The organism is Tardiphaga alba (assembly GCF_018279705.1).
GTDB classification, from domain to species: domain Bacteria; phylum Pseudomonadota; class Alphaproteobacteria; order Rhizobiales; family Xanthobacteraceae; genus Tardiphaga; species Tardiphaga alba.
Genome location: NZ_CP036498.1, coordinates 5443221 through 5558563, shown reverse-complemented (window position 1 = coordinate 5558563; position 115343 = coordinate 5443221). Strand labels below are relative to the sequence as shown.

Annotated in this window: 96 protein-coding genes and 5 pseudogenes (2 of these 101 cut by a window edge); 71 read left to right on the top strand and 30 right to left on the bottom strand. The window is 61.2% G+C overall.

Annotation, left to right across the window (positions count from 1 at the left end; all coding sequences use genetic code 11):
- On the bottom strand, positions 1–670 hold the 5' portion of the coding sequence (locus tag RPMA_RS26490) for an NADPH:quinone oxidoreductase family protein (RefSeq protein ID WP_211910680.1). Its footprint begins 323 nt before the window's first position; the window shows 670 of its 993 coding nt (coding positions 1–670); the start codon lies at positions 668–670; its stop codon lies off the left edge, out of view.
- A gap of 395 nt (positions 671–1065) precedes the next feature.
- Between RPMA_RS26490 and RPMA_RS26485 the strand changes: the two genes are divergently transcribed.
- The 3 genes from RPMA_RS26485 to RPMA_RS26475 are packed head-to-tail and all read left to right on the top strand — an operon-like array spanning position 1066 to position 4132.
- Positions 1066–1830 carry an alpha/beta fold hydrolase gene (locus RPMA_RS26485; RefSeq protein ID WP_211910679.1) on the top strand — a complete coding sequence of 255 codons (765 nt, stop codon included), beginning with the start codon at positions 1066–1068 and terminating at the stop codon, positions 1828–1830.
- Positions 1793–2989, top strand: a complete 1197-nt coding sequence (locus RPMA_RS26480) for a CaiB/BaiF CoA transferase family protein (RefSeq protein ID WP_211910678.1) — start codon at positions 1793–1795, stop codon at positions 2987–2989. The genes RPMA_RS26485 and RPMA_RS26480 overlap by 38 nt, the downstream gene beginning before the upstream one ends.
- A gap of 42 nt (positions 2990–3031) precedes the next feature.
- On the top strand, positions 3032–4132 hold the full coding sequence (locus RPMA_RS26475; protein WP_211910677.1) for a phenylacetaldoxime dehydratase family protein: 1101 nt from the start codon (positions 3032–3034) through the stop codon (positions 4130–4132).
- Between the two features lie 112 nt (positions 4133–4244).
- Here RPMA_RS26475 and pobA read toward each other — a convergent pair.
- Positions 4245–5413: pseudogene (gene pobA / locus RPMA_RS26470) on the bottom strand (4-hydroxybenzoate 3-monooxygenase).
- 253 nt (positions 5414–5666) lie between these two features.
- Positions 5667–6101: a GFA family protein gene (locus RPMA_RS26465; protein WP_211910676.1), complete on the bottom strand. Its 435-nt coding sequence runs from the start codon at positions 6099–6101 to the stop codon at positions 5667–5669.
- 350 nt (positions 6102–6451) lie between these two features.
- Between RPMA_RS26465 and RPMA_RS26460 the strand changes: the two genes are divergently transcribed.
- The gene (locus RPMA_RS26460; protein ID WP_211910675.1) at positions 6452–7504 is read left to right on the top strand and encodes an AraC family transcriptional regulator; all 1053 of its coding nucleotides are present in this window, start codon (positions 6452–6454) and stop codon (positions 7502–7504) included.
- An 83-nt stretch (positions 7505–7587) separates the two neighbouring features.
- On the opposite strand, the gene RPMA_RS26455 is transcribed toward RPMA_RS26460, so the two are convergent.
- Both RPMA_RS26455 and RPMA_RS26450 read right to left on the bottom strand, forming a co-directional pair.
- Positions 7588–8799 carry an ABC transporter substrate-binding protein gene (locus RPMA_RS26455; protein ID WP_211910674.1) on the bottom strand — a complete coding sequence of 404 codons (1212 nt, stop codon included), beginning with the start codon at positions 8797–8799 and terminating at the stop codon, positions 7588–7590.
- 18 nt (positions 8800–8817) lie between these two features.
- A complete protein-coding gene (locus tag RPMA_RS26450) occupies positions 8818–10353 on the bottom strand; it encodes an acyl-CoA synthetase (RefSeq protein ID WP_211910673.1) in 1536 nt (511 codons plus the stop codon).
- Positions 10354–10987: 634 nt separating this feature from the next.
- Here RPMA_RS26450 and RPMA_RS26445 point away from each other — a divergent pair.
- The 10 genes from RPMA_RS26445 to RPMA_RS26400 all read left to right on the top strand — a co-directional run bounded on the left by RPMA_RS26445 (position 10988) and on the right by RPMA_RS26400 (position 21443).
- A complete protein-coding gene (locus RPMA_RS26445) occupies positions 10988–11764 on the top strand; it encodes an ABC transporter ATP-binding protein (RefSeq protein ID WP_211910672.1) in 777 nt (258 codons plus the stop codon).
- Complete coding sequence (locus RPMA_RS26440; RefSeq protein ID WP_211910671.1) at positions 11761–12474, top strand: ABC transporter ATP-binding protein; 714 nt, start codon at positions 11761–11763, stop codon at positions 12472–12474. The genes RPMA_RS26445 and RPMA_RS26440 overlap by 4 nt, the downstream gene beginning before the upstream one ends.
- A 9-nt stretch (positions 12475–12483) precedes the next feature.
- A complete protein-coding gene (locus tag RPMA_RS26435; protein WP_211910670.1) occupies positions 12484–13362 on the top strand; it encodes a branched-chain amino acid ABC transporter permease in 879 nt (292 codons plus the stop codon).
- A 2-nt stretch (positions 13363–13364) separates the two neighbouring features.
- Positions 13365–14384 (top strand): branched-chain amino acid ABC transporter permease, encoded by a 1020-nt coding sequence (locus RPMA_RS26430; protein WP_211910669.1) that lies wholly within the window; start codon positions 13365–13367, stop codon positions 14382–14384.
- 93 nt (positions 14385–14477) lie between these two features.
- Positions 14478–15224 carry an SDR family NAD(P)-dependent oxidoreductase gene (locus RPMA_RS26425; protein ID WP_211910668.1) on the top strand — a complete coding sequence of 249 codons (747 nt, stop codon included), beginning with the start codon at positions 14478–14480 and terminating at the stop codon, positions 15222–15224.
- A 537-nt stretch (positions 15225–15761) separates the two neighbouring features.
- A complete protein-coding gene (locus RPMA_RS26420; RefSeq protein WP_211913842.1) occupies positions 15762–16973 on the top strand; it encodes an ABC transporter substrate-binding protein in 1212 nt (403 codons plus the stop codon).
- A gap of 296 nt (positions 16974–17269) precedes the next feature.
- Positions 17270–18481, top strand: a complete 1212-nt coding sequence (locus tag RPMA_RS26415) for an ABC transporter substrate-binding protein (protein ID WP_211913841.1) — start codon at positions 17270–17272, stop codon at positions 18479–18481.
- 49 nt (positions 18482–18530) lie between these two features.
- Complete coding sequence (locus RPMA_RS26410; RefSeq protein WP_328516538.1) at positions 18531–19706, top strand: serine hydrolase domain-containing protein; 1176 nt, start codon at positions 18531–18533, stop codon at positions 19704–19706.
- A gap of 92 nt (positions 19707–19798) precedes the next feature.
- A complete protein-coding gene (locus RPMA_RS26405; RefSeq protein ID WP_211910666.1) occupies positions 19799–20533 on the top strand; it encodes an SDR family NAD(P)-dependent oxidoreductase in 735 nt (244 codons plus the stop codon).
- Positions 20534–20666: 133 nt separating this feature from the next.
- On the top strand, positions 20667–21443 hold the full coding sequence (locus RPMA_RS26400; protein ID WP_211910665.1) for an enoyl-CoA hydratase-related protein: 777 nt from the start codon (positions 20667–20669) through the stop codon (positions 21441–21443).
- Between the two features lie 265 nt (positions 21444–21708).
- Here the strand turns inward: RPMA_RS26400 and RPMA_RS26395 are convergent, their stop codons facing one another.
- Together RPMA_RS26395 and RPMA_RS26390 are read right to left on the bottom strand one after the other, a co-directional pair.
- On the bottom strand, positions 21709–22857 hold the full coding sequence (locus tag RPMA_RS26395) for an acyl-CoA dehydrogenase family protein (RefSeq protein WP_211910664.1): 1149 nt from the start codon (positions 22855–22857) through the stop codon (positions 21709–21711).
- A gap of 354 nt (positions 22858–23211) precedes the next feature.
- Positions 23212–24402, bottom strand: coding sequence for an acetyl-CoA C-acyltransferase (locus tag RPMA_RS26390; protein ID WP_211910663.1), 1191 nt, complete (start codon positions 24400–24402; stop codon positions 23212–23214).
- A gap of 464 nt (positions 24403–24866) precedes the next feature.
- On the opposite strand from RPMA_RS26390, the gene RPMA_RS26385 reads away from it, so the two are divergent.
- The 3 genes from RPMA_RS26385 to RPMA_RS26375 all read left to right on the top strand — a co-directional run bounded on the left by RPMA_RS26385 (position 24867) and on the right by RPMA_RS26375 (position 29339).
- Positions 24867–25634, top strand: a complete 768-nt coding sequence (locus RPMA_RS26385; RefSeq protein WP_211910662.1) for a 3-hydroxyacyl-CoA dehydrogenase — start codon at positions 24867–24869, stop codon at positions 25632–25634.
- Positions 25635–25785: 151 nt separating this feature from the next.
- Positions 25786–27312, top strand: a complete 1527-nt coding sequence (locus tag RPMA_RS26380) for an acyl-CoA carboxylase subunit beta (protein WP_211910661.1) — start codon at positions 25786–25788, stop codon at positions 27310–27312.
- A gap of 8 nt (positions 27313–27320) precedes the next feature.
- A complete protein-coding gene (locus RPMA_RS26375; protein WP_211910660.1) occupies positions 27321–29339 on the top strand; it encodes an acetyl-CoA carboxylase biotin carboxylase subunit in 2019 nt (672 codons plus the stop codon).
- A gap of 88 nt (positions 29340–29427) precedes the next feature.
- On the opposite strand, the gene RPMA_RS26370 is transcribed toward RPMA_RS26375, so the two are convergent.
- The gene (locus tag RPMA_RS26370; RefSeq protein WP_211910659.1) at positions 29428–30183 is read right to left on the bottom strand and encodes a GntR family transcriptional regulator; all 756 of its coding nucleotides are present in this window, start codon (positions 30181–30183) and stop codon (positions 29428–29430) included.
- Positions 30180–31259 (bottom strand): carbon-nitrogen hydrolase family protein, encoded by a 1080-nt coding sequence (locus tag RPMA_RS26365; protein ID WP_211910658.1) that lies wholly within the window; start codon positions 31257–31259, stop codon positions 30180–30182. The genes RPMA_RS26370 and RPMA_RS26365 overlap by 4 nt, the downstream gene beginning before the upstream one ends.
- Before the next feature lie 304 nt (positions 31260–31563).
- Here RPMA_RS26365 and RPMA_RS26360 point away from each other — a divergent pair, with 304 nt between their 5' ends.
- From RPMA_RS26360 to RPMA_RS26345, 4 genes are read left to right on the top strand one after another with little or no spacing between them, the layout of a single operon-like run.
- Positions 31564–32334: an ABC transporter ATP-binding protein gene (locus RPMA_RS26360; protein ID WP_249225437.1), complete on the top strand. Its 771-nt coding sequence runs from the start codon at positions 31564–31566 to the stop codon at positions 32332–32334.
- Positions 32331–33110 (top strand): ABC transporter permease, encoded by a 780-nt coding sequence (locus RPMA_RS26355; RefSeq protein ID WP_211910656.1) that lies wholly within the window; start codon positions 32331–32333, stop codon positions 33108–33110. The genes RPMA_RS26360 and RPMA_RS26355 overlap by 4 nt, the downstream gene beginning before the upstream one ends.
- Positions 33107–33862, top strand: a complete 756-nt coding sequence (locus RPMA_RS26350; protein ID WP_211910655.1) for an ABC transporter permease — start codon at positions 33107–33109, stop codon at positions 33860–33862. The genes RPMA_RS26355 and RPMA_RS26350 overlap by 4 nt, the downstream gene beginning before the upstream one ends.
- 16 nt (positions 33863–33878) lie before the next feature.
- Entirely contained in the window at positions 33879–34814 is a 936-nt protein-coding gene (locus RPMA_RS26345) for an ABC transporter substrate-binding protein (RefSeq protein WP_211910654.1), read from the top strand.
- A 615-nt stretch (positions 34815–35429) separates the two neighbouring features.
- Here the strand turns inward: RPMA_RS26345 and RPMA_RS26340 are convergent.
- Positions 35430–35618, bottom strand: coding sequence for a hypothetical protein (locus RPMA_RS26340; protein WP_211910653.1), 189 nt, complete (start codon positions 35616–35618; stop codon positions 35430–35432).
- Between the two features lie 279 nt (positions 35619–35897).
- On the opposite strand from RPMA_RS26340, the gene RPMA_RS26335 reads away from it, so the two are divergent.
- From RPMA_RS26335 to RPMA_RS26325, 3 genes are all read left to right on the top strand, one after another.
- A complete protein-coding gene (locus RPMA_RS26335; RefSeq protein ID WP_211910652.1) occupies positions 35898–37037 on the top strand; it encodes a PepSY-associated TM helix domain-containing protein in 1140 nt (379 codons plus the stop codon).
- Positions 37034–37249 (top strand): hypothetical protein, encoded by a 216-nt coding sequence (locus RPMA_RS26330; RefSeq protein ID WP_211910651.1) that lies wholly within the window; start codon positions 37034–37036, stop codon positions 37247–37249. The genes RPMA_RS26335 and RPMA_RS26330 overlap by 4 nt, the downstream gene beginning before the upstream one ends.
- Before the next feature lie 102 nt (positions 37250–37351).
- Complete coding sequence (locus tag RPMA_RS26325; RefSeq protein WP_211910650.1) at positions 37352–39676, top strand: TonB-dependent receptor; 2325 nt, start codon at positions 37352–37354, stop codon at positions 39674–39676.
- A gap of 404 nt (positions 39677–40080) precedes the next feature.
- Here RPMA_RS26325 and RPMA_RS26320 read toward each other — a convergent pair whose 3' ends face one another.
- Positions 40081–40665, bottom strand: a complete 585-nt coding sequence (locus tag RPMA_RS26320; RefSeq protein ID WP_211910649.1) for a hypothetical protein — start codon at positions 40663–40665, stop codon at positions 40081–40083.
- A gap of 29 nt (positions 40666–40694) precedes the next feature.
- Complete coding sequence (locus tag RPMA_RS26315) at positions 40695–42341, bottom strand: amidohydrolase (RefSeq protein WP_211910648.1); 1647 nt, start codon at positions 42339–42341, stop codon at positions 40695–40697.
- Positions 42342–42506: 165 nt separating this feature from the next.
- On the opposite strand from RPMA_RS26315, the gene nthA reads away from it, so the two are divergent.
- From nthA to RPMA_RS26300, 3 genes are read left to right on the top strand one after another with little or no spacing between them, the layout of a single operon-like run.
- A complete protein-coding gene (nthA, locus tag RPMA_RS26310; protein ID WP_211910647.1) occupies positions 42507–43163 on the top strand; it encodes a nitrile hydratase subunit alpha in 657 nt (218 codons plus the stop codon).
- Entirely contained in the window at positions 43163–43822 is a 660-nt protein-coding gene (gene nthB / locus RPMA_RS26305; protein WP_211910646.1) for a nitrile hydratase subunit beta, read from the top strand. Before nthA ends, nthB begins: the two co-directional genes overlap by 1 nt.
- A complete protein-coding gene (locus tag RPMA_RS26300; protein WP_249225434.1) occupies positions 43819–44217 on the top strand; it encodes a nitrile hydratase accessory protein in 399 nt (132 codons plus the stop codon). Before nthB ends, RPMA_RS26300 begins: the two co-directional genes overlap by 4 nt.
- A 126-nt stretch (positions 44218–44343) precedes the next feature.
- On the opposite strand, the gene RPMA_RS26295 is transcribed toward RPMA_RS26300, so the two are convergent.
- Together RPMA_RS26295 and RPMA_RS26290 are read right to left on the bottom strand one after the other, a co-directional pair.
- Positions 44344–45495 (bottom strand): serine hydrolase domain-containing protein, encoded by a 1152-nt coding sequence (locus tag RPMA_RS26295; protein WP_211910645.1) that lies wholly within the window; start codon positions 45493–45495, stop codon positions 44344–44346.
- 122 nt (positions 45496–45617) lie between these two features.
- Positions 45618–46538 carry a LysR family transcriptional regulator gene (locus RPMA_RS26290; protein WP_211910644.1) on the bottom strand — a complete coding sequence of 307 codons (921 nt, stop codon included), beginning with the start codon at positions 46536–46538 and terminating at the stop codon, positions 45618–45620.
- A gap of 158 nt (positions 46539–46696) precedes the next feature.
- On the opposite strand from RPMA_RS26290, the gene RPMA_RS26285 reads away from it, so the two are divergent.
- The 3 genes from RPMA_RS26285 to RPMA_RS26275 all read left to right on the top strand — a co-directional run bounded on the left by RPMA_RS26285 (position 46697) and on the right by RPMA_RS26275 (position 48655).
- The gene (locus RPMA_RS26285; protein ID WP_211910643.1) at positions 46697–47701 is read left to right on the top strand and encodes a zinc-dependent alcohol dehydrogenase family protein; all 1005 of its coding nucleotides are present in this window, start codon (positions 46697–46699) and stop codon (positions 47699–47701) included.
- A gap of 64 nt (positions 47702–47765) precedes the next feature.
- Positions 47766–48146, top strand: coding sequence for an antibiotic biosynthesis monooxygenase family protein (locus RPMA_RS26280; protein WP_211910641.1), 381 nt, complete (start codon positions 47766–47768; stop codon positions 48144–48146).
- 23 nt (positions 48147–48169) lie between these two features.
- Complete coding sequence (locus tag RPMA_RS26275) at positions 48170–48655, top strand: cupin domain-containing protein (RefSeq protein WP_211910634.1); 486 nt, start codon at positions 48170–48172, stop codon at positions 48653–48655.
- Positions 48656–48762: 107 nt separating this feature from the next.
- Here RPMA_RS26275 and RPMA_RS26270 read toward each other — a convergent pair whose 3' ends face one another.
- Positions 48763–48963, bottom strand: coding sequence for a hypothetical protein (locus RPMA_RS26270; RefSeq protein WP_211910633.1), 201 nt, complete (start codon positions 48961–48963; stop codon positions 48763–48765).
- 385 nt (positions 48964–49348) lie between these two features.
- Here RPMA_RS26270 and RPMA_RS26265 point away from each other — a divergent pair, with 385 nt between their 5' ends.
- Both RPMA_RS26265 and RPMA_RS26260 read left to right on the top strand, forming a co-directional pair.
- Entirely contained in the window at positions 49349–49966 is a 618-nt protein-coding gene (locus tag RPMA_RS26265) for a hypothetical protein (RefSeq protein WP_211913864.1), read from the top strand.
- 59 nt (positions 49967–50025) lie between these two features.
- Positions 50026–52713, top strand: a complete 2688-nt coding sequence (locus RPMA_RS26260) for an autotransporter outer membrane beta-barrel domain-containing protein (protein ID WP_249225432.1) — start codon at positions 50026–50028, stop codon at positions 52711–52713.
- Positions 52714–52731: 18 nt separating this feature from the next.
- Here the strand turns inward: RPMA_RS26260 and RPMA_RS26255 are convergent, their stop codons facing one another.
- Entirely contained in the window at positions 52732–54270 is a 1539-nt protein-coding gene (locus tag RPMA_RS26255) for a caspase family protein (RefSeq protein ID WP_211910631.1), read from the bottom strand.
- 329 nt (positions 54271–54599) lie between these two features.
- Between RPMA_RS26255 and RPMA_RS26250 the strand changes: the two genes are divergently transcribed.
- Positions 54600–55823 carry a CaiB/BaiF CoA transferase family protein gene (locus RPMA_RS26250; protein WP_211910629.1) on the top strand — a complete coding sequence of 408 codons (1224 nt, stop codon included), beginning with the start codon at positions 54600–54602 and terminating at the stop codon, positions 55821–55823.
- 138 nt (positions 55824–55961) lie between these two features.
- Positions 55962–56909 carry an ornithine cyclodeaminase family protein gene (locus RPMA_RS26245; protein ID WP_211910627.1) on the top strand — a complete coding sequence of 316 codons (948 nt, stop codon included), beginning with the start codon at positions 55962–55964 and terminating at the stop codon, positions 56907–56909.
- 209 nt (positions 56910–57118) lie between these two features.
- Here the strand turns inward: RPMA_RS26245 and recQ are convergent, their stop codons facing one another.
- Positions 57119–58978 carry a DNA helicase RecQ gene (gene recQ, locus RPMA_RS26240; RefSeq protein WP_211910626.1) on the bottom strand — a complete coding sequence of 620 codons (1860 nt, stop codon included), beginning with the start codon at positions 58976–58978 and terminating at the stop codon, positions 57119–57121.
- 154 nt (positions 58979–59132) lie between these two features.
- Here recQ and RPMA_RS26235 point away from each other — a divergent pair, with 154 nt between their 5' ends.
- The 3 genes from RPMA_RS26235 to RPMA_RS26225 all read left to right on the top strand — a co-directional run bounded on the left by RPMA_RS26235 (position 59133) and on the right by RPMA_RS26225 (position 60718).
- Entirely contained in the window at positions 59133–59456 is a 324-nt protein-coding gene (locus RPMA_RS26235) for a hypothetical protein (RefSeq protein ID WP_211910625.1), read from the top strand.
- 98 nt (positions 59457–59554) lie between these two features.
- Positions 59555–59899 (top strand): RidA family protein, encoded by a 345-nt coding sequence (locus RPMA_RS26230; protein WP_211910623.1) that lies wholly within the window; start codon positions 59555–59557, stop codon positions 59897–59899.
- 3 nt (positions 59900–59902) lie between these two features.
- Positions 59903–60718 carry a BKACE family enzyme gene (locus RPMA_RS26225; RefSeq protein ID WP_211910621.1) on the top strand — a complete coding sequence of 272 codons (816 nt, stop codon included), beginning with the start codon at positions 59903–59905 and terminating at the stop codon, positions 60716–60718.
- Here the strand turns inward: RPMA_RS26225 and ilvD are convergent.
- Positions 60715–62409 (bottom strand): dihydroxy-acid dehydratase, encoded by a 1695-nt coding sequence (gene ilvD / locus RPMA_RS26220; RefSeq protein ID WP_211910618.1) that lies wholly within the window; start codon positions 62407–62409, stop codon positions 60715–60717. The two genes, RPMA_RS26225 and ilvD, sit on opposite strands and share 4 nt — an antisense overlap.
- Positions 62410–62513: 104 nt before the next feature.
- The gene (locus RPMA_RS26215; RefSeq protein WP_211910617.1) at positions 62514–63506 is read right to left on the bottom strand and encodes an ABC transporter substrate-binding protein; all 993 of its coding nucleotides are present in this window, start codon (positions 63504–63506) and stop codon (positions 62514–62516) included.
- 251 nt (positions 63507–63757) lie between these two features.
- On the opposite strand from RPMA_RS26215, the gene RPMA_RS26210 reads away from it, so the two are divergent.
- Both RPMA_RS26210 and RPMA_RS26205 read left to right on the top strand, forming a co-directional pair.
- A complete protein-coding gene (locus RPMA_RS26210; protein WP_211910615.1) occupies positions 63758–64651 on the top strand; it encodes an NAD(P)-dependent oxidoreductase in 894 nt (297 codons plus the stop codon).
- A 142-nt stretch (positions 64652–64793) separates the two neighbouring features.
- Positions 64794–65345 (top strand): NUDIX hydrolase, encoded by a 552-nt coding sequence (locus RPMA_RS26205; RefSeq protein WP_211910613.1) that lies wholly within the window; start codon positions 64794–64796, stop codon positions 65343–65345.
- On the opposite strand, the gene RPMA_RS26200 is transcribed toward RPMA_RS26205, so the two are convergent.
- Positions 65329–66399, bottom strand: coding sequence for a methyl-accepting chemotaxis protein (locus tag RPMA_RS26200; RefSeq protein ID WP_211910611.1), 1071 nt, complete (start codon positions 66397–66399; stop codon positions 65329–65331). The two genes, RPMA_RS26205 and RPMA_RS26200, sit on opposite strands and share 17 nt — an antisense overlap.
- Before the next feature lie 243 nt (positions 66400–66642).
- Here RPMA_RS26200 and RPMA_RS26195 point away from each other — a divergent pair, with 243 nt between their 5' ends.
- From RPMA_RS26195 to RPMA_RS26165, 7 genes are all read left to right on the top strand, one after another.
- Positions 66643–66933, top strand: coding sequence for a hypothetical protein (locus tag RPMA_RS26195; protein ID WP_211910609.1), 291 nt, complete (start codon positions 66643–66645; stop codon positions 66931–66933).
- Positions 66934–67051: 118 nt separating this feature from the next.
- Positions 67052–67249: a hypothetical protein gene (locus tag RPMA_RS26190; protein WP_211910607.1), complete on the top strand. Its 198-nt coding sequence runs from the start codon at positions 67052–67054 to the stop codon at positions 67247–67249.
- A 29-nt stretch (positions 67250–67278) separates the two neighbouring features.
- Entirely contained in the window at positions 67279–67578 is a 300-nt protein-coding gene (locus tag RPMA_RS26185) for a DUF3303 family protein (RefSeq protein ID WP_211910605.1), read from the top strand.
- Positions 67579–67689: 111 nt separating this feature from the next.
- The gene (gene htpG / locus RPMA_RS26180) at positions 67690–69561 is read left to right on the top strand and encodes a molecular chaperone HtpG (RefSeq protein ID WP_211910604.1); all 1872 of its coding nucleotides are present in this window, start codon (positions 67690–67692) and stop codon (positions 69559–69561) included.
- A gap of 245 nt (positions 69562–69806) precedes the next feature.
- Positions 69807–71402 (top strand): outer membrane beta-barrel protein, encoded by a 1596-nt coding sequence (locus tag RPMA_RS26175; protein WP_249225430.1) that lies wholly within the window; start codon positions 69807–69809, stop codon positions 71400–71402.
- A 169-nt stretch (positions 71403–71571) separates the two neighbouring features.
- Positions 71572–71793 carry a hypothetical protein gene (locus RPMA_RS26170; RefSeq protein ID WP_211910602.1) on the top strand — a complete coding sequence of 74 codons (222 nt, stop codon included), beginning with the start codon at positions 71572–71574 and terminating at the stop codon, positions 71791–71793.
- A 147-nt stretch (positions 71794–71940) separates the two neighbouring features.
- The gene (locus tag RPMA_RS26165) at positions 71941–73146 is read left to right on the top strand and encodes an ABC transporter substrate-binding protein (protein WP_211910600.1); all 1206 of its coding nucleotides are present in this window, start codon (positions 71941–71943) and stop codon (positions 73144–73146) included.
- Positions 73147–73204: 58 nt separating this feature from the next.
- On the opposite strand, the gene RPMA_RS26160 is transcribed toward RPMA_RS26165, so the two are convergent.
- The 4 genes from RPMA_RS26160 to RPMA_RS26145 are packed head-to-tail and all read right to left on the bottom strand — an operon-like array spanning position 73205 to position 78660.
- On the bottom strand, positions 73205–74287 hold the full coding sequence (locus tag RPMA_RS26160) for a lipocalin-like domain-containing protein (protein ID WP_211910592.1): 1083 nt from the start codon (positions 74285–74287) through the stop codon (positions 73205–73207).
- Positions 74277–76739 (bottom strand): FtsX-like permease family protein, encoded by a 2463-nt coding sequence (locus tag RPMA_RS26155; protein WP_211910584.1) that lies wholly within the window; start codon positions 76737–76739, stop codon positions 74277–74279. The genes RPMA_RS26160 and RPMA_RS26155 overlap by 11 nt, the downstream gene beginning before the upstream one ends.
- Positions 76736–77389: an ABC transporter ATP-binding protein gene (locus RPMA_RS26150; RefSeq protein ID WP_211910581.1), complete on the bottom strand. Its 654-nt coding sequence runs from the start codon at positions 77387–77389 to the stop codon at positions 76736–76738. The genes RPMA_RS26155 and RPMA_RS26150 overlap by 4 nt, the downstream gene beginning before the upstream one ends.
- A gap of 41 nt (positions 77390–77430) precedes the next feature.
- Positions 77431–78660 carry an MFS transporter gene (locus tag RPMA_RS26145; protein ID WP_211910580.1) on the bottom strand — a complete coding sequence of 410 codons (1230 nt, stop codon included), beginning with the start codon at positions 78658–78660 and terminating at the stop codon, positions 77431–77433.
- Positions 78661–78975: 315 nt separating this feature from the next.
- Here RPMA_RS26145 and RPMA_RS26140 point away from each other — a divergent pair, with 315 nt between their 5' ends.
- The 11 genes and pseudogenes from RPMA_RS26140 (at position 78976) to RPMA_RS26090 (ending at position 89818) form a co-directional block, all read left to right on the top strand.
- Positions 78976–79686 (top strand): Crp/Fnr family transcriptional regulator, encoded by a 711-nt coding sequence (locus RPMA_RS26140; RefSeq protein WP_211910579.1) that lies wholly within the window; start codon positions 78976–78978, stop codon positions 79684–79686.
- A gap of 107 nt (positions 79687–79793) precedes the next feature.
- Positions 79794–81422, top strand: coding sequence for a cytochrome-c oxidase, cbb3-type subunit I (ccoN, locus tag RPMA_RS26135; protein WP_211913838.1), 1629 nt, complete (start codon positions 79794–79796; stop codon positions 81420–81422).
- A gap of 10 nt (positions 81423–81432) precedes the next feature.
- Entirely contained in the window at positions 81433–82167 is a 735-nt protein-coding gene (gene ccoO, locus RPMA_RS26130) for a cytochrome-c oxidase, cbb3-type subunit II (protein WP_211910578.1), read from the top strand.
- 9 nt (positions 82168–82176) lie between these two features.
- A complete protein-coding gene (locus RPMA_RS26125; RefSeq protein ID WP_211910576.1) occupies positions 82177–82341 on the top strand; it encodes a cbb3-type cytochrome c oxidase subunit 3 in 165 nt (54 codons plus the stop codon).
- 7 nt (positions 82342–82348) lie between these two features.
- A pseudogene (gene ccoP, locus RPMA_RS26120) lies at positions 82349–83229 on the top strand (cytochrome-c oxidase, cbb3-type subunit III).
- Between the two features lie 114 nt (positions 83230–83343).
- Positions 83344–84764: pseudogene (gene ccoG, locus RPMA_RS26115) on the top strand (cytochrome c oxidase accessory protein CcoG); the annotation flags it as partial.
- On the top strand, positions 84761–85291 hold the full coding sequence (locus tag RPMA_RS26110) for a FixH family protein (RefSeq protein ID WP_249225428.1): 531 nt from the start codon (positions 84761–84763) through the stop codon (positions 85289–85291). The pseudogene ccoG and the gene RPMA_RS26110, both read left to right, overlap by 4 nt.
- 8 nt (positions 85292–85299) lie before the next feature.
- Positions 85300–85470 (top strand): cbb3-type cytochrome oxidase assembly protein CcoS, encoded by a 171-nt coding sequence (gene ccoS, locus RPMA_RS26105; protein ID WP_211910574.1) that lies wholly within the window; start codon positions 85300–85302, stop codon positions 85468–85470.
- A 172-nt stretch (positions 85471–85642) separates the two neighbouring features.
- On the top strand, positions 85643–87193 hold the full coding sequence (locus tag RPMA_RS26100; RefSeq protein ID WP_211910573.1) for a GMC family oxidoreductase: 1551 nt from the start codon (positions 85643–85645) through the stop codon (positions 87191–87193).
- Positions 87194–87201: 8 nt separating this feature from the next.
- A complete protein-coding gene (locus RPMA_RS26095) occupies positions 87202–88365 on the top strand; it encodes a M20 family metallopeptidase (RefSeq protein WP_249225427.1) in 1164 nt (387 codons plus the stop codon).
- Between the two features lie 343 nt (positions 88366–88708).
- Complete coding sequence (locus tag RPMA_RS26090) at positions 88709–89818, top strand: alpha/beta hydrolase family protein (RefSeq protein ID WP_211910571.1); 1110 nt, start codon at positions 88709–88711, stop codon at positions 89816–89818.
- A 52-nt stretch (positions 89819–89870) separates the two neighbouring features.
- On the opposite strand, the gene RPMA_RS26085 is transcribed toward RPMA_RS26090, so the two are convergent.
- Entirely contained in the window at positions 89871–90416 is a 546-nt protein-coding gene (locus tag RPMA_RS26085; RefSeq protein ID WP_211910569.1) for a MarR family winged helix-turn-helix transcriptional regulator, read from the bottom strand.
- A gap of 353 nt (positions 90417–90769) precedes the next feature.
- On the opposite strand from RPMA_RS26085, the gene RPMA_RS26080 reads away from it, so the two are divergent.
- The 9 genes and pseudogenes from RPMA_RS26080 to RPMA_RS26040 all read left to right on the top strand — a co-directional run bounded on the left by RPMA_RS26080 (position 90770) and on the right by RPMA_RS26040 (position 102709).
- Entirely contained in the window at positions 90770–92293 is a 1524-nt protein-coding gene (locus RPMA_RS26080; protein WP_211910567.1) for a porin, read from the top strand.
- 226 nt (positions 92294–92519) lie between these two features.
- Positions 92520–94502 carry an O-linked N-acetylglucosamine transferase, SPINDLY family protein gene (locus RPMA_RS26075; RefSeq protein ID WP_211910565.1) on the top strand — a complete coding sequence of 661 codons (1983 nt, stop codon included), beginning with the start codon at positions 92520–92522 and terminating at the stop codon, positions 94500–94502.
- 514 nt (positions 94503–95016) lie between these two features.
- Complete coding sequence (locus tag RPMA_RS26070; RefSeq protein ID WP_211910563.1) at positions 95017–95223, top strand: hypothetical protein; 207 nt, start codon at positions 95017–95019, stop codon at positions 95221–95223.
- 276 nt (positions 95224–95499) lie between these two features.
- Positions 95500–96398, top strand: a pseudogene (locus RPMA_RS26065) (LysR family transcriptional regulator).
- A gap of 318 nt (positions 96399–96716) precedes the next feature.
- Positions 96717–97190 (top strand): formate dehydrogenase subunit gamma, encoded by a 474-nt coding sequence (locus RPMA_RS26060; RefSeq protein WP_211910560.1) that lies wholly within the window; start codon positions 96717–96719, stop codon positions 97188–97190.
- Positions 97187–98740 (top strand): formate dehydrogenase beta subunit, encoded by a 1554-nt coding sequence (locus RPMA_RS26055; protein ID WP_211910559.1) that lies wholly within the window; start codon positions 97187–97189, stop codon positions 98738–98740. Before RPMA_RS26060 ends, RPMA_RS26055 begins: the two co-directional genes overlap by 4 nt.
- An 11-nt stretch (positions 98741–98751) precedes the next feature.
- Entirely contained in the window at positions 98752–101655 is a 2904-nt protein-coding gene (gene fdhF, locus RPMA_RS26050) for a formate dehydrogenase subunit alpha (RefSeq protein WP_211910557.1), read from the top strand.
- A 3-nt stretch (positions 101656–101658) separates the two neighbouring features.
- A complete protein-coding gene (fdhD, locus tag RPMA_RS26045; protein ID WP_211910555.1) occupies positions 101659–102510 on the top strand; it encodes a formate dehydrogenase accessory sulfurtransferase FdhD in 852 nt (283 codons plus the stop codon).
- Positions 102473–102709 (top strand): formate dehydrogenase subunit delta, encoded by a 237-nt coding sequence (locus RPMA_RS26040; protein ID WP_211910553.1) that lies wholly within the window; start codon positions 102473–102475, stop codon positions 102707–102709. Before fdhD ends, RPMA_RS26040 begins: the two co-directional genes overlap by 38 nt.
- A gap of 166 nt (positions 102710–102875) precedes the next feature.
- On the opposite strand, the gene RPMA_RS26035 is transcribed toward RPMA_RS26040, so the two are convergent.
- On the bottom strand, positions 102876–103154 hold the full coding sequence (locus RPMA_RS26035; RefSeq protein WP_211910551.1) for a BolA family protein: 279 nt from the start codon (positions 103152–103154) through the stop codon (positions 102876–102878).
- Between the two features lie 116 nt (positions 103155–103270).
- Here RPMA_RS26035 and RPMA_RS26030 point away from each other — a divergent pair.
- A pseudogene (locus RPMA_RS26030) lies at positions 103271–103917 on the top strand (J domain-containing protein).
- Between the two features lie 343 nt (positions 103918–104260).
- Entirely contained in the window at positions 104261–105769 is a 1509-nt protein-coding gene (locus RPMA_RS26025) for a L,D-transpeptidase family protein (protein WP_211910549.1), read from the top strand.
- 13 nt (positions 105770–105782) lie between these two features.
- Here the strand turns inward: RPMA_RS26025 and RPMA_RS26020 are convergent, their stop codons facing one another.
- Positions 105783–106487 (bottom strand): MgtC/SapB family protein, encoded by a 705-nt coding sequence (locus RPMA_RS26020; RefSeq protein ID WP_211910547.1) that lies wholly within the window; start codon positions 106485–106487, stop codon positions 105783–105785.
- 157 nt (positions 106488–106644) lie between these two features.
- Complete coding sequence (gene secA, locus RPMA_RS26015) at positions 106645–109494, bottom strand: preprotein translocase subunit SecA (protein WP_211910545.1); 2850 nt, start codon at positions 109492–109494, stop codon at positions 106645–106647.
- Between the two features lie 332 nt (positions 109495–109826).
- Here secA and RPMA_RS26010 point away from each other — a divergent pair, with 332 nt between their 5' ends.
- Positions 109827–110750 carry a peptidylprolyl isomerase gene (locus RPMA_RS26010; RefSeq protein WP_211910538.1) on the top strand — a complete coding sequence of 308 codons (924 nt, stop codon included), beginning with the start codon at positions 109827–109829 and terminating at the stop codon, positions 110748–110750.
- 366 nt (positions 110751–111116) lie between these two features.
- On the opposite strand, the gene RPMA_RS26005 is transcribed toward RPMA_RS26010, so the two are convergent.
- Both RPMA_RS26005 and RPMA_RS26000 read right to left on the bottom strand, forming a co-directional pair.
- Positions 111117–112079 carry an acetyl-CoA carboxylase carboxyltransferase subunit alpha gene (locus RPMA_RS26005; RefSeq protein WP_211910537.1) on the bottom strand — a complete coding sequence of 321 codons (963 nt, stop codon included), beginning with the start codon at positions 112077–112079 and terminating at the stop codon, positions 111117–111119.
- Between the two features lie 106 nt (positions 112080–112185).
- On the bottom strand, positions 112186–112857 hold the full coding sequence (locus tag RPMA_RS26000; RefSeq protein WP_211910535.1) for a DedA family protein: 672 nt from the start codon (positions 112855–112857) through the stop codon (positions 112186–112188).
- A gap of 258 nt (positions 112858–113115) precedes the next feature.
- Here RPMA_RS26000 and cobS point away from each other — a divergent pair, with 258 nt between their 5' ends.
- The gene (gene cobS, locus RPMA_RS25995) at positions 113116–114126 is read left to right on the top strand and encodes a cobaltochelatase subunit CobS (protein WP_211910533.1); all 1011 of its coding nucleotides are present in this window, start codon (positions 113116–113118) and stop codon (positions 114124–114126) included.
- 163 nt (positions 114127–114289) lie between these two features.
- Positions 114290–115343: the 5' portion of a cobaltochelatase subunit CobT gene (cobT, locus tag RPMA_RS25990; protein WP_211910531.1), read on the top strand. Its footprint extends 848 nt past the window's final position; the window shows 1054 of its 1902 coding nt (coding positions 1–1054); it begins with the start codon at positions 114290–114292; its stop codon lies off the right edge, out of view.

Below are 115343 nucleotides of genomic sequence, written 5' to 3'. Positions count from 1 at the left end.
CGACAGGATCGAAGACGATGTCCGCTCCCTTTGGCCCTAGCAACCGCTTCACATCCTTCGTCAACGTCTTGAGATCGGTGCTTGCCAGGTCCGAGGGATAGATCAATCCGTCATCCGCACCGTTCTCGGTCGCGAAGGAAAGCTTTTCCTGAGACGATGTCATTGCGAAAACGCGAGCGCCTTTCGCCTTGGCAATCTGTATTGCAGCAATGCCCAATCCTCCGGATGCGCCGAGGACGAGAACCTGATCGCCTGCCTGGATTCTGCCCCGGTCAATGAGCGCGTGATACGAGGTCTCATAGGCGAACTGGAAGGCCGCCGCATGTTCCATAGACATGCTGTCGGGGATCTTCGCGCATCGGCTCGCATCGATCGCGATCAGCTCCCCCAATCCTCCGGTCCCGCAGCGCGCCATCACCCGATCACCGGGTCTGAATTCGCCGGCAGAAGTGCCAACGTCAACGACCACGCCACCGACTTCCGCGCCGGGGATGAAGGGCCGGGGCGCTTTCACCTGATACAGGTCTTGGATGAGCAAAAGATCCGGAAAATTCAGCCCACACGCTTTTACCGCAATCAAGAGCTGGTGATCCAAAGCGCTCGGGTCGGGCATGGCGCAGTATTCTAGTGTCTCGGGCCCACCTGCTTCTTTGCTGACGAGAGCTTTCATGTCGCTTTGATCCATTGTCCTCTTGGAGGCATAGTCGTCGAACCCAGTTTAATGAGTATGGCCAAACACATCAAAGCGCTTGGCGCTTTGTTTCGTCGTTGCATCACCATAGGTCCATGGTGTCTATGCGTTGGTCGAAAAACCCGATCGCATTCCGCATTACGGGAGCAGAGCCGTTGATGAACCTTTGAGGATCGCGATGCTGCCGACTTCCTCAGCGCGCGAAAAGGTCATGTGAACTGGCGGTCGCGGTCATTGTGACGGACAGTCGCGCTGGTCAGTCTCGATCGTTGGCGGAGGCCGTGGATGACAATGGTCTAGACGGCGGCTCCCAGCCCATTCGGCATTGAAGCGGCGAGCGGGCTATCAGCCAAAATTCAAGGTGAGGATTCAAGATGGCGACGATCGTTCTCGTTCACGGCGCATGGCACGGCAAATGGTGCTGGCAACCCCTGATTCCCTTGCTCGAATCGCGCGGCCACAAGGTCGTCGCGGTTGATCTGCTCGGAATGGGCGACGATCCAACGCCGATAAAGGACGTGTCTCTCGGGCGGTGGACGGATCAGATCGTCGATGTGGTCAAAGTGCAGAGCGAACCAGTGGTTCTTCTTGGCCATAGCCGAGGTGGGATCGTGATCAGCGAAGTCGCTGAGCGTGTGCCTGACTCGGTCGCGAAGCTTGTCTATCTCGCTGCGTTTCTTCTGCCTTCGGGCGAAACGCTGGGTGGCTTCGTCGCCCGCGTTTCCGGCGGTGCGAAAGCGCCGTATGTGATTCCTGGCGCCGATGGAAAGACCTCCACCGTTTCGGCTGATGCGGTTCAGCAGGTGTTCTACAATACCGCGCCCGCAGAACTCGTTCGCGTGGCTGAAGCGAAGATGGGGGCGGAGCCCATGGCCGTATTCGCAACGCCGCTGTCTTCGACAGCGGAGCGGTTCGGGCGCGTTCCCCGGGCCTATATCGAAACCAAGCAAGATCGTGCGGTGCCTCTGGCTTTGCAGAAGGCAATGCATTCGGCGCTTGCCTGCTCTCCGATCGTGACCCTGGATACGGACCACTGTCCGTTCTTTTCGGCGCCAGATCACCTCGCTGCAGCGATCGACAAGATCGCAACTGAGGAGATCAATGATGTTTCGGCAGCCACGTCACATCAGGGACGGTGAGATGATGGCGCGGATGCTTGAAAATATCCGAATCATCGATCTGACGACGATTGTTTTCGGTCCCTACGCGACCGAAACGCTGGCGGATCTCGGCGCCGACGTGATCAAGATTGAAGCGCCGAGCGGAGACATGTTTAGGAACTCTGGCGCTTCGGTCAAGACAGGTGGCATGGGCGCGTGCCACATGACTTTGAACCGTGGCAAGAAGTCGCTTACCCTCGATCTGAAAACGGAGCGCGACAAGGAGAAGCTACGGGAGCTTTTGCGAACCGCGGATGTTTTCATTCACAATGTCCGAAAGCGCGCGATCGATCGTCTCGGTTTCGGTTACGACGCTGTCAAAGCGATCAACAAGGACATCATCTACACCCATTGTGTTGGTTTCGGATCGGGCGGTCGCTACCGTGATCTCCCTGCCTATGACGATGTCATCCAGGCCGCCACGGGGACGGCAACGCTGCTGTCGCGGGTCGATGGCCAGGCTCGGCCGCGCTACTTGCCGTCGCTTATTGCCGACAAGGTCGCCGGACTTCACGGCACCTACAGCGTGCTTGCGGCGCTTGTCCACAAATTGCGGACAGGTGAGGGGCAGTTCGTCGAGGTCCCCATGTTCGAATCGTTTGCGCATTTCATGCTGCAGGAACACCTGTTTGGCGCGACGTTTAAGCCGCAAGCCTATCAGATGGGGTATACACGGCAGCTGGATCCCGAGAGGCAGCCGTTTCCGACCGCGGATGGCCATATCAGCATCGTTCTTTACACTGACGCGATCACTGAAAAGCTGCTGGTTCTGTTCGCCGATGACCGGCTCACCAACGACGTCCGATTTGCGACCAAGCCTGATCGCATGAAGAATGCGACCGCGCTCTATGCGGAGATTGCGCACCGTACGCCAGCGAAAACCACAGCGGAATGGACCCAGCTATTTGAGGTCGCCGGGATACCATCCATGCCGATGCATGATCTCGAAGATGTTCTCGACGATCCGCATCTCGATGACGTGAATTTCTTCGCGATTGCCCAGCATCCGACAGAAGGACGTTACGTCTCCATGAAGGCGCCGGTGTCATTTTCGGCGAGACCTTGCACGCAGCTCGATCCTGCCCCGCTGCTTGGTGAGCACGACAGCCACTTGGAAGCGCTGCTGAAACGCTCATAAGACTGGCTTAGCGGCGCGCGTTACATAGAATGACGGTAGCGCATGACGGATCGATCCGGCATTCGAGAAACGATAAAAACCAGGCACATGGGGGACGCGATGACTGTTTCATCCGACGAATCTTACATACGACGCGCGCTCCCCCGGCCAGACTGGAACCCTCCTTATCCCGCGCATGCATCGAAGTTCGGGAGCGATGTCCATCAGCCGGTCATCTCCTACTTCGGGTTACAGGGCGGCCAAGAGCACGATATCGATGCGGCGATCGCCCATCTTCGGGCTTTTCTCAAACAATCCGCCGTGCCGGATTTCGTCGATCACTCGTTCTACATTGATCAGCGCGGTGTGCGAAACGAGGTGCTTACTGCGTACTGGCTCAGCTCACATCGATACGAGCAATGGCTGGCGAAGAGCGAATATGAGCAATGGCTGAAGAGCGATGATCGTTTGATTGCTGACATCGGCGTATGGCATGAGACGATCCGTGTTCCGGTCGAGCGACTGGAAACAATTTCAGGAAAGAAACAGGAATTCGGCATTGCCCGGGCTGCGAACAACAAGGGCACCGAGGTGCGCGAGCACGCCTATTGGGGAGCCATGCGGCACCGGCTTGAAGTGTCGGCGTCGGATTGTCTCGAGAGCCCCGTGAAGCAACTCGTTGATGGAAAGCCCGACACAATGGGGCGCATGATCAGGATCAAGCCTCCCGTCAACACCGCGATCATCAAGTCTGGTCAGGACTGGACCGAATGCACCGGCGCCGAACTTGACACCTATCGTGGTGAAGTTCATCCGCGCTTGGTCGAGGGGATGAACTTTCTGCGCGATAATCCTGTCGAGACCGGCTGTTTTTCGTGCCGCTTCATGACCGAGCGCGGAGCGGACAGTAGCGCTCGTCTCGCAACCTTCGGCTTCGCGATCTTCAAATCACTTGAGGACCTGGAGGCCTGGTCGAAGACGCATCCCACCCATCTGGCGATCTTCAACAGCTTTCACGGCATGGTCAAAAAGCACCCGGAAGGGCGAAACCTCAAGCTGTGGCATGAAGTCGTCGTCCTGGACGGCGACAATCCCGACTTCGTATACGTCAATTGCCATCCGGAAACGGGCCTGCTGAGATGGTTCGATGAGGCCAAATCGTAGTCCCGCGGTGCTTGAGATCGAAGACGATCTCAAGCACCGCGGCTGCACCGGCATGTGATCCAACCCGTGAACCGCAAGCGCGCTGCTTGCTTCCGCGTTGCGGGACCGCGGGTTAGTACGGCAGGCCTACGTAGTTTTCGGCAAGCACCGCCTGGCCTTTTTCTGAACCGACGATGTAGTCCAGTTCGGCGGTCTGCAAGCGGGTTTCGAACGGCTCCGTGCCAGGAAAGCGATGCAGGATTGACGTCATCCACCAAGAGAATCTGACGGCTTTCCAGACCCGTGAGAGCGCCTTTACCGAATAGGCATTCAGGCCGGCCTGGGAATTTTCCTCGTAGAACTCGGCCAAAGCGGTCGCAAGATAGAAAACATCGGAAGCTGCAAGATTTAGCCCCTTGGCGCCGGTCGGCGGCACGATGTGCGCGGCGTCCCCGGCAAGAAACAGGCGACCGAACCGCATCGGTTCGGCGACAAACGAGCGCAGAGGTGCAATGCTTTTTTCCAGGGATTTCCCGGTCACGAGGTTGTCCGCAGCTTCTTCATCAAGCCGCGTTCGCAACTCATCCAGAAGCGCTCATCCGACCAGTTCTCGACATGCTCGTCGAGCCCAACCTGCAGGTAGTAGCGGCTTCTGGTAGGGGAGCGCATGGAACAGAGGGAAAAGCCGCGCGGATGATTTACATAGATCAGCTCCGGCGACACCGGTGGAGCATCGGTGAGCAGGCCGAGCCAGCCGAATGGGTAGGTTTTCTCGTAAATACTGAGTGCAGATGACGGAATGCTTGCGCGAGACACGCCGTGAAAGCCGTCGCAGCCTGCAATAAAGTCGCATGTGATCTCATGAGACGCGCCGTCTTTCGAATAGCGCACGGTGGGGCGGTCGCCGTCGAAGCCATGCAACGTCACGTTCTCGGCTTCGTATACGCTGACTTGCCCTGACGACGCACGTGCCAGCATCAGATCATGGGTGACTTCGGTTTGCCCATAGATCGTGACGGATCGCCCTGTGCTCTTGCTCAAGTCGAGGCGATGGCGCTGGCCGAGGAAGAGCAGCTCAATCCCGGTATGCTCTAGCCCTTCGGCTTGGAGTCTTTCAGCGACACCAAGCTCCTCAAGTTGCGCCACAGTGCCGGATTCGAGAACACCAGCCCGGATCCGGGCCAAAACATAGTCCTGATCCTTGCGTTCAAGGATGACGTTATCAATTCCTCGAGCATGCAAAGACTGGCCCAGCAGAAGCCCTGCCGGGCCCGAGCCGATAATGACAACCTGCGTGCGCACTGCATCTCCTTAGTGGTCGAGCATAAGCGGGTGATCCAAATTCGCTTAGCCCGTTCGTGCAGCAAGTATCGGCGTTGAAGCTCTGTCGTTGAATGGCCGGACTGGTCAAACGAATTGGCGGGATACACCGTTCCGCGTGCATGCAAGGCGACCGGCTCAACAAGGCGAGGGACATCACCGCTGCAGAGCAAAAGCGCGGAGCGAGCGTGTGTGGTTACGCTCGCCGAAAGAGAAGGTCGACCTACGTCTCAGATCAGGGTTGTGCTCTTGGCGTGGGATTGTGAGTACACAATTCCGTTGCAGGATCGATCAGCGCCCAGGGTTGCGCCGAAGCCGTCCATGCGGTCACGTCGACTTTGAGATGGCTTGCGTCATCGATCGTGCCGACCTTGACGAGCTTCACAGCGGGCGCCATCTGCAGATGTTCAAAGATGGGCGTCCCGCATTCCGAACAGAATTGACGGGTGACGGAGTTGCCGGAGTCCGCTGTGCTCGTGAAGGACCGCAATTTCTCACGGCCTCTCTCGATGACGAGGGAATCCTCGGCCACGACCACAACATGTGCGGGGGCGCCGCCGGACGAATATTGGCAATCGCGGCAATGGCACACAACGAAGCGGAGAGGCGGCGCAGACACATACCTTATTGCGTCGCACAAGCAGCCGCCGGCCAGGGGAGGATTGCTCATATTTGTCCTCGACGCAGCGTCATGCGGGGTGGGAGGCGGTCTCGTTCAAGCATGCGGATCCCAATTAAAAAGCGTGTTGTTCGAATAGAGCTCTAGCTATGCCTATGGGCGAAGTTCTGTAACTGCATCGTTTGCCTGGCGCGGATGTGCCCCTGGGCCATGGTGCGACGCGCTCCACTCGTTAACGGCGCTACTTCGCAAGCGGTATCGTCCGTCCCTGTTGTGTCGGGCGGAGCTTTCGATATTGTCAAAAGTCATTCGAACGGCAATGGCAGAACGTTTCAAAGTCGTCGGCCAAAATAATCGCAATTCTGCCGCGGGCTCGCGGCTTTGGGAGACTTTTCTGAGAGATGACCGAGCTGTATGCCAGAGGACGTCGTCCGATCGATGCACGATATCTCGAAGTCATCTTGAGCGGTGTCGAGCAAGCGGGCCTGGACGTGCCGCGGCTGCTGAAGCGTGCGCATCTCGAGCCCGAGGTCATTGCTGGAAATGCCAAAGCCATATCCCAGGAGGGATTTGCGCGGTTGATCTCGACTTTGACGCGGGTGACGCGGGACGAGTTCTGGCTACTCGGTGATCGGCCGATCAGGCTTGGCACGTTCAACACCATGTGCAGGTTGATCGTTCAAAGCAGCAATCTGGGATCTTCCCTTCGCACAGGCTTCAGCTTCTACCACAAGACCGTCAGCGACTTTACCATGAGAATGGGAAGTGACGGGTCCGAAATGCGTATTTGGGTCACGACCTCGGTGCAGGATCCGACCCGACGCCGGGCGATCTGCGGAGCGGCGCTCTTCTTCGTTTATGGCATGATGTGCTGGCTTGTTGGGAAACGGCTTCCTTTGAACTCGGTGCGCTACGCGTTCGGCGAACATGCTTTCAGTTCCGAACTCGCTCCATTCTATGATGCGCCGATCCTCTTCAATCAAAAATCTCATGAGCTTCGATTCCAGAAAGAGATTCTGGATTTGCCGATCATGCCGGACGAAGTCCGTCTCCAGCGATTCATCAAATCGATGCCGAGCGCGATGCTGGTTCGCTATCGCGACGAAAGCAGCTTTTCCGAGCGCGTTCGCGCCATTTTGCGGCGCAACCTAGCCAAGCACGTGTCGCTCGAAGAAGTCGCTGCGCGGCTTAACGTCTCTCCACAGACGCTGCGGCGGCGGCTCGCGGATGGTGGAGATCAAGGCTTTCAAGAGTTGAAGGATCAGGTGCGACGCGACGCGGCCGTCAGGCTGTTGAGAACGACCAGCGTACCGCTTGAGCAGATCGCACTGCAGCTCGGTTTCTCGGAGCTAAGTACGTTCCATCGTGCATTTCGGCGCTGGACCGGTCTCACACCAGGCTCCTATCGCCATACAGACCCAAGCGCCACAGCTGCGCCGAGCACTGTAGAGTAGTGTCTTCTGCACGCGATGCGTGTCGGCGCTATCGATGCGAAAGTCCGGAAGAGGGCCTCTCGTAGCGAGAGGCCCTCAATGCATTATTTCTCGGCGTCGATCACGTCACCGACCGAAACCCATTTTTCACCGTCGAACTGGACGAGTTGCTCTTGGGTCATGGGCGTGTATCGCGTGGGAGACGTATTGAGAACGATCCCGGGCAACATGATCGGAAGAACGAGATTATTGATGCTGGCAGCCTGCTTCATGAGGTTCTCTCGCGTGAGATTGTCGCCGCATTTCTCAAGGACGTGAACAAAGGTCTGTGCTGTCGCATAGCCAAAGGCGTACAGAGACTCTTGGGCATTCAGGTCCGGCATGTATTGCTTCATGAATGCCAGATATTCCTTCATGCCGGGATCGTCCTTCCACACCGGATCGCTCGGATCCTTGCGGAAGTTCACGCTGATAACACCTTTTGAGTTCTCAAGGCCGGCGGGAACAAGCGTGCTCGATATCGAGAAGGAGGCATCGCTGATCAGGTGAAGAACGTCCCATTTGATTTCGGCGACTTTCTTGATCGCCTGAGCGGTGAATTTGGGAGTTGCGATGTTGACGAAGACATTGGCACCGGACGACTTGAGAACGAGAATCTGTGAATCGACGGTCGGCTCTGCCAACTCGTAACTCAGTTCTTTCACGATCATCGATGCGGCTTTGCTGCCCAAAGCATCTTTGACGCCTCGGACATAGTCGCGGCCAAAATCATCATTTTGAAACAGAATCGCGATTTTCGCATCGGGGCGTTCTTTCAGCAGATACTTGCCGTAAATTGCACCTTTCGCATGATTGTTCGGCTGCCAGCCCATCGACCATGGGAATGTCGCGGGATCCGAAACCCGGTTCGCGCCGGTGCCGAGGAACAAAGCCGGCACCTTCTTGGCGTTCAGATATTTCTGGGTTGCGAAGTTGCTTGGCGATCCGAAAGTGCCAACAATTGCCAGAACTTCGTCGCTCTCCACCAGACGCCGTGTCTGCTCCACAGCCTTCGGTGGGCTATATGCATCGTCTATCGAAATCAGGTTGATCTTTCGACCATTGACTCCACCTTCGGCATTGATCTTCTGGAAGTAGGCGCCCATGGCCCTGCCAATCGCGGCGAAACTCGACGCAGGCCCGCTATAAGGCATGGTTTGACCGATTTTGACTTCCGTGTCGGTCACGCCAGGGCCGTAGTTCTTACTTTGCGCAAGGAGCGGATGCGAAAAGAGCGCGACAGCAATCGCGCAGCTGGCAGCTGCTAGGACTCTCATGACGTTTCCTCTGTGTTTTTATGCGGCTGAAGCCGATTGCAGATAGCGCTTCTTCAGAACATGCTTGAACAGCTTTCCGTTTTCTTGACGCGGCATCTCCGTCTCGAAATCCACGGTGCGTGGACACTTCACGTTCGAGATGGATTCCTTGCAGAATGCGATCAGCGTCTGTGCGAAGGCGGGTGACGCAAGTGAAGGGTCCTTCAATTGCACCACGGCCTTCACTTCCTCGCCGAACTCGCGATTCGGTATGCCGAACACCGCGACGTCTTCGACGGCTGGATGCATGGACAGCCGATTCTCGATTTCTGCGGGGTAGATATTGACGCCGCCTGAGATGATCATGTGGGAGCGGCGATCCGTCAGATAGAGGTAGCCATCTTCATCGACATATCCGACGTCACCGATCGTGGACCAGCCTTTGTCGTTTCGCGACTTCGCGGTTTTCTCCGGATCGTTATGATAAACGAAGCTCGGTCCCTCGAAATACACATCGCCGATCTCACGAGGCCCCAGTTCGCCTTTGTCCTCGTCGAGAATGTGCACCTTGCCGACGCAAGCACGCCCGACAGATCCTTTGTGGGAGAGCCATTCTTCTGTCGAAAGGCAGGTTGCACCATTTCGTTCAGAACCGGCATAGTATTCCCAGAGTATCGGCCCCCACCACGAGATCATCTGCTCTTTAATTTCGGGAGGGCAGGGAGCGGCCGCATGAATTGCGCATTTGTGCGACGATAGATCGGCTCCGCGGCGAATGTCTTCGGGCAGCGCGAGCAAGCGGAAGAACATCGTCGGGACCCACTGGCTGTGTGTCACACGGTAGGTCTCGATCGCAGCAAGCGCTTTGTCGGCGGCGAATTTCGGCATCAGAATGACAGTGCCGCCGGACTCCAAGGTTCTCATCGTGAAACGAAGCGGAGCTCCGTGATACAGCGGCGCCGGCGACAGATAGATGCTCTCTTCGTCGAACTTGAAATTGTCGCGCACCCAATCTCCGGAAGACTGAGCTTGGGCAATGTTCCTGAAGAGAGGCTGCTTGATGCCTTTGGGCTGCCCCGTGGTTCCGGACGAATAGAAAAAGTCTTTTCCGACAGGGCCATCGGGAATCTCGATATAGTCACCGAATTTTGCGAGCTCGGTCCGATAGTCGAGAGTACCTTCGATCCGCTCTCCAAGAACGATGATGATGCAGCCGGCTGGGTTGTCCAACTTCAGCGCGGCAATAGCCTCCGGAAAATTAGCGGATACGAAAAGGATCTTCGCACTACTGTCGCGGACGATATAGGCGGCTTCATCGGGTTTGAGATGCGTACTGATCGGCGTGTAGTAGATGCCATTGCGTCGAGCGCCCCAGACCAGTTCGAAGTAGGTAGGGTCATTCTCCAGCAGAATGGCCACGCCGTCCTCGGACTTCAGCCCCATCGACATCAGCAGCTGGGTGACGGAATTGGCGCGGCGATCCAGCGCTCGATACGTCACGGTTGTCTCGGTGAACGCTACGCGAACGGCAACTTTGTCGGGGTGCCTTGCGGCCCAATTCTTGAGTGTCGGCATTTCTATCCCAGGGTTGGCGCGAGCATGATCGGCTCGGCTTTGCGACAAATATCAGGGGTGCGCATGACCGATAATATGGCCGGTCGTGCCAAAAAGACTGACCGCACTGCTCTCCCTGGGCAGGAGCGGGCAGGGCACGTGCGACGATGCCCTGATCTCTGGGTGGTCGCATCCTCTTGGATCGCCCGCGAGCCCGCATGGCAGGCCGAGTGTCCGGCCCCGAAATGGTGGGGCGCCTCGCGACCGGCGAAGGGCAGTACCGAGAGGTGCTGCCTCAGGATCTGCAGATAGGAACAATCTCTTTTTGTTATCTAGCGCCAATTCGATTGATGACTGAGGTCATTGTCCGCCAGCGAAGATTTTCATCCTTCTTGAGGTCAGCGTCGGCGTCGCTGCGAGGCGCGTCAAAAGACAGGGCGGAGGCCGTGCGAGGCGGCTCACCGCGTGTCTCATGCGTACCCAAACTTCCTGCATGCGCCGCTTTCCGCATGAGGCGGTCAAATACGAGTTGGGCCAATCATCGGGACCAATCTCGAAAAAATGACGGCGACGACTTCTCGGTCGTTCCACAGTCTAAATCAAACGGGGGAATCGGTTGCCAAGTGTAAGCTTTGAAAGGCCTGCTGGGACGAGCATGGGGGCGCAGCCGCTCTTGCGCGTCAACGACGTTAGCGTCGTGTTCGGCGGCATCGTCGCCCTGAACGGCGTCTCGTTCGACATGCAGAAAGGCCACATCCTCGGCCTGATCGGACCGAATGGCGCCGGCAAGACGACGCTCTTCAACTGCCTCTCGCGGCTCTATCAGCCGAGCAAGGGCGACATCCTGATGGAAGGCCAGTCGATCCTGACGCGGCCCGCCCACAAGATTTCCGAAATCGGCATCGGCCGCACCTTCCAGAACGTCGCGCTGTTTCCGAACCTCACGGTTCGCGACAATGTCCGCGTCGGCAAGCATGCACGCACGAATAGCGACATCGTCAGTGATGCGCTGAAGCTGCCATGGGTGCGCCGTGGCGAAACGGCGATCAACAGGGACGTCAACGACATCCTTGATTATCTCGATCTCCAGAACGTCGCCGACACCGTGGTTTCAGGTCTGCCGTTCGGCACCCAGAAGCGCGTCGAGCTTGCCCGCGCGCTCGCGGCCGAACCGAAGATCCTGCTGCTGGACGAGCCCGCCGGCGGCCTCAATCACGAGGAAGTCTATGTCCTCGGCGATCTCATCCGCCGCATCCGCGACGAACGCGATGTCACCGTGCTGCTCGTCGAGCATCACATGGGCCTCGTGATGTCGATCGCCGACCATGTGGTCGCGCTGAACTTCGGCAAGAAACTCGCGGAAGGCACCCCGGCTGCCGTCCAGAAAGACCCGGCTGTCATCAAGGCCTATCTGGGGGACAAAGATTCATGAGCACGATGCTTCATGTAAAGGACCTGCGCGCCTATTACGGCCAGGTCCAGGCACTGCACGGCCTCGAATTCGACCTCAAGGAAGGCAGTCTCACCACGCTGCTCGGCGCCAACGGCGCCGGCAAGACCACCACGCTGCGGGCGATCTGCAACATGGTGCGCTCCACCGGCTCGATCGAGTTCGAGGGCAAGAAGCTCGACAACAAATCGACCGAGAGCATCGTGCGGCTGGGCATCGCCCATGTACCGCAGGGCCGCGGCACCTTTGCGACCTTGACGGTGGATGAGAATCTGGAGCTCGGCGCGATCAGCCGCAAGGATATCAAGGCGATCAAGTCGGATATCGATCGGATGTACGACTATTTTCCAAGATTGAAGGAGCGCCACACCCAGCAAGCCGGCACGCTGTCCGGCGGCGAACAGCAGATGCTTGCGGTGGCCCGCGCGCTGATGCTGCGTCCCCGCCTGATGCTGCTGGACGAACCATCTTTTGGTCTTGCGCCGCTGATCGTGCGGGATCTGTTCAAGATCCTCGGCCAGATCAACCGTGAGGACAAAGTCTCGATCCTGGTCGTCGAGCAGAACGCACAGCTCGCGCTCGAGCTCGCCGACAAGGCCTATGTCATCGAAACCGGACGTATCGTGATGTCGGGCACTGCTGACGAAGTCGCGAATAACGAAGATGTCCGTAAATCCTATCTTGGATACTGAGGGGCGGCCATGGAACTTCTCATCAATCAAGTCCTGGCCGGCGTCGCCACCGGCGCGATTTATGCCTGTATGGCGCTCGCGGTCGTGATGATCTACCAGGCGATCGACCACCTCAACTTCGCCCAGGGCGAAATGGCGATGTTCTCGACCTTCATCGCCTGGCAATTGATGCAGTGGGGCGTGCCGTATTGGGGCGCGTTCCTCATTGTGCTCGTGTTCTCCTTCATCGGCGGCGTCGCCATCGAGCGGGCCCTGTTCAAGCCTCTCGCTAAGGCGCCGGTGCTGACGCATGTCGCGGGATTCATCGCGTTGTTTGCCATCATCAACAGCGTGGCTGGATTGACCTGGGATTTCACCATCAAGCAATTCCCGTCGCCGTTCGGATCGTCGTCCTTCCTCGGTAGCCAGTTGATCAGCACGCATCAGGCCGGAATGATCGGCGTCACTTTGGTGTTGCTGATCCTGCTATTTCTGTTCTTCCGATACACGCGGGTGGGTCTCGCGATGCGGGCTGCCGCAGTTGCACCTGAGTCCGCTCGCCTCGTTGGCATCAACACCTCGTGGATGATCGCACTCGGCTGGGGGATGGCCGCGGCGATCGGCTCGATTGCCGGCATGCTGATCGCTCCCGTCGTGTTTCTCGAGCCCAATATGATGGGCGGCGTGCTGATCTACGGCTTCGCGGCCGCAGTCGTCGGCGGATTGTCGAGCCCGCTCGGCGCCGTGATCGGTGGCTTTCTGGTCGGCATCTTTGAAAATCTCGTTGGTACCTACATTCCGGGCGTCGGCAACGAGCTGAAACTGCCCATCGCGTTGGCGCTGATCATCACCGTGCTGGTCGTCAAACCCCACGGCCTGTTCGGTCGCAACGTCGTCAAGCGAGTTTAATTATGAGCATCGTTCAAGAAACCTCCTCCACTCCGGTCGTCGCCGCAGTGCCGAAGAAAGCGATGTTGCTCGGCCCCATCGCATCCCTCGTGATGCTTGCCGTGCTGGTCGTCGTCCCGATCTTTGTGAAGAACTTCGTCGTCTTCCAGATGACCATGGTGCTCATCTATGCGATCGCAGTTCTGGCGCTCAACCTTCTGACAGGCGCAAGTGGCCAGTTTTCGCTCGGTCAGAGCGCATTCTATGCGCTCGGCGCCTACACATCAGCGATTCTGATCGAGCATACCGGCGTCAATTATGCTTTGACGCTTCCCGCTGCCGGCATCATTTGCTTCATCGCCGGCTTCCTGTTCGGCCTGCCCGCGTTGCGGCTGAGCGGCATCTATCTCGCGCTGGCGACCTTCGCGCTGGCCGTGGCCATGCCGCAACTCCTCAAGCTCGGCCTGTTCGAGCACTGGACCGGCGGTGTGCAGGGGCTGGTCGTTGCCAAGCCGGATGCACCGGCGATCTTCGCCTCCATGGGGCTGAAAATATCACAGGACACGTGGCTATATTACTTCACCCTTGTCGTCTCGGTCGTCATCTATTTCGCATCGGTGAATCTGCTGATGTCGCGCTCTGGTCGCGCAATGATGGCGATCCGCGACAATGAAATTGCGGCCTCCGCAATGGGGGTGGATGTGGCGCTCTACAAGACTCTCGCCTTCGGTGTGTCGGCGGGCATCACCGGCATCGCCGGTGCCCTCGGCGCCATCGCCGTGCAGTTCGTGGCACCGGATGGCTATACCATCCAGCTCGCTATCGCGCTGTTCCTCGGCATGGTTGTCGGCGGCGTTGGTTGGCTGCCAGGCTCTCTGGTGGGCGCGCTTTTCATCGTGTTCGTTCCGAACATCGCGGAACATGTGTCAAAGGGCCTGTCCGGTGCCGTATTCGGAATCATCCTGATCTTCATCATCTTCCTGCTGCCGAATGGGGCGAAGCAGCTGGCGAGTGTCGTTGAACGAATGGTCCGTCATCGATAACCGACGGCACGGCGAACAGACGCATTGTACAGGGTTCCGGCCGATGCACGATGCATGCGTGCCCGGCCAGGCATCTCACTTCAAGGAGCCACTATGAGCTTAACTGGAAAAACGGCGCTTGTGACTGGCGGTGCGAGGGGAATTGGGCGGGCGATCGCCACTCGGCTGGCTGCAGGCGGGGCTCGTGTTATCGTGTGCGATATGCAAACGGACGACGGTAGTCTCGTCGTCGACGATATCCGTAAAGCGGGAGGCGACGCTCATTTTCTTCGACTCGACGTCTCAGATCCCGACGCTCATGTCAGCGTGATCGATCAGATCGAGAAGCGTTGGGGTGGTTTGGACATTGCATGCAACAATGCGGGCATTACTGGCGAATTCAAGCTCACAGCTGATCAGACCATCGACAGTTGGCGACGCGTGATCGATGTGAATCTATCCGGGATGTTCTACGGCGTGCGCGCTCAAATTCCAGCAATGCTCCGGCGAAAGGGAGGGTCGATCGTCAATACCGCGTCAGCGCTGGGTCTCGTCGGCCGGCGCGATATCAGCCCGTATGTTGCAGCGAAGCACGGTGTGATCGGTCTCACGAAAAGCATCGCGCTGGAATACGGCGTTCATAACATACGATGCAACGCGGTGGCGCCGGCGGTCATCAAGACGGACTTTCTCAACACGGCCTCAGAGGAACGTTTGGTCGAAGCCGCTCAACAGCACGCTTTAGGCCGCATCGGCAACGTGCACGAAGTCGCAGAAGTCGTCGCATTCCTCGCGGACGATGCGGCAAGCTTCCTGACGGGCTCTGTTTATCCGGTCGATGGCGGATATCTCGCCGCTTAGGGGAGGAAGCGCCCAGACGGCGATCTTTGGGGTCGGCATTATCCGCTCGGGATAATCGGACCTGACTGGGTTTCAGTGGCGCTCCGATTCCTCGTGCCAACCGGCTTCTTCATTTGACCGATAGGCCCAGCCGCCTCCCCAGGGATCGAGGACACACATCGGCATCCTGTATATTGGGCTATCGACCGAGTTTGAGAACGTCGATCGCAACGTGCGCAGGAGTCGCGCCATGGAAGTCGGACGCCGCTCCCCGGATGTCGGTCTAGCGCATGGATCACATGTATCGCTGGGTCCGGGCGACCGGAGGCGCGATGCTCTCTCCTGGCAGACGTTGTCATCAGGCATTTGAGGCTCCGCTGGGCTTCGTCTTGCGTATCTCGCATCGCAACAGCGAACGGCGTTTTTGAGACCGATCTGCCAGCGTTGCTGTCGCCTCGATTGACACAAGTCAATCATGGCGACAAGATGATAGTTGTTTATACCACCATTGTATCATCAACTAAGAAGCGGTTTCCAAATATCCAAGGGAGTAGGGAGATGAGCTCATCTGCGAGCGGCGCATTTTTCGCGGGACTACTGGTAGTATCTGATTGCCTTCTGGGAATTTCTGGTTCGGCGATCGCGCAATCGAAGGATTTGCCTGGCGTCACTGCGCAAGAGATCAAGATCGGCCAGACGACTGCGTATAGCGGTCCATTCTCCGCCTGGAGCACGACGGCAAAAACGCAGTCCGCCTATCTCAAGATGATCAACGAACGTGGAGGCGTAAGCGGCCGCAAGATCAATCTCGTATCCCTCGACGACGGATACAGTCCGCCGAAAACGGTCGAGCAGACCAGAAAGCTGGTGGAGGATGACGAGGTGTTGCTGATGTTCGCCACGCTGGGCGCTGCATCGAACTCCGCCATTCAAAAATACCTCAATAACAAGCAAGTGCCGCAGCTGTTTGTCGTGTCCGGTGCTTCCAAATGGGCGGATCCTGCGCAGTTTCCCTGGACGATGGGCTGGATGCCGTCCTTCGCGAGCGAAGGAGCGACCTACGCCAAAGAGGTTCTCGCTTCGAAGCCGGATGCACGCATCGCGATCTTCTATCAGAATGATGATTTCGGTAAGGACTTCGTTCGAGGCTTCGAGGAGACGTTAGGGGCAGCGAATGCCAAGATGATCGTGGCGCGTGCGAGCTACTTGCCGACGGATCCGACGATCGACTCGCAGATCGTCTCACTCAAAGCGTCCGGCGCCAACGTTCTCCTCAACGCAAGCTCGTCGAAATTCGCAGCGCAGTCGCTCAGCAAGATGCACGAGATCGGCTGGAAGCCGATGCATTTTCTTGCATCTCCAAGCGCAAATATCACCGCGGTTTTCAAAGTCGCAGGGGTCGAGAAAGCGGCCGGTGTGATCACGGCGGCCTTCATGAAGGATCCCGGGGATGAACTGCTCAAGGGGGATGGCGGTCTTCAGGCCTATCTGGAATTCATGCAGAAATATCTCCCCGGTGCGGATGTCCAGGATCAGAATGCGGTGTGGGGCTACTCGTCTGCGCAAACCTTGGTCAAGGTTCTCGAGCAATCTGGAGACGACCTCAGCAGGCAGAATGTCATGCGGCAAGCTGCGAATCTGAAAGATCTTCAACTCGGAATGCTGCTGCCCGGCGTGCTGATCAATACAAGCCCCACCGACTACAAACCGATCGAGGACGAGAAGCTTCTCGAATTCGATGGCAACAAGTGGCGCGCGCTGGCCAAGTGATTCCTGGCGGCGATGGTCGTCCCATCAGATGACCATCGCAGACCGATCGCGCGCCGTCCTCAATGCAGAGCCCAGCAGCGCTATCTTCGCACAGCTGGGTGAATGCCGATGAATCCGTTCGGATGTCGGTTTTCGCCATCACTTTTGACATTGCCGGCCATTTCGACGGCCGGAACTCGCAGTCAAACTTTCCCGACACTCCCGACGTGATCTGGAGCGGAACGGGGTTGGCACAAAACAACAAGAAGCTGCGACGTAGCAGCTCGCCCAGCGCATTTCAAACAACGAGGAAATACATGACGCGCAAAATCATTTCAGCCGTCGCACTTTTATTGACTGTTTGCGCATCGCAAGCGTCCGCTCAGCAGAAATCTTATGGTCCTGGGGTCTCGGACAAAGAGATCAAGATTGGACAAACGATGCCCTATAGCGGGCCGGCGTCCACCTTTGCCGCGATCGGGAAGGCAATGGAGGCGTATTTCCAGAAGCTTAACGCGTCGGGAGGGATCAACGGACGAAAGATCAACCTGATCTCGCTTGATGACGGCTATAGCCCACCAAAGGCCGTCGAACAGACGCGCCGGCTTGTGGAAAGCGATGAAGTCTTCGCGATCGTCGGTTCGTTCGGGACTGCGTCGAATTTTGCCACGCAAAAGTATCTCAACGCGAAGAAAGTGCCGTCATTGTTTCTCGGCACCGGCGCAAATCGCTTTTCGGAGCCTGAAATCTATCCGTGGTCGATGGGATGGCAGCCGAACAATGTCGCCAAGGGAAAAATCTACGGAAAATATCTTCTGCGCGAGCGCCCGGATGCACGCATAGCTGTCCTCTACCAAAACGACGACTTCGGGCGTGATCATCTTCGCGGCCTGCGTGAAGGCCTTGGCGATAAGGCGGCGACGATGATTCTGAAGGAGCTCAGCTATGAGATCTCCGAGCCAACGATCGACTCGCAAATTCAAATTTTGAAAGCCACCAACGCCAATGTCCTTGTGGACATCTCGACGCCGAAGTTTGCGGCGCAGGCGATCAAAAAGGTGGCCGAGACAAAATGGCCGGTTCTGCACATGCTGAGTGATGCCGCCGCATCGATCTCCAGCGTTCTTGTTCCTGCAGGCCTCGAAAATTCCAAGGACGTGATCACTCTTCTGTACCGCAAGGAAATCACGGACGCCCGATGGGCAAATGATGCCGGCATGAAGGAGTATCTCGCCTTCATGAAAGAATACATGCCGTCGGTCGATCCGACAGAAGTGCTGTACCAGTTCGGCTACGGCACGGCGCAGACTTTTGAACATGTGTTGAGGCAATGCGGTGACGACCTGACGCGCGAAAACCTGATGAAGAAGGCGGCGAGCATTAAAGACTTCGAACTGTCCAGCATGCTCCCTGGCTTGAAGCTAAACACGAGTGCGACCCGCTACACGCCCATCAGCCAGGCGCAAATCGTCCAGTTCGACGGGGTGACCTGGAAGCCGATCAGCGACCTTCTCGATGCAGACAAGTGAAAATCGATGGGCCTTTGCGTCCGTTGCGGCAACAGAAACAGAATGAGATATGACGATGGACAGTAAGGATCTGGATCAACTGCTCGGCGATGCCGTGAACGATCACGTCATCCCCGGTGTCGGTGTGATGGTGTCTGGGCCGGACAAAGTGCATTACTGCGGCGTGTTCGGACAAAAAAATGTCGAGACGGCCGATCCGATCGCGCGCGATACGATTTACAAAGTATCGTCGTGGACCAAGGCGATCACGACCACGGCCTTCATGCAATTCGTCGAGCGCGGAGACATCCGGCTGGACCAGCCGGTGTCGTCGCTGATACCTGCCTTCAAGGATATCCAGGTGCTGGATGGCTTTGACGGCGAACGCCCGCGGCTGCGCAAACCCGTGCGTGAGGTGACGCTCGCACATCTGGCCAGCCATTCGTCGGGAATTGCATACGAATTTTGGTCCGAAAAGAAGGACAGATATTCCAAGATTGCAGGCGTTCCCGAATCTTATGCTGGACGCAACGCGAAGGCGCTGTCGCCGTTGAGTTTCGATCCCGGTGAGCAATGGGCTTATGGCACCGGCATCGATTGGCTCGGAGAAATCGTCGAAATTCTCAGCGGTGAACGTGTCGATCACTATCTGAACGAGAACGTGTTCCGACCGCTCGATATGGTGGACACCGCGTTTTCTTTGAACGAAGAGCAGCAGCGGCGGCTCGCCACCGTACACACTCGGCGTGGCGATGACGGTTTCACGCCGATCGCTTTCGACTGGCCGAATCCCGGCCAGCGCATCTTGTGCGGACACGGGCTCTATTCGTCGCTCGACGACTATACGAAATTTCTCCAGATGTTCCTCAACAACGGCTCTCGACACGGAAAGCAGGTGCTGAGTCCAGCCTCGGTCGAAGTCATGAAGGCCAATCAGATCGGCGATGTAAATGTCGGGGTCATGCGTTCGACCGTTCCGCATTTGTCGTTGGATGCCGAATTCTTCCCCGGCATGACGAAGAAGCACAGTGTCGGCTTCCAGATCACGACGGAAGAGTGGGAGGGCATGCGATCAGCGGGCAGCCTGTCCTGGGCCGGCCTTCTGAATCTCTTTTACTGGTGGGATCCTGCCCGATCTCTCGCAGTGACCTTCGCTTCGCAACTCCTGCCATTCCAGGATCGACGGGTCATGGATCTCTTCGTCCGGTTGGAAAAGGCGATCTACAAAACATCTTGGCCATCATAGCGGCGGGCGGCGTTGCGAGGCAGCAAACGATCATGATCGGCAGATGATTCGGCCGCTCGCGTTCCTAAATTGAGAGAAATTCTGGAGTTGGCATGGGACGGCTGGACAACAAGGTTGCGATTATCACAGGCGCTGCGCGTGGCATGGGGCGTGCGGAAGCCATTCTGTTCGCCGACGAGGGCGCCAAAGTCGTACTTACGGATATCGACGAGGAAGCAGGCCAGCGCGTCGCGGCCGAGATCGGGAAAGAGTCGGTTTTCGTGAAGCACGACGTCTCCTCCGAAGCGGACTGGGCACGGGTGATGAAGTTGGTGTCGGACCGCTATGGGCGAGCAGATATCCTGATCAATAATGCAGGGGCCTTTGCGGGTGACGCGCTGACCGATGCAAATCTGGAGGTATTCGAGCGACTGATCCGCATCAATCAGGTCGGCACGTTTCTCGGGATGTGCGCCGTCTCGGACATGATGATTGCGCAGCGCGGTGGCAGCATCATCAATGTGTCGTCGATTGCAGGTCTTCGCGGCACCAAAGGGATGTTCTCATACGCAGCCAGCAAATGGGCAATTCGCGGAATGAGCCGATGCGCCGCAGCGGAGCTTGCCAGCCATCGCATCAGGGTGAACTCTCTGCATCCCGGTTTGATCGAGACCAGGATGGTCGAGAACCTGTCCGAGGAGGAGCTCGATGCGATGAAGGCCCGGCTGCCCCTCGGGCGTATCGGAACGCCGGCCGATGTTGCGTCCGCTGCGCTGTTTCTGGCTTCGGGCGAGTCCAGCTTCATGACTGGAGCCGAAGTCGTGGTTGACGGGGGAACGCTGGCTTAGGCTGCAAATCGACAGCACGGTCGCTGCGCCTAAGCGACCGTGCCGGCTGATGCCCGACGCCACTGCGATTGAGCAGTTCGGCCATTTTCAGGATTGCAAGATCTGACACGATCTCGCGGCACAGGAGAAAGCCATGCCGCTAGTATTGTACGAACAACGAGATGCTGTCGCGATTCTGACCCTGAACAATCCGGAGCAGTATAATGCCATGCGCGCCGGTCTTCTCCCGGAACTGAACGAAGGACTGACAGGGGCGCTTGCGGATGATAGCGTTCGAGCGGTTCTCATCACGGGAGCCGGAAAGGGGTTCTGCTCCGGCGCCTCGCTCGGTGGGGAGAGCTTCGGATCTGGATCCGGCGTCGCGGATACGCTCCGAAACAATCTGAATCCGATCATTGAGAAGATGCAAACAGCGTCGAAAGCCATTGTCGTTGCTGTCAATGGCGCTGCCGCCGGAGCAGGCGTTGGGCTTGCTCTTGCCGGCGATATCGTCGTCGCTGCGCGGTCCGCAAAATTCGTTCTCAGTTTTGTTCGGCTAGGCGCCGCCCTGGATGCCGGCACCTCGCTTCTCATTGCCAGGTCAGCGGGCGTGGCGCGTGCGCGTGCTTTTGCCTTGCTGGGCGAGCCGATCTCTGCCGATGAAGCGGAGCGTTGGGGTCTCATCTGGAAGGCCGTCGACGACGTGGATGTGTTCGCCGAAGCCTTTTCTGTGGCCGAGAGATTGTCAAAAGGACCTCCGGTTGCGATTCGCCTGATCAAATCGCAAATCCAGACAGCGTGGAGCGAGGCCTTGACGACTGCGCTCGGTCACGAAGCGGATGCGCAAGGGGAAGCGTTTGCAACGAATGACCTTCGTGAGGGCGCGCGCGCATTCCTCGAAAAACGACCTGCGCAATTTCAAGGACATTGATCGCGCGCGCCGCCAACGGACGTGCCGTTCCGGTGCGCTCGTTGGCTCATAGCCGAGCATTTATTTGTAGAGGGTGTGTGCCTTAAAGGCGCATACGCGGGCACAGCGAAGACGCGTTGCTCTTCTATGGAGCTCATCGGCCGAGTTGGATGGCGCGGCCATCGAATGCTGGCGGTTGAACCAGGACGGGATCAGGACCGGTATTTCGTTTCGGAGGGATCGCGCTCTGCAATAGCAGGCGCGGTCCCTCCGAGGATCCCACGATCTATTTGAGGATCTCGCGAGCCATCACGATCTTCATGATCTCGGTCGATCCTTCCATCTGCTTGCACATCCGCAAGTGGTTGTAGAAGTCACTGAACGGATAATCGTCGATTGCAAGACCTCGCCCGCCGAGGATTTGCATCGCGCGATCGACGACTCTCATTCCGGCGTCGATGCAATATCCTTTGACCATCGATGCGGGAAGGCGAGCTGCCGCGAAGCCGCCGCGGTCTACAAGCCAGGCGGCATAATAGGTGTTCCAACGGATCGACTCGATGTCATATTGGGAGTCGGTCAGCATCCATTGGATGGCTTGATTGTCACCCAGTTTTCCGCCGAAAACCTCACGATTCTTCGCCCAGTCGATCGCCAGTTCCTGGCTGCGCAAGGCCATGCCCAGCGCGACGCCACCTAGACGAAGGCGGAACCGGTTGAACTGATGTTGCGCGATGGCAAAGCCCGCTCCTTCTTCCCCGAGCAGGTTTTCCGCTGGAACGACGACGTCCTCCAGCTTCACTTCCTCCTCGATGCCCCACTGCCGGGCGATGACCGGAATATCGCGGACCTTACCGAAGCCGGGGGAATTATTGTCGACCAGGAATACGCTGATGCCGCGATGTCCCTTCGAGGGATCGGTCACCGCAGCCACTGCCGTATAAGAGGCGCCGTGATGGCCCGTGCGCCACATCTTGCGACCGTTGATGACGTAGTGATCGCCCTTCTTGACCGCTGTCGTCTTGATCCGAGCGAGGTCGGAGCCGGCTTCCGGTTCAGTGAAGCACATCGACCAGGTCGTGCTGCCTTCGATCACCGGATATAGATACTTCTTCTTGATCGCGTCAGACGCCTGATAAAGGATCGGCCAAGGAGCGAAATGCGATCCGGGAACGCGGCGCGGCGATCTTGCGAACTCGGTCAGGACGATCACGTCCTCCATGGCGCCGAGCCCTTGGCCACCATATTCCTTCGGAATCACGAGCTTCGACAGGCCAAATTCCTGCAACTTCTTCTTCAGATGAGAGGTCAGTTCAGGACTATATTCTGGCGCTGTGATGGGCCAGGTTTTGTAATGGGGGAGGACCTCCGTGTCGATAAACGTGCGCGCTCTCTCCTGGAGGTCCAATTGCGCTTTTGTAAGTTCGAAGTCCATATTCGTTCCCTCGCTGCCTATCTGGTCCGCTCGCACTAAAAGCTGATCAGTTTCTCGTTGGTCCCATGACGTCTTATGATGCGGCACCACGCAAGCGGGCCGCGCCCTTCGACAAACAGTGACATCATTGACCCGATACCGACACAGTGCCCGCGATCGCCTAAAACCGGTATGCCTGCAAATTTCAAAACGATTGGCCGTTTCTTCCGAGCCGACGAGCTTTAATCGAGTGCTTGATGCAGCGACTTCAAGCGATGAGATCGAGTTGTTAGCTGGCGTCGGTCATGCGTGATGCGCGTGTCGATCCAAACCAGATTGGCCGGACGGCCACTTAATGGCCGGCATTCGCAACGCTCAACGCAAGCGCTCCAGCGCGATCGCCGTGGCTTCTCCCCCCCCAATGCAGACAGCGGCGACTCCGCGTCGAGCGTCTCGCTTGATCATTGCAGAAAGCAGCGTGACCACGATCCGTGCTCCGGATGCTCCGATCGGATGTCCGAGCGCGCAGGCCCCTCCATTGACGTTGACCTTCGCGTGAGAAAGTTGCAGCTCCTGCATGGCGGCCATCGCAACGACGGCAAAAGCTTCATTGATCTCGAACAGGTCGATCTGATCCAGCGACCAGTCGATGCGGGAAATCAACGTCTTGATCGCGCCGACAGGCGCGGTCGGGAAAAGGTTGGGCAGATCAGCGAAAGACGCGTGTCCTCGGATCGCTGCGAGAGGTTTCAGGCCGCGCAGTTCCGCTTGCGACTGGCGCATCAGGACCAGTGCCGCCGCACCGTCAGATATCGACGAGCTGTTGGCCGCAGTCACAGTGCCGCCGTCTCGAAAGGCAGGTTTCAGCATCGGGATCTTGTCGAGTTTGGCTTTTATGGGTTGCTCGTCTCGATCAATGACAGAGGTCGACGACCGATCGGTCCGCTCTACGGGCACGATTTCGGCAGCGAAAGCGCCGTTCTCCGCAGCCGCACGCGCGCGTTCGAGAGACGCGAGAGCGAACGCATCCTGAGAGGCGCGATCGAAGCCAAAACTTTCCGCGCAGTCTTCTGCGAAGGTTCCCATGAGGCGGCCACGGTCGTAAGCGTCTTCCAGGCCATCCAGAAACATGTGATCGACGACTTTGCCATGACCCATGCGATAGCCACCCCGTGCTCGGTCGAGAAGATATGGCGCGTTGCTCATGCTCTCCATCCCGCCGGCCACGGCAATCGTCGCGCTATCTGCTTTCAGCAGATCGTGGGCAAGCATGATCGCCTTCATCCCCGATCCACACATTTTGTTTAAAGTCGAGCAAGGCGTGCTCTTGGCGAGCCCGGCATTCATCGCTGCCTGTCGGGCAGGGGCCTGTCCTTGTCCTGCAGACAAAACGCATCCAAAAATAACTTCGTCGATGTCATCCGATGCTAAAGAGCTGCGTTCAACAGCTGCTTTGATTGCCCGGCCTCCGAGGTCGGGTGCAGTAAAACTGCTCAGTTCGCCCATGAAGCCGGCCAACGGGGTGCGGGCGATGCTGGTGATAACAATTGGATCTTCATACTTCATATCGCGAGCTCGCCTTTTCTATTGTATCGACCACGCACGCCGAATTCTTCGCAGGTCGGTGGTCATCAAATCTCGAACGGAAAAAGGGACGGATGGGGACATTCAGCACCTCGTCTTCAGGATTTGGCGATGATGATCGACGCTCCATGCTCAACTTCCGTGAGTTGGCTCGACACTATGCCGGTGGGGCGCCATGGATCATGGCCTTGCCGATCAAAGTCCTTGGCAAATTGACACACCGAGACGCGGGGGCGTGCCTTGTCGGCCGCAGTTCAGAAGCGTGGACGTGTCGTCGCGATTGATCAAAATCGCTAAGGAGTTTGTCAGATTTGGCGCTCGACGGTCGCTCTCAGAGCTTGGACAACATGTGAACGTCAAAGCCCTTCGACCTTGTCGCCAGCTGCGGTCCTGCAGCAGGATAGGCGCAAGCGAGATCGGTTTCGTGCGCGAGACGGGGAGCAAAGATGAAGATTGATGGTCGGGCATTCGTTGTGACGGGTGCGGGTTCGGGACTCGGTGCTGCAGTGGCACGTATGCTGGTCGCGCGGGGCGCAAAGGTAGGCCTGGTCGATATCCGCGAAGATACCCTCCACGCGCTTGCCGCGGAGATCGGCCGCAACTGCGTGGTCGCGAGAGCCGATGTGACCAGCGAGACCGAAGCATCAGCAGCGATTGACCTCGCGGTGCAAGAATTCGGCGGCCTCGATGGTCTCGTGAACTGTGCCGGTGTCGCTCCCGGCGAGAAAATCGTCGGCCGGACCGGCCCCCACAGTCTCGATAGTTTCTCTCGTGCGATCAATATAAACCTCGTCGGCACGTTCAATATGCTGCGCTTGGCTGCAGCAAAGCTGGTGACACGCGAGCAAGGCGAAGATGGCGAGCGAGGTGTGATCATCAACACTGCGTCTGTCGCAGCCTATGATGGTCAGATCGGGCAGGCGGCCTATGCCGCGTCGAAAGCGGGTGTCGTCGGACTCACTTTGCCGGCGGCTCGCGAGCTGGCGCGATACGGGATCCGGGTGGCGGCGATTGCGCCGGGCATCTTTGAAACGCCGATGATGGCGGGAATGCCGCCGGAGGTTCGAGAATCGCTCGGCAAGAGCGTGCCATTCCCGTCACGATTGGGCAGGCCCGCAGAATTCGCCGAACTGGTCGCAAGCATCATCGAGAATGTGATGTTGAATGGCGAGGTCATCCGGTTGGACGGCGCTCTTCGGATGGCGCCGCGCTGAGGCGTATCGCCGAGCGTGACGAAGCCGTTGTGGCCGACATCGGCATTCTTGCGCCACAACCTTAGAACCTTGTGAGAGGCCGCACGTCCTTCATGGTCATCTGCAAAGCAATCAGCGGAACGCCTCGTAGCCGTGGACGTCGTAAAATCGAATGAACAATCAAACAATAGAAGCGCGCCGCGCCGGCGCAAAACTCGGCGGTGGCGAGAAGCGTATCGAGTCGCAGCACTCAAAGGGCAAACTGACCGCCCGCGAGCGCATCGAGCTGCTGCTGGACAAGGGATCCTTCGAGGAGTTCGACATGTTCGTCGAACACCGCTCCGTGGAATTTGGCATGGATAAGTCCAAAATTCCGGGTGACGGTGTTGTCACCGGCTGGGGCACCGTCAATGGCCGCAAGATCTTCGTCTTCGCCAAGGACTTTACCGTGTTCGGCGGCTCGCTGTCCGAGACCCATGCGCTGAAGATCACCAAGATCCAGGACATGGCCATGAAGGCGCGCGCGCCGATCATCGGCCTCTATGACGCCGGTGGCGCGCGCATCCAGGAAGGTGTTGCCGCGCTTGCGGGCTACTCCTACGTGTTCCGCCGCAACGTGCAGGCCTCGGGCGTGATCCCGCAGATCTCCGTCATCATGGGCCCATGCGCCGGCGGCGACGTCTATTCGCCGGCCATGACCGACTTCATCTTCATGGTGAAGAACACCAGCTACATGTTCGTCACCGGCCCGGATGTGGTGAAGACCGTCACCAACGAGGTCGTCACCGCTGAAGAACTCGGCGGCGCCAGCGTGCATGCCACAAAATCCTCGATCGCCGATGGCGCCTTCGAGAACGATGTCGAGACGCTGCTGCAGATGCGCCGGTTGATCGACTTCCTGCCGTCGAACAACACCGCCGGCGCGCCGGAATGGCCGAGCTTCGACGACATCGAGCGCACCGATGACAGCCTCGATACGCTGATCCCCGACAATCCCAACAAGCCCTATGACATCAAGGAACTGATCCTGAAGGTCGTGGACGAGGGCGACTTCTTCGAACTCGCGGATACGTTTGCGAAGAACATCGTCACCGGTTTCGGCCGCATCGCCGGCAAGACCGTGGGCTTCGTCGCCAACCAGCCGATGGTGCTGGCCGGCGTGCTCGACTCCGACGCCTCGCGCAAGGCGGCGCGCTTCGTGCGCTTCTGCGATGCGTTCAATATTCCGATCGTGACCTTCGTCGACGTGCCGGGCTTCCTGCCGGGCACCGCGCAGGAATATGGCGGCCTCATCAAGCATGGCGCAAAGCTGCTGTTCGCCTATAGCCAGTGCACCGTGCCGCTGGTCACCGTGATCACCCGCAAGGCCTATGGCGGCGCGTTCGACGTGATGGCGTCGAAGGAAATCGGCGCCGACATGAACTATGCCTGGCCGACCGCCCAGATCGCGGTGATGGGCGCGAAAGGCGCTGTGGAAATCATCTTCCGCGGGGATATCGGCGACGTCGACAAGATCGCCGCGCGCACCAAGGAATATGAAGACCGCTTCCTGTCGCCTTTCGTGGCCGCCGAGCGCGGCTATATCGACGACGTGATCATGCCGCACTCCACCCGCAAGCGCATCGCCCGCGCGCTGGCCATGCTGAAGGACAAGCATGTGGAAGTGCCGATGAAGAAGCACGACAATATGCCGTTGTGAGCCAAGCAATGTTCAAAAAAATTCTGATCGCCAATCGCGGCGAGATCGCCTGCCGGGTCATCAAGACCGCCCGCAAGATGGGGATCAAGACGGTCGCCGTCTATTCCGAAGCGGACCGCGATGCGCTGCATGTGGAGATGGCGGACGAGGCCGTGTTCATCGGCCCGCCGGCGGCCGCCGAGAGTTATCTCCTGATCGAGAAGATCGTCGAGGCCTGCAAGAAGACCGGCGCCGAAGCGGTGCATCCCGGTTACGGCTTCCTGTCCGAGCGCGAGGCGTTCCCGCGCGCGCTGGAAGCGGCCGGCATCGTCTTCATCGGCCCGAACCCCGGCGCCATCGCGGCGATGGGCGACAAGATCGAATCCAAGAAGGCGGCGGCTGCCGCCAAGGTCTCCACGGTGCCCGGCCATCTCGGCGTCATCGAGGACGACAAGCATGCGGTGAAGATTGCCGACGAGATCGGCTATCCCGTGATGATCAAGGCGTCCGCCGGCGGTGGCGGCAAGGGCATGCGCATCGCGCATTCGACCGCTGAAGTCGCCGAAGGTTTCAATCTCGCCAAGGCCGAAGCCAAGGCCTCGTTCGGCGACGATCGCGTCTTCATCGAAAAGTTCATCGTCGATCCTCGCCACATCGAAATCCAGGTGCTGGGCGACAAGCATGGCAATGTGATCTATCTCGGCGAGCGTGAATGCTCGATCCAGCGCCGCAACCAGAAGGTCATCGAGGAAGCGCCGTCGCCGCTGCTCGATGAGGCCACCCGCCGCAAGATGGGCGAGCAGGCCGTGGCCCTCGCCAAGGCTGTGAATTACGACTCGGCCGGCACCGTCGAATTCGTCGCCGGGCAGGACAAGAGCTTCTACTTCCTCGAAATGAACACCCGCCTGCAGGTCGAGCATCCCGTGACGGAACTCGTCACCGGCGTCGATCTCGTCGAGCAGATGATCCGCGTTGCCGCCGGCGAGAAGCTTGCGATCGCGCAGAAGGATGTCACGCTCACCGGTTGGGCCGTCGAGTCCCGTGTCTATGCGGAAGATCCGTTCCGCAACTTCCTGCCGTCCATCGGCCGTCTGGTGAAATATCGCCCGCCGGCCGAAAGCCATGTCGAGGGCGGCGTTACCGTGCGCAACGACACCGGCGTGCAGGAGGGCGGCGAGATCTCGATCTATTACGATCCGATGATCGCCAAGCTCGTCACCCACGCGCCGTCGCGCGCTGCGGCCATCGATGCGCAGGCCAATGCGCTCGACGCCTTTTATGTCGATGGCATCCGCCACAACATCCCGTTCCTGTCGGCGCTGATGGTTCATCCGCGCTGGCGCAGCGGCAATATCTCCACCGGCTTTATCGCCGAGGAATTTCCGAACGGTTTTGCCGCCAAGGCGCCGGAAGGCGAGGTGGCCCGCCGCATCGCTGCGGTGGCTGCGGCGGTCGATGCCGTCTATGGCGAGCGCAAGCGCCAGATCTCCGGCCAGATGATCGGCCGTCCGGTGGTGCGCGCAGGCCGCCGCGCCGTCTGGCTCGAGCGTGAGGAAGTGCTGCTCGATGTCGCCCGTGACGGGGACGTCGTCACCGTGGCTTTCGTCGATGCCGATGGCAAAGCCGGCACCGCGCATCGTGTAGTGTCGTCCTGGAAGCCCGGCGTGCCGGTATGGGATGGCACCATCGATGGCCATCACGTTGCCATGCAGGTGCGCCCGATGGCGTCGGGCATCCGCATCGCGCATCAGGGTTTTGAGGTCGCGGTCAATGTCTATACCGAGGCCGAAGCCACCGCCGCGCGCCTGATGCCGATCGGCGTCAAGGCCGATACAGGCAAGAAGCTGCTCTGTCCGATGCCGGGCCTCGTGGTCTCGATTGCCGTGACCGAAGGCCAGGACGTCAAAGCCGGCGAGACGCTCGCCGTGGTGGAGGCGATGAAGATGCAGAACGTGCTGCGTGCCGAACGCGACGGCACCGTCAAGAAGATCCATGCCGCTGCCGGTGCGACACTGGCGGTGGATGCGCTCATTCTTGAATTCGAATAAGCCGCTAGAGGACATTGCGAAGCGCGTTCGCGATCTAAAGTTTACAACGTCCGGTCCTTGTCCGAGTGGCGGAGCGTGCCGGAGGTCCTCAATCGAGCGGCTTGGCTGTTGCTAAGAGCAATCCCAATACATCGTTCGGCGCTTCACCTGGGTGGGAATTTGAGCGCTCCAATTCGCGCCATTTGTCGATCAGCGGTTTGGTGGTCCGGTAAATATGCTCACGCCCGATAGCTTCGGCACGGCCGATTTGCCGGTTTTTGATGACTTCGAACATCTGGACGTGATCGTCGAGCGCCTTGCTGACGATATCCAGGGTGAACCAGTGATATCGTACGGCATAGATGACCGGCACCGGGGACTTTTCCAGCAAAGCGAGGAGCCGTTGATTTCCGGCAGCCTCGTTGATGGCTTGGTGGAATGATATATTGAGGGTGACCCATCGATCGCAAATGTCGGTCGACCACGTGCCGGCGCTCACCAGTGTCGCGGTTTGCGCCAGAATATCCCTGATCTTGTCCTCGGCTTCGGTGGACAGCCCCGCCTCGGCGGCCTGCCGGTTGGCCAGCCCCTCAAGAACCGCCCTGACCTCGAAGACGTTCTCAAGGTCGCGCGCGGAATAGGTGCGTGTCGTATAGCCGCTGTTCGGCGTGTAATTGATGAGGTCCTGGTTTGCCAGGGCGGTCAGTGCCGCGCGAACGGGCGTTCGCGAGACACCGAGGCCTTGTGCCAGTTCGATCTCGTTCAACCGGCTTCCTGCCGGCAGCCGACCTGCCAATACCATATCGCGCAGGGCACTGAGCACGGCCTGGCCCCGCGTGGTGACGGTATCGTTGACCCTGGTCATGATCTATCGCCGACCTGGTCCGTTTCCTGGATATCGGCATAGCGCATGGGCGCCGGATTGCTCTGTTGTCCGGTTTGGGCGGCGGCCGGCGCAGGGGCGTTGTTCATGTTCAGGCTGAGAATGTGAGGGACGGCATAGTGTCCGCCCGGATCGCACATATACTTCGCGTAGATCACCATCTCGAGCGGGATGTTGCCGTAGACAAGGCCTTCCTGGCCGACGGGGATATTCTCACCGATCGAACTGCCGTCGGGCGCGATGATGCGGGACGAGCCACCGCCTACCTGATAGGTATTGGGCGGGCTACCGGGTGCCATTGCATCGACGGCGTCCTGCAGCATGACATGGGTGCACATCAGCACGAAAGTCTGCGTGGCCATTGCGTAATTGCGGCTGATCACTTCCAGCGGGTTAAGCGGATTGTCAGCAGGATTGATCGGCCCGATATATTTTTCGCGTATATCGAGCATGGCCTCGAACGGGCCGCCGCGCACGAATGCGGCGACCGGCCAGGATGCGACGTGCACCTGTTCGTTCTTGAAGCTCATGGCCGCGGACGTCAGCGGCACAAGATGCTCCCAGCACAGCAGCCCGCCAAGATTACCGATCGGAGAAGGAATCACCGGCAGCATGCTTCCGTCGCCTTCTCCCCAGATATAGCGCTCCGGTCCGGTCGGCTTGAGCTTGCGGTGCTTGGCGATCAGGTCGCCATTCGGGTCGAACCATAACTGCGCCAGATACAGCGAGCCGCGTTCGCGTTCGGTGACGCTGATGCAGACATAGATCTGGGCATCGCGTGCCGCCTTGCTCAGCCGCGCAACCGCCTTGCTCGGGATTTCCACGGCGTTCTGGTACAGGCGGCCGAATAGGGTGGCGCTGTGACCCATCGGCCCTTCCTTGAAGATCCAGGCCGGAAAGCCCGGCACGTATGACTCCGGAAAGCCGATCAGGCGGGCGCCATTGGCGCCGGCCTCGCGAATGAAGCCGCATGCCTTTTCAATCGAGGCGTCAAGATCGAGAAATACCGGGCCAGCCTGAACCGCGGCGGCCTTGAACAAGGGATAGGAGCCTGACATGGTTTTCTAATGATCCATTGTATCCATTGATGTCGGTGAATATTCAGCACTCTCGTCTACGCGGATCAAGCTCGTCGTTTCCAAGATTTGGAAAAATCAGCTAACATGCAGGTAATATAGGGGTATTTGCTTATATTATCGACATTTTGCTACGAGCTTTGCTGATTCTTTGCGCCCGATCACCAGTGCACCTCATGTATAACCCGTTCATTGGATACAATATGAGCGGTGATATCTCTTGTCTGTCCGAGCGATACAATCTGTAAGAAGTCCGGGGACGCTGGCGCCTGCCACGGCTTTGAGTGTGTTTAGCGAAGCCGATCTGATCCGCTTCTGGCAGCTGAATGTCGAGTTGCAGGGCAGGCCGATCCTTCACGATATCGACCTGACGATCCGGAAGGGCGAGGTGGTCTGCGTCGTTGGACCATCCGGCAGTGGCAAGACGACGATGCTCCGGACGCTGGGCGGTTTCACGCCGCCTTCTGCCGGACGAATCCTGTTTCAAGGGCAGGATATCCGCAAGCCGCGGCAGGACATCGCCATCGTCTTTCAGGACTATGGCCGCGCCCTTCTGCCCTGGCGCAACGCTGCGAAGAACGTCGAGCTGGCGATGGAAGCGATGGGCAAGCCCAAGGCCGAGCGCGCTCCCGAGATCATGCGTCTGCTCACGATGATGGGCCTCGGCGCGCATGCCGACAAGTATCCTTCGCAGATGTCCGGGGGCATGCAGCAGCGATTGCAGATCGCCCGGTGTCTGGCGCAGCAGCCTTCGATGATCCTGATGGATGAGCCGTTCGGCGCGCTCGACGCGATGACGCGGCAAACGCTCCAGGACGAGGTTCTCAAGCTTGTCCGGCTGATGGGAACGACGGTCTTTTTCGTGACGCACGATCTCGAAGAGGCGATCTATCTTGCGGACCGCGTGATCGCGCTGCAGCCGAATCCGGGCCGCATTGGTCAGATCTTCGATGTCGATCTGCCGCATCCGCGCGACCAGATCGCGACCCGCGAGCATCCGACATTCCTGAAGCTCAGGCGGCAGCTCTTCGACTATGTGAAGAGCGCCGAGCAATGACGGCGTTGGCCCGGCAGTTACCGATGATGCGCGGCTTCCTGCTTCCGGTGTCGATCGTCGTGGTCGCGGAAGTAGCCGGTCGTCTGACGGGACTTGATAGCCTCACCGTCGCACTCCCGTCCCACATCGTCGTCGCGCTCGGCGGCGCGCTGGCGGACGGCAGCCTGGTGCAGAGCACCGCCGAAACACTGTTAGCGGTGGCAGCCGGCGTGGCGATCGGAACCTGCCTCGGTCTCGCGCTTGGCCTGCTGCTCGGCCTGTCCCGTTCGCTGGACCGGCTGCTCGCCGCCCTGATCGAATTATTGCGCCCGATCCCGACCGTGGCGCTGATACCGCTCGTCATCCTTGTGGCCGGACTTGGCTTCGCAACGGAAATTACCATCGTCGCCTTCGGCACGATGTGGCCGGTCTTCGTGATTTCGCGCAGCGCCATTCTCGGCGTCGAGCCCCGCCTGTTTGAAGTCGCCGAAGCGCTCGGCTTTTCGTGGCTTCAGCGAATTCGGAAATTCATCATGCCGTCGATCGCGCCGCGCGTGTTCCTGGCGTTCCGTCTGGCCGTCGGCTTCGCCCTGATCATCGCCGTGACCGTCGAGATCACGACAAATCCGCTCGGTCTCGGCAATGCGATGGTCGTCGCGCAGAACGCGCTCAATCCGGCGCTGACATTGGCGGTCCTGATCTGGATCGGATTCATCGGCTGGGCGCTGAGCAGGCTTCTGTTCGAACTCGAGCGTTTCGCGTTTCCGGCGGCATCCAGTCTGGGAGCGAAGCCATGAAGCGCGTGGCGTGGTGGCTAGCGAGCTTCGCCGTGCTCGCGCTGGTCGTTTACGGCTGGCATCTGCTCGCGGCGGCGCGGGTCGTGTCGCCGGTGTATCTGCCCAGTCCGCAGCGAGTGTGGACCGCATTGACGCGCGGACTCGAGAGCGGCGTTCTCACCAACTATGCGCTGCGCACGATCGTTCACATGTTCTGGGGATGGCTCGCAGCGTCCTGCGCCGCGATCGTGGTCGGCTCGATCATCGGAATGTCGCCGGCCATTCGCGCCTATCTGCAGCCGACGCTGGAATTGATGCGGCCGTTGCCCGCCTCGGCGACCATCCCGATTTTCACCCTCGCGCTCGGCCTGAACGACAGCCTGGTTCTCACGGTCATCGCCTTCGGCGCGGTGTGGCCGACGCTGCTGTCGACGATCTACGGATTCGAGTCGGTGGACGAGCGCCACTACGAAGTGGCTGCCGCCCTCGGCATGTCCAGATTCGATATCGTCTGGAAGATCGCGCTGCCGAGCGCCCTTCCGGACATTCTCGCGGGCATGCGCGTGAGCGTCACCATCGCACTCATCCTGACGATCGTGTGCGAGATGCTCGCAGGCGTCGGCGGTCTCGGACAGTGGATTCTGAATGCAGGCCGGACGTTCCGGGCCGACAATCTGTTCGCCGGAATTCTCGTGCTTGGCCTGCTTGGCCTCATCAGCACCAATCTGATCATCGGCATGGAACGTTACATGCTGAGATGGAAGCAAATCTAGCTATCAAGGGATCAACATGTTTCGGAATTGGTTCAAGGCGATTGCGATCGGAGTTGCGGCGTTTTCAGCGATGCCGTCGGCGCATGCGCAGCACAGCTTGAAGCTCGGACTTGCCGTGACGTCGGACTTTCTGGCTGCCTATATGGCGCTGGATCAGGGACTGTTCGAGAAGCACGGTCTCAAAGTGACGCCAGTGTCGATGGCGGGATCGCCCGGATCGAATCAGATCGCGGCTCTGGTCGCCAACTCGTACGACGTGCTGGCGGGAGCGGCGCCGACGCTGATTCAGTCGGCGGATGCGGGATTGCCGTTGGTCGCCATCGCCAATGCGTCGGTGTTGCCCACGTTCGGCAATCTCGGAATTGTCGCGCGGACAGGCAGTAACATCAAGACTCCGGCCGATCTGGTCGGCAAGAAGGTCGCCATCGGCGGCCTCAACAACATCCTGCACTTCGCGGCACAGAACTGGCTTGCGGAGAACGGGGTGGATTACAAGAAGATCCAGTGGGTCGAGGTGCTCTTTCCGCAGCAGCAGGATCTCATGAAGGCCGGACAATTCGATGCGGCCGTGATGACCGACCCGTTCTACACGACCACGGTGGCTCAGGGCATCGGCTATCCCGCGGGCAAGGTCTACGAGAAAGCGCCGGCCGGCGTTTCGCTCGGCGTCTACATCTCCACCAAGGGCTGGGCCGAGAAGCATCCGAAAGAGCTGGCCGCGCTGCGTCTTGCGCTTGCCGACGGCGAGAAGCTTGCCAAGGAAGACAACAAGCTGGCCATGGAGGTTCTCGCGAAATATACCAAGCTGCCGCCGCAGGCGCTTGCCATCGTCGGCATGCCCAATCTGGCGACGAAGCTGGAGCCGGCCAATCTCGAATGGTGGGTTGAGGTTCTCAACAAGCAGGACGTTCTCACCAATGGCATCAAGGCAAGCGATCTCGTTGTAAAGTAGCTGCAACGTCGTATGGCGGTATTGCCGATTATTGGCGGGCGAGAGAAATCGCCCGCTGCTGACTAATGGCGATCTATCGAACAGCAAATTTGACCCATTGAACGCTCAAGCTCGGTAATCCCTGCCCACGCTATTGTCGCATTGATTAGAATCGCATCTCGGTATTGGCGAATGCCGCTGACGTCGTTTCCGACGTCAAATACTCATTCGAGCCGTTGGTCGAGCAGAATATTGCCGGAGACGTCTCTTCGTAATCATCTGCGTTTGCTGCACGATAGATTGTCGAGCGGGAAACTTCGAGAAGACAGTCGGAACCAAGTGGATCCAAGGTGGTGAAAACAAGAGCGTCGAGTTCCCTCCGTGGGGAGCGCGATAGAAGTCTGTTGCTGAGTTCGACGAGCGCCGCCATGCCTTCCCCGCGAGGGGGATCCGCGAGATAGAGAAGTGCTCTATCGTCTGACTGGTCCATCGTAGCTCTCGATCTTATACGTCGAGTTGCGGGCGCGCCCTTCGTCGGCGCCCATGATTCAGTGCGCTTCAGTCTTGCTGTAATTCGTCTCTTTGATCAACGCGAACAGAAGGTAGCCGGGGGCAAAACAGCCGTAGCGCCCGCGATTAAGGCTCGCGCTGACGAATAGCGATTGCATCACCTAACTGGGTGAAGCGTGGCCCCGATCCCAAAGCTACCGTGAGCGCATGTGTCGTGTTCTCAGACAATGGTTCGGCGAAGGCTGCCCCGGCTGGATATGGCCGCTCGGCGCCTTTGTCGTCCTTGGCGAAATTGTCGTTTTCGTGGTCGGCCATTTCCCAAGACTATGACGCGGGGCGCCCGCTGATAGGCCTCGCCCGAATTTGCTATGGCGGAGGTTTCTCTCCGGCGCTTGTGTCCTGGTTTCTTGTCGAACGGCCTGCGCTTAAGCTCAGGTCTGCCCGGCCGGGTTACGCCGCGATTGTCCGGCACGTCGATCGCCAGGCCGAAAGTGCGTCGAGGCAGTCGGTCTAGCTTCTCCTTCCCGCGCCCCACTTCAAATTTCCCGCCACATGCGCTAGGAGCCGGGACAATTCAGGAATGGAGCAACCCGGTTGTCGAGCTTGAGCAAGTCCCTGCGCCGCTGGGGTTTCGTCCATAAGTGGTCGAGCCTCATCTGCACCGTGTTCATGCTGATGCTGTGCGTGACCGGCCTGCCGCTGATCTTCCATCATGAAATCGATCACCTGCTGCATGACGAGGTGCAGGTCGCGCCGGTCGAGAAGGGGACGCCGTTCGCGCCGCTCGATGCCGTCGTCGCCGCAGCACTCGCGCATGAGCCCGGCCATGTCCCGCATTATCTGATCTGGGATTTCGACGAGCCCCAGAACATGCTGGTCAGTATCGGCAAGACCATGGACGACAATCCGGCCAGTCTTCGCCTGGCGCGGGTCGATGCTTACCGGGCGGCCTATCTCGAGACACCCGATATTTCTGGCCGCTTCACGAATATCATGCTGCGGCTCCATACCGACATGTTCGGCGGCCTGCCCGGAAAACTGTTTCTCGGGCTGATGGGGTTCCTGTTCTGCGTGGCGATTATCTCGGGCATCGTGGTCTATGCGCCGTCGATGCGGAAGCTTTCCTTCGGCGCCTATCGCCGCGAGCGGCCGCGGGTGGTGCGGTGGCTCGATCTGCACAATCTCACCGGGATCCTGCTGATGGTGTGGATGCTGGTGGTCGGCTTCACCGGCGTCATCAATACCTGGGCGGATCTCGTCATCAAGGTCTGGCAGTTCAACGAACTGTCCGTCATCATCGCGCCCTACAAGGATCGGCCCCTGCCGGCGCAGCCAACATCCATCGATGCGGCGCTGCGTGTCGCGCATGAGGCGGCGCCAGATATGCGGCCCGGCTTCATCGCGTTTCCCGGCTCGGCCTTCAGCAGCCGCGCGCATTATCTGATCTTCATGCGCGGCAACACACCGCTGACCTCGCGGCTCGGCCGTCCGGTGCTGATCGACGCCACCACCGGCGCATTCGCCGGCAGTCCGGAGCCGCCTTGGTATGTGAAGACATTGCTGATTTCGCAGCCGCTTCATTTCGGTGACTATGGCGGCCTGCCGCTGCGGATCATCTGGGCGATCCTCGACATCATCACCATCGTCGTGCTGATCACCGGGCTCTATCTGTGGCTCCGGCGGCGATCACCTGCTGCAAGTGCGGCGCGCGCATCGGCGGCGGTTCCATCATGAGTGAACAGATCGGGCGTCAGCGCAGTAGCGGACCATCGCGACGTACCTTGTGGCAAATATTCGCGATGCCTCTCGTGCTCGGCATTTTGAGTACGGTCGGCTTGATTTCGGCCCTGGTCGGCGATGGCGCATGGGATGCGCTGTCCTGGCTGACGCTTGGCGTTCCCATCCTGCTGTGTGCGTATTTTCTGCGCAGTGCCAAGCCGCGATAACGCATTCCTGTGCATGCCGTGTTCTTGTATCGATTCTAAGTTGCGTTGATTGCATCTGCGCCGCGCGCCTCCTACGCATGAAGGCAGCAATCGGGGGACGCAATGAACGTGATCGGCAACGTCAAACACCGTCTGTATTTTGGCGTGGCAGTGGGTGCGCTCTCTGTCTGTATGACGGCGGTCGGCTCGTCCGAGAGCCAGGCGCAGAGCGCTGGCATCCGTGTCTTGCCGCCGGTGGCAGTCGATTCGCCGCAGCAGCGCGCACGGCCGGCCCGCACGGTGCGTAGCCGCACCACGGCGCAGCGCGCCGTGCGTGTGGCGCCCCGCCAGGCCGTGGAACAGCCGCCCGCCGCACCGGTCACGACCATGGGCTCGACCCGTACCATCGGCACCCCGGCGCCGGCCTATGCCGGCGGCCAGGTGGCGACGGGCGGCACGCTTGGCCTGCTCGGCAGCACCAGCGTGATGAACACGCCGTTCAGCACCACGAACTACACATCGCAGCTGATCGAGAACCAGCAGGGCCGCACGGCCGCCGACACGCTGATCAATGACGCATCGGTGCGCGCCACCACGGGCGCCAATGGTTTCGACGACACGCTGCAGATCCGCGGCTTTCAGGTCGGCCCGGAAGATGTCGGCCTCAACGGGCTTTATGGACTGGCGGCGCCCAATCATGTGCCGTCGCAGATCATCGAGCGCATCGAATTGCTGAAGGGGCCGGGCGCACTGGTCAATGGCATGGCGCCGGGCGGCACCGTCGGCGGCAGCGTCAACATTGTCACCAAGCGCGCAGCCGAGCAGGATTTCTCGCGCATCACCCCGTTCTTCCTGAGTGCGGCGAATTACGGTCTGCATCTGGAGACCAGCCGTCGCTTCGGCGACAACAAGGAGTGGGGCGTCCGCTTCAACGGCGTCGGCCGCAATGGCGAGGCCTCGATCGATAACAGCAACTGGCGACAGGGTATCGGGGCGCTTTCGCTCGACTATCGCGGCGAACGCCTGCGCTGGACCCTCGATGCGATCTCGCAGAACGACGATACTAGGAACTTCCGTCCGCAGATTTCCATCGATCCGAATGTAACTTCCATTCCGAGGCCGCCGGATGCACGCAGCAATTGGTTCCCGAACACGAACCTCAAGCAGCGCGACAACACCATCGCGTCGGGTCTTGAATATGACGTCACCGATTGGCTGACGGCCTATGCGGGAATTGGCTATCGCGATGGCAACGGGGCGCAGAATCTCGCGGGAACTCTCGCAGGCATTCCTACCAGTGGCGATTTCACCACCTACAATGCCTTCTATGATTTCTACAGCAAAGTGGTGAGTGGAAATGTTGGCGCCAGGGCCCGTTTCAACACGGGCTTCGTCGGCCACGCTGTCAATGTCGTCTATAGCGGTTACAGTCGAGAGGATGGCTACGGCTATAACGGATCGTTCGACAACACGGTCACCCCCGGTTTTGCACTGTCGAACATCTACAACCCGTCGCCGCTCCCCACGATCGATGCCGGCCGTCCGGCGCTTGGCAAGAGCCTCGATCGGACGCTATCGAGCGTCGCCGCGTCAGACACGCTGTCCTTTTTGAACGACACAGTGTTGTTCACGCTTGGTGTGCGTCACCAGATGATCAAGGAGCAGGGGTTCGATCCGACGACTGGGCCAACTTCGTCACTGACCAAATATGACGCCACGACGCCATTGGCTGGCCTCGTCATCAAGCCTTGGCATAACGTTTCGCTTTACGCGAATTATGCCGAAGGTCTGTCGCCAGGCATTCAGGTCGGCCCGGGGCGCGCCAACACCGGACAGATTCTTGCACCTTTCAGGTCCAAGCAGCAGGAAGCCGGCGTCAAGGTTGATTGGGGCAGCATCACCACCACCGTGGCGGTGTTTCAGATCATGCGGCCAAATGTGCGGGACGGTGGAACAGCCACCTCCGTCGTCAGCTACAATGGCGAGCAGCGTAATCGCGGCGTCGAGCTGAATGCCTATGGCTTGATCCTGCCGGGCCTGCGCGGCATGGTCAGCGCCACCTTCCTGAAGCCGGAACTCACCGACCCCGATAATCCCCTCTATCGCGGCAACGATGCCGCCGGCGTACCGAACAAAACTCTTTCGGCTGGTCTTGACTGGGATATGCCGTGGGTGCCGGGCCTCGCTCTCAACGGCCGCGTGATCTACACTGCCGGCGCCTATTTCACCGACGCGAACCTGTTGCGCTATGACGACTGGACACGCCTCGATCTCGGCGCGCGCTACACCACTACGGCATTGACCGGCAAGCCCGTGACCTTCCGTGCGAATATCGAGAATGTCACCGGAGAGAATTACTGGCTCACCACGGCCAGCCTCGGCTATGGCACCTTCGTCACGGTGGGGTCGCCTCGAACCTACGTCCTCTCGGCTGCGTTCGACTTCTGAGGTTGCGATATCGGCGAAGGCCCGGCCCGAAAGGGCTGGGCCTTTGCGCGTGCGACTAATCGGTGGACTTTTGCCACCTTTCGGATGGCAAAAGGTACGCTTTGCCCGCTAGCGGACAGACAAGGGCGAGTTCCTCACGATACTGACCGGCGTGTTTCACGCGAATAACGATCAGAGGAAATGTCCGAGAGCCTTGTTTCCTGCCCTGTCTGTGCCGACCGCCGTCGCCTCGTTGCCATCAGTCAGTTGGACGGCGACGAAATCCGTCGCTTCCATTGCGACACATGCAAAGCCGACGCGGAGTATATCATTCGACGAGGCGTCACGATGCCTCGCAAATCCAGGAAGTGACCGTCGCGCAGGCATGAATGGGCGAGCGCCGATCACCGGCATTAGCGATATCATCACCATGCGTGTCGCGTTGGCGCAAACGGATCGACCGCCCATGCTTTGTCGATGGTGAGCCAGGGGCGGGTGATCTCGATCCATTCTGCCAGCGGAAGCAGCCGCAGGCCGAAGGGCGCGGCCCAGCCCTGCGCTTCCGAGACGAACACCGCATCGTCGCCCGGGCGGCGCACGAGTTGCACCACATGGGTGATGCCGCGCGGGCGCGGATGGTTGGTAGCCCAGGCGCCGCCTTCCTGACACAGGCCGATCAGCGCGAAGGGCGGAAGCGTATCGGCACTGATCGCGTCGCCCGCAAGAATGACACCGGTGCGGGCTTCGATCACCTCGATCATGCGATCCGACCAGGTGTTGATCCCGGCGCATTGCTCTGCGGTGAACAGCGTGCGTTGTGCCGCGTGGTTGGCGGCCTGCATCGCCGATGTCAGCAGCAGGCCGGCCCAGCCGGAGCAATCGATCACCGGCGGCTCGAAGGACAGGCCCTCGGCCTTGACCGCGCCCTTGTAGCCGACCTTCCCGGTATAGCGCTCGACCAGCGCCCACATAATGGATGCAATGGCCGTCTCGACGATGCGCTCACTCACATTGCAACCTCGCGGTTTGCCGAGTCCTGCTACTCCGCCGCCGTCGCGATCTGGCCCAGGCGATCATAGACCACCTCGCCGCCGAGGATCGTGAGGTCGCAGCGCGTGTCTTTCTCCACCTGCTCCGGGGCGATCGTGAATACGTCGTGGCTCAGCACCGCGATATCGGCGAGCTGGCCCGGCACTAGGCGGCCCATCTTGTTTTCAGCGAACTGCGTATAGGCGCCGAAATAGGTGTAGGCGTGGATCGCTTCCGCCATCGACAGTTTCTGCGCTTCGCCGAGCACAGTGTGCCGGTTCGACATCCGCGTGGTCATCGTGAACAGGTTCTTGAACGGGTCGGTGGTGGAGACCGGGGCGTCCGAGCTTGCGGCCGGGTGCAGGCCAGCATCGAACCATTTGCGCATGGGATAGGCGACGTCGGTGCGCGCCTGTCCGAGATTGGTGATGTAGAGATCGCCGAATTCATACATGAAGACCGGCTGCGGCACGGGATCGATGCCCGATGCCGCCATGCGCGCGATCTGGCTGTCCGAGAGGAAGCCGCAATGTTCGATGCGGTGACGGCGGCCGAGAATCGGATTGGCTTCGGTGGAAGCCTTCTCGATGCCCGACAGCACCTGCTCGATGGCGGCATCGCCAATGGCGTGGATGGCAAGCTGGTAGCCGAGCTGGTGATAATGCGCGAGAAAATCGTGCATCTCCTTGTCGGTGTAGCAGAAGATGCCGCGATTGGCGGGATCGCCGACCAGATAGGGCTCGCTCATCGCCGCGGTGAGGCCGCCGGCCGAACCGTCGCCGAACACTTTCATGGCGCCGTAGCGGAGCTTGCCGACCTCGCGGCCGAAGCGATAGCCGGCGGCATGGGCCTGATCGCCGATGCCGTCGGTATTGCCATAGATGCAGACCCAGGTGCGGATCGGCAGCGTGCCTTTCGCCGCGAGATCCTCATAGGCGTCGATCTCGTCCATCCCCGCTGCCATGCCGACGGCCGCATCCATCACGCTCGTAAAGCCCTGTTCGACCATGAAGCGGCCGGCGCGGTCGATGGCCTCACGCAGGCGCTCGGCGCTTGGCTTTGGTGCGGCATCCACGATCAGGCGCAGCGCGCGTTCGGCGAGCAGGCCGGTCAGTTTGTTGTCGCGGCGCTCGATCATGCCGCCATCGGGCTCGGGCGTGTTGTGGCCGATGCCGGCGACGCGCATCGCGGCGGTGTTGACCACGGCCACATGGCCGCAGGTGCGTTTCAGGTACACCGGATTGTTCGGCGCCACCTGGTCGAGTTCTTCCGCGGTGGGGTGGCGGCGCTCATCGAGTTCGAAATGGTCGTAGCCGCGGCCATTGATCCATTCGCCGGGCTTCATGGTCTTCGCCTTCTCGGCGACGCGGCGCAGGATCTCGCCGATCGAATTGGCGCCGGTCTCCGGGCGCAGGTTGATCTCGGTCATGGTCAGGCCGAGCGGCAGCAGATGCATATGCGCGTCGTTGAGGCCGGGGACAGCGGTGCGGCCGGCGAGTTCGATGACGCGGGTGTCGGGGCCAGCCATGTCCGCGATCTCCGCCGCGCTGCCGGTGGCGAGCACGCGGTCGCCCTGCAATGCAATCGCTTCGGCAAAACCGTCATGCAGGCCGCAGAAAATGCGGCCGCCGGTGAGGATCAGGCTGGGCTTGTCCATTTTGTACCTTCCGTCGTCATTGACATCAGGCGAATGACGCAATTCCCGGCGTGCCGCAAGATTGCATAGTGGGCATGGAGCGCCTGCAGTTTTGGCACCGCGTGGCGTGTTGCCTGTGCGTCGCTTCTGTGATGGATTCGCCAATTGAATTTGGAGACGCCGACGATGAGCGGTCACGACCATCACCACGATCACGGTCATGATCATGGCCACGGCCACGATCATGACCATTCGGAGCTGTCCGAGACCGAGCTGCGCGTGCGCGCGCTGGAAAGCATTCTCGTCGAGAAGGGCTATGTCGATCCCGCAGCGCTGGATGAGCTGATCCAGACCTACGAGACCAAGGTTGGCCCACGCAACGGCGCCCGCGTCATCGCCAAAGCGTGGAGCGATCCCGCTTTTTACGCGCGGTTGCTGAAGGACGCGACACCGGCCATCGCCGAACTCGGCTATGAGGGGCGCCAGGGCGAGCATATCGTCGCAGTCGTCAACACGCCCGACACCCACAACATGGTCGTGTGCACATTGTGCTCCTGCTATCCGTGGTCGGTGCTCGGCCTGCCGCCGGTCTGGTACAAGGCCGCGCCCTACCGCTCCAAGGCGGTGCGCGATCCCCGCGGCGTGCTGGATGACTTCGGCGTCTCGCTGCCGAAGGAGACGAAAATCAAGGTCTGGGATTCCACCGCCGAGATCCGCTACCTCGTCGTCCCCATGCGCCCGGAGGGCACCGAGGGCTGGAGCGAGGAGCAACTCGCTGATCTGGTCAGCCGCGACAGCATGATCGGCACGGGCGTCGCCCTGCAGCCGGCAGAGGTGGCGTGATGGACGGCGCGCATGACATGGGCGGCCATCAGGGTTTCGGCAAAGTCGAGCCCGAAGTGGATGAGCCGATCTTCCATGGCGAGTGGGAGCGCCGCATGATGGCAATCACACTGGCGACGGCAAAGCCGGGCCAGTGGAATATCGACATGTCGCGCTATGCCCGCGAGAACCGCTCGCCGCGCGACTATCTCAACCGCACTTATTATGAAGTCTGGCTCGGCGGCGTCGAGAAACTGCTCGAGGAGCGGGGCCTCGTCTCGCGCGAGGAGCTCGACAGCGGCCAGGTGCTGCTGCCGCATAAAAATGTGCCGGTGCTGAAGCCCGATGAAGTCGATGCCATGCTGCGCCGTGGCGGCCCCACCGAGCGCAAGATCGATGCGCCCGCGCGCTTTGCCGTCGGCGATCGCGTTCGTGCCAAGGTGATGGCGCCGACCACGCATACGCGCCTGCCGCGTTATGTGCGCGGCCATGTCGGCACCATCGAACTGCTGCACGGTGCCCATGTATTTCCGGACAGCAATGCCATGGGCCAGGGCGAAGCGCCGCAATGGCTCTACACAGTCCGTTTCGACGGCTTTGAGCTGTGGGGCGCGGATGGCGATCCCGATGCGAGCGTCTCTGTCGATGCGTGGGATTCCTATCTGGAGCCGGTATCGTGACCGACGGCGTGACCACCAGCGAGCGCGCCGCGGCCATTGTCGCGGTGGCGTCCGTCCCGAACATCCCGCGTGACATCGATGGTCCCGTATTCAACGCTCCCTGGGAGGCGCAGGCCTTCGCCATGACGGTGACGTTGCATGAGCGTGGCGTCTTCACCTGGGCGGAATGGGCGGCGGCACTGTCTGCCGAGATCAAGCGCGCGCAGGCCAATGGTGATCCCGACATGGGCGAGACCTATTACCGGCACTGGCTGGCGACGCTGGAAAACCTGATCGCCGAAAAGGGCGTAACCACGCGTGATGACCTGCATCGCTACCGCGATGCCTGGGATCATGCGGCAGATCGGACGCCGCATGGGCAGCCGATCGCGCTTGAGCCGGGGGATTTCGCTTAAGTTCAATCTCGGTCTGTCGTCGCCCGGCCGTGCGCGCAATTGCGCGCCAGGACCGGGCGATCCAGTAAACTCAGCCATTGCAGCGTATACTGGGTCACCCGATCAAGTCGGGTGACGACAACTGAGTTAAGCCACCGCGCCCACCAGCGCATTGAAGAACGCATTGTCCGATACCGCCGGATTGATCATGGTTGGCGGCTTCGAGCGCGAACCCAGCACGACGCAGATCACGCGCTGCTTCGGATTGATATACATCAGCTGCCCGAAGATGCCGCGCGCGGTGAAGGCGCCGTCGTCGAGCGAACCATCCGCGCCCGGCACGATCCACCACATGTAACCGTAATCGACGCGCTTGCCGCTGATCATCCGCGCGGAGCCTGCCTCGCGCATCCAGCCTTCCGGCAGCACGCGTTCACCATCGATCACGCCGTCGTCGAGAATGAAGCGCGCGAAGCGGGCATAGTCGCGCAAGGTCGCGAAGAAGCCGCTGCCTGCGACTTCGAGTCCGCCTTTGGCTTCCAGCCACCACGCGCCGTCCTGCTCCATGCCGAGCTTCGACCAGATCTTCTCCGACAGATAATCGCTGAGCCATTTCCCCGTCGCGGCCTTCACCAGCGCCCCGACCACATGGGTGTCGCCGGTGGAGTAGCAGAATTGCGTGCCAGGTGCGGCGGCGCGCGGGCGCTCGGCCATGTAGCGCATCACGGCGCCGGATTGCTGGGCGATCTGGATTTCCAGCATTTGCCGGCGTTCGGAGTTGGCGTCGGTCTGGTCGTCGCTCCATTTCACGCCCGATGTCATCTGCATCAGCGTCTTCACCGTCACGCCGTCGAACGTGGTACCGTTGAATTCCGGCAGATAGGTCGTCAGCGGCTCATCGACACTTTTGATGTAGCCGTCCTGGATCGCAGCGCCCACCAGCGTGGTGCTGAAGGACTTTGCCATCGACATCGACAGCCAGCGCGTCTGATCGGTGATGCCCAGGTCGTAATGTTCGAGCCTGACCTCGTCATCCTTCATCACCAGCAGGCCGGCGACGCGATTGCGCGAGACATAGTCGTAGATGTCGTAAGTCGCGCCGTTCCATGGAATTGGAAAATCCGGCAGCGGGCGATTGCCATAGGTCAATGGCCGCGCCGGTGCGCCGGCCTTGACGGTGCGGGTGGCGAAATTCATCTCCGGCGTGACAAAGGTCCGCTGATGCTCGCCCGGTATCGACTTGCCGGCATAGGAACGGACAATGGCGTCGCGGTCGGCGCGGGATTCTGTGTCGGTCAAGGCTCTACCTGCTCATCCGGCGCATCGTTGCGCCCGCATGGGGAATAAAACAGGGACGTGAGCGTGTCGACCGCCCGCGTGCGATGGCTGCGATGCGCAGCTGCGCTGGGCGAAACGACATCCTAACCGAAGGATAAGTGTTCGATCCCCTTGTCCCAATAGGGTTCGGGGCCGAAACGGGCCACGAGCCAGTCGATGAAGACACGCACCTTCGGCGCGAGTTCGCGTGAGCTGGGATAGAGTGCCCAAAGCGCTTGTGTCGACACCAGCGGATGATGTGAAAGGATCGGGACCAGCTTTCCGGAGCGGAGTTCATCAGCGGCGCACCACGTCGCCATGAGCGCAATGCCCAGTCCGGCGCAGGCCGCATCCCGCACGGCTTCGCCGTCATTGATACGCAGAACGGGCGCAATGCGTTTTGCGATCGGTTCGCCGCTTGCGCCCGCAAATGTCCAGACGTCGAGGGTACCAACGGCCAGGCATGCGTGGGCGTCAAGATCGTCGGGCCGTTCTGGTCGACCACGGCGTGCGACGTAGTCGGGTGATGCCACGACAACACGTCGGTCCGGGGCGAGGCGCCTCGCTACGAAAGAGGAATCGCTGGGCTCGGTATATCGGACCGCAATATCGAATGCTCCTTCGACGAGATCGACGATGCTGTCGGAGATGCGTAGGTCGAGTTTGAGGTCCGGATATCGCGCTGTGAAGTCCGGCAGGCCCGGCACGATATGCATACGTGCGAACGAGGAGGGCGCTGCGACACGCAGTGTCCCGCGCGGTGACGCCTGCTCGCGCCCCAGCGCTGCGCGGGCGGCCGCTGCCGCATCCAGGATGTTTTCAGCATGAGGCAGGAAGGCCCGACCATCCTCTGTCAGCGTCGTTTGCCGGGTCGTACGGTGTAACAGGCGTGCGCCGAGACGTTTCTCGAAGGCGGAGAGCCTGGCACTCGCCGTGGCCGGCGTGATGTTCAGGTCGCGTGCAGCGGCGCTGATGCTGTCCAGCCGAGCGATGCGCACGAAAAGGGTGAGGTCGTCGAGATCCATCGCTGTCCGTTGAGGTCGTGGCCCTGACACCCGGATAAGTACATCGAGGCCCCGTGGAGGCGTCTTTCAAAAATTCATTGAAGATGCTTCGGGTTTCCGCTGGGTACTGCTCCTTTTCTTTGTAAGCCAAATGAACTTCTGCAACAAGGAGTTCTGAGATGAGCGACACAATGAAAGCGGTCGTGCTGGCGAGGTTCGGCGACAGCAGTGCGTTCGAGCTGCGTCAGGTTCCCGTTCTGGCCGTCGGTCCTCGCGAGGTCCGGGTGCGCATCCATGCCACGGCCATCAATCCCCTCGATTACCAAATTCGCCGCGGCGACTATGCGGACTACGTGCCGCTTCCCGCGATTATCGGGCACGATATCTCGGGCGTTGTCGCGGAAGTGGGCTCTGATGTGACGGAGTTCGCCGCTGGCGACGAGGTCTATTACACGCCGAAGATCTTCGGCCATGCCGGCTCCTACGCCGAGCAACATGTCGCCGATGTCTCCCTGGTGGGACGCAAGCCGCGGAATATCAGCCATCTGGAAGCAGCGAGCTTGACGCTCGTGGGCGGAACGGTCTGGGAAGCCTTTGTGACCCGGGCGCAGCTTGGTGTCGGCGAGACCGTCCTGATCCATGGCGGCGCAGGCGGCGTCGGCAGCATCGCGATCCAGATCGCGAAGGCGATCGGCGCAAGGGTGATCACGACGGCCAGCCCCCGTAACGACGACTTCGTACGCGGCCTGGGGGCCGATGAGGTGATCCATTACGGCTCGGAGGATTACGTTGATGCCGTCGCGACGCTTACCGGAGGGCGCGGGGTGAATGTTGTGTTCGATACGATCGGCGGTGACGCACTGACCAGAAGCCCCCTGGTCCTCGCCGACTTCGGGCGTGTCGTCAGTATCGTCGACATCAAGCAGCCGCAAAATCTCGTCGAGGCCTGGGGCAAGAATGCCGCTTACCACTTTGTCTTCACGCGCCAGAACAGGGGCAAGCTGGATGCGCTCACCAATCTGATTGAACGGGGCCTCGTGAAGCCCGTCATCGGTGCGGTGCTGCCGCTGGCCCGCATGGGCGAGGCGCATGAGCTGCTGGAAAACGGCAGCGCGCGTGGACTCCGCGGCAAGGTTGCGATCGACGTTGTCGGAGAGACCGTCGCGCTGCCATCCCGACGCTGAAATCCGCCCTATAAACCGCCGCTTCCCATGAGGAAGCGGGGGAATTTTTCATCCGGGAGGATACATGATCACTGAACTCGCCATCCTACGCATTCGCTCCGATGCCCATGCGGGATTTGAAGCTGCGTTTGCCCGTGTCGCGCCACTTCTCGCTCGTGCAGAAGGTCATGTCTGGCACCGGCTCGTTGCCACGGCAGACCACGACGATTTCTACCTTCTGGAAGTCGCGTGGCGCGACCTCGCGGCTCACACGGAGCATTTTGAGCCGAGCAGTGCGCACACCGAATTCATGGAAGTGCTAGGACCGTTTCTCGTGGACGAGCCAGTTGTGATCCATGTGCCGACCGCAACGCGACTAGGTGCGGTCCAGGATGAAGACGCGTCTGGCGATGCTGCACTGCCGTCGTTGCTAACGGCGCGTGCGCATCATAGCCTGTCTGGATAAGAACATATCCGGGGGAGGCAGAGATGATGACCATGCGTCGTGTACTTGCAGCTGCGTGCGTGACGGTAGCGATCGCATGTCCCAGCCTTGGTGCGCAAGGCGCCACGGACGAGATGGGCTTCGTCCGCATCAATCAGGGCGAGGAAGTCTGGAAGAATCCGTTCGGTGTCGGCGTCGAAGTCGCGACGATGTATGGCGATCCGTCAAAGCAGGGCATCTATGTGCTGCGGATCAAATGGCCGCCCGGCATCATGAGCAAGCCGCACAAGCACCCGGAGGATCGTCATGTCGTGGTGCTGTCAGGCACCTGGTACACCGGCACGGGTGAGGCTTTCGAACCGGGCAAGGCGATTCCGATGAAGACCGGGGGCTACATGGTGCATCCCGCTGGCAAGGTGCATTGGGATGGGACACGCGAAGAGGGGGCCGTGATCCAGATCACCGGCTACGGGCCGAGCGGCAACAACTTCGTCAAGCCTGAGGAGCCGCAATTCGGCAAGACCAACTAGTCCTCCGATCTGCTCTTGGGCGCATCGCTGCGCCTGCAGGGGATAGATAGGGAATGCGAGAGGGCAACCGCCGGGCTGCGATGCGATGATGTGCCTGGCGAATAAGCTCAACGCACCGTCGATGTGGTCGAGCTTGTGAAGGCGGTCGGCTGGCCGGCCTTGATCACGCGCGCGGTCTGGGTGCTATCGCTGGTGCCGAGGCGGGCGGCAATGCCCAAACCCGCGACGGAAATGCCGGCGACGAGTGCGACGATGACGATCTTCAGATGCGTGCTGCGGTCTGCGCTGTGGATCGAGTGGTTGTTCATAACGGCCTCCTGCCGTCTCCGCGGCGACTTGTTGAGGCTGTTTCTAGACCCGGCAAGTTTCCAGCCGATGGCGTCCGTGCAGAGATTTGTTTCTTCCCGGCAGAGTTTTGTTTCATCGCCAACGGCCGGCCACACGGGCGCCATGATCGGGGCGAGGCCGGAATGCACGAACGCGCACCACGGGGCCTCTCTCAGATCCGGCCAGCTGCTGCGCATCCACCGATGACGAGACGACGCAGGTGCCCAGGCCGGCGATTAACGTCTGGTTAACCACGTTCTCGCAAGCCTTGAAGCATTGAGAACTCGGGACATCGAGCGATTCGCAAACAGGCCACGGCAATTGCCGCCGTGAGGGAATGGGGCGGCGCAAATGCCGTTATTGGGAATGTCCGATATTGCTTATGGCCGCTTTTCGCGGCGTGCGCTTGCTGCCGGCACTGCAATTGTCACATTGCCGCTCTTGCTCGCAAACGGTGCGCATGGCCAGGCGGTCTGGGGTGGGGCAGGCTCAAGCACGACGACCTCGGCTTATGGCACCGACACCAACTGGTCCAGTCCACCGGGGGTTGCACCGATCGCATCGGGAAGTTCGGCTCAGTTCAGCGGGGGCGGAAGCGCCAGCGTCACGATCGGAGCAGGGCCGATTACACCGGACGCCTGGCTCTTCAGCGGTGGCAATTACACCGTGACCGGTGCGGCCGTGAACTTCAACGGCGCCGGCACGAATGTGACCAACAGTTCTGGGATCAACTCGATCTCAAACAACATGACCGGCGCGGGGATTTCCGTCAGCGGTGGCGAACTCACATTAAGCGGCACGAATGCGTTCAGTCGCGCAGACGTTTACGCCAGCGGCACGCTCAATGCCGGTTCAACCAGCGCTTTTGGCTCAAGCGCTCAGGTCAGTGTCGCGGTTGGTGGGGGCTCAATCTGGCCGGCTTCGATCAAACCATCGGTTCGCTGGCAGGGGGAGGCTTTGTCCAGCTGGGAGCGGCGTCTCTGACGACTGGTGGCGACAATACGAACACGGCTTTCTCCGGTCAGATCGACGGCAGTGGTGGCTTGACCAAGGTCGGCAATGGCAGGCTGACACTTTCAGGCGCGAACTCTTATTCAGGCGACACCATCGCCAGCGCCGGAACGCTGGCGTTGGAGAATAATCAGGCCCTCGGATCGGGGACATTGCGGGTTGGCGATGCGCTCATCAGCTTTGGGGCGAATGTCACCATAGCAAACGCGATAAATCTGACGTCAGCCGCCGTCCAGTTTCAGGTCTTGTCAGGAAGCGCAACGCTGACTGGTACCATATCAGAGACCACGGCCTCGCCGCCGTTCGGACCGAAACCGTTTGAAAAAATCGGCGCCGGCACGCTGATCCTGACAGGCAATAATAGCTATACTGGTCTCACGACGATCACTGCTGGCGCGCTCAATATTCAGAACAGCACTGCGCTTGGTTCGACAGGCGCCGGCACGACTGTTGCTGCAGGCGCGGCTTTGCAGGTCGAAGGCAGCATCACCATCTTCACCGAAGCGCTGACATTGAACGGGATGGGCGTGGCCAATGATGGCGCGCTGCGCAATATCGCGGGCATCAACACTTATGGTGGCGCGATCACGCTTCAATCGGCATCTCGTATCAATGCGGATGCAGGCTCGCTGACATTGAATGGTGGCCTCGCCAATGGCGGACATGATCTCACCGTCGGTGGGGCAGGAAACGTCACGGCAAGCAGCATCATTTCCGGTGCCGGTGGCCTCATCAAGACGGGTGCAGGCATCCTGGCTCTGGAGGCCAGCAACACCTATTCCGGCGCGACCACGGTGAATGGCGGTACTCTGCGCGCCGGGGCGACGAACGCCTTGAGCGGCGATAGCGCAATGACTGTCGCTGCCGGCACGCTTGATCTGAATGGCTTTGCCAATGCGGTCGGTTCGCTCGCCGGCGCCGGCGCGGTGTCGCTCGGTTCTGCGCGATTGACGGCGGGCAGCGACAATACGAGCACGTCGTTTGCTGGCGCGATCTCCGGCACCGGCGGCCTGACGAAGACTGGCACGGGGACGCTGACGCTCGCCAGCGCCAATGCGTATACCGGGACCACGATCGTCGATGCCGGCACGCTCAGCGTCAATGGCTCCATCGCTTCGTCGTCGATGACGACCGTCAATGCCAGCGGCACGCTCGGTGGCAACGGCATCGTTGGCAACACCACCATCGATGGCGGCACGCTGTCGCCGGGTAATTCCATCGGTCTATTGACGGTGCAGGGCAATCTCTCGCTGACGGCGGCATCGAGCTACATGGTGGAGGTCTCGCCGACCAATGCCGATCGCGTCGATGTCATCGGGACGGCGACGCTCGGCAACGCCACGGTCAATGCCCGTTTTGCGCCCGGCAGCTACGTCGCCCGGCAATACACGATCCTGAATGCGACCCTCGGTGTCAGCGGGACCTTCGGCGCGCAGGTCAACACCGACCTGCCGTCGAACTTCAGTTCGACCCTGAGTTACGATCCCAACAATGCGTATCTCAACCTGACGCTGAATTTCGATCCGAGTTTCGGCGGCAGTCTCAATCGCAACCAGCAAGCCGTTGCCAATTCGCTGACGGATGTCTTCAATCGCACCGGCGGCATTCCGCTGGTGTTCGGCGGGCTGAATGCGGCGGGTCTGACGCAGGCCGCCGGTGAACTCGGCACCGGCAGTCAGCAGACCGCATTCGATGCGATGAACCTCTTCATGGGCGTCATGAGCGATCCCTTCACGGCAGGGCGTGATGTCGCTGCAGGCGGTGCTGCGCCCTATGCGGACGACGCCATGGCCTATGCCGGCAAGCGGAGCCGGACCGATGCCTTTGCGTCGATGCATCGCAAGGCGCCACCGTCTGCGCCGGCTTTCCAGCAACGCTGGAACGTCTGGGTCGCGGGCTTCGGCGGCTCGCGCGGCACCGATGGCAGCGCGGTCACCGGATCGAGCGACACCACGTCGCGCATCTATGGCACCGCGATCGGCGCCGACCACTGGTTCTCGCCCAACACCATTGCGGGCTTTTCGCTGGCCGGCGGCGGCACCAGTTTCTCGGTCAATGGCGGTGGCGCCGGTCGCTCCGACCTGTTCCAGGCCGGCGCCTTCGTGCGTCACGCCATCGGTTCGGCTTACGTCACTGCGGCTGCTGCCTATGGCTGGCAGGATGTCAGCACCGAACGCGTGGTCGCTGCTGCGGGCTTCGAGCGCCTGCTCGCGCAGTTCAATGCGAACAGCTATTCCGGCCGCATCGAGGCGGGCAGTCGTGTGGTCGCATCGTGGCTCGGTGGCGTCGGCCTCACGCCCTATGCGGCCGCACAGGTGACCGCGTTCGACCTGCCGTCCTATGCCGAAACCGGGACCGGCGGCGCCACGACATTCGCACTCGCCAATCGCGGCAAGACCGTCACGGCGACGCGCAGCGAACTCGGCATTCGCAGCGACAAGTCGTTCGAACTGGCCGATGCCATTCTCACGCTGCGCGGCCGCGCCGCCTGGGCGCATGACTACAACACGGATCGCACCATCGCGGCGACGTTCCAGGCATTGCCCGGCGCCAGCTTTGCCGTGAACGGCGCCACGCAGGCGCGCAACGCCGCGTTGACGACGGCGTCGGCCGAAATGGCGTGGATGAACGGCTGGTCGGCCGCTACGAGCTTCGAAGGTGAGTTCTCCGATGTTGCGCGCAGTTACGCGGGTAAGGGGCTGCTGCGCTACAGCTGGTGACGACAGCCCATTCTGACCTCAGGGCGCTGCCGTCAGATAGACCTCGCCCAGCAGCGACGAGTTCGACCACGGCACCTGTTTGCCTTTGGTCGCGGCCACGACTTCGGAACGCACCCGTGTCAGCATCTGCTGCAGCTCCAGGCCGGGCGTATTGACGTGGCGCGCGAGCGCCAGCGTGAAGGGGCTGCCGGCGCCTTCGCCATCGAGTGCGACTTGGCCAGGCGCCGTAGCGAATGCGATCAGGGTCCCTGCGCCCAGGGTGCCGCCGCTGCTCAGCCCGGATTGCGGGGCGAGGCCGGAGCGCAGCGCGACCGAACGGCCGGCGCCGGACGCAACGGATGTCGTGGATGCAAACGGATTGTCGCGGCAGGCGTCGAGCACGATCACATTGGCGCGCAGCTTGTCGTCCAGCCCTGCCATGATGAAATCGAGATCGATCATGTCATCGGTGACGCGCTTGCCGCTCGCCAGCTGCGCATCGACCGGCACCAGATAGTTCTTGCCGTCGATCTGCATGCCGTGCCCGGCAAAGAAGATCAGCGTGATCTTCGCGTGCGGCGCCTTCGCCAGAAAGTCCTGCACCGCGCGACGCATCGCGTCGCTGCTCATGTCGATGCCTTCCGTGGTGTCGAAGCCGATGCTGCGCAGTTCCTGCGCGATGCGCCGCGCATCCCTCGGCGGATTGGGGAGCGCGTTGGCGACGTTATAGGCGCCGTTGCCGATCACCAGAGCCAGCTTCTGCCCCGATGCGGTTGGCGACGCGGCAACGTTCTGCTGCTCGCTGTTCAGGACCGCGAGGCGGGCAGCCGCGATCTTCTGCTGCCGCGCAGCATCGATGATGGGGCTGCCGGATTTGTTGGTGAAGCGGATCGTGCGTGGCTGTTCGAGCGCACGCATATAGGCTTCACGAGCCTTGGCGATGTCATGGTTGCTCTCGGCGAGCTGACCCTGCGCGACGTAGATTTCCGCAACACGATTGTCGAGCGCCAGCGCGCGCATCAACTCGGCCTGGGCGTCCTGCGGGCGCCCCATGATGCGGTATGTCACCGAGCGGCTCGTATAGGCGCTCAGCTCGGTGGGATCGAGTTTCAGGGCGGCGTCGTATTCCTTTAACGCGCCGTCGGTGTCGCCCTTGTCACGCAGGATGTCGCCGCGCACCGTGCGGGCAGGTGCAAAACGCGGTGCGAGCTTGATGCAGGCATCGATATCCCTGAGCGCATTGTCGAGTGAACCGAGCACACGGTGGATGCCCGCGCGCGATCCGTGCGAGCCGAACTGGCGATCATCGAGCGTGATCGACATGTCGAGGTCGGCCAATGCGGCGTGATAGTCCTGTTTCTGCGTGTGAGCCCAGCCGCGATAAGCGAGATATTTAGCGCGGTCGGGCGCCGACAGCCGCCGACCACCCTGCAGGAGATCGGTGCACGCCTTCATCTTCACATCGGCATCGTTGCTCTGCGTGCAGGCGGCATCGGCGCTGATCGCAGATGCGGGCGATGAATGCGTGATCGCGAGCCAGCTCATCAGGAGCGGCAGCAGAAGCTGAAAACGATGCATGCGTATCCTTGCTATATCCCGTCAGGAGAAATCACGCGGCGTCGTGTGGTGCGCACTCTCCCGAAGAGTCAAAGCACATATCATCCATTGTTTCCATGAAGCGGATCTGACGCAGGCCTGCGTAGCGGGCGACGCCGATAGCTTCTATCAACCATCGCGCGAACCGGTGTTGGCGAGATCACCGTTGCAGCGCGGCGTATGCCCGCCTGCACGGGATGGCCCTCATGCTCGCGTGGCAGTGCATTCGGGGTGATTTTCCTGTAAGCGCTTTCTTCACATGACATGTCCGCGGTGGCGGATGTGACGAAGCAACATCACAGGAGGAATCCATGCCGGCTCTCCCGCTCTCGGGCATCAAGGTTATCGATATGACGCGGGTGCTCGCCGGCCCGATCGCAGGTCAGATGCTCGGTGATCTCGGCGCCGAAGTCATCAAGATCGAGCGCCCCGGCACCGGCGACGATTCCCGTGCCTTCGGCCCTCCCTATTTGAACGACCCCGATGGCAGCCGGCGCGACAATGGCTTCTATCTCTGCGCCAACCGCAACAAGAAGTCGGTCACGGTCAATGTGGCAACGCCCGAAGGCCAGGCGATCATTCGCGAGCTCGTCAAGACGGCCGACGTATTGCTGGAAAACTACAAGGTCGGCGATCTCAAGCGTTACGGCCTCGACTACGACGCGATCAAGGCGATCAACCCGCGCATCGTCTACGGCTCCGTCACGGGGTTCGGGCAGACAGGTCCTTATGCCACGCGCGCCGGCTATGATGCGATCCTGCAGGCCATGGGCGGCCTCATGAGCGTCACCGGCCATCTCGATGGCGAGCCGGGCGAAGGCCCGATGAAGGTCGGTCCCTCCATCGTCGATTACATGACCGGGCTCAACACCTCCATCGGCGTGATCTCGGCGCTGTATCATCGCGACGCCAATGGCGGCGAGGGACAGCAGATCGATGCCTGTCTGTTCGATACGGTGATCGCCTCGCTGTCGCATTGGCTGCAGCCTTATCTCATTCACGGCAAGGTCCCGCCGCGCCGCGGCACCTGGGGCAATGGCGGCATGCCCGCCGGCGTGTTCCGCTGCACCGACGGCGAGATCATGATCGTCAACGGCAATGACGGCCAGTTCCAGCGGACCTGCGAAGTGCTCGGCGATCCCGGCCTCGCCAAGGATCCGCGCTTTCTCAAGAACAATGATCGTGTCCAGCACGGCAAGGAGATCATGGCCATCTTCGCCGGCCTGTTCCTGAAGCAGCCGGTCGCCTATTGGCTGGAGCGTCTCGAGGCCGTCGGCGTGCCGTCCGGCCCGATCAATGACTTCGATCAGGTGTTTTCGGATCCGCATGTGCAGGCCCGCGGCATGCGCGTGACGTCGGATCACCCCTTCGATCCGGCGCTGTCGCTGGTGCGCAATCCGGTGATGTTTTCAGGCACGCCCATCACCGAATATCGCGCGCCGCCGCTGCTCGGCGCCAATACGGATGAAATCCTGGCCAGCATCGGCTATGACGGCGCCAAGATCGACGCGCTCAGGACGAAGGGCGTTGTCTAGCCCCGTAGCGGGCATCTGACAGAGGCGCCGGCCTGCGGAAGGCTTCCGTAGCGGCGCCGGAGTTTGGGCGCAGGATGATATGCGCGACGAGGCTGGACCTGTGTCGCGCGCCAAAGCCCAGGAAAGTGTTTTGATTCGATGACCAGCAAACTCCCTGCCCCTCCGTTCCTCGGTTACGACACCACGATCGTGCGACTGGACTGGCCGGGGGCGGTGACGGCATTGCGGCAAGGCCATGATCTGCCCGCCGCCGAGATCAAGGATGTCTTTCTCGGCCCGCCTACGGGCACCATGATGAGCCGCTCGGCCTATATCGAAGGGCTGGGATATGGCGCCAAGACCTTCACGGTGCTGGATGCCAATGCGGCGCGCGGCATCCCGACCGTGCAGGGCGCGATGACGGTGTTCGACAAGGATGACGGCCGGCTCCGCGCCATCGTCGACAGCACGCTGGTGACGGAATTCAAGACCGCAGCGGATTCCGTGCTGGGGGCCAGCCTGCTCGCGCGGCCCGACAGCAGGCATCTGGTGATCGTCGGCGCTGGCACAGTGGCGACCAGCCTCGTGAAAGCCTATGCGGCGGCGCTGCCGGGGCTCGAACGCATCTCGGTGTGGTCGCGCCGGCCGGAACAGGCGCAGAAACTCGTTGCCGGGATCGGCGATCGCGGCGTCGATATCGCAGCCGTCCCCGATCTGCGGGCGGCGATTGGAGAGGCCGATATCGTCAGCTCCGCCACCATGGCGCGACAGCCGCTGATCCCTGGCGATTGGGTTCGACCCGGCACCCATGTGGATCTGATCGGCGCATTCAAGGCCGACATGCGCGAGGCCGACGATGCGCTGATGGCCAAGGCGGCGGTGTTCGTGGACAGCCGCGTGACCGCGCTCCATATTGGCGAACTGATCGCCCCGATCGCTTCGGGCGCCATCACCGCCGACACCATTCTGGGCGATCTCTACGACCTCGTGCGCGCGGACGCCCGCCGGCGCCAGTCGAATGATGAGATCACGCTGTACAAGAACGGCGGCGGCGCCCATCTGGACCTGATGATCGCATCCTGGATCGTGCGGGTGATGGGCGTGTGAGCAGCACGGCTGCTCGTGGTTTCCCTCCCCGGAGCGAAGCGAATGGGGAGGGTCCGCCGATAGGCGGGGTGGGGTCTCTCACCACGTGACGTCAGTGCTTGTGGAAACACCCCACCCGTCACGTTTCCTCGCTTCGCTCGTCGCCGCGCCACCCTCCCCAGTCGCTACGCTCCGGGGAGGGAGAAGATCAGCGCTCCGCTCCTGAGCATCTACCCATTCACGATCGCCAGAATATCCGCGCCATAGTGCTCCAGTTTCTTGTCGCCGATGCCCTGGATTTCGCGGAGCTGGCTCAGTGTCGTCGGATGCTCGCTGGCGATGCCGTCGATGGTGGCGTCATGCAGCACCACATAGGCCGGCACGTTGCGCTCGCGCGCCACGCCCGCGCGCCAGCTGCGCAGGCGGGTGACGAGATCCGCATCGGCATTGTCGCTGCGCGGTGCGGCGAGATCGCCGCGGCGCGATTTGGCGCGCGGCGCGCGGCCGGCGCCGCCGGTCTCCTCGCGGAACATCAACTCTATCTCGCCCCTCAGCACGCCGCGCGCCTCTTCGGTCAACTTCAGCGCGTTGAAATTGTCGGCATCAGCGTAAAGAAAGCCGCGCGCCACCAATTGCCGCATCACTGCGCGCCACTGCTTCTCGGTGAGTTCGGAGCCGATGGCGAAAACCGACAGTTTGTCGTGGCCGAACTGTTTCACCTTGTCGGTCAGCCGCCCGATCAGGACATCGACGAGATGCATCGCGCCAAAACGCTGCCCGGTGCGATAGGCGCAGGACAACAGTTTCTGCGCCGCGACGGAGCCGTTCCACACTTTCGGCGGCGAGACGCAGTTGTCGCAATTGCCGCACGACGTGCCGGTGGTCTCTTCGCCGAAATAACGCAGCAGCCGTCCGCGCCGGCAGTCGATGGTCTCGGCCAGGCTGACCAGCGCATCGAGCTTGCCGATGGAGACGCGCTTGAACGCCTCGGAGCCCGTGGATTCGTCGATCATGCGGCGCTGCTGCACGATGTCCTGCAGGCCGTAAGCCATCCATGCGGTGGAGGGCTTGCCGTCGCGCCCGGCGCGGCCGGTCTCTTGATAATAGGCCTCGACGCTCTTGGGCAGATCGAGATGGCAGACGAAGCGCACATCGGGCTTGTCGATGCCCATGCCGAAAGCGACGGTGGCGACGATGACCACGCCGTCTTCGTTGATGAAGCGATCCTGATTGGTCTCGCGCGTGCGGGCATCGAGGCCTGCATGATATGGCAAAGCGAGAATGCCCGCTTTGGTCAGCGCCGTGGCGGTGTCCTCGACCTTGGCGCGCGACAGGCAATAGACCACGCCGGCATCGTTCGGATGTCGCGTATTGATGAAAGTCTGCAATTGCTTCTGCGCGCCGGTCTTGTCGACGATCTCGTATTTGATGTTCGGCCGGTCGAATGAGGACACGAAGCGTGGCGCGTCGGTGAGTCCCAGCCGCTGCGCGATTTCCTCGCGGGTGAGATCGTCGGCGGTGGCGGTCAGTGCGATGCGCGGAACATCCGGGAAACGCTCGGCAATCACCGACAGGCCGATATATTCCGGCCGGAAGTCGTGTCCCCATTGCGAGACGCAATGCGCCTCGTCGATGGCGAACAGCGCGATCTCGGCGCGTTCCAGCATGGCCAGGCAGCGCGGATTCACCAGCCGTTCCGGCGCAACGTAAAGCAGGTCGAGGTCACCTGCGAGCAGGCGTCGCTCGACGTCATTGGCTTCCTCCCACGACAGGGTGGAATTGAGCACCGCCGCATTGACGCCGAGTTCGAGCAGGCCTGCGACCTGATCGCGCATCAGGGCGATCAGCGGCGACACAACGATACCGCAGCCCTGTCGCAGCAGAGAGGGCAACTGGTAGCATAGCGACTTGCCGCCGCCGGTCGGCATCAGCACCAGACAATTACCGCCGTCGGTCACGTGGCGGACGATTTTCTCCTGCTCGCCGCGAAAACCGGGCAGGCCGAATACCGTATTCAACCGCGCAAGCGCGTCGATTCCGAGTGCATCGGTGGGAGGTGGCGATTTACGCGCGGTACCTGGAACGGACATAGCGGTGGTCTATTCCTGATTCGCGGACAGCGTATACCGAGGGAATGCGGTCTCCGCCTTGATCACGCCGCTTTACCGCTGTGAATGCAAGTTCTATGACAAGGGGACGCGCGAGCAGACATGCCGCGCCGCAACCGGGCAAAAGAAAAGCCGTATGCCATTCATTTTGCGCCTGTTTTCTTGGCTTCTCAACCGCAAGCCGCGGCCACGCGTCCGCTGGCAGGCGGCGAACGAGAATGCTGCGCGCAAAAACCGTCGCCGCTTCCGTAAAGGCCCGAAGACGTCCGTGCTGGCCCATGTGATCGCACATCGGCCGCCGGTCGAACTGCTCGGGCGTTTGCCCGCGGTGGAGCTGTGGAATCTGTCCGATCCGAAGCGTGTCGCGCTGCTCTATCTGCAGCACGGCCGCCGGCTGCGCTTGCCGGCGCCGAAAGCGCTGATGGACGACGCCGTGAAGCGCGCCCGCGCCGCGGAATAGAGCTGCTCTCACGTGCAGACATGCCAGCGCACTTGACGCCCGTTGCGTGAGCGGGGAAGGTCGCGGCGTTTCCACGTTCCAGCATGAAAGACTTCTGCATGATCAAGCGTCTCGGTCCCGGCAAGCGTCTCAGCCAGGCTTCCATCCACGGCAACACCGTCTATCTCGCCGGCCAGGTGCCCGATGATTACAGCGGCGACGTCAAGACGCAGACCAAGGCTGTGCTCGACAAGATCGATGCGCTGCTGAAGGAAGCCGGCACCGACAAGAACAACATCCTCAGCGCCACGGTCTGGCTGCCGAACATCAATGACCGCGATGCCATGAACACGGTCTGGGACGCCTGGGTGCCTGAAGTCGGCCCGGCCCGCGCCTGCGTCGAATCGAAGCTCGCCGACCCCGCCATCAAGGTCGAGATCGCCGTCATCGCCGCGATTCCGTAACCGATGCTCCCCGTTGCCATTGCGGTCGCCCCCAACGGCGGCCGCAAGGTCAAGGTCGATCATCCCGCCGTTCCGCTGACACCGGCAGAACTGGCGGTCGTCGCCGCGCACTGCCGCGATGCCGGCGCGGCGATGATCCACGCCCATGTGCGCAATCCCGACGGCAGCCATCTGCTCGATGCCGCCGCCTATACGGACGCCATCGCGGCGATCCGCAGCGCGGTGGGTAACCAACTCGTCATCCAGATCACCTCCGAAGCGCTCGGCAAATACACGCCTGCGCAGCAGCGTGCCGTCATCCAGGCGGTGAAGCCGGAAGCGGCGTCCATGGCGCTGCGCGAATTGGTGCCGGATGCAAGTGAGGAGACGGCGTTCTCCGATCTGCTCGGCTGGATGAAACGCGAGCGTGTCGTCCCGCAGATCATTCTCTACGACGTGCAAGATGCCGCCCGGCTTGCCGACCTGCAAAAGCGCGGCGCCGTCCCGTTCGATCGCATTCCGGTGCTGTTTGTGCTCGGCCGCTACACGGCGGGGCAGACGTCCAGCCCGAACGACCTGTTGCCATTCCTCGCACCGGACGCGCCGTCCTTCGCGCATTGGAGCTTGTGTGCATTCGGCGCGCAGGAGATCGCCTGCGTGACCGCCGGTGCGTTGCTCGGCGGCCATATCCGCGTCGGTTTCGAGAACAACGAGTGGCTGCCGGACGGCTCCCGCGCGAAGGGAAACCAGGATCTGGTCGCTGCCGCGCGCGCGGCCATCGAAGCCGTCGGGCTCAAGGCCGCGACGGCGGATGACCTCAGGGCTGCAACCGCGCTCTAGTCAAACCACGGCCATTCCACGCCGCCGTCATGGGTGACGGCGCCGCCGGGCGCCTGTCCCACCAGCTTTGCATATTTCGCCAGCGCGCCGGCCCGATGCCGCGGCGGGCGCTGTGTCCATCCCGCTCTGCGCGCAGCAAATTCTGCATCGTCGATCAGCAGGTCAAGACGTCGTGCCGGCGCATCGATGCGGATCCGGTCGCCGTCGCACACCAGCGCCAGCGGTCCGCCGATATAGGCTTCCGGCGATACATAGCCGATGCACATCCCGCGCGTGGCGCCGGAAAAACGGCCGTCGGTGATCAGCGCGACTTTCTCGCCCATGCCCTGGCCATAGATCAGTGCGGTCACACCGAGCATCTCGCGCATGCCGGGGCCGCCCACCGGCCCTTCATTGCGGATGATGAGCACGTCGCCTTCCTTGTAACTGCGGTCCTTCACCGCCGCGACGCAGCTTTCCTCATCCTCGAACACCCGCGCGGTGCCCTCGAAAACGAGCTTCTTCAGTCCTGCGACCTTGATCACGGCGCCGTCGGGCGACAGGTTGCCCTTCAGCACGGCGACGCCGCCATCGGGCATGATCGGCCTGTCCGAGGCATAGATGATCTCGCCATCCGCCTTGGCCGCGTTGCCATATTCTTCTGCGAGCGTTCGGCCGGTGATGGTGAGGCAGGAGCCGTCGATATGGCCGCTCTCGATTAGCGCGCGGATCACCACCGCGGTGCCGCCGATGTCGTACACATCCTTGGCCACATATTTGCCGCCCGGCCGCAGATTGCCGATCAGCGGCGTGCGCGCAAACACCTCGCCGACATCATCGATGCTGAATTTGAGCCCGGCCTCGTTGGCGATCGCCGGCAGATGCAGCGCCGCATTGGTCGAGCCGCCCGTCGCCGCGACGATCGCTGCGGCATTCTCGAGCGATTTGCGGGTGACGATGTCGCGCGGCAGCGGTCCACGCTTGTTCAGCATCTCCATGATCAGGCGCCCGGCGCGCCGCGCCACCTGTGCGCGCTCGGCATAGACACCGGGGATCATGGAAACATTGGGCATCGTGATGCCGAGCGCTTCCGACACCATGGCCATGGTGTTGGCGGTGAATTGGCCCGCGCAGGCGCCGATAGTCGGCAGGCAGGCGCGCTCGACGGCTTCGAGCTCCTGCTTGTCGATATCGCCGGTCATGAATGCGCCGACGGCCTCATAGGAATCGAGGGCGGTCAGTACCTTGCCCTTGTGCATGCCGGGCAGCGAACTGCCGCCATAGATGAAGATCGACGGCACGTTGCAGCGGACCATGCCCATCATCACGCCGGGCAATGTCTTGTCGCAGCCGCCAAAGCCGATCAGCGCATCGTAAGCGAGGCCGTGCATCACCGCTTCGATGGAGTCGGCGATGATCTCGCGCGACAGCAGGGAGAACTTCATGCCCTCATGATTCATGCTGATCGCGTCGGACACGGAGATGGTGGAGAACTCGCGCGGCGTGCCGCCGGCCTCGGAGATTCCGGTCTTGGCGGCATCTACCTGAAAGTCGTGGGTCATGTTGCAGGGTGTCTGTTCGCCCTTCATGGACACCACGCCGATCATCGGCTTCGCGATCGCCTCGTCGTCAAGGCCCATGGCGCGCATGAAAGCGCGATGCGGTGCACGGTCGAGGCCATCGGTGGTAACGCGGGATCGCAGCTTGCGCATGGGCGTCGTCCGTTTCTTGCTTTTATCGTCGGGGTGAATGCACCGAGGCCACGCGATCAGGCGTGGCCTCGGGCGGTCATGTTACAGTAATGGGCAATCCAGCGTTACTGGATCGGCGCCACGATGGTCGGATGCTTGAATTGCATCACGTCCATCTTCGGCAGCATGCCAGCCTCCTGATAGATATCGAGCATCTTCTGCATCGCCGGGAAGTTCGGCGCGGCGCCGGGATCACGGCCGAAGTCGTTGTCCTTCAGCAGATAGGTCTCCAGCACCGGGATCGGCGCCTTCAGCGTTTCGTTGACGACCTTGAGCGTCTCGTCACGATCAGCGAGGGCCTTCTTCATGCCGAGCGTGATGTCGGCGACGTACATTTTGACGAGTTCGGGATTCTTGTCGACGAAATCGGCGCGGCAGGCTTCGAGGATATGCACGATGTTCGGCATCGCCTGGTTCAGCGAAAACAGTTTGCGCGTGCCGCCCTTGGCTTCCATGCGCGCCGCAAAAGGCTGGTTCATGTTGATGGCATCGACGCGCCCCTGGCGCAGGGCATCTTCCGACGCGGCAAAGCCGATCTCGATCAGCTTGATATCCTTCTCGGGATCGACGCCGGCGCCCTTCAGCAGCATCTTGAACGGACCATAGGTGCCGCCGCCGATGACGGAAATGCCGACATTCTTGCCCTTGAGATCAGCGATGGTCTTGATCGGTGAGTCGTCCTTCACGGCCCAGTACACCGAAAAGCCGCCCGGCTTCTCGAACACGTGCTGCGCGACGATATAGGCCTTGAGATTGCCGCCGGTGACGCCATTGGCGAGCGACAGAACGCCTTGCGTGGCGCAATCGACGGCGCCGGCGGCCATCGCCTGCGTCATCGGCGAGGTGCCCTGAAATTGCGTCCACTCGATCTTGTATTTCTTGCCGAGATTCGGAAACTGATCCGGACGCTTCATCATCCAGTATTTGGCTTCCTCGGCCGGGATGGTCCAGCCGACCTTGATGGTCGGAATATCCTGCGCCCGCGCCGCGCCGGCGCTTCCCCACGCGCCTGCTGCGATGGCCGCTGCCATCAGCCATTTCGAAGATACCAGCTTCATGCCCGCTCACTCCGTCTGACGATGACCGCAGTCGGCCATCGAAGCCCCCGCATGGACGAAGCCTTTCATGCTTGAAATAGTCTGGCAAGCGGGTGCAATGCTCAACATTCATTCGTGCTGTGGCGCAACATGCAGCAGCGCTCGGCACGCGATCGTTATAGACATCGGTCCGTTGCGAGAGCGCGATCCAGGGGCATAAATGTCTCGCAGACATGGATGCGAGACGTCCTGGGGAAACAAAGGTAAGTGGCATGACGCAGTCGGCAGGCAACGAAAAGCTCGGATATCTCGGCCTCGGTCTGATGGGCGTGCCGATGACGAAACGTCTTCTGAGTGCCGGCTACGACGTCGCCGTCTGGAATCGTTCATCTGGCAAGGCGAAAGCACTCGTCGATGCCGGCGCACGCGAAGCGGCAAGTCCGCGCGCGGTGGCCGACGAGGCGAGCGTGATCTTCATGTGCCTGACCGACGCGTCGGCTGTGGAACAGGTGGTGTTCGGCGACAATGGTCTCGCGGGGACGAACGGCTCCGGCAAGCTGGTCGTCGATTTTTCCTCGATCCATCCTGACAAGACGAAGTCGATCGCCGCCCGCCTGAAAGAAGCCAACGGCATGGGCTGGATCGATGCGCCGGTCTCGGGCGGCACCAAAGGCGCCGAAGAGGCGACGCTGGCAATCATGGCGGGCGGCGATGCAGCCGATATCGGACGCGTGCGGCCCTATATCAAGGCGATGGCCCGTAACTTCACACATATGGGGCCAACAGGCGCCGGCCAGATGACCAAGCTCTGCAATCAGGTGATCGTCGGCTGCACGATGGCGGTGCTCGCCGAAGCCACGCGACTGGCGGTCAATGCGGGCATCGATGCCAAGCGCCTGCCGGACGCGCTGGCGGGCGGCTTTGCCGACTCGATCCCGCTGCAACTATTTGTACCACGCATGGCGCAGGGCATTCATTCGCCGCCGCTCGGTCATATCCATACGATGTTGAAGGATCTCGATACGGTCGTCGATGTCGCGCAGGATACATCCACGCCGGTGCCGATGGCCGCGCTGGCGTCGCAGATATTCCGCATGGGCAAGGCGGTGCGCGGCGCGTATGCAGACGCGCTGGAGATCTACAAACTGTCCGCGCCGAAGGAATGAAGTTTGGTGATCGACGCGCCTGGAGCCAATGCGTTTCATGACATTCGTATGACTATCCTGCGTAGTTCCGACGCATCCGGATCTGCGTTTACGGTGTCATGGATGAGTTGTATTCGCTGATAATCCGGTTATGTGAAGTCTGATGGCACACGATATCGTCATGGCAGCGGGAGGCATCGTCGTGCGGCGCGAAGCAACGCCGCTATTCGCGGTGGTGTGCCTGCGCAAACGCGGCGACTGGGTGCTGCCGAAAGGCAAGCTCGACGACGGCGAGACGCCGCTTGATGCCGCCCAGCGCGAAGTATTGGAAGAGACCGGACATTCGGCATCGGTCCAGCAATATCTGGGCACGCTGGCTTATCCGCTGGGCGAACGCACCAAGGTGGTGCACTTCTGGCATATGGAAGCCGATGACCTTCCGCCGCAACGGCTGATGAAGGACATTTCCGAAGTGGCCTGGCTGCCGCTGGATCAGGCCTTGAAGCGGCTGACCCGCCACCACGAACATGCGTTTCTGGCCCAGGTCGGGCCGATGGCGCTCGGCGCGTCCTACGACGCTGCGAGTTTCACGGAGGTGGGCTTCCAGGGCGACCCGGCTTCGATTCCCACCGCGCCCGCGGAGCCCCTTGGCTGGTTCGCGAAGATCCGCCGCTGGCTGTCGAACAGCGCGGCGCCGCTCAACTCCCGCGGATGATCACGCCATACCAGCCGAGGCCTTTGTAAGTCTCGTAGCCTGGGGTGGCATGGAAGGCGATGAGGCTGCCTGAACGGTCGTGATAGAAGCCGTTGCGTGGCCCGTTCAAAGCCAGCGTGAGACGCTCGCTGAGCAGACCTTGTCCATCGGATGCGGCAATCACGCGCAAATTGGAATCCACGAGCAGCACGCGGGTTCGATCGTCATCGACGCGGACGCCCTCGACGATGGCGCGTGCCTGTGCCTCCCAATCGAAGTGGATGGCGAGCACACCGAACGGACGGCCATTGGCCTTGCCGCTCTCACGCACGCTGGCGCAATAGGTCGCCACCTGCGCGTTGCCGAGCAGCGGCTGACGCTCCACGTCGCCTGCCGTGTAGTCGTCGCCGCTGCGTAGAATACGCGCATCGCGAAACCACGCTGTATTGGCGACGTTCTGGCCGCGTGCATTGAAACGATCGCCGCGGCCGCTGGCGATGACGTTGCCCTGCATGTCGCAGAGCCAGAGATCGAGATAAACGGTGTAGGCGCCGAGGATGACGGCCAGCCGCTCCGACACATGTGCGATCGTCGCTTCACCAGGCGCCGCCGCGCAATCGACCACGGCAGAGTCAGTCGCCCACCAGCGCACATCGCATGTGCGTTCATAGAGGTTGCGGTCGATGAGCTCGATGGCGTTGAGCGCCAGATCGACCATCCGTTCGCCACGTGCGCGGTCGGTCATCTTGTCGATCGACGACATCAGGCTGCCGGTGCGGGCGGTGAGTTGGGATTCCAGATCGCGCGCGATGGCCTCCACCTGCTGGCCGACATTACGGACTTCCTGCGCGACCACGGCAAAGCCGGCGCCCTGGGCGCCGGCGCGCGAGCTCTCGATCAGCGCGTTCAGCGCCAGCATCTTCATCTGGTTGGTGATGTGCTGGATGGCCCGCGTTTTCTCGCAGGCAATCTCGTTCACTTCTCCGGTCAGGCGGGCAATCAGTGCCGAAATATCGGAGGCGTCTTCGCTCTGATCTGCCGTCGAGGCAGGCGCAGTTCGTGAGTCGTGCTTCATTGCCAAGACCATCGTTCCGTCCCCGTTGACAGCAGCCCAGTACCGGCTTCTCGCTGATTTATGCTTAATGCCTGCTTAATTTTCCGCGAAACGGGCGGAAAGACCGTGAAATATGTGAAATGCATGCCATGTGGGAGCCGGTCGCGCCATGGCGCCACGACATCCGGCCCCAGGGCAGAACGAGATATCAACCAAATGCCGGCAGGATGAGTGCTTTCAATGGCTCAACAGTGCGGGCTGCCTATGACTGTGCTTGACGATCCCCTGGGCGCAACACCGTCTGAACTATCCGAGGAATTGATCTTCCTGATCGCCTCGGTCTCGACGGATGACCAGCGCAAATACGCGACCGAACTGTTCCGCTACTACGCACGACAGGTCGAATTGGACGCCTATCGCCGTGGTCAGCAAAGCATGATGGCTCCGCAATTGCCGCCGCCTGTCAGTACCGAAGCTCCCGGTATCCAGCCGACCGCAAATGCCTCCCATGAGATCGCAGTCAGCCTGATTCCGCAGGTGCGATGGGAGGATTGACGCGCTGGCGTCATCTTTTAGCGCACCATCCGCCGCACGTTATCAATTGGCTTAACCATTCGCTGGCCAAATGACGCCTGTGATTCGTGCGTCCCAATTCGTACAGAGCGGTTGTCCAGTGAGTGTAGTCATTCCTTTCCCGAAGCGTACGGCCGAACCGGCCGTTGAGTGCGAAATCGATCTGTTCAGTGCAGTCGATCTGGCGATCCGCGATCTCCGCGAGATTTCCGAAATTGCTAATGAGGTCGGCCGTGCGCGTGCGCGCGAATGCCTCGCGATGCTTGAGAACGCCTATGCCGAGGCGCTGCAGGCCTGATAGCCCGCACTTCGCGACAGGAGATCGCAATGCTGTTTCTGGTGATCTCCGAACCGCGCGCCGAGCGTCCGTCAGATATGGCTGCGACGCGCCAGACGTTCTGGCCGTGGATGGCAGCGTATCAGGCGTCAGGTATATGCCAGCATATCTATCCCCGCGTCGGCCGCGGGGCGGTGGCGGTGTTCAAGGTCGAGAGTAACGACCAGCTTCACCGCATCCTCAATGAATGGGCCGATCTGATCCCAGCGCAGTTCGACGTCTATCCGCTGGTTGACGTGCAGGCGACGGCGGCGCTGCTGGCGTCGCAGGTTGCTGCTGCTGCGAAATAAAACAGTTTCACGCCGCATCGCTGCCACAGATCCATCGGCGCGGGCCATGGACTCCGAAAACACGCATGCCTATATGCGTGGTCTCCCCTCATTTCGTTATCGGGCTCATTCATGACGACCACTGACACCGCTGCATCCGTTTCCCAGCCGTTCCAGGCCGAAGTCGCCGAACTGCTCAATCTGATGGTGCACTCGGTTTATTCCGAGACCGACATCTTTCTGCGTGAGCTCGTCTCCAATGCGTCGGATGCTTGCGACAAGCTGCGCTACGAGGCGATCGCGAATCCGTCGCTGATCCCGGAAGGCCAGTCGCCCAACATCACGATCATCCCGGACAAGGATGCCAATACGCTCACCATCGTCGATACCGGCATCGGCATGGACCGGCAGGAGCTCATCGACAATCTCGGCACCATCGCGAAGTCCGGCACGAAGTCGTTCCTGTCGCGCCTCACCGAAGCCAAGGACGGCGTCGGCCTGATCGGACAGTTCGGCGTCGGTTTCTACGCAGCTTTCATGGTGGCCGAAAAGATCGTGGTCACCTCGCGCCGCGCTGGCACCCATGATGCGTTTACCTGGACCTCCACTGGCGGCGCCGGTTTCGAGATCGGCCAGCTCGCGGATGGCATGAGCGCCCCCGTGGGGACATCGATCGCGTTGCATCTGAAGGACGATGCGAAGAAATATCTCGAGACTTACGAGATCGAGCGCATCGTCAGCGCCTATTCCGACAATATCCAGTTCCCGATCCTGCTCAAGGACGGTGACGGGGAGCGGCGCCAGATCAATTCGGCCAGTGCGCTGTGGCAGCGTTCCAAGTCCGAGCTGACGGCGGAGGACTACAGTAAGGCCTACAAGTCGATCGCGCATGCCTATGACGAACCGGCGCTGACGCTGCATTACCGCGCCGAAGGCCGCTACTCCTATGCGGTCCTGCTGTTCGCGCCGTCGAGCAAGCCGTTCGATCTGTTCGAGCCGAACCGCAAGGGGCATGTGAAGCTCTATGTTCGCCGCGTCTTCATCACAGATGACGCCGACCTTCTCCCGTTTTATCTGCGCTTCATCCGCGGTGTCATCGATGCCGAGGATCTGCCGCTGAACTTGTCGCGCGAAATGCTGCAGAACAATCCGCAGCTTGCGCAGATCCGCAAGGCGGTTGCGACCCGCGTCATCGGCGAGCTGGAAAACCTTGCCGACAAGGATGCTGAAACCTTCGCCAAGATCTGGGACGCCTTCGGTCCGGTGATCAAGGAAGGCATCTATGAAGACTTCGAGCGCCGCGAAAAGCTGCTGGCGCTGTCGCAGTTCACGACCACGACGGGCGAGAAGCGGACGCTGAAGCAGTATGTCGCCGATCTGAAGCCGAACCAGACCGAGATCTATTATCTCGCCGGTGACAGCCTCGATCGCCTGAAATCCAATCCGAAACTGGAAGCGGCCAAGTCGCGCGGCATCGAAGTGTTGCTGCTGTCGGACGCCGTCGATGCGTTCTGGACCTCGGCTCCGCTCGATTACGAGGGCAAGCCGTTGAAGTCGCTCAGCCAGGGTGAGATCAATCTCGACCTGATCCCGCGTGTCGATGAGGACATCAAGGATGAGGCGAAGCCGGACGCGGCCGACGAGGGCTTGACCATTGCCGTCATCAAGGAAGCGCTCGGCGAGCGCGTCTCGGACGTCAAGGTCTCCACGCGCCTCACGACATCGGCGTCGTGCCTCGTTGCCGGCGGTCACGGACCCGATCGCGAGCTCGAGCGGATGCTGGCGATGCAAAATCGCGGCAGCGCCACCAAGCCGGTGCTCGAGGTCAATCTACGGCATCCGCTGGTGGTGAAGATCGCCACAGCCGACAAGGCCGAGGGCGGAGAGGCGTCAGATATCGCCTTCCTGTTGCTGGAGCAGGCGCAGATTCTCGACGGCGAACTGCCGGAAGATCCGGCCGCTTTCGCGACCCGTCTCAATCGCCTGGTGCTGCGCGGCCTGTGAGCCGCGCTTTTCCGGCACGAGAGCGAGGCGCGGCCAGACATGGTTGATGCCTCGCTAAAAAACACGGTTAGCGAACGGTAAAACGCAAACTTAAGGAATGTCGTCGAAGGTATCCGCACCCTGATGCAGTTGGTGCGTGATTCCATGACAAGACTTCCGGTTATCGTTGCGTCGATCCTGATGGGTGCCGGTCCGGTGCTGGCTGCAGATATGCCGGACTTGCCGCCGTCATATCCCGTCGCGGTTTGGAACTGGACGGGGGCTATGTCGGCGCCCATCTGGGCGGCGGATCGGGCAAATCCAGCTTCACGGACAGCAATGGTCCGGCGGTCTACAGCGGAGATGTCAAAGCGCCGACGGCGCTGGGTGGCATTCAGCTCGGTTACAATCTTCAGCTGGGCCGCAATCTGGTGCTGGGCGTTGAAGGCGATATCAGCGCTGCCGGCGCCAATGGCACCAATACGTGCTTCGCGTCATCGGGCGATTTCGTGTCTGCCAATTGTCGCGTCCAGTACGACGCGATGAGCACGGTCACCGGTCGCGTGGGATTTGCGACCGGTGAGGCCGGACGCACGCTGCTTTACGCGAAAGGCGGCGTCGCCTGGCTGAAGCAGAAGGTCGACATCAACACCAATCGAACGGATTTCATCACCGAAACCAGCAACCAGAAATGGGGATGGACGGTCGGAGCTGGTATCGAGCGGGCGGTGGCGCCAGCCTGGTCGGTGAAAATGGAATATGACTACGCCGACTTCGGCAGTTTCGGCATGGCGACGCCCGAAAGCGCAGTGCTGCAGCAGTTACCATTTCCGCAATATGTTGCGACAGCGCCCGGCAACACCACGGTGACGCAGAATATGCATGCCGTCAAAGTCGGGCTGAACATGAAGTTCGGCACCGATGTCTCCGCGCGCTTTGACGATTCCGAGCCCTTCCATCTGCGCGGCACCCAGCGCGACGAAGATCCGAGCATGCTGGGTGACGTCGAAATCGGCGGTCGTGTCTGGTACTCGTCCGGCACTTTCCAGAAAGACCTCGGCGCAACCACGAATCTTGCGCAGCAGACCAAGCTGATCTCCCGGCTAACTTATGAAAGTCCGGCCGTCTCGGGCGAAGTCTATGGCCGCGTCGACGGTCTTGCCGATTTCTTCCTCAAGGGCTTCATCGGTGGCGGCAAGCTGCTGAGCGGCAAGATGGTGGATGAAGACTGGGTGATCGAGAACAATACGGTCCCGTATTCGAACACGATTTCGGATCCCGTACGCGGCAGCATCGCCTATGCCACGGCCGATATCGGCTACGCGTTTCTCCGCGGTGCCGGATACGATATCGGCGCCTTTGTCGGCTACAATCACTACCGTGAGAACAAGGCCGCCTATGGCTGCGCACAGGTCGCCAGTGCATCCATCAACGCGCCCTGCGCGCCGCCGATCCCCGGATCGACGCTGGTCATCACGGAAGACGATACGTGGAACTCAGTGCGAGTCGGCCTCAACGGCGTCTTCATGCTGACTGACCGTTTGAAATTCACCGCTGACGCCGCCTACCTGCCCTATGTCCGGTTCTCGGGCGTCGATGATCACGTCCTGCGCACCGGCGTGCCGACCACCCTCTCGCCGGAACGCGGCGAGGGTCGGGGCGTGCAACTGGAGGCGATCCTTTCCTATTACGTGACGCCGTCATTCAACATCGGCGCCGGCGCACGGTACTGGGCGATGTGGGCCACGGATGACGCCACGACCAACGCGTTCGGCAATCCATGCCCGTGTCAGACCCTGCCGGCGCGCACCGAGCGGTTTGGTGGCTTCCTGCAGGCGGGATATTCGTTTAACAGCCTCTAGAGCATGATCCCGAAAAGTGGATACCGGTTTTCGGGTAAGATCATGCTCTGACAAATAAGAAGACTAGAGTTAGATTCATCGGAGATGAATCTAACTCTAGAGCGGCCTTGAGAATACGACAGCGGATCATTCGCCAGGCCGCATGCCTTGTCGTCACGGGAATTGCGTAATGAGCAGCGTCTTCGAAAAACTGATCGCCAAATATGCCGAACGCGGTGATTTCGAGCGGTTGAAGGGCTATCGGGCCGATCGGTTGGCCCTCCTGGCCAGCATTCGGGACGGTAGCTATGAAAAGATGCACCTGATCTCGGATACCGATCCCGTGTCGATGGTCGCCGAGATCGAGCGAGAACTGGCCTGTGTCGAAGCCGCACTGCTGAAGCAGCAGTGACCGCGTGCGCCGCAGCAAGCGCCGTCATAGGACCGTTGCAGATCGCGCAAATCTGATCCGATATCCGAGCCTTAGCCGAAAGATTATATGGCCCGGTCCGAGCTTCTAAAATAGCGTGCGCCCAAATTACAAACCTGGGAGGCATTTATGAAGTTCGGACTGTTGTCGACGGCTGCGCTGTGCGGTCTTTTTCTCGCGACATCGACGCTGACGCCCGCCGCGGCGCAGGGTGTCAAGATCGGCATCCTCAACGACCAGTCCGGCGTTTACGCCGATTACGGCGGCAAGTGGTCGCTGGAAGCCGCCAGGATGGCGGTCGAGGATTTCGGTGGCGAGGTGCTCGGCGGCAAGGTCGAGCTGGTCACCGCCGACCACCAGAACAAGCCTGATCTCGCCGCGGCCATTGCGCGCCGCTGGTACGACGTCGAGAACGTCGACATGATCACCGAGCTCACCACCTCCTCGGTAGCGCTGGCGGTGCAGGAGCTGTCGGCACAGGCCAAGAAGATCGATATCGTCGTCGGTGCGGCGACCTCGCGCATCACCGGCGATGCCTGCACGCCCTATGGCTTCCACTGGTCGTTCGATACCCGCGCCCTCGGCGTCGGCACCGGCGGCGCCCTGACCGAGACCGGCGGCGATACTTGGTTCTTCCTGACCGCAGACTATGCCTTCGGCTATTCGCTGGAAAAGGACACTGGTGACATCGTCAAGTCGAAGGGCGGCAAGGTGCTCGGTGCCGTGCGCCATCCGCTGAATTCATCAGACTTCTCGTCCTTCCTGCTGCAGGCGCAAGCATCCAAGGCCAAGGTCATCGGTCTAGCCAATGCCGGCCTCGACACCACCAATGCGGTGAAGCAGGCGGCTGAATTCGGCATCGTTGCCGGTGGCCAGAAACTGGCTGGCCTGCTGCTGACGCTGGCGGAAGTCCACGGTCTCGGCCTCAATGCGGCGCAGGGCCTCGTATTGACGGAGTCGTTCTATTGGGATCGCGATGACAAATCGCGCGAATTCGCCGAGCGCTTTTTCAAGCGTACCCAGCGCATGCCGAACATGATCCAGGCCGGCACCTATTCGGCGACGCTGTCCTATCTGAAGGCCGTGAAGGCCGCCGGCACCAAGGACTCCGATGCTGTCGTCAAGAAGCTGAAGGAGCTTCCGGTGGACGATGCCTTTGCCCAGGGCGGCAAGGTGCAGGCTAACGGCCGCCTGGTGAAGGACCTCTATCTGTTCGAGGTCAAGAAGCCGGCGGATTCCAAGAAGCCGTGGGACTACTACAAGCAGCTGGCCGTGGTGCCCGCCGCGTCGGCCTTCCCGCTCGCCAAGGACAGCGGCTGCCCGCTGACGAAGTAATCTTCGGCAAATATCTACAAATCGATGTGATGGCCGGGCTCGCCCCGGCCATTCTCGTTCAGTATCCCGTCATCTCCAGATAGCCGACGCCGCTATGCGAGCCTGTGAAGCGCACCGGCCCCTCCCAATAACTAAACGTCGTCGCCATCCAGCTCTGCGCATTCAATGGCGTTGTCTCGATCTGCAATGCGCGCGATTGAATTGCGATGCGCCATGCGGTCGGGACTTTTCGGCCCGCGACATCCGTTATGGCCATCGGCGCCATCGCGATCGCATCGGTCGGCAGTGGCGCCGATTTCCCATCCGCCGTGATCCAGTTGCCAGCAAAATAGTGGCTGCCATCCTTCTGGCGCAGCCGGAACAGCATCAGCTTCTCATCATTGGGCAGATGCAGCGAGAACCAGTCCCAGCCGGTCTGGTCTGACGCCAGCGGCTGGCTGGAATATTCACGATCCATCCAGGCGCGGCCGGTGACGGCGATGTCCTTTCCGTCGATCGCAAGCGTGCCGGCCGCAGTGAAGTAGGGCTGGCTGTAATAATACGACGCCTGGCCGCGCTCGGATTTGCGGCTGTAGCCGGCGTCGCCCTGCAGCACCAATGGCTGCTTGGCATCAAGGCGAAGCCGATAGTTGAAATTCTCCGCCGATGCCGAGACCTCGAGCGGTGCTACATTCATGTCGGAGAAGCCATCGAGCCCGCGCGTATCCCACGCATCGATCCAGGCGCGGAATGGCGTCGCGGTCACGCCGGCCTGCCCGATGCCGCCGCGAGCAAACGTCTCTGCCGCATGATGCGCCGTGGCCGAAGTGATGCCGGCATGCCCCATCCAGACCTGCGGCGTTGCCCAGCCGTGGTCCTGCGTGCTCGGCGCCATCGCCTGCCGGAATAACGTCCATTGCGCGCCATAGGCATTGCCGGATGCGTCGATGAGATTGGCGGTCAGGTACCACCACTCGATGCGGAATTCGGGATGCGGTCCGTGATCCGCCGGAAAAGTGAGCGCGCGGCCGGGGATCACCGATGCGAAGCCATCGGCATCGCGGCCGAGCCCGGCAAAGCCCTGTGCCCATGCGCGTGGCGTGGCGACGCCCATCAGCGCCAGGCCGCCGACAAAATGGCGCCGTGTCAGCCTAGCGTTCATTGGCGAACACTTTCACGAGTTCGGCCGGCTGCATCCGTAGCAGCCGCAGGATCGGCAACAGCGAAGCCAACAGCGCGGCCAGCAGGGCGACGCCGAGCAACTCGACAAGCTGCAGCGGGAAAACATGGAACGGCAGGCGCCAGCCGAAAGCCTTCACATTGACGATGGCGATCAGGCACCATGCAACGAGCAGACCGAGCGGCAATGCCAGCAACGAAGTGATCAGTGCCACGCACATGGTCTTCAAGAGCTCGATGCCCGCGAGCCGCCGCCGCGTCAGGCCGATCGCCCAGAGCGGGGCCAGTTGAGGCAGGCGTGAATTGCTCAGGGTCAGCAGGCTGGTCAACAAGGCGACCCCGGCGACGCCGAGGGTGAACGCGTTCAGCGCGGAGGTGACGGCGAAGGTGCGGTTGAAAATGCCGAGCGATTCCTTCTTCACGCTGGCCTGATCGGCGAGATTGCGGCCATCGAGGCCGAAACGTGCGCGAATGGCGTCGATCAGCGGAGCGATACTTTCTGGCGCTGTGCGAAGGCCCATACGGGTCTGCGGGCTATCGGGAAAGTGCCGGAGCAGCGCATCGACATTGACGGCGAGCTGGCCTTTCGGATTGCCGTAATCGGCATAGACCGCGACGACCTGAAGAGGCCAGGGGCCTGTCGGCGTCGGCACGGTGATGCTCGCACCGATGCCGAGCTTCATACGCCGCGCGAGTTGCTCGCTGATTAGCGCGCCATCGCCGACACGAACCCGATCCCATGCATCGCTGGTCGCATCGAGCAGCGGCCAGTGGTCACGAAACGTCGCATGATCCGGCAGGCCGTTGATCTCCACAGGCGCTCCATCGAGCTGAATGTCCGCGCGGCTGCCGGGCAGGATGGCCTGCACGTCGGAACGTTGCTTGAGCCAGTCCTTGAGCTCGCGCGCCTGATCGTTGCTGGCCGCATTGATGTAGATCTCCGACGATAAGCGTCCGTCGAGCCATTGCGTGAAGGTGCGACTGAAGCTCTCAACCATGGTGCCGACGCCGACATTGACTGCGAGCGCTAGCAGCAACGCCATCAGCGCGAGCGAGAGGCCGGAGAGTTGCAGGCGGCTGTCGGCCCAGAACCAGGTCAACAGTGGGCGGTCGGCGCTGCGTTCACCGGCAGCGAGGATGACGCCGAGGATGACCGGCAATGCGAGCGCAGCTCCGAACAGCAGTGCAGCCAGTACGACAAATCCCGCGACCAGGGAGTCGCCGAACCATGAGACCAGAGCTGCAATGATCAGCACGCCGAGCGATGCGAGGCCCTGCAAGGTCAGCCATCGCTGCTGCGCCTGCTGCCACGCATAAGGTTGCGCGGATGCGAGCAGGGGGAGGCGGACGGCTTTGAGCAGGCTCGATGTGGCGGCGAGCAAGGCGCCGACCACGGAAATCGCGAGGCCTGCGATCCACCATTCCGGCTTGAGTGTGAGCTGGCCGGGGATCTGCGCGCCATAGAGCCCGCGCAGGCTGGCGGCCACGTCGGGCAACAGCGACGCTGCAATGACATAGCCGCAGATGAGGCCGATGACACCCGCGAACAATGCGATCGCGACGAGTTCGACGATAAGGACCGTGTTGAGTTGCCGCGCCGAGATGCCACAGGCGCGCAGCGTGCGCAGCATCGGGAGGCGTTGCTCGAAGCCGAGGCCAATCGCGGAATTGACGATGAACAGGCCAACGAAAAATGACAGCAAGCCAAATGCCGTCAGATTGAGGTGAAAACTGTCGGTAAGACGTTCGAGATCGGTCTCGCTCTCGGGCTGCACCAGATTGAGCTGCTCGCCGGTGACGCTCTCCAGCGCGCGAGGCGCGCCCTTCGCCTTGCCGATCAGGAGGCGCGTGAGTTGATCGGGCATCGCCAACAAGGTCTGCGCGATGCCGATATCGACCACGATGATGCCGGGCGCGAGAGCCGGTTGCAATTTCAACGGCGGCAGCATGCGGCCATTGCCGAGCGTCGGTGTTGCACCGTCGCGCAGGCCGAGTTCGGTCAGGGTCTCGCGCGAAATCAAGGCTTGTCCTGGCGGCGCGATAAAGGCCTGTGCGCCCGATGTGCCGATCTCGGCGGCAGCGCTGGCTTCGGGCGGCATGGTCACCGGTTCGATGCCGAGCAAGCGCACGCTGCGGCCCTCGATCTGGACGCGCGCTTCCAGCACCGGTGACACCGGCCAGCCCGCGCGGCGAAGGTCGACGAAAAGCTGCTGCGGGAATGCGCCGCCGTTCGGCGACACCAGCATCGTTGTACGCGCGCCGCCGAAGGCAGCCGCGGCGCGGTCATAGCTCGTACGGGCCTGCTGGTTCAGCGCCTGCACGCCGCTCCACAATGCGGTGGCGGCGATCAGGCCGATCATCAACGTAGCGAATTGCAGCGGATGCCGGCGCCAGTGGCTGAGCAACACTGCAAGGACCCACAGCGCGCGTTTCACGCGATGAGTCCGGCATGGAGATGGACGTGACGATCCAGCGTCGCGGCGAGGCGCGCGCTGTGGGTCACCATCAGGAAGCCGCAACCGGTCCGCGCCACGAGATCGCGGGCAAGCTGCAGCACCTCGTCCGCCGTCTCTTCATCGAGATTGCCGGTGGGCTCGTCCGCCAGCAGCAGCGCAGGCTTTGGCGCAAGCGCACGCCCGATGGCCACGCGTTGCTGTTGCCCGCCGGACAACTGCTCCGGATAGCGTTTCATCAGCGCGCCGAGGCCGAGCCGGTCGATCAATTCGTCCTGCCAGGCTGCGTCATGCTTCCCCGCGATGCGCGACTGGAAAGCGAGATTGTCAGTGACGGTGAGTGACGGGATCAGGTTGAACTGCTGGAACACCAGACCGACGCGGTCGCGGCGGAGCGCGGCGCGTTCCGTATCGTTGAGTTTTGTCACGACCGTATCGCCGAATACGATCTCACCGCCATCGGCCTCGTCGAGGCCCGCGATCAGGTGCAACAGCGTGCTCTTGCCGCTGCCGCTTTCGCCGGTGAGCGCGACGCTCTCGCCGGCGGCCACAGCGACGTCAACGCCGCGCAGGACGGCAACCTGTTCCTGGGCGGAGCGATAGGATTTTGTAAGACGACGAACCGTGAGCATGCAGTGTCATCCTAGCAAGGACGCTGCGGGAGATCACGGCCTCAATGCGCCGTTCGCGGCTCCGTGATCGCGCGTGGTTTTCGCTCCGAGATCAGCGCCAGCAACACGGTTGCCGTCATGAAGCAGGCGGATGCGCCGAACACCCAGTGCGGCAATGCGTGATCCATGAACCAGCCGAACATGATCGGCGAGACGATGCCGCTGAAATTGAAGCCGGTGGAGACGATGCCGAAGGCGCGGCCGGCAGCGCCGGGCGGTGCGGCCTGCCGCACCAGCATGTCGCGCGAGGGCGTGATCACGCCGCCGAGGAAGCCGGCGACGGTCATGGCGGCGACGATCGCCCAGGCTGGCAGCGAAAAGGCCGCGATGGCGCCAATGATCGCGGCGTTGATGGTGAAACACACGGCCGCCACGCGGCTGTGATGCACGGTGCGATCCGCCAGCCAGCCGCCGGCCAATACGCCTAAGGCGCTGGCGGCGAGGAACGAGGTCAGCGCGACATTGGCGGAGGATAGCGTGATGCCATAACCGTTCATCAGCGCCACAATGCCGAAACTGTTGATGCCGGACTGTGACAGCGCGAGCAGCGTGAAGAACAGCGTCAGCATCATGATGGCAGGCGTCATCACGCTGACCTTCGGCGCTTCCGCGCCGCCGGCCTTGCGGATCTGTGCGGTACCTGCATCGGGAATCCCGACGACAATGAGCATTAGCGCGATAGCGACACCGATTGCGCCGGCGACGATCAGTGCGCCCTGGCCGCCGACCGAGGCGAGAAGTGCAACCATCATCGGCGGAGCGACTGCGCCGCCCACAAAACCGGCAAAAGTATGGATCGAGAAGGCGCGGCCCATTTTGGATTCGTCCATATGGGCAGCCAGAATGGCGTAGTCGGCTGGATGATAGACGCTGTTGGCGAGGCCGAGCAGGCCGGCGCAGATGATCAATGCGGGATAGCTCAGGAACAGGCCGAGCACGACCAGCGCGCAGCCGCCAAGCAGGACACCCAAGATCAGGATGATACGCGCGCCCACGCGATCGACCAGAAAGCCGATCGGCGCCTGGGTGAGGCCGGAGACAACGGCGAAGGTGGTCAGCGCGAAGCCGAGGTCGATATAGCTGACGCCGAGCCGATCCTTCAGGAACGGAAACAGCATCGGCAAAACGAAAATATGGAAATGGCTGACCCAATGCGCGACCGAGATCGCGCTCAGCGTGCGCGTCGGTGAATACTGGGTTGTATCGGCGGTCGTGGCCGGAATATCGACCATCCCTGTTCCACCCTTTGACGTTTGTTGGGCGAGAAAAGCCCGCGATTTCAATCTGTTCGACTATCCCTAGGGCTGGTTGGACGAAATGTCCATGAGTGCTGGGACATGCGGTGGTTGCAGGCGGCGCGGGGCTGCAAGCTCTCTCTGAAGAGTGGTCCACCGTCTTTGAGGCAGGCGATCTGATTGGGTGTTTCCCGCGAAGGGCGAGGTGACCGGCTGATGACCGCTTGATGTGTATCAATGCCTACAGACGCCGTCGGTCTATTCCGGTGATGCCGCGCAATGACGCGCGAACGATGCAGAGCCGGGGGAGACATGAAACAGCAGATGGCCGCCGTGCCGCCGCTCGTGCCTTGCGCGACAGCTTCCATACAGCCGACAGGTTTTTTTGCGCGGCTCAATTTCGCCGACCGCCGACAATTGATGGCGCTCGGCGAGCGGGTGCCGCGTGGCGCGAACGAAGTTTTGTTTGCGCAGGGCGCGCCAGCAGCGCGCTGCTTCAGCGTTATCGAAGGTGTGGTCTGTCTGTCACGCACGGTCGGCGATCACCGTCGACAGATTACCAGTTTCGCTCTGCCCGGTGACGGCCTCGAAGTCGGTGCGCAGCAGCGGCACGAGGTCTCGGCCGCAACGATCGGGCCTGCGCTGGTGTGGGAAATCGCCCGTGACAGCTTCGCGCAATTCGTCAGCCATAGGCCTTACGTGTTGCAGGCGGTGGTTGCTTCGGTCGCCGCCGATCTCACCGAAGCGCATGAGCAGATGTTTTCGCTCGGTCGTCGGCCGGCGGAAGAGAAGCTCGCAACCTTTCTCGCCGTGTGGTCCGAGCGGCTGGCGCGTCTCGGCAGGGATGTCGATCCGCTTCCGCTGCCCATGAGCCGGAAGGATATCGCCGACTATCTTGGCCTCACCGTGGAAACAGTGTGTCGCACGCTGGCGAAGCTGGAGCGGCGTGGTGCCATCGAGATCCTGCCGGGAAAGGTCCGTTTGCTCGCAGATCCCGCCGGGCTGCTTCAGGCGTGCGGATAGCAGCCGCGGTTTTGATTTCAATCAAGCAGCCGATGACGGCGATGTGATTGATAGAATTGTTCTTGGGAAAACTCATCATGACAAGTCAGGCTGACCGCGTGAAGTGGATGACGATAGGGGAGTCAGGACTCTCCCTCGTCTGCATCGTCACCGTGTTTCTCTCCATCATCGCTTCGGCCAAGGCCGAAGATGCGGCTTACGCGTTTCACGTGGCCGTGTTTGGCGTCGCCGCCCTGGCGGCGCTTTTCGCGATTCTCAATCGCTATTTCGCGCGCGGTGATCTTCCGCCGCAGGAAATCGATGGTCGACCCAACTACAATATGGGGCCGATCAAGTTCGCCGCTGTCGCTTCGGTGGTCTGGGGTATCGCAGGCTTCCTTGTCGGCCTGCTGATTGCGCTGCAGCTTGCATGGCCCGCGCTGAACTTCGATCTGCCATGGACGAGCTTTGGTCGTCTGCGACCCCTGCATACGTCTGCGGTCATCTTCGCTTTCGGCGGCAACGTGCTGATCGCGACATCCTTCTATGTGGTGCAGAAGACCTGTCGCGCGCGTCTCGCCGGCGATCTGTCGCCATGGTTCGTCGTGCTCGGCTACAACCTGTTCATCGTCATCGCGGGCACCGGCTATCTGCTCGGCGTCACGCAGTCGAAGGAATATGCGGAGCCCGAATGGTATGCCGACCTGTGGCTGACCATTGTCTGGGTGATGTACCTGCTGGTGTTCGTCGCCACGCTGATCAAGCGCAAGGAACCGCATATCTTCGTCGCCAACTGGTTCTACCTTGCCTTCATCATCACCATTGCGGTGCTGCATCTCGGCAATAATCCGGCGCTGCCCGTCTCGATCTTCGGCTCCAAGTCCTATGTCGCCTGGGCCGGTGTGCAGGATGCCATGTTCCAATGGTGGTATGGCCACAACGCGGTGGGCTTCTTCCTCACCGCCGGCTTCCTCGCCATCATGTACTACTTCATCCCGAAGCGCGCGGAGCGGCCGGTCTACTCCTACCGCCTGTCGATCGTGCACTTCTGGGCGATCATCTTCCTCTACATCTGGGCTGGTCCGCATCACCTGCACTACACGGCGCTGCCTGACTGGACGCAGACGCTCGGCATGACCTTCTCGATCATGCTGTGGATGCCCTCCTGGGGCGGCATGATCAACGGCCTGATGACGCTGTCGGGTGCGTGGGACAAGCTGCGGACGGATCCGGTGCTGCGCATGCTCGTGGTGTCGGTGGCCTTCTACGGCATGGCGACTTTCGAAGGCCCGCTGATGTCCATCAAGGTCGTCAACTCGCTGAGCCACTACACCGATTGGACCATCGGCCACGTGCATTCCGGTGCGCTTGGCTGGGTCGGCTTCGTCTCCTTCGGCGCGCTGTACTGCCTGGTGCCGTGGCTGTGGAATCGCAAGGGCCTCTACAGCCTGAAGCTGGTGGAATGGCACTTCTGGGTCGCGACGCTCGGCATCGTTCTCTACATCTCGGCGATGTGGGTCTCGGGTATCCTGCAGGGCTTGATGTGGCGTGCCTACACCTCGCTCGGCTTCCTCGAATACTCGTTCATCGAGAGCGTCGAGGCGATGCACCCCTTCTACATCATCCGTGCGGCAGGCGGCGGTCTGTTCCTGATCGGCGCACTGATCATGGCCTACAATTTGTGGATGACCGTGCGTGTCGGCGAGGAAGCATCCGACGCCACGCTCGGCAATGCCGCGCTGCAGCCGGCGGAGTGAGGATCACACCATGTCGTTCTGGAGCAGACACCAAGTCCTTGAAAAGAACTCGATCATCCTGATCGTGTGCATCATTCTCGTCATTGCCGTCGGTGGCATCGTCGAGATCGCGCCGCTGTTCTATCTCAAGAGCACCATCGAAAAGGTGGAGGGCATGCGGCCCTACACCCCGCTCGAACTCGCCGGCCGCAACGTCTATGTGCGTGAAGGTTGCTACCTCTGCCATACACAGATGGTGCGTCCGCTGCGCGATGAAGTGGAACGTTACGGCCACTACTCACTGGCTGCGGAAAGCATGTACGACCATCCGCACCAGTGGGGATCGAAGCGCACCGGGCCGGATCTCGCCCGCGTCGGCGGCAAGTATTCGGACGAGTGGCATGTCGCGCACTTGATCAAGCCGCAGAATGTGGTGCCGCAGTCGGTGATGCCTGGCTACAAGTTCCTGGCTGAAACCCCTGTCGATCCCGCAAATGTCGCTGGCCATCTGCGCACCAGCCGCGTCGTCGGCGTGCCTTACACCGACGACCAGATCGCCAATGCCGTCGCCGATCTCAAGGCGCAGGCTGACCCCGACAACGGCGATGTCGATGCCCTGACCAAGCGCTATCCGAAGGCAGTGGCGCGCAACTTCGATGGCAAGCCTGGCTTGCCGACGGAGATGGATGCGCTGGTCGCCTATCTGCAGATGCTCGGCACGCTCGTCGACTTCAAACTTTACAACGACAAGGCCAACCTGCGCTGAGGACAGATCATGCGTGCCATTCTGACCGTCGAGAATTTTGCTTCGAACCTCGTGCTCACCATGTGGACTCCGCTGTTCGTCGGCATCTTCATCGCCATCATCACTTACGCGCTGTGGCCGCGCAACAAGGCCACGTTCGACGTAGCGGCGCAGATGCCGCTGCGAGAGGATTGATGCCATCATGAGCGATCATCACGAAGAACTCGACCACGCCACCGGCAAGACCACGACAGGTCATTCCTGGGACGGCATCAAGGAGCTCAACACGCCGCTGCCGCGCTGGTGGGTGTGGACCTTCTATCTCACCATCATCTGGGCGGTGGGCTATTGGGTGGTTTATCCCTCATGGCCGCTAGTCTCCAGCTACGCCACCGGCGTCATCGGCTACTCGTCACGTGCGGACATCAGCGTCGAGCTTGCCAATCTCGACAAGATCCGAGGCGACAAGATGGCGGCGCTCAACAATGCGTCGCTGGAGCAGATCGAAAAGGATCCAGCGTTGTTGGCGCTCGCCCGTGCCAAGGGCAAGACTGTGTTCGGTGATAACTGCGCGCCGTGTCACGGCAGCGGCGCTGCTGGCTCCAAGGGCTTCCCGAACCTGAACGACGACGACTGGTTGTGGGCGGATCGTTGGATCAGATCGAAAAAACGATCAAGTTCGGTGTGCGTTCGGGCAATTCTGAAGCACACGAAGGTGCGATGCTCGCCTTCGGTCGCGACGGCGTTCTGAAGAAGGATGAGATCGTCACGGTGGCAAACTATGTTCGCGCGCTGGCCAATCTGCCGACGGCGAAGGGTTATGATGCGGAAGCCGGCAAGAAGTTGTTTGCCGACAATTGCGCCTCATGCCACGGCGATGCCGGCAAGGGTAACCAGGACATGGGTGCGCCGAACCTGACCGATGGCATCTGGCTCTACGGCTCGGATGAGGCGACGCTGATCGAGACCATCACCAATGGCCGTAACGGCGTGATGCCGGCCTGGGTGGGGCGTCTCGATCCATCCACCATCAAGGCTTTGACCGTCTACGTACACTCCCTGGGGGTGGACAATAAGTCATAGGGGCGCCCGGACTGTTTCGAGCGCCCCTTTGACGTACATCAATTGAATCAGGCCGCCGAGGTCTAGGGTCATTCCAAAGAAGCGAGTGACCATGATGAACAAGCCAGTCCCCCCTCGGAATTTGACTACGGCCCACTCTATGCGCCGCAGAAAAAAGTCTATCCGCAGAAGGTTTCGGGCACGTTCCGGAACATCAAATGGGCGCTGATGGCTGTATGCCTTGGCATCTACTATTTCCTGCCCTTCGTGCGCTGGGATCGCGGACCGGGCGCTCCCAATCAGGCGGTTCTCGTCGATCTGATCAATGGTCGCTTCTACTTCTTCTTCATCGAGCTGTGGCCGCAGGAAGTTTATTTCTTCACAGGCCTTCTCATTCTCTCCGCCCTTTCGCTCTTCCTGATGAACGCTCTCGGTGGCCGCATCTGGTGCGGCTATCTTTGCCCGCAGACCGTGTGGACCGACCTCTTTTTCGCAGTGGAGCGGCTGATCGAGGGGATCGTCGTGAACGCTTGAAGAAAGCTGCCGCCAAGAAGCTGACCATCGAGCGCGTGGTCGAGTTGACGTTGAAGCACTCGATCTGGTTGCTCATCGCGTGGTGGACCGGCGGCGCTTGGGTGCTTTATTTCAGTGATGCGCCGACGCTGGTGAAGGAACTCGTCACCTTTCAGGCGCCAATGGTGGCTTATGCCTGGATCGCGATCCTGACGGCAACGACATACACGCTTGGCGGCTGGATGCGCGAGCAGGTCTGTCTTTACATGTGCCCATGGCCGCGCATTCAGGCAGCACTGACCGACGAGTGGGCGCTCAACGTCACCTATCGCCACGATCGCGGGGAGCAGCGGACATCGCTGAAAAAGTCGGTGGAACTGCGAGCGGCGGGCAAGCCGGCCGGCGATTGCATCGATTGCTATCAGTGCGTCAATGTCTGCCCCGTCGGCATCGATATCCGCAATGGGCTGCAGATGGACTGCATCCAATGCGGCCTCTGTATCGATGCCTGCGACAGCGTCATGCAGAAGGTCGGGCGACCGACCCGGTTGATCGCTTACGACACCGATATCAACATTGCGCGACGCCAGGTCGGGAAGTCCAACATCTATCGGGTCATTCGTCCCCGGACGATCGTTTATGTCGTCATGATCGCTTCGGTGGGCGCCATGATGCTCTATGCGCTGCTGACGCGCTCGATGCTGGACATCAATGTGCTGCATGACCGCAATCCAATCGCGGTGCGGCTCGCTGACGGATCCGTGCGCAATGCCTATACGGTCAGGCTCCTGAACAAGCGCGATAGTCGCGTCGTGACGCTCGACGTGGAAGGCCCGACGCAGGCCACGGTGCATGTGGTCGGTCGCGACAGCGTCGCGGCAGGACGATCGGAGATTGTGGTCGGTCGTGATCAGACGGCAGAGCTGCGTGTTCTGGTGACAGCCCCCGCGTCATCCGTCAGGACCGTCCCGCTGACGATGCGTGTGACAGATATTGCCAGCGGCGAGACCGCACAGGCGACCGACAATTTCGTGATGCCATGAAGGAGGCTGCCATGAGCAATGCAAACGTGACGGCCGGGCAGGCCACCAAACGGCCGATCACCGGGCGCTTTGTCCTGATCTGTTTGATCGTGTTCTTCGGCATGATCATCGGCGTGAATGTGGTGATGATGAAGTTCGCGCTGCAAACCCTGCCTGGTACCGAGGTCGACAGCCCCTATGCGGCGAGCCTTGCTTACGGCAACGAGATTGAAGCAGCACGTGTGCAGGCTGCGCGCGGCTGGAACGTGAGTGGTCACGTCGCGCGCGATGCTGACGGTGCTGCGTCTGTCCGCGTCGAGGCCCGTGATCGGGATGGTGCGGCGCTATCGGATGTTGTGTTTACCGGGCGCCTTGACCGGCCGGCCGATCGCCGGTTGGACCAGCCAGTTGAACTCACTGCGGTTGGCAACGGCGTCCATCGCGGCCGCGTCGCGCAGCTGGCTGCCGGGCAGTGGGACTTGCTGCTCGAGGGCACGCGCAATGGTGAACGCGTGTTTCTGTCGCGTAACCGCGTCATCTTGAAATAGGAGGCGTCATGCAATCGCTCATCTACCTCATCCCGCTCGCCCTGGCGCTCGGAGGTCTTGGCCTGTGGGGCTTTCTGTGGTCGCTGAGATCGGGACAGTATGACGATCTCGAAGGCGCCGGCTGGCGCGCCATTCTCGATGACGATCAGCCCGCGAAACCGCCGGGTGATGCACGCTGAAGTCCTGCCGATCCGCTAGAATATCGCGCGGCCTGCGAGAAAGGGTTGCGCTGCAGGCGCGCCACGGCAGCTCGCCACTGCGCGCATGGGTCCGGGAATAGTTCTTGCAAACGATGCAGCATCGCATGACGCTCCGTTATGTGGAGTGAATCGTTCTGGAAGAAGCGACCCGATGTATGATGTGATTGTTGTCGGCGGCGGCTCGGCCGGCGCTGCCATGGCTGCCCGTCTCACCGAAAATCCTGCCACCCGCGTTCTGCTGCTCGAAGCCGGCCTCGACTGGCGCGCAGCGGAGGCGCCGTGGGAAGTGACGACGGCCAATCCGATCCCGATCATTCACCAGCGTGAATTTCAGGAAAAGTGGCAGTGGCCCGATCTGCACTCCCGCCGTGTCGCCGGGCAGGACCAGCGTTTCTACTGGCGCGGTAAGGGTCTCGGTGGCTCCTCCATGATGAATGGCCAGATCGCCATTCGCGGTGTCGCCGATGCCTTCGAAGAATGGGCCGATCTCGGTTGCACCGGCTGGTCGGCCAAGGAGATCATGCCGCTGTTCTCGGTGATCGAGGACGATGAAGAGCGCGGCGACGAGCCCGGCCATGGCCGCGGCGGTCCGCTGCCGGTCTATCGCGCGCCGCCGGCGACATGGGGCCCGATCGACAGCGGTCTGCGCGACGCCGCGCTGGCGTCGGGCTACAAATGGTGTGACGACGTCAACGGGCCGGACGGTGAGGGCGTTGCCTGTTATCCCATCAACAGCCGTAATTTGCGCCGTATCTCTACCAATGAGGGTTATCTCGAACCGGCACGCGGCCGCGCCAATCTCGAGATTCGCGGGCATGCGATGGTTGATCGTGTGGTTCTGACGGATGGACGCGCGACCGGTGTCGTCGTCCATATCGACGGCCAAGGCACGCAGGAGATCAGTGCGCGCGAGATCGTCTTGTGCGGCGGTGCCATCCATAGTCCGGCTATTCTGCTGCGTTCGGGCATCGGGCCTGCGGCCGATCTTCAGGGCATGGGTATCGCAGTTCAGTGTGATCTGCCGGTCGGCCAGCACTTCTTCGATCACCCGCTGTTCCGCCCATTGATCAAGCTGCGCGAAGATGTGGCTCCGACGGATCGTGATACGCGCCACACCAATTGCTGCGTGACCTATTCGTCGGGTCTCGATGATGGTCGCCGTGACATGATCTTCATCGCCTTCAATCATCGCGGCATCGGTAATCCCGGCGCCATCGGTGCCGGCCTGTACCGCGCATATTCGCGTGGCACACTGAAGCTGACCTCACGCGATGCGTCCATCGATCCGGTGGTCGAGGAGAACATGCTCGCCGATCCGCGCGACATGGCGCGCATGGTCGATGCAGTGAAGCGCCTGGCCATCATTACCGCACAGCCTGCTCTGACAAACATTTCCGAATGGATCGGCCTGTCTGAAGGCGGCTTGACTATGCAACAGGCGGCAGAACTGCCGACTGCGGAGCTCGAAGCCATGCTGCGCCGTGAGACCGGCGATATCCAGCATGCCGCCGGCACTTGCCGCATGACCGGCTTCGATCGCCGTGACGGCGTCGTCAACCCCGATGGCACCGTGAAGGGCATCAAGGGGCTCCGGGTTGCCGATGCTTCGATCATGCCTGCGGACTGCCGTGCCAACACCCATTTCACCACGGTGGTGATCGGCGAGAAGATTGCGCGCATCATGCGCGCCGAACAAAAGTGAAAGAGCTGATGTCTTCCAATTCTGAAGCTTTGATCGTTGAGTGGCTGGCCTCTCAAAGGCAGTCGATGATCGATCTGCTGCGCGATGTCGTGAATATCGATTCCGGCTCCTATGACAAAGCTGGCGTCGATGCCGTCGGCGAGCGCTTCCAGCAGCACTTTGTCGAACACGACATCGGAACCTGGCGCGAGCCGAACGACGTCTATGGTGATGCCGTCCATGCCGTCGTCACCAAGCCTGGCAGCAACGCGAAGCCGATCCTGCTGCTCGGCCATCGCGATACCGTGTTTCCCAAAGGAGAAGTCGCGAAGCGTCCATTCACCATCAAGGATAACAAGGCCTACGGTCCTGGCGTTGCCGACATGAAAGCCGGCGTCGTCATCAATGTGTTCGTAGCTGCTGCACTGAAGAAATTCGATGCGGCGCCGCATCCGATCAAGGTGCTGATCACCGGCGATGAGGAAATCGCCTCGCGTGCGTCCAGACCGATTATCGAGCGCGAAGGACGCGCTGCGCGGGCTGTCTACAATTCCGAACCCGGTCGTCCGTCCGGCAATATCGTCACCGGTCGCAAGGGCGGCGTGTTCATGCGCTTCGAGGTGTTCGGCAAGGCCGCGCATTCCGGCAACAACTTTGCCGTCGGCGTCAGTGCCATTGGCGAAATCGCGCATAAAATCGTGCAGATCCATGCGCTTACCAATCTGGACAAGGGTATCACGCTGAATGTCGGCCTGATCTCCGGCGGCCAGTCGGTGAACACGACGGCGCCCTATGCGTCCGGCGAGATCGACTTCCGCTATGTCGAACCGTCCGATCGCGCCGTGATCATGGGCGCGATCGAGAACATCGTCGCGACTTCGACGGTGCCCGGCACTACGGCGAAGCTCCATGTCGATGGCGAGTTCCTGCCGCTCGTTCAGGATGCCGCGGCGAAGGCGATGTTCTCGGTATATCAGGCTGCGGCGGTCGACTCAGGCCTCGCCACGCTGGCCGGTGAATTTGCCGGTGGCTGCGCCGATTCCGGCTTCACGGCCAGCGTCGGTACGCCGACCCTGTGCGGCCTTGGTCCGGTGGGCGGCAATGTCCACACCGACCTCGAATGGCTCGACATCGACAGCATTGTGCCGCGTGCACAAACGCTGGCGCGTGCGATCTTGCGATCCGACCTCTAGCGGAAGCCGGGGAGACAGGTTTGTGTGCCACGGGAGCTGCCATCTTCTGCCGCGTGACGTTTGCTCGGTTGGTGCTGCAATTTACGGTTGGCGATTCGTCCGATTTGATGCAGTGTTTGCGCGCCAATCGGTCGCAGTGAATGTCAAAAAACTGTCATACAGCGCTTGCCCTCCTGACCAACTTGGATACCGTGCGGACGTCGTTGCCGGAGAAGCAGCGCGTTGCTGTCTGCCTTCTGATCTTGCCGCGCCGGTTTCGTACCGACATCCGCAGAAATGATCCCGGGAAATGACGATTATTACATCCGAGGACACGACCCCATTCTTCGATTCCGGCGGCTGGATGCAGTGGCCGGGCAACGAGGATTATTCGTTCCAGTTCCGGCGGCTGCTCGGTGCTGCGCAGGATGGCGGAAGCACCGTTTCAGAGTGCCTTCTGGCGGCTCAGGGGATCGATCCTGCCTGTGAAGAGAGCTGGTATCAGCAATGGAAAAAGGCGGCTGATCTCAATAGATCTCGCGGTGACATTGCCCATGCGCGTGGGCATACGCACACAGCACTGAGCAATTGGCTGCGTGCGGCCAATTATTACCGGACGGCCCAGGCTTTCATGGGCATCGATGATGCCAGGCAGAGCGCCTCAATCGCGCAGATGATGTCCTGCTCCCTGCTCTATGTGCAGAATGCGAGCCCGGCAGCTGAGGTCGTCGAAATCGCATGGCGCGATGACGCTACTTTGCAAGGCTATTTCCTGCCAGCCCCCGGGCGTGCAGGCCGCAAGGCCCCGGTGGTGATCTGCGTTGGCGCGCCCGATCAGTACAAAGAAGAGCATCTCTGCCGGATGCCGCGCTACGCACATGAGCGTGGTCTCGGCCTGCTCCTGATAGATCTTCCCGGTCAGGGCTATCGGCGCAGCTTCAATGAAGGGTTTGGCCGTTACGATATCGAGACGGCCATCAGCAGCTGGGTTGATTATCTCGAGAGTCGGCGTGACGTGAATGCACGCAAGATCGCCATTCTGGGTGAGGGCCTGGGTGGCGCTTTTGCGACACGCGGAGCTGGTTTTGACGACCGTTTTGCTGCGGCTGTGTGCGATGCCGGCATTTGGGATCTGCACGAGCGGGCGTTTCTGGCTTCGCAGATGTCGGGCTGTCCATCAGTTGCGGGAGACTTCAGCGAGGATCTGAGCCATCTGTGCCGCAGCAGCTCGGCAGCGCGGATCAAATGCCCCGTTTTGGTGGCGCTGGGCGAGCGCGATTGGCTGGAGGCCGCGCATGTCAGGCAGTGCTGTGAAGCATTGCTGGCAGCCGGTCAGAATGTTGAGCTGAAAATCTTCTCAGCCGAAGAGACCGCAGCCTCCCATGCCCAACTGGACAATCCGACCATTGGCAGCGAATTCATCTTCGACTGGATTGCCGCGCGGCTTGGGCTGATCGGTCGAGCTGCGATCTAAAGGATATTTCTGTAACAGATTGATTTAAATAACGATTTCTGCGACGCGGAAGCTAGCTCTCGAGCGAGAGCATGACCGTAGCCTTCTGCAGTCGGGCTTTCAGCTTTGCCAGCTGGCCCGTAATATCCCGCAAGGCGTCTCCGTCGAAATCTGACAGGACGTAATCGCTGAGGGTATCGCGCCGCGCAGTCAGGGTCGCGATCTTCCGGCCGGCTTTCTCCGATAGCGACATCAGAACCACGCGGGCATCCTGACGCGACGGCTCCCGGCGCATAAAGCCATTCTTTTCCAGTATCTTGGATTGGGTCGTGACGAAGGACGGATCGACATGAAGCATGGCCGAGACGTCCTTGACCGATACGCCGCCGCCTGAATTGAGGTCATCGACGGCCATCAGAATCATCCATTGCGGCCCGCTGATGCCGAGTTCTTTGGCCCAGAAATGGCGAATTTCGTCGAGGTGGACGTTGATGGACGCAATGTCCCAGAGAAACTGTCTGACGATTTCCTGATTCTTGCCGTTAGAAGGCATGTCGATGGGGCGGGCACTGTTCTGAGGGGAAGCCATAAGTCCGTTCGTCTGTAAGCGTGTCAGCATCCCATAACCCGGAAATTTGTAGAATACATAACTGGATCAAATAATTGTGCTGCTGGGCTGCGGTTTAGACGCTGTGGCGCGGAAACCACACTGCATCGCGATAAAGTTACCTGAGTACATAAAGTATTTTGCTTCTAAGAATTGCGCAGGCATTCTCTGTGGCGGCGATGGGGCAAACCCGTGATCGTCCCGTTGAAGTGGTTCGCTTGAGTGTCTCGCGTGACGCGGGTTTCCGAAAGCGCGAAGCACTCCGGCGGTTGGTTTGGGGAGTGGGGGAACCAACCATCGGGCTTAGCCTCGGCTAGGTCTGGCGGATCCGGAACCTTCCCAATGTGCAACTTGGAGGTTTTAACATGACGAATCTGAAGAGCCTGATCCTTGGCTCGGCGGCCGGTCTGATCGCCATTGGCGGCGCCCAGGCAGCTGACCTTCCGGTCAAAGCCAAGGCTGTTGAATATGTGAAGGTCTGCTCGCTCTACGGCGCAGGCTTCTACTACATCCCGGGCACCGACACCTGCATCAAGATCGGCGGCGCGATCCGTATCGACACGTCGTTCAACTCGGCCGGCTATGAAGTTGCCTTCCTGCAGGGCGGCGCAGGCGGTGCGCAGGCCTGGAACCAGGACTACATCAACTCCCGCTCGCGCGTGAACCTGACCACCGATACGCGCACCGCGACCGAGTATGGTGTTGTTCGTACCTACGCCAACTTGCAGTTCGACTTCTTCCAGGGTCGTGAAAACATCGCTGGTGGTTTCGCTGAAGTCGACTTCGCCTTCATCCAGTTCGCCGGCTTCACCTTCGGTAAGGCTGTCTCGAACTTCGATCCGCAGTGGGCGCTCTCGAAGCCGATCATTTCGTCGGGCACCTATGCCGGTTCGAACAACGCGACCGGTATCCCGCAGCTCGCCTACACCGCTTCGTTCGGTAACGGCGTGTCGGCAACCATCGCTGTCGAAAACGCGACCCCGTATCGCAATGCTGGCCTCGTTAATGCCGATGCCCAGCTGATCGGTCCGTTCGGTGCTGCGACGTCGGCCTACGGCACGACCGGCAACACCTTTGCAGGCAATTCCTACGGTGGCACGCACATTCCTGACGTCGTTGGCAATCTTCGCCTCGATCAGGCATGGGGCACCCTGCACTTTGCAGCTGCGATGCATGCCAATACTCCAGGCTTCTACGGGGTTAACACAACCGCTCTCCCGAGCACCAACGCCAATGGTCATCCGGATGAGAAGTATGGCTTCGCTGTGAGCGGCGCCGTCGAGTTCAAGAACCTGCCCACCGGCGCAGGCGACACCTTGAAGCTCGAAGCTAGCTATGCCAAGGGCGCTGCCAAGTATATCTTCGGCGGCACCATCGACACCGCTGGCGCCGGTCGTTACGCCCGCGCCGATGCCAACACCATCGGCTTCGGTTACGTCCTCGACGGTGTTTACGGTGCAGGCGGTCAGATCGAGCAGAGCGAAGCCTGGCAGGTCAGCGCTTACTTCGAGCATTACTGGAACCCAGCTTGGCGTACGTCGGTGTTTGGCAACTACAGCCACATCTCGTACGGTGACGCGGGCAACCTGCTTCTCCTCGGCAACTTCACGCGCACGGGCGGCACGACCACCAGCCCGGCTGCTGGTGCTACCCTCGTCGGTTCGAGCGGAAACTTCGACTTGGGTATTGCTCAGGTCGGTACCCGTACCGCTTGGACCCCGGTTCGTAACCTGACGCTGTCGGCCATGGTCAGCTATACCCGTCTGGAGCAGAATCTCGGTGGCACATACTTCGGCACGGTTACCAGCCGTCCGACCCCGGCCACTGGTTTCGCTGTCACCAACCAGAACGTGTTCGACGGAACCGTGCAGATCCTGCGCTCGTTCTAATACCGACCGCCTCACGGCGATCGATATCTGAAACAAAAGTCCCCGGCGGGAAACCGCCGGGGATTTTTGTGTTTTGAGATGACGTGTATTGCGATCAATCAGATGAAGCTAAAGAGCGGCTTGTGCTGCCGCTCTGCCCGACCTCGACGACAGAAAACGCGGCGTCTATACCGGCAGGATCGCCCTTGCGGCGTTCCCTTTTCGCGCTGACCTCAGAACCGCATCCATGCCGGCTCCCACCGACCTCTTTCAAAGCGCGCTTGCGGCACTCCGGCAGGGACGGCTGAACGACGCAGAACGCGATCTCCGCAAGATTCTTCGCAAAGACCCGAAACATCTCGGCGCATTGAACGTCCTTGCCATCGCGCTGGTGTCCCTGAACCGCCATGCCGAGGCCGAACCGCATCTGAAATCGGCGTTACGTCTCGGTCCGGCTTCGGATGTGACGCTGTACAATTACGGCCTGGTGCTGAAGGCACTAAAGCGGCCAGACGAAGCCCTGCAGCGCTTAACGGAAGCGCTGGCGCTAAATCCGCACAATGCCGAGACGTTGAACAGTCGTGGTGCCGTGTTCAACGAGGTTCGGGATTACGCCGCAGCGCTGGCTGACTTCGATAAGGCTTTGAAACTTCAGCCGCGCTATGCGGCCGCGTATTTCAACAAAAGCAAGTCGCTGGCCGAACTCGAACGTTGCGACGAGGCACTTTCCGCCAATGATGCGGCGTTGGCGCTCCAGCCGGATATGGCGGAAGCGTGGTTCGCGCGCGGCTTCATCTTCGCCAAATTGCGTCGGCCTGCTGAAGCTGTTGCCGCCTATATGCAGGCGCGGCGCCTCAATCCAGATCTACCATTGCTCAAGGGGAATCTTCTGCATCAGAAGATGTTGGTCTGCGATTGGAGCGGTCTCGATGATCTCATCGGCGAAATCGAAACTGATCTCGCTGCAGGAAAGCTCGCCGCCGAGCCATTCGGCTGGCAGGGCATCGCCATATCGGAAGCGAGTCTGCAGCGCTGCGCCGAACTGACGAATGCCGCGCAGTTCGGACGCATGCCGGCGCCGAGCATTCCGTCGATTGCGCCATCCGGTGGACCTGTTCGTATCGGCTACTTGTCCGGTGAATTTCGCGAGCAGGCGACGTCGCTCTTGCTTGTCGGCGTTCTCGAGCGGCACGACAAGAACGCCTTCGAGATCGTCGCTTTTGACAATGGATATGACGACGGCGGCCCGACGCGGCAGCGTATCAATCGGGCCGTCCACCGTGTCGTCGATATTGCGGGCATGAGCGACCCGCAGGCCGTGGACGCGATCCGTGGCGAACGCATCGACATTCTCGTCAATCTCAACGGCTATTTCGGGCGCCAGCGCAACGGCGTTTTCGCGCGCCGCGCGGCTCCCATTCAAGTCAACTATCTCGGCTTCCCCGGTACGATTGGCGCTGCCTTCATGGACTACATCATCGCAGATCCGATCGTTCTCCCGGCCGAGCATCGGCGCTTTTACAGTGAGAAAGTCGTCTGGTTGCCTGATTGCTATCAGTCCAATGACGATCGCCGCGATATCGCAACATCTGCTCCGACGCGCGAAGACTGTGGTCTGCCCGCCCGTGGCGTTGTGTTCTGTTGCTTCAACAATGCTTACAAGATCACGCCGGATGTCTTCTCCAGCTGGATGCGGATACTGGCCGCAGTCGATGGCAGTGTGCTCTGGTTGCTTGATGACAGCGTGGCTGCGGTCGCCAATCTGCGCCGTGAAGCGTCGCAGCGTGGCATCGATCCCGCGCGCCTCGTTTTCGCGGAGCGGGTCTCCCCCCCGGAGCATCTGGCGCGGCATTGCTGCGCCGATCTGTTTCTCGATACGTTACCCTACAACGCGCATACGACCGCAAGTGACGCCTTGTGGGCTGGATTGCCGTTACTGACATGCCGGGGCACGACATTTGCGGGGCGTGTGGCGTCGAGCCTGCTCACGCATGTGAATTTGCCTGAGCTGGTGACGGATGATCCCGCGATGTACGAGCGCCATGCGATCGAACTGGCATCGCAGCCAGCCAAGCTAGCGGCTATCCGCAGCAAGCTTGCGGATATGCGCTCACAGTCAGCTTTGTTCGACACGCGTCGAACCGCGCGGCATATCGAGGCTGCATATCAGGCGATGCAGGCCAGGCGTCTGGCCCGCCTTGCTCCGCAGCATTTCTCGGTAACCGGCTAACCCGCAACGATAAAATCGGTTTAATTGAGTAGATCAGGTATTGCGCTCAATGATCTCGCTCATGTAATCTTTCTCTCGCGCAGCCGCGAATTCTTTCTCGGCCCTGTCTCTTCGGAGACACGCGACTCTAACGTAACCTCCGAAGCCACCGGCAATGCCCTGCCGGTGGCTTTTCGGTTTCCAGACGCCACTGGATCCGCACAGAGATTGTCACAACCTCGATTTAGGTATTTTGGTACTTTTTATTTTGCCTTGTGTTCCAGCGTTCCATTTACGTCTTGTTTACGAATCGGTTTGGCGCGTTACTCCACGCAAGTCTCTCTAAATTCAAAAGAATCCATGCCCGCCGAGATGGCAGAGTGCGCTTGTTTCAGTCGCAATCTCCTCACGATTATGGCGGATCGGGTTGCGGCGCATAGCAGTCCTGCCGGGCTATCTGGCAGAAATCGCTCATGATTTCTTGATTTTTGGAACGGTTGTGGCTAAAAAGCGCATATCGTGGAGAGTATGAATTATGGCGCATAACTACGCAATCAATGACGACGTCCACCACCAGCTGCAGGGTCCGCAGGGCCGCACCGGTGCCCGTGAGCGCGCGATTTACACCATCACCGGTCGTTTGCCGATCGAAGCCGATGGCCGTGCCCGTTATCGCATTCGCAGCAAGGCTGACAATGTCGAGCGTGTTGTGACCGAAGAGCAGATCAGCCCGCTCGGTTGATCTTCTGCAGCCTGCCATCGGCCGTTCCGATGGCGTGGCTGGCATCCGATTCCTTCCTTTTATCTTCTTCCTTTCATCGATGTCCGTTGCGGGCTCGGCCATTTGGCCGGGCCGCACTGCGTATGGGCGTATCGTGCGTCATCACGCCGCCTGCTGCGGGTTGCAGCGAAGGCGAGCCGCGCTTTATGTTGATGGACGAGGGCGGATACCATTCAGGCCACACACGCGATTGCGTGCCGGACCTCGAACAAGTGTGGCTTCCGGAGCGAGGCGCCGTTGATCGATAAGCTCGAATTATTGCTGTCCCTCGCCAAGGAGCGTCACTTCGGTCGCGCTGCGGAGGCGTGTGGCGTCACGCAACCGACGATGTCCACGAGCCTCAAGCAGCTTGAGGATATGCTGGGCGTGATGCTGGTGCAGCGTGGTTCGCGTTTTCAGGGGTTTACGCCGGAGGGGGAGCGCGCGCTGGACTGGGCGCGCCGAATTGTCGGCGATGCCCGCGCCATGCGGCAGGAAATCAACGGCCTCAAGGACAGCCTGTCCGGCGAAATCCGTATCGCTGCAATCCCCACTGTACTCGGCATGGTGGCATCGCTGACGACGCCGTTTCGCGCCAGGCATCCGGACGTCCAGTTCCGCATCGTCTCCTGCACCTCGGCCGCGGTGCTCGGCCTCCTCGAAAATCTCGAGGTCGATGCCGGCCTGACCTATATCGAGAACGAACCGCTCGGAAAGGTGCGCTCGATCCCGCTCTATAAGGAGAGCTACCGCCTCCTCACCTCGCCGGATGGCATGTTCGGCGACCGTAAGCAGGTCACCTGGGCCGAGGTCGGCCAGGTGCCGCTATGCCTGCTGACTCCGGATATGCAGAACCGCCGCATCATCGATCGCGCGCTGAAATCGGTCGGCGCCGAGGCGCGGCCGACGCTGACCTCCAACTCGATTATCGTGTTGTATACACACGTGAAAACAGGCCGCTGGGCCAGCGTGATGCCGGCCAAGCTGGCGGAAACATTGGGTCTGACGTCCAGCGGTTCCGTTCGCATGATCCCGATCGTCGATCCGATCGTGAATTACGGTGTCGGTCTGGTTGTCCCCAGCGCGACCCGATGACGCCGCTGGTGGCCGCCCTGGTGCAGGTCGCCCGCGAAGTGGCGCCGTCGCTGGAGAGCTGAGGCATCGCCTTCCTAAACTCCGCCGTCATGGTGAGGTGCGCGCTCTTGCGCGCCTCGAACCATGCGTGGCTTGGCTCTGGCGTTTCGCGGCCATCCCTTGCGAATGGCTTTGCCATTCGCTGGGAGGCTCGCTGTGCTCGCACCTCAGGATGACGGGAGAGTTTGTGACGCGGGACCGTTGGCTCCTGCGTCAAAATGGCAAGCCGCGCCAATCGTTTGATGCCTTTTCCGTATCGCAGCATGAGACAGCTTTATTGATCTTTGGATCGATTCCAATTTTGATCGGTTCTCTAAGATTACCCAATAGAGTGCCCCGGGATGAACGCATACGAACCATGGAGCGCAGCGCGCTGTAACGAGATCATTACCAGCCATTCCCATGTGGAAGGTGGGGTGATCGTGATCCTGCATGCGATCCAGGATGCGTTCGGCTATGTGCCGGAACCCGCCATCCCGATGATCGCCGAGGCGCGCAATCTGTCACGCGCCGAAGTGCATGGCGTTTTCACATTCTACCATGACTTCCGCCACGAGCCGGCCGGCAAGCGCGTGCTGAAGATTTGCCGCGCCGAAGCCTGTCAGGCTGCCGGTGGTGATGCGCTGGCTGCTCGCGCGGAGCAGAAGCTCGGCGTCAAGCTCGGCAACACCACCGCCGATGATCGCGTCACGCTGGAGCCGATCTACTGCCTCGGCCTGTGCGCGACGGCACCGTCAGCGATGCTCGACGGCAAGCTGGTCGGTCGCCTCGACGAGAAGCGCATGGATGCGCTGGTTGCGGAGGCACAGCGATGACTCTCAAGATTTACATCCCTCGCGATGCCGCCGTAGTCTGTGTCGGCGCCGACGACCTCGTTACTGCGTTCGAAGCGCAGGCCGCGGAGCGCAAGCTGGATATCGAAATCGTCCGCAACGGTTCGCGCGGCCTGCTCTGGCTCGAGCCGATGGTCGAGGTTGTGACCCCCAAGGGGCGTGTCGCGTTCGGTCCGGTGGAAGAGAAAGATGTCGCGTCCGTTTTCGATGCGATGATCGCCGATGGCCCGCATGATCTGCGCCTCGGCATTGCCGACGATATCAGCTGGCTGAAGAAACAGACCCGTCTCACTTTCGTCCGTTGCGGCGTCGTCGATCCGCGTTCTGTCGCGGATTATGAGGCGCATGATGGTTACAAGGGTCTCGCTCGCGCGCTCACTTTGGACAGCGCTGGCATTCTCGCCGACGTCACCACATCCGGCCTGCGTGGCCGCGGTGGTGCGGGTTTCCCCACGGCTATCAAGTGGAAGACCGTGGCCGACACCCAGGCCGATCGCAAATTCATCGTCTGCAATGCGGACGAGGGCGATAGCGGCACCTTTGCCGACCGCATGATCATGGAGGGCGATCCCTTCGTGGTGATCGAGGGCATGACCATTGCCGGCATCGCAGTGGGCGCGACCAAGGGCTACATCTATATCCGTTCGGAATATCCGCACGCCGTCGAAGCCATGAATGCCGGCATCGCTGCCGCGAAGCGTGCCGGCTGGCTTGGTGACAAGATCAAGGGATCGGCACATTCGTTCGATCTCGAAGTTCGCGTCGGCGCCGGCGCCTATGTCTGCGGTGAGGAAACCTCGCTGCTGGAGTCGCTCGAAGGCCGTCGCGGTCTCGTCCGCGCCAAGCCGCCGCTGCCGGCGCATAAGGGTTTGTTCGGCAAGCCGACCGTCATCAACAACGTGCTGTCTTTCGCAGCCATCCCGTTCATCCTCGACAATGGCGCGAAAGCCTATGCGGATTACGGCATGGGCCGCTCGCGCGGCACGATGCCGATCCAGCTCGCCGGCAATGTGAAGTTCGGCGGCCTGTTCGAAGTCGCCTTCGGCATCACGCTGGGCGAACTCGTCGACGACATCGGCGGCGGCACGTTTACGGGCAAGCCGGTGCGTGCCGTGCAGGTTGGCGGCCCGCTCGGCGCTTATTTCCCGCGCGAATTGTTCGACACGCCGTTCGACTATGAGGCCTTCGCCAAGCGCGATGGTCTGATCGGCCATGGCGGCATCGTGATCTTCGACGACAGCGTCGATATGTCGAAGCAGGCTCGCTTTGCCATGGAATTCTGCGCCATTGAATCCTGCGGCAAGTGCACGCCCTGCCGCATCGGCTCCACCCGCGGTGTCGAGACCATCGACAAGATCCGTCGCGGCGAACGTGTCGCCGAGAATATCGCCGTGCTGGAAGATCTCTCGCAGACCATGAAATTCGGCTCGCTCTGCGCGCTGGGCGGCTTCACGCCGTATCCGGTGATGAGCGCATTGAAACATTTCCCCGATGACTTTGGCCCGACGCCAAGCATCCAGGCCGCTGAGTAAAGGAGCACACCATGTCGCTCGTTCACGAAACCGATTACGGCACCCCGAAGTCCAAGTCCGAGAAGATGGTGACGCTGACCATCGATGGTCAGAGCGTCAGCGTGCCCGAGGGCACCTCGATCATGCGCGCTGCCATGGAGATGGGCACAAAAATTCCGAAACTGTGCGCCACCGATATGGTGGATGCGTTCGGCTCCTGCCGCATGTGCCTCGTGGAAGTCGAGGGCCGCGCGGGCACGCCAGCCTCCTGCACCACGCCGGCGATGGAAGGGCTCGTCGTCAAGACGCAGACCCCGCGTCTGGCCGCGCTCCGCAAGGGCGTGATGGAGCTCTATATCTCCGATCATCCGCTCGACTGTCTCACTTGTGCGGCGAACGGCGATTGCGAATTGCAGGACGTTGCAGGTGAAGTCGGCCTGCGCGACGTACGCTATGGCTATGACGGCGAGAACCATGTCTTCGCCAAGTCGGGCCCGAAGCACACGCACCATTCGCCGGAATCCTGCGAGAACGATCGCTGGATGGCGAAGGACGAATCCAATCCGTATTTCACCTATGATCCTTCCAAATGCATCGTCTGCTCGCGCTGTGTCCGCGCCTGTGAGGAAGTGCAGGGCACGTTTGCGCTAACGATCTCCGGCCGCGGCTTCGACAGCCGCGTCTCGCCGGGCATGAGCGAATCGTTCCTGGGTTCGGAATGCGTGTCCTGCGGCGCCTGCGTGCAGGCTTGCCCGACTGCGACTCTGACCGAGAAGGCCGTCATCGAGATCGGCCAGCCCGAGCATTCCAAGGTCACCACCTGCGCCTATTGCGGTGTCGGCTGCACCTTCAAGGCGGAAATGCGCGGCGAAGAGCTGGTGCGCATGGTGCCGTGGAAGGACGGCAAAGCCAATCGCGGCCATTCCTGCGTTAAGGGCCGCTTCGCCTGGGGCTATGCGAACCACAAGGAGCGCATCCTCAATCCGATGATCCGCGACAAGATCACCGAGCCATGGCGCGAAGTGTCGTGGGACGAGGCGTTCAATTTCGCCGCCAGCAAGTTCAAGGGCATTCAGGCCAAGTATGGCAAGGATGCAGTGGGTGGCATCACCTCATCACGCTGCACCAATGAAGAAGTCTATGTGGTGCAGAAGCTGATCCGCGCTGGCTTCGGCAACAACAATGTCGATACCTGCGCCCGCGTCTGCCATTCGCCGACCGGCTATGGCCTGTCCTCGACTTTCGGCACCTCCGCTGGCACACAGGATTTCGATTCGGTTGAAGACACCGACGTCGTGATGATCATCGGCGCCAATCCGACCGATGGCCATCCGGTGTTCGGCTCGCGCCTGAAGAAGCGCCTCCGCCAGGGCGCCAAGCTGATCGTCGTCGATCCGCGCCGCACCGACATCGTCCGCTCGGCGCATATCGAAGCACAGCACCATCTCCCGCTGCTGCCCGGCACCAATGTCGCCGTGCTCACGGCCATCGCCCATGTCATCGTCACCGAAGGCCTCGTCAACGAGACCTTCGTGCGCGAGCGCTGCGACTGGAGCGAGTTCGAGGATTGGGCAAGCTTCGTCGCCGAGCCCTCGCGCAGCCCGGAAGCGACCGCCATCATGACTGGCGTCGATCCGAAGGAGCTGCGTGCAGCTGCGCGCCTCTATGCCACCGGCGGTAATGGTGCGATTTATTACGGCCTCGGCGTCACCGAGCACAGCCAGGGCTCGACTACCGTTATCGCCATCGCCAATCTCGCAATGGCCACCGGCAATATCGGCCGGTCCGGCGTCGGTGTGAATCCGCTGCGCGGCCAGAACAATGTGCAGGGCTCCTGCGACATGGGTTCATTCCCACACGAACTGCCGGGCTATCGCCATCTCTCCGGCGATGCCGTGCGCGAGCAGTTCGAAGCCATGTGGAACGTGAAGCTCAATCCCGAGCCGGGCCTGCGCATTCCCAACATGTTCGACGCCGCCACCGAAGGCACCTTCATGGGCCTGTATGTGCAGGGCGAGGACATCCTGCAGTCCGATCCGAACACGTCGCACGTGGTCGCGGCGCTGTCGTCGATGGAATGTGTCATCGTGCATGACCTCTTCCTCAACGAAACCGCGAATTACGCCCATGTGTTCTTCCCGGGCTCCACCTTCCTGGAGAAGAACGGCACTTTCACCAATGCCGAACGCCGCATCCAGCTCGTTCGCAAGGTGATGTCGCCGAAGAACGGTCTGGAAGATTGGGAAGTCACCCTGGGCTTCGCTAAGGCCCTCGGCTTCGAGATGAACTACACCCATCCGTCTGAGATCATGGACGAGATCGCGGCTCTGACGCCGACCTTTGCCGGTGTCTCGTTCGCGAAGCTGGAAAAGGAAGGTTCGGTGCAGTGGCCGTGCAACGAGAAGCAGCCGCTGGGCACGCCGATCATGCATATGAACGGCTTCGTGCGCGGCAAGGGCAAGTTCATGCGCACCGAATATATCGCGACCGACGAACGCACCGGTCCGCGCTTCCCGCTGCTGCTCACCACCGGTCGCATTCTCAGCCAGTACAATGTCGGCGCGCAGACCCGCCGCACCGACAACGTCGTCTGGCATGAGGAAGACCGTCTCGAACTGCATCCGCATGATGCCGAGCAGCGTGGCATCCGTGACGGCGACTGGGTGCGGCTGCAGAGCCGCGCGGGCGAGACGACCCTGCGTGCGCTCATCACCGAGCGCGTGGCGCCGGGCGTGGTCTATACGACCTTCCATCACCCGACCACGCAGGCAAACGTCATCACCACCGACTTCTCTGACTGGGCTACCAACTGCCCGGAATACAAGGTGACGGCGGTGCAGATCTCGCCCTCCAACGGTCCGTCGGAATGGCAGAAGGAATATGAGGAGCAGGCCCGCCAGTCACGCCGTATCGCGCCGCTGGAGGCTGCCGAGTAGTCCATGCACGATCCGGTTCGCAAAGCTCCCCGAAAGGTCTGGCGCCGTAACGGCGTCAGCGACGGGCTGCGCGCGGTGTCGGAAGAGACGGCGCTGGCGATCACCTATAATGGCGGCACTTATGCCGTCATGATGGGGACGCCGCAGGACTATCGCGATTTCGCTTATGGCTTCAGCCTGAGCGAAGGCGTGGTTGGCTCCATCGACGAGATCGAGAGCTTCGAGGCCGTGGAGTTCGACGACGGCGTCGAGCTGCGCATGTGGCTGGCGTCAGAGAAAGCCGAGAGCATCAGCGCGCGGCGCCGGCAGATTGCGGGCCCCACGGGCTGCGGCCTGTGTGGTATCGATTCGATCGCCGAAGCGGTGAAGCCCGCTGCGGTGGTGGCACCGGGCGGTTCTTTCTCATTCGATCAGATCATGACGGCGATGGATGCGCTGGCGCCATTGCAGAAGATCAATGTCGAGACGCGCGCGGTCCATGCGGCCGCATTCTGGATCCCTTCGAGCGGCATCGTCGCGCTGCGCGAGGATGTGGGTCGCCACAATGCGCTCGACAAGCTGGCCGGCGCGCTGGCGCAGGCGAAGGTCGATACCCGGCAAGGCATGGTGTTGCTCACCAGCCGCGTCTCGGTCGAGATGGTTCAGAAGACCGCCGCCATCGGCGCGCCGCTGATGGTCTCGGTTTCAGCACCAACGGCGCTCGCCATCCGCATCGCGGAAGCCGCAGGCATCACACTGGCCGCGATTGCGCGGTCGGACGGTTTTGAAGTTTTTACACATCCGGGTCGTGTGACTTCGGATGAAGCAGGGCAAGAGCATGGACACCCACACCACGCACGCACCGTCGTCGCCTGAACGACTGATCTATATGGCCAACCAGATCGGCGACTTTTTCAAGAGCCAGGGCCACGACCATGCAGTGGCGGGCATTGCCGAGCACATCAAGAAGTTCTGGGACCCGCGGATGCGGAAGAAGATCTTTGAGCACATCGACAATGGCGGGGCAGGGCTGAAGCCCAACGTGCTGGAAGCGATCACGTCGCTGAAGAAGTAGTTCCTTCTCCCCGCTTGCGGGGAGAAGGTGGCCCGGCGAAGCGCAGCGAAGCCGGGTCGGATGAGGGGGACTCTCCGCGGGCTCGGAGCAAGTGGAGAGTTCCCCTCACCCGACCTCCACGCGCTGCGCGCATTACGGTCGACCTCTCCCCGCAAGCGGGGCGAGGTTAAGAACCGCCCGCTTCCCCGGGCGCGAGCGCCTTTACCGCCAGCGCGTGCACCGTTCCCGCGAGTTCCGCGGCCAGTACGCTATTCACCATCCGGTGGCGGTCGATCCGGCTCTTCCCTTCGAAGGCCTCCGACACAATATTGACCCTGAAATGGGTTTCACCCTCCGGGCGGTGGCCCATGTGACCGGCATGCAGATGCGATTCATCGGTCACGGCTAGGCTGCGAGGCGTGAAAGCCTCTGTCAGCTTCTTTGTGATGTTATCTTTCATGGTCATGATGACCGGCTTAGCGGCTCAGGCCGCGGGCGTCCATTGCGATGTGATGGCGGCCTGTGAGGGTAATCCGAATGTCAAGACTTGAAGCTTTTTGCATTGCGTTGTCATAGTCAGCCATGCCCATCGACTCATCCAAATTCTTCGACAGTATCCGCATCAAGCCGAACAAGCTGAGCGCGAAGCAGCAGGCCGCTGCCCGCGAGGCATCGGTCATGTGCGAGTGGCCCGAATGCAAGAACAAGGGCCCGCACCGCGCCCCCAAGGGTCGCGCGCAGGACAAGGAATATTGGCATTTCTGCCTGAACCACGTCCGCGAATACAATCAGGGCTACAACTTCTTCCAGGGCATGGCCCCGGATGCCGTTGCCAGTTACCAGAAGGACGCGCTGACCGGCCATCGTCCGACCTGGAAGATGGGCGCCAATGGCACCAAGGGCAAAGGCAAGTCCGGCGAGGCCAATCTCGACGGTGCCGTCGATCCGTTCTCCATGTTCGACGAGATGAACGGCCTCGGCCGTGGTCGCCGCCGCGCCCAGGCCGAAGCGCCGAAGCCGGAAGAGCGCAAAGTTATGAATGCCGAGCGCAAGGCACTCCAGGTCATGGGCCTCGGCCCTCGGCCACGCTGGATGACGTCAAGGCCAAGTACAAGGCGCTGGTGAAACAGCACCACCCCGACGCCAATGGCGGCGACCGCTCCACGGAAGACCGCCTGATCGAAGTCATCAAGGCTTACAACTACTTGAAGACGGTGATCCGGGCTTAGGGCTCGGTTTCGTAGCCCGGATGGAGCGCAGCGAAATCCGGGGACCGGCGATATGCCGATACTCTGATTCCCGGATTGCGCTTCGCTCCATCCGGGCTACGGGAAGTGCCTAACCGCGCACTCACCTCCGATTAGCCACGCCCCTGCGTGCCAGCCCCTCCGCCGCAATTCCGCCTGTTGTCAAATCTTCAATCTCTATTGACCATCGCCGGAATGGAACCCGCCGCTCACATCCGGTTGTGTTGCGGGTGGGGTCCCTTAAGGCTAATATTTCAGAAGGAATTAGGACTAATTTGTCCGTATTCCCTGGGGTGTCGGTTTCAGCCGGCTGTGGAGTTTCGCCTTGATCAATCGCACGCTTGTTCGCGCGCTGCTCACCTCGGCCGTATTGTCGGCCGGTGCGCTGTTGGCTGGCTGCAATGGCGAGCAAATGTCGCTGGCGAGCAACGCCAAGGCCAATAAGCCGATCCCGGAAAAGATGCTGGCCGAAATGGCCGCCAAGGACATGGATCCGCAGTCGCCGTTGCTGATCCGAATCTTCAAGCAAGAAGCCGAGCTCGAGGTCTGGAAGCAGACGCGCTCCGGCCAGTTCGCGCTGCTGAAGACCTACCCGATCTGCCGCTGGTCGGGTGATCTCGGTCCCAAGATCAAGGAAGGCGATCGTCAGGCGCCGGAAGGCTTCTATTCGATCACGCCGGGCCAGATGAATCCGCAGTCGTCGTTCTATCTGTCCTTCAATATGGGCTATCCGAACGCCTTCGATAAATCGCTCGGCCGTACCGGCTCGATGCTGATGGTGCATGGCGACTGCTCGTCGCGCGGCTGCTACGCCATGACCGACGAGCAGATCTCGGAAGTCTATTCGTTCGGCCGCGAGAGCTTCTTCGGGGGCCAGCGCGCTTTCCAGGTGCAGGCCTATCCGTTCCGCATGACGCCGGTGAACATGGCGCGCCATCGCGGCAATCCGAACATGCCGTTCTGGAAGATGATCAAGCAGGGCTACGATCATTTCGAAGTGACGAAGCAGGAGCCGAAGGTCGAGTTCTGCGAACAGCGCTACGTGTTCGATCCGGTGGTGCCGAACGCCTCCCCGACACGCCCGGCGATGTTCAATGCTGCGATGAAGTGCCCGGTCTATGAAGTGCCGGCCGAGATCGCCGATGCCGTTCGCGCCAAGGAAGCATCGGACGATGCCAAGACCGCGGAGCTGATCTCCAAGGGCACGCCGATGGCGCAGCGTCGCCCGGATATCGACGGCGGCATGAACCGCATCTTCGCGTCGAAGATCCCGGAAGGCTCCACCGGCCTGTCCGAGCCGGATCTTCCGGGCACCGCGAGCGTCGCCTATACCCGCGCGCCCGGCACCATCCCGCCGCATGTGAATCCGCCGAAGGCGACTGCGATGGCAACAGCGTCGCCGTCTTTCGGTGCGTCGATGTTCTCGTCGTCGTCGGATGAGGCGCCAGCCACCGCCGCGCCGGCTGCCGAAGCCACCACGCGCGTCGCCTCGGCGTCGTCGCAGGGCGGGTTCTTCAGCAATCTTGCCAAGAAGGTCGGCATGGGTGGCAGCGAGACCACCGCCAGCACGACGCCTGCACCGGCGCCTGTCGCTGCTGCCGCACCGGCGGCTGCCGCGAAGGCCAAGGCGGCTCCGGCTGCCGCCGCCAAGTCCGCGCCGATGCCGGCCGCGAAGCCTGCCGCAGCTCCGGCAACGGCTGTCGCCACCGCGCGTCCGCCGCTGAAGCCGACGGTTGTTGCAGAGCCGGCAGCACCTGTGGCGTCATCAATGTCCGGCGCTGCTCCGGTCGTATCGGGCAATTCCTTCGACAGCCGTTTCCAGGCGCTGCGCTAACCGCGCATCGCCTTTACGTCATCCCCGCCGGCCGATCCTTCACGCGCTTGACCACCGTCACGCTGCGCACGCCGTCGAGTTCCTGCAGCTTGTCCGGATAGGTCGCGATATCCTGCGACGACACCTTGCTGAGCAAGATCGACAATTCGTCGATCCCCTCAGGAGCGCGACTCTCCACCAGAAATCGCTTCACCTGGCTGGGACGCAGTGTCAGCGCCTCACGCAGCAGCTCCGGCGTCAGCGCGTTGTTCTCGACTCCAACCTTCAGCATGCAGGTCTGGTTGCGCGAGCGATAGGCTTCCTCGAGCGGCTTCATGCCGGCGAGGATGAGCAGGATGATCACCGTGGACGCGCCCGCTGCGAGATAGAGCCCGCCGCCGACGGCGAGCCCGATTGCCGCCACGGTCCAGATGCTCGCCGCCGTCGTCAGACCCTTGACGATCTCGCCGCGCACAAGGATCGCCCCCGCGCCGAGAAAGCCGATTCCCGACACAACCTGCGCCGCGATACGCGAGGGATCGAGAACGACGTGATCATGCGTGAGGATGTTGGTGAAGCCATATTGCGAAACCAGCATCACCAGGCATGAGCCGACGCAGACCAGCATATGGGTGCGGATACCCGCCGCCCATAACAGCCGCTCGCGCTCGAAGCCGATCAGGCTGCCCAGCGCAGCCGCAGAGAGCAGGCGGATCATCATTTCTGTGTCGGATAGCATCGGCGCAGCTCCTGTCCCGCGCGTCTCGCATTTGCGCGAGGGAGCAGGTTAGTCGTCCGCGACACATTGTCCAACGTGATCAGGCGTGGACGAGTACCCCAAAAAGAAATCCCTCCGCGAGGGAGGGATTTCATAACCGATCGCAATTGGCTGAAACTTACGCATACCTTCCGTGGCAATGCTTGAACTTCTTGCCCGATCCACACGGGCAATCCTCATTGCGGCCAATCTTGCCCCAGGTCTCCGGATTGTTCGGATCGCGCTGCGCGGCGGGCACCACGGCGGCACCGGGGCCTGCCAGTGCGGCATTGGCATAGGCCATCTCGTCTTCGCCGGTGTTCGGGTCGAGCTTGTGGGCTTCCATCGGCGGCAGCTCGGGCTGCTGCTCCGGCGGCACGATCTCGACGCGCATCAACTGCGCCGTCACGGCTTCGCGCATGTTCGAGATCAGCGCCTCGAACAGGTTGAACGCTTCCGCCTTGTATTCCTGCAGCGGATCGCGCTGGCCGTAGCCGCGCAGGCCGATGACCTGGCGCAGGTGATCCAGCATCACCAGATGCTCGCGCCACAGATGATCCAGCGTCTGCAGCAGAATGGTCTTCTCGACGTAACGCATCACGTCGGGGCCCCACTGGGCGACCTTCGCCGCCATGTGCTCGTCGGCCTTCTGCTCGATGCGGCTGAGGATTTCCTCATCCGCGATGCCTTCTTCCTTCGCCCATTCATCGACGGGCAAATCGAGGTCGAGCACGCGCTTGAGCTCTTCCTTCAGGCCGGCCACGTCCCACTGCTCGGCATACTGGTTTTCCGGCACATGCTTGACGACGAGCTCCTCGACGAAAGCGTGGCGCATGTCGCTCACGGTCTCGGCGACGCTCTCGTTCTGCATCAGGTCGATGCGCTGCTCGAAGATGACCTTGCGCTGGTCGTTCTGAACGTCGTCATATTTCAGCAGGTTCTTGCGGATGTCGAAGTTGCGCGCCTCGACCTTCTGCTGTGCCTTTTCTAGCGCCTTGTTGATCCATGGATGGATGATCGCCTCGCCTTCCTTCAGGCCGAGGCGGGTCAGCATGGTGTCGAGCCGATCCGATCCGAAGATGCGCATCAGGTCGTCTTCCAGCGACAGATAGAATTTCGAGCGGCCAGGGTCGCCCTGACGGCCGGAGCGGCCGCGCAGCTGGTTATCGATGCGGCGGCTCTCATGGCGTTCGGAGCCGATGATGTAGAGGCCGCCTGGCTTCTCGACGGTCTTTGCGGCCTTGCTGCCCTTCGCCGGTTCGATCTCGACGATCTCTTTGGCGTTCAGCACGGCTTCGCGGAATTTCTCGATCTCGGCCTTGATCTCGGCGATCTTGGCAGCCTTGGCGGCTTCGTCCTCGATGCCCGCGGTCTCGACCTGCGTGCGCATTTCGAGCGAGCCGCCGAGTTTGATGTCGGTGCCGCGGCCGGCCATGTTGGTGGCGATGGTGATGGCGCCGGGGACGCCGGCTTCGGCGACGATATAGGCTTCCTGTTCGTGGAAGCGCGCATTCAGCACCGCAAACAGCTTGGCCGGCTTGCCCGAACGCGCCGCGGCATAGAGCTTGTCCATGCCCTTGGGATCGGCGAAGTCGATCATCTTGTAGCCGTTCTTGAGCAGGAAGTCGGCGAGAACTTCCGACTTCTCGATCGAGGCGGTACCCACCAGCACCGGCTGCATGCGCGCATTGGCGCGCTGAATCTCGGCCAGGATCGCGGCGTTCTTCTCGCCGTGGGTGCGGTAGACTTCGTCGTCCTCGTCGAGACGGTTGATGCCGATATTGGTCGGCACTTCGACGACTTCGAGCTTGTAGATGTCGAACAGTTCGTCCGCTTCCGTCAGCGCCGTACCGGTCATACCGGCGAGCTTGCTGTACATGCGGAAATAGTTCTGGAAGGTGATCGAAGCCAGCGTCTGGTTTTCCGGCTGGACGGTCACATGTTCCTTGGCTTCCAGCGCCTGGTGCAGGCCTTCCGAATAACGGCGGCCCTGCATCATGCGGCCGGTGAATTCGTCGATGATCACCACCTCGTCGTCGCGGACGATGTAGTCCTTGTCGCGGGTGAACAGCGAATGGGCGCGCAGCGCCTGATTGACGTGGTGCACGACGGAGACGTTCTCGACGTCGTACAGGTTCTCGCCCTTGAGCTGACCGGCGTCGCGCAGCAGGGTCTCGATCTTCTCCATGCCGGCTTCGGTCAGTGTCACCGTGCGCTGCTTTTCGTCGACCTCGAAGTCGACCTTCTTCTCGAGCGAGGGCAGGAAGGTGTCGATGGTGTTGTAGAATTCCGAACGGTCGTCGAGCGGACCGGAGATGATCAGCGGCGTACGGGCTTCGTCGATCAGGATCGAGTCGACTTCGTCGACGATCGCAAAATTGTGCCCGCGCTGGACCATGTCCTCCAGCCGGTACTTCATGTTGTCGCGCAGATAGTCGAAGCCGTATTCGTTATTGGTGCCGTAGGTGATATCGCAGGCATAGGCCGCCTGGCGCTCGGCGTCGTCGAGGCCGTGCACGATCACGCCGGTGGTGAGGCCGAGGAAGCCGTAAATCTGGCCCATCCAGCCGCTGTCGCGCTTGGCCAGGTAGTCGTTGACGGTGACGACGTGGACGCCCTTGCCGGCGAGTGCGTTGAGATAGACGGCGAGGGTGGCGACGAGGGTCTTGCCTTCGCCGGTCTTCATTTCGGCGATGTCGCCTTCATGCAGGACCATGCCGCCGATCAGCTGCACGTCGAAATGGCGCTGGCCGAGGGTGCGCTTGGCGGCTTCGCGCACGGTGGCGAAAGCGGGCACCAGAATGTCGTCGAGGCTCTTGCCGGCTTCGATCTGAGCCTTGAACTCCGCGGTGCGGGCTTTCAGCGCCTCGTCGGACAGTACGGCAATTTCGGCTTCCATCGCATTGATGGCAGCGACGCGCGACTGATACGTCTTGATGCGGCGGTCGTTGGCGGAGCCGAAGAGCTTGCGGGCGAGCGCGCCGATCATCACGAAATCCTGTCTTCTCGATGCGGCCTTGGGAGCCGTGGAATGGGTCAGCAGATCGCCAGTCTTGTGCGGCGCATCGCCTGCCGGCGCTAACGCCGTCGGGTGATAGGTGGAGGTCGGGCGATCAGGGGTTCAAATGACCACGGCGCAGCCGAAATCGCACCTTCGCCACCGGCCCGGTCGGGGAGAGATATGGGGCGTCCGGGGGATGTCAACGGCGGCAAGGTGTCAAGGATTTCATGATTTTGACAGAGTTTTCGCGTTGCCAAGTTGAGTTGTTTGGGAGAGTGTCCCGCCGTCCCAACAGGCACCTTCAGATTGAGGAATTTCCGATGACCTTCGTATCGCCCGCCCAGAAGCCGGGCCAGCGCCCCGGCCTGACCCTGGCCTCGCTCACCGGCGCTGTTGCGGTGGCGTTCCTGTCCAGTTTCCCGGTTTACGCGCAGGATGCGAACCCGGTTCTGGCAAAGGTCAACGGCCAGGAAATCCGCCAGAGCGACGTTACGATCGCCGAGGAAGAGCTCGGGCCGAGCCTTGCCCAGATGGACCCATCGACCCGCAAGGACAATGTCCTGTCGTTCCTGATCGACATGAAGATCGTCGCCAAGGCGGCCGAGGACAAAAAGGTTGCCGATCGCGAGGAGTTCAAATCCAAGCTCGCCTTCGCCCGCAACCGCCTGCTGATGGACAGCCTGCTCGGTTCGGAAGGCAAGGAATCGCTGACCGACGCGAACATGAAGAAGGTCTATGAGGACGCCGCCAAGCAGATTTCCGGCGAGCAGGAAGTCCACGCTCGCCACATCCTGGTGGAGAGCGAGGACGAGGCCAAGAAGATCGCCGAGGAGCTGAAGAAGGGCGCGAATTTTGCTGAACTCGCGAAGAAGTCGTCGAAGGATCCAGGTGCGGCCGATGGTGGCGACCTCGGCTTCTTCACCAAGGACCAGATGGTGCCGGAATTCTCCAAGGTCGCCTTCGAGCTGGAGCCGGGCAAGATTTCGGACCCGGTGAAGTCGCAGTTCGGCTGGCACATCATCAAGGTCGAGGAAAAGCGCAACCGCCAGGCGCCGTCGTTCGATCAGGTGAAGCCGCAGATCGAGCAGTATGTGGTGCGCAAGGCGCAGGCCGATTACGTCACCAAGCTCCGCGAAGCCGCCAAGGTGGAGCGCCTCGATCAGGCTGCTGCTCCGGCCGCCCCAGCCGCGAAGGATGCACCGAAGCCCGCCGACACCAAGATGGCGCCTCCGGCGAAGAAGTAAGCGCTCTGATGTAGCCCGGATGCAGCGCAGCGAAATCCGGGGATGTCGAATGTGCTGAAACGCCGGTCCCCGGATTACGCTTCGCTCCATCCGGGCTACGCACTGCCGAAACGCGAAAGCCCGCCGAAAGGCGGGCTTTTTGCTGCGGGCATTGAAAAGAACGAAGCGGTTGGGGCATCCCTCCCCCTAAGCACAGCGAAGCTGTGCGGGGTGGGGAGGGTGGCCGCGCGAAGTGCGGACGGGTGGGGGTGCGCCACGTGACGTCAGAGTGTGGGGAGGCGCCCCACCCGTCACGTCGCTCGCAAGGGCTCGCTCCGCGCCACCCTCCCCACGGCGCCGCTGCGCGGCTTGGGGAGGGAGAAGATGTCAGCCTATCTTGCGGCCGATATCCAGAAACTTCTGCCGGCGCTGCTGGCGCACCGCTGCGGCGTCCATGCCGCTGAGATCCTTCAGCGCCTGCGCGATCGCATCGCCGGTCGTGGCGATCATCGCCGCGGGATCGCGATGGGCGCCACCCGCAGGCTCCTTCAGTACGCTGTCCACCACGCCGAAGCGCAGCAGGTCCTGCGCGGTGATCTTCATGTTGGTCGCAGCTTCCTGCGCCTTCGATGAATCGCGCCACAGGATCGAGGAGGCGGCTTCCGGCGAGATCACGCTGTAGATCGCGTGTTCCAGCATCAGCACCTTGTTGGCGGTGGCGATCGCGATGGCGCCGCCTGAACCGCCTTCGCCGATGATGACGGCGACATTGGGTACACCGAGCGCGAGGCACGCATCGGTTGAGCGCGCGATGGCTTCCGCCTGGCCGCGCTCTTCGGCGCCGATGCCGGGATAGGCGCCGGCGGTGTCCACCAGCGACAGCACGGGCAGGCCGAAGCGATCGGCCATCTCCATCAGGCGCACCGCCTTGCGGTAGCCTTCGGGGCGGGCCATGCCGAAATTGTGCTTGAGACGGGTCTCGGTGGTCGAGCCCTTTTCCTGACCCAACACACACACCGCCTCGCCGCGAAAACGGCCGAAACCGGCGATCAGCGCTTCGTCCTCGCCGAACTTGCGGTCACCTGCGAGCGGGGTGAATTCGGTGATCAGCGAGTCGATGTAGTTGACGCAATGCGGACGCTGCGGATGGCGCGCGACCTGGGTCTTTTGCCATGGCGTCAGGTTGGCATAGAGCTCGTGCAAGGCGGCGACCGCCTTGTCCTCGATGCGGACGATCTCCTCGCCGATATCGCTGCCGCCGGCAGCCAGCACGCGCAATTCGTCGATCTTGGAATCAAGCTCGGCGACCGGCTTTTCGAAGTCGAGATAGCTGCGCATGGGATCGGACATTCATTCAATATGGGGAGAAGTGACGGCGGGCGAAACTGCCGTGGCAGGCTTTTCGGGTCAAACCATGGCCGGAGTCAAGCGAACAGGGTTTCTTTTCGTTGATAAATCAAAGGGTTGATTTTTGGTTGCCAGACCTTTGGGGGTCTTGCGACGCATTGCGCCGGCACCACCACCAGACAGCGGCGCCGAGGATGATCGCCAGCACGACCACCACCAACACGCTGTAATGCTTAGCCTTGTGTTCCAGCCCGGCGAGACCACCGACATGTTCGAGGAACGAAACCGCGAAAACGGCCGGCAGCACATGGGCCGGTGCCCAGATGATCGCGGCCGGGATGTTCGCCGGATAGAATTTTGCGGGTGGCATGCCGAGCGCGCCTGATGTCACCGGCACGAAGGCCCGGATCGGCGGCACGAAGCGGGCGAGGAACACTGCCAGCGCGCCGAAACGCGCGAAGAAGGCTTCGCTCTGTGCGATCACGCCGGGATAGTTTTTCAGCGGCCAGATCTGCAGAATGTCGCGCTGCCGGACATGGCCGATCCAGTAGGCCGCGCCATCGCCGAGAATGGCGCCCAGGATCGCTGCCGCCAGTACCGGCACCAGCTTGAGATCGCCAGCGGGGATCAGCGCCGACAGCGCCAGGATCAGCGTGGTGCCCGGAATGAAGGTGCCGAGCACCGGCACGGCCTCCAGCAGCGCCGCCAGGAACACGGTGAGATAGCCAAGCCAGGCATGAGCGGCGACAAATTGCGTGATGGCATCGATGAAGTGGTGCACGAAAATCCTATCTGGCTGGGTGGCTGCAGATTACCTCAACGAATAGCAGCAGTTTGAGCATCGCCCAATTCGCAGGGCAGGGCTCCAAAAACCGCTGTTAGACCCTATCTATATGATTACATTTTGGAACTTTGCCGTTCGCTTTGACGTTCCCTTGGGCTTTGTCCGGCCGCGGCTCTCTGCTACGTTCCGCAAAGCACCCCATCCGCAGCCAAACTGAAAGACTGGTTTCGGCATTCCCGGGACCACGGAGGATCGATGACCGCCGCCATGACGAAAGCGCAAGAACAGTCCGCAGAAGCGTTGACCGGCATTCCCGACATCAAAGTGTCGGTGCGCAAGGTATTCGGCATCGATTCCGACCTGGAAGTGCCGGCCTTCTCCAAGACCGACCCGCATGTGCCGGATGCCGACCCCGATTACCGCTTCGACCGCGCCACCACGCTGGCCATTCTCGCCGGCTTTGCCCGCAACCGCCGCGTGATGGTCACCGGCTTCCACGGCACCGGCAAGTCGACCCATATCGAGCAGGTCGCCGCCCGCCTGAACTGGCCCTGCGTGCGCGTTAATCTGGACAGCCACATCAGCCGTATCGACCTCGTCGGCAAGGACTCCATCGTGGTCCGCGACGGCAAGCAGGTCACTGAATTCCGTGACGGCATCCTGCCCTGGGCGCTGCAGCACAATGTTGCGCTGGTGTTCGACGAATACGACGCCGGTCGCCCGGACGTGATGTTCGTGATTCAGCGCGTGCTGGAAGTCGCCGGTCGCCTGACCCTGCTCGACCAGAACAAGGTCATCAAGCCGCATCCGGCCTTCCGCCTGTTCGCCACCGCCAACACGGTCGGCCTCGGCGACACGTCGGGCCTCTATCACGGCACCCAGCAGATCAATCAGGGCCAGATGGACCGCTGGTCGATCGTCACCACGCTGAACTATCTCGCCCATGACGAGGAAGTCGAGATCGTGCTGGCCAAGGCCAAGCACTATCAGACCGCCGAGGGCAAGGACATCGTCAACAAGATGGTGCGCCTCGCCGACCTCACGCGTAACGCCTTCGCCAATGGCGATCTCTCCACGGTGATGAGCCCGCGTACGGTGATCACCTGGGCCGAGAACTCGGACATCTTCGGCGATATAGGCTTCGCCTTCCGCGTCACGTTCCTGAACAAGTGCGATGAACTCGAGCGCCCGCTGGTCGCCGAATTCTATCAGCGCTGCTTCAATGCCGAGCTGCCGGAAAGCTCGGTGAATGTGGCGCTGACGTAACGACTTTCTTCCTTCTCCCCTTGTGGGAGAAGGTGCCTCCGCGAAGCGGAGGCGGATGAGGGGTACGGCTAGGCTCCGAGCCTGTGGTTACCCTCACCCGTCTCGACCGCTGCGCGGTCGATCCACCCTCTCCCACAAGGGGAGAGGGAAGAAACGAGGCGCGATGAGCACGACCCCGACCAAACAATTCCGCACCGGTGCCAAGGAAGCGCCGACCGAGCCGTTCAAGCGCTCGGTTGCTTCAGCACTGCGCGCGATCGCCAAGACGCCGGAGCTGGAAGTCACTTACGCGGCCGAGAAGCCCGGCCTTGCGCCCGGCAAGGCACGGCTTCCCGAGCCAGCGCGAAAATTGAGCAAGCGCGACGCTGCCATCGTGCGCGGGCATGCGGATTCCATCGCGTTGAAGCTCGCCTGTCACGATCCAAAAGTGCATCGCAAGCTGATGCCCGGCAATCCGCAGGCGCGCTCGGTGTTCGAGGCCGTGGAGCAGGCGCGCGTTGAGGCGATCGGCTCGCGCCGCATGGCCGGCGTCGCCAAGAATCTCGGCGCCATGCTGGAAGATCACTTCCATCGCGGTAAATTCGACGAAATCACCGACCGTGCCGATGCGCCGCTGGCCGATGCGCTGGCGATGCTGGTGCGCGAGCGTCTCACCGGCCTCGCGCCGCCGCTCGCAGCGCAGAAGGTCGTCGATCTCTGGCGCCCGATCCTCGAAGAGAAGATTGGTGCGCGTCTCGACCAGCTCTCGGATATCACCGAGAACCAGGCCAAGTTCGGCGACGTCGTGCACAGCCTGCTCTCCGATCTCGAACTCGGCGAGGACCGCGACGCTCAGCCCGATGACGAGGAAAGCTCCGACGACGAGCGCCAGGGCGAGAACAATCAGGACGGCGCCGAAGGCTCGCCGGAAAGCGATGCAGCGCAGGAGATGAGCGCGGACCAGGCGCAGCAATCGTCGGAAGAGATGACCGACAGCGCCATGGAAAGCGCGCAGGCGTCGGCCTCGGATACGTTCGACGAAGATGGCGAGATGGGCGACGAGGATACGCCCGGCGAAGCCACGCGCCCGAATTCGCGCGGGGCAAACGAACGCCTCGGTCCGGAATATCATGCCTTCGCGCCGAAATATGACGAAGTCATCGCCGCCGAAGACCTCTGCGACCATGACGAGCTGGAGCGCCTGCGCGCTTATCTCGACAAGCAGCTCGCGCATCTGC

Coding starts and splice junctions, on each gene's coding strand:
- RPMA_RS26485 (WP_211910679.1), top strand. CDS start 1,066: ATGGCGACGATCGTTCTCGTTCACGGCGCATGGCACGGCAAATGGTGC.
- nthB (WP_211910646.1), top strand. CDS start 43,163: ATGGACGGCGCGCATGACATGGGCGGCCATCAGGGTTTCGGCAAAGTC.
- fdhF (WP_211910557.1), top strand. CDS start 98,752: ATGTCGCTCGTTCACGAAACCGATTACGGCACCCCGAAGTCCAAGTCC.
- RPMA_RS26425 (WP_211910668.1), top strand. CDS start 14,478: ATGAGCTTAACTGGAAAAACGGCGCTTGTGACTGGCGGTGCGAGGGGA.
- RPMA_RS26405 (WP_211910666.1), top strand. CDS start 19,799: ATGGGACGGCTGGACAACAAGGTTGCGATTATCACAGGCGCTGCGCGT.
- RPMA_RS26070 (WP_211910563.1), top strand. CDS start 95,017: ATGGCGCATAACTACGCAATCAATGACGACGTCCACCACCAGCTGCAG.
- RPMA_RS26350 (WP_211910655.1), top strand. CDS start 33,107: ATGAAGCGCGTGGCGTGGTGGCTAGCGAGCTTCGCCGTGCTCGCGCTG.
- RPMA_RS26255 (WP_211910631.1), bottom strand. CDS start 54,270: ATGCATCGTTTTCAGCTTCTGCTGCCGCTCCTGATGAGCTGGCTCGCG.
- RPMA_RS26010 (WP_211910538.1), top strand. CDS start 109,827: ATGACCTTCGTATCGCCCGCCCAGAAGCCGGGCCAGCGCCCCGGCCTG.
- RPMA_RS26200 (WP_211910611.1), bottom strand. CDS start 66,399: ATGAAGCACGACTCACGAACTGCGCCTGCCTCGACGGCAGATCAGAGC.
- RPMA_RS26020 (WP_211910547.1), bottom strand. CDS start 106,487: ATGCTATCCGACACAGAAATGATGATCCGCCTGCTCTCTGCGGCTGCG.
- ccoO (WP_211910578.1), top strand. CDS start 81,433: ATGTCGTTCTGGAGCAGACACCAAGTCCTTGAAAAGAACTCGATCATC.
- RPMA_RS26345 (WP_211910654.1), top strand. CDS start 33,879: ATGTTTCGGAATTGGTTCAAGGCGATTGCGATCGGAGTTGCGGCGTTT.
- RPMA_RS26100 (WP_211910573.1), top strand. CDS start 85,643: ATGTATGATGTGATTGTTGTCGGCGGCGGCTCGGCCGGCGCTGCCATG.
- RPMA_RS26370 (WP_211910659.1), bottom strand. CDS start 30,183: ATGACCAGGGTCAACGATACCGTCACCACGCGGGGCCAGGCCGTGCTC.
- RPMA_RS26365 (WP_211910658.1), bottom strand. CDS start 31,259: ATGTCAGGCTCCTATCCCTTGTTCAAGGCCGCCGCGGTTCAGGCTGGC.
- RPMA_RS26315 (WP_211910648.1), bottom strand. CDS start 42,341: ATGGACAAGCCCAGCCTGATCCTCACCGGCGGCCGCATTTTCTGCGGC.
- RPMA_RS26205 (WP_211910613.1), top strand. CDS start 64,794: ATGGCACACGATATCGTCATGGCAGCGGGAGGCATCGTCGTGCGGCGC.
- RPMA_RS26095 (WP_249225427.1), top strand. CDS start 87,202: ATGTCTTCCAATTCTGAAGCTTTGATCGTTGAGTGGCTGGCCTCTCAA.
- RPMA_RS26480 (WP_211910678.1), top strand. CDS start 1,793: ATGATGTTTCGGCAGCCACGTCACATCAGGGACGGTGAGATGATGGCG.
- RPMA_RS26420 (WP_211913842.1), top strand. CDS start 15,762: ATGAGCTCATCTGCGAGCGGCGCATTTTTCGCGGGACTACTGGTAGTA.
- RPMA_RS26150 (WP_211910581.1), bottom strand. CDS start 77,389: ATGCTCACGGTTCGTCGTCTTACAAAATCCTATCGCTCCGCCCAGGAA.
- RPMA_RS26450 (WP_211910673.1), bottom strand. CDS start 10,353: ATGCCGACACTCAAGAATTGGGCCGCAAGGCACCCCGACAAAGTTGCC.
- RPMA_RS26265 (WP_211913864.1), top strand. CDS start 49,349: ATGTCCGATATTGCTTATGGCCGCTTTTCGCGGCGTGCGCTTGCTGCC.
- cobS (WP_211910533.1), top strand. CDS start 113,116: ATGACCGCCGCCATGACGAAAGCGCAAGAACAGTCCGCAGAAGCGTTG.
- RPMA_RS26005 (WP_211910537.1), bottom strand. CDS start 112,079: ATGTCCGATCCCATGCGCAGCTATCTCGACTTCGAAAAGCCGGTCGCC.
- RPMA_RS26040 (WP_211910553.1), top strand. CDS start 102,473: ATGGACACCCACACCACGCACGCACCGTCGTCGCCTGAACGACTGATC.
- RPMA_RS26465 (WP_211910676.1), bottom strand. CDS start 6,101: ATGAGCAATCCTCCCCTGGCCGGCGGCTGCTTGTGCGACGCAATAAGG.
- RPMA_RS26270 (WP_211910633.1), bottom strand. CDS start 48,963: ATGAACAACCACTCGATCCACAGCGCAGACCGCAGCACGCATCTGAAG.
- RPMA_RS26325 (WP_211910650.1), top strand. CDS start 37,352: ATGAACGTGATCGGCAACGTCAAACACCGTCTGTATTTTGGCGTGGCA.
- RPMA_RS26145 (WP_211910580.1), bottom strand. CDS start 78,660: ATGGTCGATATTCCGGCCACGACCGCCGATACAACCCAGTATTCACCG.
- RPMA_RS26380 (WP_211910661.1), top strand. CDS start 25,786: ATGAACAATCAAACAATAGAAGCGCGCCGCGCCGGCGCAAAACTCGGC.
- RPMA_RS26035 (WP_211910551.1), bottom strand. CDS start 103,154: ATGACCATGAAAGATAACATCACAAAGAAGCTGACAGAGGCTTTCACG.
- RPMA_RS26250 (WP_211910629.1), top strand. CDS start 54,600: ATGCCGGCTCTCCCGCTCTCGGGCATCAAGGTTATCGATATGACGCGG.
- RPMA_RS26125 (WP_211910576.1), top strand. CDS start 82,177: ATGCGTGCCATTCTGACCGTCGAGAATTTTGCTTCGAACCTCGTGCTC.
- RPMA_RS26110 (WP_249225428.1), top strand. CDS start 84,761: ATGAAGGAGGCTGCCATGAGCAATGCAAACGTGACGGCCGGGCAGGCC.
- ccoS (WP_211910574.1), top strand. CDS start 85,300: ATGCAATCGCTCATCTACCTCATCCCGCTCGCCCTGGCGCTCGGAGGT.
- RPMA_RS26085 (WP_211910569.1), bottom strand. CDS start 90,416: ATGCTGACACGCTTACAGACGAACGGACTTATGGCTTCCCCTCAGAAC.
- RPMA_RS26330 (WP_211910651.1), top strand. CDS start 37,034: ATGAGTGAACAGATCGGGCGTCAGCGCAGTAGCGGACCATCGCGACGT.
- RPMA_RS26460 (WP_211910675.1), top strand. CDS start 6,452: ATGACCGAGCTGTATGCCAGAGGACGTCGTCCGATCGATGCACGATAT.
- RPMA_RS26410 (WP_328516538.1), top strand. CDS start 18,531: ATGACGATGGACAGTAAGGATCTGGATCAACTGCTCGGCGATGCCGTG.
- RPMA_RS26225 (WP_211910621.1), top strand. CDS start 59,903: ATGCTCCCCGTTGCCATTGCGGTCGCCCCCAACGGCGGCCGCAAGGTC.
- RPMA_RS26140 (WP_211910579.1), top strand. CDS start 78,976: ATGAAACAGCAGATGGCCGCCGTGCCGCCGCTCGTGCCTTGCGCGACA.
- RPMA_RS26455 (WP_211910674.1), bottom strand. CDS start 8,799: ATGAGAGTCCTAGCAGCTGCCAGCTGCGCGATTGCTGTCGCGCTCTTT.
- RPMA_RS26185 (WP_211910605.1), top strand. CDS start 67,279: ATGCTGTTTCTGGTGATCTCCGAACCGCGCGCCGAGCGTCCGTCAGAT.
- RPMA_RS26395 (WP_211910664.1), bottom strand. CDS start 22,857: ATGGACTTCGAACTTACAAAAGCGCAATTGGACCTCCAGGAGAGAGCG.
- RPMA_RS26430 (WP_211910669.1), top strand. CDS start 13,365: ATGAGCATCGTTCAAGAAACCTCCTCCACTCCGGTCGTCGCCGCAGTG.
- ilvD (WP_211910618.1), bottom strand. CDS start 62,409: ATGCGCAAGCTGCGATCCCGCGTTACCACCGATGGCCTCGACCGTGCA.
- RPMA_RS26445 (WP_211910672.1), top strand. CDS start 10,988: ATGGGGGCGCAGCCGCTCTTGCGCGTCAACGACGTTAGCGTCGTGTTC.
- RPMA_RS26280 (WP_211910641.1), top strand. CDS start 47,766: ATGATCACTGAACTCGCCATCCTACGCATTCGCTCCGATGCCCATGCG.
- RPMA_RS26385 (WP_211910662.1), top strand. CDS start 24,867: ATGAAGATTGATGGTCGGGCATTCGTTGTGACGGGTGCGGGTTCGGGA.
- fdhD (WP_211910555.1), top strand. CDS start 101,659: ATGCACGATCCGGTTCGCAAAGCTCCCCGAAAGGTCTGGCGCCGTAAC.
- recQ (WP_211910626.1), bottom strand. CDS start 58,978: ATGTCCGTTCCAGGTACCGCGCGTAAATCGCCACCTCCCACCGATGCA.
- RPMA_RS26210 (WP_211910615.1), top strand. CDS start 63,758: ATGACGCAGTCGGCAGGCAACGAAAAGCTCGGATATCTCGGCCTCGGT.
- RPMA_RS26235 (WP_211910625.1), top strand. CDS start 59,133: ATGCCATTCATTTTGCGCCTGTTTTCTTGGCTTCTCAACCGCAAGCCG.
- RPMA_RS26340 (WP_211910653.1), bottom strand. CDS start 35,618: ATGGCCGACCACGAAAACGACAATTTCGCCAAGGACGACAAAGGCGCC.
- RPMA_RS26160 (WP_211910592.1), bottom strand. CDS start 74,287: ATGAACGCTAGGCTGACACGGCGCCATTTTGTCGGCGGCCTGGCGCTG.
- RPMA_RS26245 (WP_211910627.1), top strand. CDS start 55,962: ATGACCAGCAAACTCCCTGCCCCTCCGTTCCTCGGTTACGACACCACG.
- RPMA_RS26080 (WP_211910567.1), top strand. CDS start 90,770: ATGACGAATCTGAAGAGCCTGATCCTTGGCTCGGCGGCCGGTCTGATC.
- RPMA_RS26075 (WP_211910565.1), top strand. CDS start 92,520: ATGCCGGCTCCCACCGACCTCTTTCAAAGCGCGCTTGCGGCACTCCGG.
- RPMA_RS26475 (WP_211910677.1), top strand. CDS start 3,032: ATGACGGATCGATCCGGCATTCGAGAAACGATAAAAACCAGGCACATG.
- RPMA_RS26415 (WP_211913841.1), top strand. CDS start 17,270: ATGACGCGCAAAATCATTTCAGCCGTCGCACTTTTATTGACTGTTTGC.
- RPMA_RS26215 (WP_211910617.1), bottom strand. CDS start 63,506: ATGAAGCTGGTATCTTCGAAATGGCTGATGGCAGCGGCCATCGCAGCA.
- RPMA_RS26390 (WP_211910663.1), bottom strand. CDS start 24,402: ATGAAGTATGAAGATCCAATTGTTATCACCAGCATCGCCCGCACCCCG.
- htpG (WP_211910604.1), top strand. CDS start 67,690: ATGACGACCACTGACACCGCTGCATCCGTTTCCCAGCCGTTCCAGGCC.
- ccoN (WP_211913838.1), top strand. CDS start 79,794: ATGACGATAGGGGAGTCAGGACTCTCCCTCGTCTGCATCGTCACCGTG.
- RPMA_RS26230 (WP_211910623.1), top strand. CDS start 59,555: ATGATCAAGCGTCTCGGTCCCGGCAAGCGTCTCAGCCAGGCTTCCATC.
- RPMA_RS26355 (WP_211910656.1), top strand. CDS start 32,331: ATGACGGCGTTGGCCCGGCAGTTACCGATGATGCGCGGCTTCCTGCTT.
- RPMA_RS26170 (WP_211910602.1), top strand. CDS start 71,572: ATGAGCAGCGTCTTCGAAAAACTGATCGCCAAATATGCCGAACGCGGT.
- RPMA_RS26400 (WP_211910665.1), top strand. CDS start 20,667: ATGCCGCTAGTATTGTACGAACAACGAGATGCTGTCGCGATTCTGACC.
- RPMA_RS26195 (WP_211910609.1), top strand. CDS start 66,643: ATGACTGTGCTTGACGATCCCCTGGGCGCAACACCGTCTGAACTATCC.
- RPMA_RS26285 (WP_211910643.1), top strand. CDS start 46,697: ATGAGCGACACAATGAAAGCGGTCGTGCTGGCGAGGTTCGGCGACAGC.
- nthA (WP_211910647.1), top strand. CDS start 42,507: ATGAGCGGTCACGACCATCACCACGATCACGGTCATGATCATGGCCAC.
- RPMA_RS26275 (WP_211910634.1), top strand. CDS start 48,170: ATGATGACCATGCGTCGTGTACTTGCAGCTGCGTGCGTGACGGTAGCG.
- RPMA_RS26055 (WP_211910559.1), top strand. CDS start 97,187: ATGACTCTCAAGATTTACATCCCTCGCGATGCCGCCGTAGTCTGTGTC.
- RPMA_RS26090 (WP_211910571.1), top strand. CDS start 88,709: ATGCAGTGGCCGGGCAACGAGGATTATTCGTTCCAGTTCCGGCGGCTG.
- RPMA_RS26290 (WP_211910644.1), bottom strand. CDS start 46,538: ATGGATCTCGACGACCTCACCCTTTTCGTGCGCATCGCTCGGCTGGAC.
- RPMA_RS26165 (WP_211910600.1), top strand. CDS start 71,941: ATGAAGTTCGGACTGTTGTCGACGGCTGCGCTGTGCGGTCTTTTTCTC.
- RPMA_RS26375 (WP_211910660.1), top strand. CDS start 27,321: ATGTTCAAAAAAATTCTGATCGCCAATCGCGGCGAGATCGCCTGCCGG.
- RPMA_RS26440 (WP_211910671.1), top strand. CDS start 11,761: ATGAGCACGATGCTTCATGTAAAGGACCTGCGCGCCTATTACGGCCAG.
- RPMA_RS26435 (WP_211910670.1), top strand. CDS start 12,484: ATGGAACTTCTCATCAATCAAGTCCTGGCCGGCGTCGCCACCGGCGCG.
- RPMA_RS26060 (WP_211910560.1), top strand. CDS start 96,717: ATGAACGCATACGAACCATGGAGCGCAGCGCGCTGTAACGAGATCATT.
- secA (WP_211910545.1), bottom strand. CDS start 109,494: ATGATCGGCGCGCTCGCCCGCAAGCTCTTCGGCTCCGCCAACGACCGC.